We start from the raw sequence: 115,343 nt of genomic DNA on the forward strand, positions 1-115,343 counted from the left end.
AGTGTACGTGAAACTGGCACCCGGCGGACAGCTTGGCGCTGGTGGCGCACTGGTGCAGAAGGTGCAGGGCGGCACCATTCAGGCGGCACAACACTCGTTGTCAAACTTTGCGCCATTCGCGTCGACCGTCGATCTGATCAACATGCCGTATCTCTGTGGGTCAAACCAGCGTTTCACAAACCTTGTGAACTCTGACCACTGGAAAACAGAAGTGCACCCCAAAGTCGAAGCGGCAGGCTTCAAAGCCCTGTTTTATGTCAACATTGACCCGCGTGTCGTCGCCGTGCGCAAAGGCGGCGCAGGGGCAGTTCTAAGCCCGTCTGACCTCTCAGGTGTCAAATTCCGCGTGCCCGGATCGAAAATGCTCCAGCAATATTATCGTATGGTTGGTGCGAACCCCACGCCGGTTGCTTGGGGCGAAACTCCTTCGGCCATCAAACAAGGCGTCGCGGACGCGCTTGATCCATCGGTTGGCGCATTGTTCGTCTTTGGTTTCAAGGACATCCTGAGCCACGTCACCTTCACACAGGCGGTTCCGGATAGCCAAGTCTATTCCTGTAACCTTGAATGGTTCAACAGCCTGCCTGCAGACGTGCAAGAAGGCGTGATGTGGGGATCGGAAATGACGGCACATCAGAACCTCTCCAAAGTTCCCTCAGCGCGTGCTTTTGCCATGTCCGAGTTGGCAAAGTCCGGCGTTCAGTTCCATTCGCTAAGCGATGATCAATTGGGAGAATGGAAAGCGGCAGGTGGATACCAGCGCCCCGAATGGGACGAGTTCAAGAAAGAACTGGCTGGTTCAATGGATGCCTTTGCCAAACTGGAAGAGGCGGCCGGAACGCAAGGCCAATACTACGTGCACGACGCATAGGACGGGTTGTGAGAGCCCGATTGCGGGCTCTCATCCTTTCCGCAGTCGGCGTCGCAAGTGACGCCGATTTCCTTACCCTTTTACATCGGGGCGCGTGATGAATTTCCTGAAAAAAGTGGACCAGAATGCCGAACGCTGGCTGCTCTTGGTCTTTTATGTGATGCTTGTCATCACGATGGCCGTCGAGGTGCTGCGGCGCGAAATATTTTCATACTCTTCCATCTGGGGAGAGGAAATCGTGCGTTATTCCTTTATCTATCTTGCATGGATAGGGGCCTCTGCGGCGGTGAAAGAACGGGCCCACATCCGCATTGATGTTCTGCTTCATTACCTTGGTCCCAAGGTCAAAGCGCTTGTCTATATCTTTGGTGATCTCGTGATGTTCGCGGTTGCTCTCGTGGCGCTGTACTGGTCTTTCGAAACCGTTCTTGTTTCCGCAAAATTCGGGTCTGTGACCGACGGGTTGCGCATTTCCAAAGTGTGGTTTCTTGCGGCGGTCCCTTTGGGTTTTTCTCTCATGATCTTCCGTCTCGTGCAGTCCTTGTTGCGTGACCTTCGATCCCTTCGTGACGGCACACCCGTCTACGAAGGTGACAAACTGTTTGATTGAAGGACGAACAAATGCTCTGGAATAATCTTCAACAAACGGTCGAACTGGGCTGGGATTTCTATCTTCCGGTGATCCTTTTTGTCGGCCTTATCGCCATGGCCGTGCCGGTTTGGGCATCGATCGGATCTGCCGCAATTCTCATGCTTGTCATGTCGGGGGATTTGCCCCTGAGCCTTGTCGGCGAAAGCCTGTTTTCGGGGATTGATGCATTTGCCCTGACGGCGGTGCCTTTGTTCATCCTCACAGGGGATGTGCTGGTTCGCACCGGTCTCAGCCGCAAGTTTCTCAACGTCGCCGAAGCCTTGACCTGCTGGGCAAAAGGGGGCTTTGGGTCCGCGACGGTTCTGGTGTGCGGCATGTTCGCTGCGATCTCGGGGTCCGATGCGGCGGGGGCTGCGGCGGTTGGCCGGATGACAATTGCACGACTGGTCGAAAGCGGCTACCCGCGCCCCTATGCCTGTGCCTTGGTTGCGGCGGGGGCCTGTACCGGCATCCTTATTCCGCCGTCGATTGCCTATATCATCATTGGCCTCGTGCTGGGCATATCGGCATCAACACTATTTCTTGCGGCCCTGATCCCGGGGTTGGCCATCCTGATTGCGATCCTCGTGACAAATATCGTGGTCAACCGGATCTATGGGTATGAGGGCGGTGGCAATCTGTCGTTCGGTGAGTGGTTCACCAATCTGCGCCGGGCGCTGGCCTCTGACTGGTATGCCTTTATCGTGCCCGGTATCATCTTTTACGGTATCTTTTCCGGGCGCCTGACCCCGACCGAGGCGGGTGCGACAGCGGTCGTCGTTACGATCATCATGGGCTTCTTGCTTGGCACGCTGAAACTGTCGGATTTCCCGGCAATGCTGGTCAGTTCTGCCAAGGTAAACGGGATCATCCTGCCGATCATCGCCTTCTCTGCCCCCCTGGCCGAGGCGCTGGCAATCATGGGTGTACCGCAAGGGTTTGTGACAGCGGTAACGTCTCTGACCGAAGACCCCTATGTTTTGATCCTGCTGATGATCGGCATCCTGATTGCGGCTGGCTGTGTGATGGAAACCACGCCAAACATCGTGATCCTTGCGCCGATCCTGAAACCGTTGGCCGACAACATCGGCATGAACGAAATCCAGTTCTGCATCATGATGATTACGGCGTTGGGGGTGGGGTTCATCACGCCGCCGCTTGGGCTGAACCTGTTTGTTGTTTCCGGCATCACGGGCGAGTCGATCCTCAAGATTGCTGCGCGCGCCGTTCCCTTCGTCTTCTTCATGCTTCTGGTTGTTCTGCTGATCGCCTATGTGCCCGCGATTTCAACAACCTTGCTTCCTGATATCTACAAATAGGACCAATTATTATGGCTCGTAACTACCTGAAAAAGGCCAAGTTGACCTCAAAATCCGATGCATCAGACGTGCATGACACCGTGGTGAAAATCCTTGCAGACATCGAAGAAGGCGGGGATGCCGCCGCGCTGCAATATGCGGCAAAGTTTGACAATTACGATGGCAATGTCCTGCTCACTGCGGAAGAGATCGAAGCAGCGTGTGCATTGGTGCCAGACAGGTTGAAAGCGGATATTCAGTTCGCCCATGACAATGTAAAGCGCTTTGCCGAGATGCAGAAATCCACCGTGGCCGATGTGGAATACGAGGTGGTTCCGGGACTCACAGCAGGACAAAAGGCGATACCTGTCGATGCTGCTGGTTGTTACGCACCGGGGGGGCGTTACAGCCACGTTGCAAGCGCGATCATGACAGTGACGACGGCCAAGGTGGCGGGATGCAAACACATCACCGCATGTTCGCCGCCGCGTCCCGGTGTCGGGATCGCGCCTGCAATTGTCTATGCGGCGCATATCTGCGGCGCAGACAAGATTATGGCCATGGGCGGTGTGCAAGGGGTCGCGGCCATGACCTTTGGTCTGTTCGGGCTTCCCAAAGCCAATATTCTGGTTGGCCCGGGCAATCAGTTTGTCGCCGAAGCCAAACGGATTTTGTTTGGCCGCGTTGGCATTGATATGATCGCAGGCCCCACAGATAGCCTTATTCTGGCAGATAAGTCGGCCGATCCGCACATCGTTGCGACCGATCTCGTGAGTCAGGCCGAGCACGGCTATAACTCACCTGTCTGGCTGGTCACGGACACGCGCGCATTGGCCGAGGATGTGATGGCTCGTGTGCCTGCTCTGATCGAGGATCTGCCGGAAGTGAACCGCGAGAATGCAGCGGCCGCCTGGCGCGACTATGCCGAGGTGATCGTGTGTTCCGATCGCGAGGAAATGGCGGCAACCTCCGACGATTATGCGCCGGAACATCTGACGGTGCAGGCTGATGACCTTGAATGGTGGCTGGACCGGTTGACCTGCTATGGTTCTTTGTTCCTTGGGGAAGAAACAACGGTTTCTTACGGGGACAAGGCCGCAGGTACAAATCATGTGCTGCCTACATCGGGCGCGGCCAATTACACCGGCGGTTTGTCGGTACACAAATACATGAAAATCGTCACATGGCAGCGGGCCACCCGCGAAGGGTCAAAACCCGTGGCCGAAGCCACCGCGCGTATCTCAAGGCTCGAAGGTATGGAGGGGCACGCCCGCGCCGCGGATGTGCGTTTGGCAAAGTATTTTCCGGGTGAAACCTTTGATCTGACGGCCAATGGATAAAATGCACGATTTGTTTTCCGTAAAAGGCAAGGTTGCCTGTGTCACCGGCGCCAGTTCGGGCCTCGGGCGGCGTGCCGCAACGGTTCTGGCAGAGGCAGGGGCACTTGTGGTGGGCGTGGCCCGTCGCGCAGATGCGCTTGCTGATTGGCAGGCCGAAACCAACGGAGACACGCATGCCGTGGCCTGTGATATTTCGGATCGCGATGCGTTAGAGCCGTTGGCGACAGAGGTGTCGTCCCCGTTCGGGGCGCCGGATATCTTGATCCATGCGGCGGGGATAAATACGCGGCAGGTCGCAGATGAGGTCACGCCCGAAGGGTGGGACGTTACAGTTGGGTTAAACCTGACAGCGCCGTTTTTCCTGAGCCAACATCTGGTGCCAGCGATGAAGGCCAAAAACTGGGGCAGGATCGTCAATTTTGCATCTTTGCAAAGCACAAGGGCCTTCCCGGGAGGCATTGCATATGGCGCGACAAAAGCCGGCATCGCACAACTGACCCGTGCCATGGCAGAGGCGTGGTCCCCCTTTGGGATTACCGCCAACGCCGTTGGCCCCGGTTTTTTTCATACCGAACTGACTGCCGCCGTTTTTGAGGATCCGGCACGGGCCGCGACAAACGCCGCGCAGACCTGTATCGGGCGCAATGGTACGGTGAAGGACATGGATGGTCCTTTGCTGTTTTTGTGCTCTGACGCTTCGTCTTACGTGACGGGGCAGGTTCTCATGGTTGATGGAGGGTTTACAGCAAAATGAAGGCGTTGATCTATACCGGCCCCGAGGCGTTGAATTACGCCGATGTGCCTGATCCGGCGGTAAACCTGGAGGATCAGCTGATCCGCATCGCGCTTGTCGGGATTTGCGGGTCTGACATGCACGCCTTTTTGGGGCACGACAGCAGACGACCTGCGCCGTTGATCCTTGGTCACGAAGCTGCGGGCCATATCGAAGGCGGCCCTCGCGATGGTGAACGGGTGACACTGAACCCGCTTGTCACTTGCGGCAAATGTCCGGCCTGTGCGTCCGGCCGCGACAATCTGTGTCCGGAACGTCAAATCATCTCGATGCCCCCGCGCGAGGGCGGTTTTGCCGAACTGGTGGCCATGCCGGACAGAAATCTGGTCTCTGTCCCTGATGGAGTTCCCTTGTTCAAAGCAGCCTTGGCGGAACCCATTGCTTGCGGGTGGCACACTGTCCGGCTTGCGCTCGAGGCTCTGAAGGGATCACGCGACACGGCTTTGGTTCTGGGGGGCGGCGCGATTGGTCTCGGCACGGCACTCAGCCTTAAGGCACAGGGCGTTCACGATGTGACCATTGTTGAGCCGAACCCGGCACGGCGTGCGCACCTGGAGAATGCATGTGGGCAAACCGTGGTGACACAAGCGCCCGATGGCAAAACCTATGATCTGGTGGTGGATGGGGTTGGATTTGCCGCAACACGTGCGGTTGCCTCTGCCTGTGCGCGCCCCGGCGGTGTGATTGGCCACATCGGTCTGGGAGAAGACATGGGCGGTCTCGATATCAGGCGCCTCACTCTTCAGGAAATAAGCTTTATCGGGACCTATACCTATACCGCCGAAGACTTTCGCCAAACCGCCGAGGCGATTTTTGACGGAAGACTTGGCCCGCTGGATTGGCCCGAAATCCGCCCTTTGCGGGATGGTGCGAAGGCGTTTGCCGATATTCGAAACGGGGTTGTGGCGGCCCCCAAAATTCTGCTGCGCCCAGAAACCGCAGTCGAAAGGACCTGATCCATGTATCAAAAAATAATTATCGCGCTTTCTCTGGAGCATGGCTTTGCCGCGCAGGCCGTGGACACCGCCCGTCGTCTTGGTGGCGGAACGGCCGAGATCACCGCATTGCATGTTTATGAACCCCCAAGCGGATCGGTCAGCACCTATCTGGACGAAGAGGTGGTTCAAAAAGCCTATGACGATGCGAGGCAGCTTTTGAAGGAACGCTGTGGCAATGCGGATGACGTCACGCCCATGATTATCAAGGGACATTCGAGCCGCTCCATCACGGAATACGCTGCCGAAATCGGTGCCCACGCGATCATCGTCGGCTCTCACAAACCCGGGCTGCGCGATTATTTTTTAGGGACGACCGCTGCCCGTATCGTCCGTCACGCCTCATGCGCCGTTGTTGTGCTGCGCTAGTACTTCCTCTCACCAAAGGAGATCCTGTTTGTCTATTAACACGAAAATCGTTGATGATCTGGTCGCGAACGACATCAGCTTTGTCACCACTGTGCCTTGTAAACAATTGGCTGGCGTCATCGACGAAATCGATGCCCGCGCCGGAGTGATGCATGTTCCGTCCAACAAGGAAGACGAAGGCATGGGTCTTTGTGCCGGGGCATGGATGGGGGGCAAACGGCCCGCAATCATCATGCAGAACACGGCCATCGGGGTCACCATCAATACGCTGGCCACATTGATCCAGTACTACCGGATGCCGCTGCCTATGCTGATTTCATACAGGGGTGAATTGCGTGAACCGGTGGCCTGTCAGGTCGAAATGGCGGTGCATACCAAGGCGCTTTTGGCGCAGATGAATATCCCGACCTATCACTTCCACCATCAGTCTGATGCAGACGAACTGGACGCGATTTTGAAATATACTTTCATGTGCAACAAACCGGTCGCAATCCTGACCGATGCCAATTTCTGGGGAGGCTACGGCGACCAATGATCCGTTCTGATATCTTGAAAGACATCGCGCCCATTCTGCGGGACCAACTGGTGGTTTGTAACATCGGGTTGCCAAGCCAGGAGATGCATTTGATCGACGATCAACCCACCAACTTTTACATGTTGGGCACGATGGGATTGTCGTCGTCAATCGGGTTTGGTCTGGCATTGGCACAAGACAAAAAGGTGATCTCCATCGACGGGGACGGTTCGGTTCTGACGAATTTCGGCACCTTGCCAACGATTGCGAACAATGTGGCAGACAACTTTATTCTGCTGATCGTCGACAATGGAAGCTACGGATCAACCGGAGACCAGCCGACTTATGCAGGCAAGAAGACGTCGCTTGCAGCGGTGGCGCGGGCCTGTGGATGCGAAAATGTAGTCGAAGTGCAGGCGGAAGACACAGGCAAGGCCCTGCAAGACGCTCTTGATGGGGACAAGATGACGATCATTGTCGCCAAATGTGAAAGCGGCAATATCAAAGTGCCGGTCATCACCATGGATCCTGTCGTTATCCGCGACCGGTTTATGAAATCGGTTCAGGCCTAACCGCAAGCCATGGTTTTCGATAGCGATATCCATTCTGCGTCAGATGCGCGCCGGTTGGCGCGCAAACGCCTGCCTTGGATGGTGTTTGACTATATCGACGGGGCGGCAGGCACCGAACATGGCGCCGCCATGAGTGCGCAGGCGATGCAGGATATCCGGCTGATGCCGCGTGTTCTGCGCAATGTCAGCCAGCGCAATCTGTCCACCAATCTGATTGGCCAACCGGTGTCGCAACCATTCGGCATAAGCCCGATGGGCATGTGCAATCTTGCGGCCCCCGGTGCCGATCTGATGTTGGCAAATGTTGCTCGCGAAAACAGGGTGCCGCACGGGGTCTCTACGGTGGCCTCGACAAACATGGAAACGGTGCTGGATGCATCCGATGGCATGGCTTGGTTTCAACTCTATTTCAGCGGCGATGGAAGCGGCACGCTGAAACTTATAGAGCGCGCAAAACGGGCGGGATATGACACGCTGGTTCTAACGCTGGATGTGCCCGAAGTGGGGCGCCGCCCCCGAGAATTGCGCCACGGGTTCAAGATGCCTTTCCGCATTGGCCCAAGGAAATTCATAGACTTTGCCCTTCATCCCCGATGGTCGCTTGAGACCTTGTTCAAAGGGGCACCCGCGTTGGCCAATTTTGACGGAACCGACTTTGTGTTTGATCGCACCGAAAGTCGGGCCGCTGCTGACTGGAGCTATTTCGCCAAGTTGCGCGCGGCATGGCCGGGCAAGCTGGTTGTGAAGGGGGTTTTGGCCCCTGAAGATGCCTGCGCGCTCGTGGTGGCGGGGGCTGACGCCATCCAGGTGTCCAGCCACGGGTGCCGCCAGCTTGACAGCGCGCCCCCTGCAATTTTGGCGCTACGCGACATACGGGCGGCGGTTGGGCCGGATTTTCCCTTGTTCTATGACACGGGCATCAGATCCGGCGAAGACATTGTCAAAGCCTATGTGATGGGGGCGGATTTTGTGTTTCTGGGTCGGGTGTTGTTGTTTGCAATCGCCGCCGGCGGAGAGAAAGGGTTGCACAGGGTCTGGAACACTCTGGCAGAGGAAGTGAGCCTTGCGATGGCACAGCTTGGCGTGACGTCTATAGACGAACTGAAAAAAGCCGACTGTCTTTGGAGGCAGCAATCGCCGTCAGGTGTCACTGGTGATGCAAAGAGCCGCGTTGGAATTGAAAAGGTCTGAACGCCTCGGGCCAATGTCCCGTGCTTTCTTTAGCGTTTCAGTTCTTCTGCCAGAAAATCGAAAACCCGACGTATGCGGCGGCTTGTTGTGACTTCACGATGCGAAACCAGCCAAATCGGAAACGTCAGCGGCTCAAGGTCGGGAAGCACGCGCTGCACTTTTGGTTCTGCGTCGCCAATATGGGCGTCCAAAATGCCAATTGCCGCGCCCTGTTTCACCAATTCCCACATCACCAGATAGCTTTCGGTCAATAGGGGGAAATTGGCCTCGGTGAGCCCAAGTCCAAGGCTGTTTAACCCTTTGAGCATACCGCCTGTGCGATCCATGTTGACAAAGTCGGCGTTGCGCAACGCATAGGGCGTTGTTGGCGCCCCAATTTTTTCAATGTACTGCGGCGTGGCGTAAAGGATCGCATCCGCCATCCCGATTTTTTTGGCAATCAGGTCCGGTTCTGTCGGTCGAAAGTTGCGAATGGCAATGTCGGCTTCGCGTCTCAACAAATCGCTGGCATGGTTGGCGACGACAATCTCGACGTGAATGCCGGGTTCTTGCTGGCGCAGCTTGGCAACAAGAGGCGGCAATAAAACAGTGGCATAGGTTTCACTGGCCGAAATGCTGATTGTCCCTTCAAGAGCCTGGGATTGTCCCAGCGCTGTCAGCGAGACGCGTCCGGCTGCGTCGCCCATATCGCGCACGTGGTCCAACAGTTCCAAGCCACTTGGCGTGAGGGTGAGACCGCGTCCGACCCGCTCAAACAGAACAACCCCCAATTCCTGTTCCAACCCGTCCACCTGACGGCCAAGCGTGGGCTGCGCCATCCCCAGCGCCCGCGCGGCCGCTGACAGCGATCCCTCTTCGGCGGTCACCAAAAAGGCCCGTGCTTTGTTCCAGTCAAATTTTACGGCACGCCAATCCATGCATTAATGCATATCAAACTTAGAAATTTGGTCAATTTGAATAAGCGACTGTGCGACGTACAAACCCAAGACACCCCAGATATCGTAAACTCTTGGATGAAAAGAAGTCTCGCCATGTTCGCTTTTGCCTATCATCAATACGGTCCACCTGACGTTCTTCGGAAGGTGGAATACCCCGATCCCCGACCCAAGCCGGACGAGGTTTTGGTTAAGGTCTATGCGACGACTGTCAGTTCTGGCGACTGGCGGGCAAGAAGCCTGTCCATGCCCGATGGGCTTGGCTGGTTGGGGCGTCTTGTCTTTGGTGTCCGAAAGCCAAGGAAGCCCGTTCTTGGCACCGAATTTTCCGGCGTGATTGAACAGGTTGGAACAAAAGTGACAGGTTTCAAAATCGGGGATGCGGTGATTGGCTTTCCCGGAGCGCGCTTTGGGGCCCATGCGGAATACATCACCATGCGGGCCGCTGGAAGTCTTGTGATGAAACCCGCCACGATCCCTTTTGAGATCGCCGCCGCGATCCCGTTTGGAGGAACCACCGCTTATGATTTCCTTGTCAATAAAGGGACCCTCAGGGCCGGTGAAACGGTTCTTGTGAATGGTGCTTCGGGGGCGGTTGGCTCTGCCTGTGTGCAGATCGCGCATCACATCGGGGCCCATGTTACCGCAGTGTGCAGTTCTTCAAACGCGGAAATGGTGCGTCAGCTGGGGGCAAACCGCGTGATCGACTATCAGACACAGGATTTTACGACTGAAGGCGCGCATTACGATATGGTTGTAGATACCGTCGGCAGCGCGCCTTGGGTGCGGACACAGCATGCCCTGAAACGCGGCGGGCGTATGTTGCTTGTCGCGGGCAATGCATCCGACATGTTCTTTGGTGGGCTAAAGGCACGGCTCAGGGGGAAAAAGTTGATTGGGGGCGTTGCAAGTGAACGCCGCGACATCCTCAAGACTGTTGTGGACTTGGCAGAGGCTGGCGCGTTTTCCCCGGTCATCGACCGCTGTTATGCTTTTGATGACATGCCCTTGGCTCATGCCCTCGTCGACAGTGGGCGTAAGAAAGGCAACGTTGTGGTGTCTGTAGTTTCCTGAAGCCCTAGCAGCGCGGCAAACATGGTTGTGCCGCGCTCCCGTCAGACGTGGTTAATTCAGGATAACGATGGCCGCATTCAAAGCGGTCGCAAAGCTGACCCACGCGACATAGGGCAAGAACATCACTGCAGACAGCCTGTCCGAATGCCACGCCTCTTTGACAAACGCCAATAGCGCCACCAGCAGGCAACCGATCACAAGCAGTGCCAAAACAGGCATCTGGGCCGCAAAAAACACCGGAGACCAGAAGAAGTTCAACCCCATCTGAAGCCCCCAAAGGCGTTTCAAACCGGTCGAAAGGCCCATGTGCCACACACGCCAGCCGACATAAGCGATCATCAGGTAAAGCAACGTCCAGACAGGCGCAAAGATCCAGTTAGGGGGATTAAACGACGGCTTTTCCAGCGCAGCGTACCAAAGCCCCGGCGCCGTTAGAGTGCCAATCGCAATGCCACAACCCATTACGAAGAGCACAAACAGCAAGAGTGAAACATATTTGTTCATAGAGGTTAGCCTTCTCTTTAAAGGTGATGGTCGTCAAACCTTACCTTGCGTTGGATCGCTGCGCCTTGCGGGTGAACCTCGTGTAGCTGCGCACGACCAGCGGACGTAGATGCAAGAAGCCGCGATATGCCATCTCTTGTATTTGAACGACGCCCGGAATGCGCGACAAACGGGCAAGCCAGCGCCACGAGGGAAGCGCGCGCCAGACTTCAACAAAGGCACGGGCGCCCGAAACCTGACGTCCGTCCGACATCCGAATGTGAAACCGGGCCATCGCCTCGGCCCGCGACAGTTGCTCGTCGCCTTCGAAGCGCTCGGATGACACATCAATCAAATACAGTTTCTGCTCAGTATCCGCACGTTTGTAGTAGTCGATTTCAGCGGTGCACAAAGGGCACGACCCGTCATAGTAAATGGTGACACCGTCAGGCGATGCCTTCGTTGCACTGGTCTCTGTTTCTTGGGGGCATGTGGGGGCGTTCATGGCCTGCTTTTCTCGATCGTTGCCTATCATTATCATTACGCAGGGGCGGGGGCTTTAGATCAATCAAAGCCTTGGATGAGTTCGTTTTTGTCCCTTTCACCTACTGGCATGCCAGTCTTGTGGACGGTTGTCCGCGGTGTCTTCTTGAAAACCTCACAGAACGCGCCAACATCACATCTGTAAACCTGATCAAAAAAGAAAAGAGACACGAATGGGCCAATCAAAACGTGCTTTGTTGCTAAGCCTTTCGCTGTCTTTGTTCTCCTCAACGGCTTTGGCGGACACCCGTATGCTCGAAACATTTGAAAATGCGCCACAGACCCGATGGGAGTTTTTTGCAGACACGGTCATGGGGGGCGTGTCGACGGGGCAGGTCAGTTTCGAAACCGAAAACGGGGCCGCCTTTGTGCATATGACCGGGCAGGTCAGCACGGAAAACCGAGGAGGGTTCATTCAGGTGCGCACCTTGTTAAGTGAAGCACCGGCAAAGGACGCCCAAGGTGTTCGTCTTGTCACGCGCGGGAATGGTGAAAAGTACTTTATCCATCTGCGCACCAGCGGAACCGTTTTGCCGTGGCAGTATTACCAAGGAAGCTTTGACACGACGACTGGATGGACGGAAATTCGCATACCTTTTTCCGCTTTCAAAGCATCAGGAGGCATGTTGCGTTCAAAGGTTCAGGCAAAGTCGGTGAAATCGATTGGGATTGTTGCCTTCGGACGTGATCATCAGGCCGAGGTCGATGTAAAGGAAATCGGCTTTTACTAGACCCGGACTACGCGCCACAGCAAAGACACATGGGTTCCATCTGCAAGGGCAAGCCGTGCTGGCTCACACACCTCACACATCTTTTATGAAGTCCGAGACGTAAGCCGCAGCTTTGCGCACTAAACTCTTGCCAAAATCCCGCGCGAGGGCCTATCGACGGTTATGCGCCAGATTTCTTTTCTCATTCCCGTTCTTGCAACGATCCTTATCGCGGCGGGCGTGTTTCGGGCCTCTTATGTCTATTTCCAGTCCGAGGAACTTTCAAAAGCCGAGGGGCGTCTGTCCCTGTATCAAAGTACCGTCGCAACCGAACTGGAGCGGTTTTCACATCTAACGCATGTGCTGGCGCGGGACGCATCCGTCATTGAAACCGCCCTTGGCAAAGACACAGGTGATCTCAATCTGCGGCTCGAGGATTTTGCCGATCAGGCGGGCCTTGATGCGATTTACTTGATGGGTACTGACGGATTTACGATTGCGGCCTCAAATCACCGCCATCCCGAAAGTTTTATTGGCCAAAACTATGCCTTTCGACCCTATTTCCAACGCGCGCTGGAAGGAACGCAGGGGCGGTTTTATGCGATTGGGACAACCACCGGATTGCCGGGGTATTTTATTGCAGATGCCGTACTTGACGCAACTGGCCGCACCATCGGTGTGATCGCAATCAAGATAGATTTCTCGCTTCTTGAGGAGAGATGGAAAAAGTCGGGTGAACAGGTTCTGTTGGCGAACGAAGACGGCGTAGTTCTTTTGGCGTCAGAGCCAGAGTGGCGGTATCGGGTTTTGGTGCCGCTTTCGAAAAGCCAGCGCATCCGCATCCAGAACGCAAAACAGTTTCCGGGCAAGGCGCTTGATCCATTGGACTGGCAAGAGACGTCAGAGCTGCGTGCACGCATTGGCAACGAAGACCGCGTGCATCTGACGGCAGACATTCAGCGCCATGACTGGACCTTGCACTATTTCGAAAGTGACGACCGTGCCGTCGCACTTAGCTGGATGGTGACCTCTTTGATTGGCTTCCTTGCGGGGATGGCGCTTATCCTGTTTCAGATTCAAAGGGCCCGCCGCGTAAGCGCAGCCTTGGCACGGTCCGAAAAAGAAGAGGCAAAATTGCGTCAGGCAAACGAGTTTCTGGCCATCGAGATAGAGGATCGCAAGACCGCAGAACGGCGTCTGAAGCGCACTCAGGACGAACTGGAACGGGCCAGCCGGTTGGCCGCGCTGGGCAGGTTGGCCGCGTCGGTAACACACGAACTGGGTCAGCCGATTGCCGCCATGCGCAACCATCTGGTTGCCGCTGAAATCGGATCGAATGGTCCAACCCCGCTTACCGGAAAAATCGGAAACCTTGTGGACCGGATGGAAGGGATCACCCGTCAGCTCAAGTTTTTTGCAACGTCAGACACCGACGCGTTTGTCGAGGTGAACCTGAACGAGGCCATGCAAACCTCGGCGTCTCTGGTTGCACCAAATCTTGAAGCGGCACATGCCGACCTGCGTTTTGAACTTCCTGACAGGGCCGTCACCATGCGCGGAAGCCGGTTGCGGGTCGAGCAGGTCATGACCAATCTGTTGCGCAATGCCATAGATGCCTGCGAGGACAGCGAGACGCCGGTTATTCAGGTGCGCGTTGGTCTTCTTGAAGGTCAGGCATGGTTCGAAATTGAAGACAACGGTCATGGCCTCGGCGAAGCGACGCTAACGGATTTGCAGGAACCCTTTGTGACCACGCGGGAAAGCGGTCGCGGTATGGGGCTTGGGTTGGCAATCTCGACCAGTATCGTCAATGATCTTGATGGCGTTATGACGGCCGGCAATGTGACCACGGGGGGCGCCGTGTTCCGTGTCAGCTTTCCGGCCTTTGAAACGGAAGAGATCGCGATATGAACACGCAGACCTTTAGCATTCTGGTCATCGACGATGACAAATCAATGCGGCAGTCGTTGCTTGATCTTCTCGAGGCGGCGGGATGGCAGGCGGCCGCTCTTTCGCGGGCAACTGCTGCGGTGGATCGTATGGCAGAAATCCAGCCGGACGTGATCCTGTCAGACGTCAGAATGCCGGGCATGTCGGGGCTTGATCTGCTTGCGGCGCTGGACAAGAACACGGCACCTCCGCTGGTGTTGATTTCGGCACATGGCGATATTCCAATGGCGGTCAAAGCCATTCAGGACGGCGCCTATAGTTTTGTCGAAAAGCCTTATGAACCACGCCGACTTTTGACCATCTTGCGACACGCTGCCGAGCAAAACAGGATGAAACAAAGCAACACGCGACTGAAAGAACGTCTTTTCAAACTTTCAGGTCTTGATCGTGTGCTTCTGGGACAAACAGATCAGGTCGCGCATCTTCGGCAGGATATTCTTGATCTGGCGGAAACCGGCGCGACGGTTTTAATCGAAGGCGAAACCGGCACCGGCAAAGAACTGGTTGCGCGTGCGTTGCACGATCTGGGCACGGATGCAGGCGCGCCTTTTCTTGCCCTGAATTGCGCGGCCCTGTCTCAAAACACATTCGAGACCGAGATGTTTGGTGTTGCGGGCGAAACCGAGGGGCGTTTGCTGACGGCCTCAGGGGGGACACTGTTTCTGGACGAGATTTGTTCCTGCCCCCTTGCGGTACAGGCCAAGTTGCTGCGCGTTCTGGAAGACAAACACGTCTTGCCCGTGAATGCCCAACATCCGGTGCCTGTCAGTTTTCGGGTGATTTCCGCAACGAACGAGGATGTGACGCTTGCCGTGCAGGAAGGCCGCCTGCGCCAAGATCTTTTGTTTCGGATCAATACCATGATCCTGACGCTTCCGCCCCTCAGACAGCGGCGGGATGACCTTATGCTGTTGACGGCGCATTTTCTTGATGAATTTGCCCGAGTTTACGAGACGACCAGCCCCGAAATCAGTCAGGACGATCTGGCGGCACTTTTGGCGCATGACTGGCCAGGCAACGTACGGGAATTGCGCAACGTCTGCGAACGCAGGGTTCTGTCCAACCGTCGAGGCGGCGGATCCATGGCCCAGGCTATACGGTCGGATCAGCATTTGGACGACGTTCCCGATACCCTTCGCGAAGCCGTTGCCGCCTTTGAGCGGGAATTGATCGCCAAGGCCGTCAAAGCCCACAAAGGCCGCATGGACGCCGCCGCCGAAGCGCTGGGAATTGGGCGGCGCACCCTTAACGAAAAGATTGTGAAACTGGGCCTCGACAAAGACGCACTTCTTTAGCGTTTTTTGCCCTGCGGAAATCCGCAGGGCTGCCGGAAAACGGCGCGCATTTTCCTTCATAGTCGGACTGGTCTGCTTACTGGATACTTGCGGCATTACGATCTGCATGCATCTGGGAGGAACCAAAATGCGCAAGTATCTGAACCGGGTGGCCGTCGCCGCCCTGTCATTCGCCTTTGTATCCGAAGCTATGGCCACCGAATGGAATGTGTCCCTCTGGGGGAAACGCCGCGCCTTTACCGAGCACGTTGAAAAACTGGCCGAGTTGGTTTCGGAAAAAACCAACGGTGAATTCACCCTGAAAATCAGCTATGGTGGGCTTTCAAAGAACAAAGAGAACCTTGATGGTATCTCGATTGGTGCTTTTGAAATGGCCCAGTTCTGTGCCGGTTATCACCGCGACAAGAACCCTTCGATCACTGTACTGGAATTGCCTTTCCTGGGTGTCGAAACGCTCGAGCAGGAAATCGCCCTGTCGATGGCGGTTTATCAACACCCCGCTGTCAAAAAGGATCTCGCCCGCTGGGATGCGACACTTTTGATGCCGTCGCCGTTGCCACAATATAACCTCGTTGGTGTGGGCGAAGCCCCCAAAAGCCTTGCAGACTTTGAAGGTCTGAGCGTGCGCGCCACCGGCGGTATCGGCAAAGCTATGGCAACTGTTGGCGCTGTGCCAACTTCGATGTCTGCGTCAGAAGTCCGTCAGGCGATGGACAGCGGCATTGTCAAAGCGGTGAGCTTTGCGCCTCATGCGCACATGTCCTTTGGCACCATCGAAAACGGCAAGTGGTGGACCACGAACCTGAACCCGGGCACTGTTAATTGCCCCGTTGTGGTGAACACACCTGCTCTGGAAGATCTGTCCGACGCTCACCGCGAAGCCCTGCTGGGTTCGGTTGACGAAGCTCTGGAATACTATGTCACCCAATATGAATCCAAAACCATGGAAGCTTGGGGTCCTGCACTGGACGAGCGTGGCATCGAACGTGTGACATTCTCTGATGAAGAGATCGCAGCCTTTAAAGAAGCGGCTGCTGCACCAGCGGCGGCTGCATGGATCGAAGAAAACACCGCGCGCCGTCTTCCGGCGCAGGAACTCTATGACCTTGTGACTGGCATGGTTGCCAACGGAAGCTAAGCTTTCTGCCCTGCGCCCTTCCAATGCGAAGGGGCAGGGCCCACCCACCTAATAAAAATTGAACGGAGAGTTGTCATGGCGGGATCTTCCCTTGTGCTGACCGATGATAGCCGTCTCAGCAAGATCGACCAGCGCCTCTATAAGCTGGAAGGGTATCTGGCCCTTTTGAGCGGGCTTGCTGTTTTTTCCCTTATGTTGCTTGCTGTTTTTTCTGTTGGCGGTCGTAATCTGGCCGGCCAGCCTTTGCCTGGATATGTCGATTGGATCGAGCAGGCGATGCCGCTCATTGCCTTTATGGGGATTGCGTTCACACAGCGGGACGGCGGGCACATCCGTATGGACATGCTGGTTGGCGCGCTGCGCGGACGGCCCCTGTATCTGGCGGAACTGATCACCACGCTGGTCATCCTCTGCGTGATGCTGCTGCTGGTTTGGGGCAGTTGGGCGCACTTTGATCGCAGCTTTGATTTCAGCGCCCCGATGTGGAGCTCTGACAGCTCGATGGACATCTCTCTCCCTCTTTGGCCTGCAAAACTCTTGGTGCCTGTTGCGTTCAGCGTTTTGTGTCTGCGTCTGGTGCTTCAGGTCTGGGCCTATGGTAGCGCGTTGATCACTGGCGACGACACGCTGATCGCCGTGCCTCTGGTTGCGGATGCCGCCACTCAAGCCGCGATGGAAGCCGAGCATGTCTCGGCCCACGACAAGTAAGGTGAACTGATATGGAACCGATAGAAATTGGACTGATAGTATCGGGCGGTATGCTGGTGCTGGTGGTTCTGGGCATGCGGGTCGCTTTTGCGGCTGCGGCGGCGGGCATGGTTGGCCTGATCTGGATTTTCTGGGCAAAGTTCGGATACGATCCGGCGCGTTTCGGCAAGGCCCTGACCATTGCCGTCAAAACAGCGGGGCAGGTCCCGCACTCAAAAATCTCGAGCCAGGCATTGTCGCTTATCCCGACCTTCATCTTGATCGGATATCTGGCCTATTACGCAGGGCTGACCAAGGCGCTGTTCGAAGCGGCCAAACGTTGGCTTGCATGGGTGCCGGGCGGTTTGGCGGTATCGACCGTATTCGCCACGGCAGGATTTGCCGCCGTGTCCGGTGCGTCGGTGGCAACGTCCGCGGTGTTTGCGCGTATTGCCATCCCTGAAATGCTGAAGATCGGCTATAACAAGCAATTCGCCGCAGGCGTTGTTGCAGCGGGCGGAACATTGGCCTCGTTGATCCCGCCCTCGGCCATTTTGGTGATTTATGCGATCATCGTGGAACAGGACGTGGGCAAGCTGCTTCTGGCGGGCTTTATTCCCGGCGCATTTTCCGCCGTGATCTATGGGCTTTTGATCATTGGTCTGGCCAAAACGATCAAGAACTTCGGCCCTCCGGTCTCGGGCTTTACATGGAAAGAGCGTTTCGCCGCTTTGCCTCCGGCTTTGCCTATTGTCTTTGTGGTCGTGACGATCATCTTCTTTGTCTACAACCCCTTTGGCGGCGACGCTTGGGGCACGCCAACCGAGGGCGGGGCAATCGGGGCCTTTGTGGTCTTTGTGATGGCCCTCTATCAAGGCATGCGCTGGTCTGAACTCAAAGATGCATTGCTGGAAACTGCCAAGCTGAGCGTGATGATCTTTACCATCATCTGGGGCGTGCTGATTTATGTCCGCTTCCTCGGATTTGCTGAACTGCCAAGTGCGTTCTCTGACTGGATCACGTCTTTGTCGATGTCTCCGATGCTGATCCTGATTTGTATCCTTCTGGCTTATGCGGTGTTGGGCATGTTTATGGATGCCATCGGGATGCTGCTGTTGACGCTTCCGGTTGTGTATCCTGCTGTCATGGCCTTGAACGGAGGCGAAGCCGTCTCTGCCGCAGAAAGCACGTTCGGCATGTCTGGTCCGATGTGTGCCATCTGGTTTGGTATCCTCGTCGTTAAAATGGCCGAGTTCTGCCTGATCACGCCACCTATCGGGTTGAACTGTTTTGTTGTGGCAGGTGTGCGTGATGATCTGACCGTGCAGGACGTGTTCAAGGGCGTCACGCCTTTCTTCATTGCTGACGCTGTGACCATTGCGTTGCTGGTGGCCTTCCCTGCTATTGTGCTTTGGTTGCCGGGACAAGTGTAAGCCATCGCAAATGACAATGCGGAAACCGGGGCAAAACCGGTTTCCGCTTTTTTGATGTCGACAACTCGAGACTGACCATTTTTCATCCTGAATGTTCAATACCCTCCGACTTTACCGTGCTGGTTTCGCATTCTTGTCGACAGCACTGACCGGACCGCGCTAGGCGTTAAGTCTAGGCATGTGGCGAGCGGGAATTGGCTGTGCACCTCTCAATAAAGACCCACCTTCTTTATGCGGCGTCGCAACCGTGTGATTTGCTTTTGCAAATCGAAACACTGTCAGACGCCGAACAGACAACCCGTGGTGCGCAATTGGTGCTGAGTGACGATGCTGTCCAGCATGAGATTACGGGCGAAGACGGGATCGGTACGCGCCGATGGATCAAAACCGGTCCCATGTTTGCCTGCCGGTACGAGACGCAGGTAGACGTGACACGGCCAACTTTGGATATCGAAGCTTTAAACGAGACGCCGCGCCTTCAGACCCCAAGTGATGTGATCCCGTTTTTGATGCCATCGAGGTATTGCCACTCGGATCTATTCCTCGACTTTGTTGCGGGGCAATTCGGGGGGCTGACAGGGGGGGCTTTGATCAGTGCCTTGAACAACTGGGTTAACACCAACCTCACATATGATAACGCAGCCAGCTTTGTTGGGACAACCGCAACGGATAGTTTTGCCAGCCTTGCGGGGGTCTGTCGCGACTTTGCCCATGTGCTGATTTCATTGGCCCGTGCGGGCGGTATTCCGGCGCGTTTCGTGAGCGCCTATGCGCCTGATGTGCGACCTCAGGATTTTCATGCTGTGGTCGAGGTTTATCTGGAAGGCGCATGGCATATTCTGGATCCGACAGGCATGGCCCAGACCTCGGAGATTGCCCGCATTTGCGTTGGACGGGACGCTGCGGATGCGTCGTTTATGACATCCTATGGATGGATGGAGTTGCGGGAACAATCGGTCGAGGTCACCCGCCTGAACACCTAGATGTCTGTTTGGTGGGCACATGATTGATTTCTGCCCTAAGAACGTCAGATCACGCATAAAACCTGATTGAAACATACAGTGTTCATCTCTAGAAACCTCGCGTGCATTCTCCGCGCGGCGTTCTGGTACTGGATAAGAAATATGACTTACTGTGTTGGCCTAAAATTGAATCATGGTCTGGTCTTCATGTCCGATACGCGCACCAATGCAGGCGTGGACAACTTTTCCACGACCAAAAAGATGTTTACATGGGAAGTGCCCGGTGATCGCGTGATAACCGTGATGACAGCGGGGAACCTTGCCACAACGCAGGCTTTGATCAGCCTTCTTGAAGAGCGTTCCAAACGCCCGTCAGAACGCAGCCCGACGATCCTTGAGCAGCCCACAATGTTTCAGGTCGCCCGTCTGGTCGGCTCAACCCTGAAAGAAGTCATCGCCGACAGTGCTGGCGAAGGCCAGGCCGCCTCTGCGGGTTTCAAAGCTTCGGTTATTGTTGGGGGCCAAATCAAAGGTGGCTTGCCAACGCTGTTCCTGATCTATCCGGAAGGTAACTTCATCGAAGTGACTGATGATGCGCCGTTTTTCCAGATTGGCGAAGCGAAATACGGAAAGCCGATTTTGGTGCGCGGCTACGAGCCGGATTTGAGCTTTGCCGACACAATCAAACTGTTGATGGTGTCATTTGATTCAACGATCAAGGCTAACCTTTCGGTCGGATTGCCGTTGGATTTGCAAGTATATGAAAACGACAGTTTCACGGTTGCCGAGCAGGCCCGCATTGAAGCTGACAACGAGTATTTCCAGACCATTTCCCAAGGTTGGGGTGAGGCCCTGCGCACGGCATTGATGCATTTGCCAAGCTACCAGCGGAGCTAGCCCCTCACGGTGCCTGCCTGTTTGCCCTCGTCCAGCGCGGCCACATCGACCGATTGCGCGCTGATCTGCCCGCCGGAGGAGCGCAAATGGCCGCTGACGGGGGACACGTCAGAGTAGTCGCGCCCGAAACCCACCACGATATGATCGGTGCCGACAAGGGTTGCGTTGGTGGGGTCGTATTCGATCCATCCCTGGTTGCCCCCGCACCATGCTCTGACCCAAGCGTGCATCGCATCCACACCTTCAAGTTTGACCCCGCCCTCTGGGGGAAGTGTCCGCAGATAACCGCTGACGTATGCGGCCGGAATTCCGAGGGCCTGAAGGCCAAGGATCATGATGTGGCTCATATCCTGACAGACACCGCGTCTGAGTTGAAAGGCCTCGGATGCATCTGTGTCGACCGTTGTGGCGCTGGAATCAAAGGTCATGATGTCATGCAATGCCTGCCCAAGTTGCAGGACGTTTTCGGCAACGCTGTTTTTCGGGTCGCAGACATCCTTGGCAAAGTCCGAAATTGCCGCGTCCATCGACAGGCGCGGCGTCGGCCCCAAGAAATGCAAAGGGGACTCTGCGCCCAAATCGGTCCAGGTTTCCCAGCTTTGCCGCAGGTCTTGTGCCGTTGGTGACAGGTCACACCATTGCGGCGTGTCTTGCATTTCCACGTGACAGGCAAGTTGGATGGACATGTTTCTGTGCGCGGCTCTGAGGGCGCACATGGTTTCCCGATTGCCAAAGAAATCCGTTACGTCCGACGTTTCATCCGGGCCGGGCGATATCTCGAGGTGATGGGTTTTCAAAAGCTGGCGACCGACGATCGTCTTGGGGATCACGCGGATCAGATGCCGACTGTTTGCAGCCGGTTGATCATAGCGGTGGGAGATGGTCAGGCGAATGCTGTAAATCATGATTTATACAAGGTAGAGATCGTTCAGGGCGTTCGAAATATCCCAAATATCCTTTTTCATCTGTGTCAAAAATTCCGGTGTGATCTCATCGGGATGGCTGGTTGCGAGACGCGTTTCTGCGATCAGGATCAATCGGGCAACCTCGGTCAATGCGTGACCTGAACCCTGGCTTGGTAAATGGGCGATATGCTCTTTTGCACGCGACACATGGTATCGAACAGATCGCGGATTTTGAAGATCAAGCCCAAGCAAATCTATAACCGATGATGTATTGGCCCAGACTTGAAACAGCGCGTGATGTGAGACCACGCTGTCGCCGATTTCCAAGGCAAGGTCCAGTGCACCGGAAGGCGCGTCTTTTGACGTGCTAGCCGCCAGCAGCGCACACATATTGGCCGCGCGCTCCAATGAGATGCCAAGGCTTAGAAAGCGCCACCCGTCAGAGCGGTACATGTTTTCGTGAACAAGGCCTGAAAAGCCTGTGATCTGGCGCAAAAGAGTGCTGACCTCTGCGGGAATATCGCCAAGCGCCAGAGGACGATGATCCAAGCTGTCGGTCTGCTGCATCAAGGCGCGCAAAGCCATCATGCCATCCGGCGAAAACCTGTCGCTGATCCGCGAGGCAGATTGCAGCCCAAGCCGAAGAGGTGCGGAAAACAATGTCGCCATCTCGCGTGTTTCGGGGGCAATGTGTCCCATAAGGTGGCCACGCATATAGGCCGGCATGCGGTCGCTGTGGTGCGCACCATCAGAGATGCGCGCATAATAGGCCCTGAACAATCGCATATTCTGTTCGGAACGCTCGACATAGCGCCCCACCCAGAACAGATTGTCGGCGGCACGGCTGGGAAGAATGGCATGCGTCGTGCCGTGCTTGGGCGCGCTTGTTTCTCGGGACAAAAGGCTTGGCGTTTGCACCGATTGTGTACTGGTCACCCAGACATCGGCCACTTTGCCACCGCGCTGCATGGCAAGCGCTTTTGCGTCGTCGCCTGCACTGACCCGTGCGTACCCTCCCGGCATCACGGCCCAGCCATTTTCCGTGCGGCCAAGAGAGATGCGAATACACGTCGGGCGCGGAACAAGTGTGCCGTCTTCCCATGTGGGCGTGGTCGACAGCGTCACGGCTTCTTGTCCGACAAGGTTGCGCCCAGAGGTATTGAGCATTTCAGCAAGGAGATCGGCGCTGGCGCCATCAGCGGCGGTGCCAAGCGAAACCGTTGCGGGATCGGCCATCAAAGGCGTGGTGGAAAAGGCATCACCAACCATCATGCGGTGGCTGTTTGCAAGAACATGTTGACGCTGCGCGGCGTGCCCGCACCACCATGTCGCGATGTTTGACATGGCTAGGCCACGGCCCAACCGTGCGCGGGCAATTTTAGGCAAAAACGCCATCAGCGCGCGTGTTTCAAGAACACCGGCACCCACCATATTGACGGTTTTCAAAGTCCCGTCCCGAACGGCCTGTACCAATCCCGGCGTGCCCAACATGGATTTCGGGTCAAGTTCCAGAGGGTCAAACATCGAACTGGGCAAACGGTTCCAAAGCAGGCCAATGGGTTTCGGTCCGGCCACCGTGCGCACCATCGCCTTGCCGTCCTGAACAATAAGGTCCTCGCCTTCGACCAACAAAAGCCCGAGATACCGCGCCATATAGGCATGTTCGGCATAGTTTTGGTTCATTGGCCCCGGAGACAGAAGAGCAATTTCGCCCTTTGTGCGTCCCTTCAGATCATTCAGGTTTTGCTGGAAGCTTTTAAAGAAACCGGCAAGTCGGTGGATGTTTGAATTCCCGAAGAAGTTCGGAAAGACACGCCCCATCGCAATTCGGTTTTCGACGGCGAAACCCGCCGTAGAGGGGGCCTCGATCAGGTCGCTGATCACCCACCATTTGCCATCAGGGCCACGCCCAATTTCGAAAGACAGCGAATTGAGCTGATTGGTTTCACCGTCGCATGCGCCAACCATCGGGCGCAGCCACGCCGGGTTTTGCGACAGAAGTGTTGCTGGCAACTGACCAGAGCGCACCAGTTCGTTGCTGCCATAAAAATCCTGCAGCACATATTCCAGAAGCTCGGCCCGTTCGACCAAACCCGACGAGATCTCATTCCATTCATCCTCGCCCAGAATGACGGGAATATGGCTCAGGGGCCATTCCCGTTCGCTCGAGAGGGTCTCGTGGTACTGACGATAGAGAACGCCAGCGTCGCGAAGATATTGATCCCCACGCGCAAAGCGCGACGACAATTCGTCAGGGGTCAGATTGCCAAGGTGGGCAAAAAACGGCGCCCAGACGGGATTAAGGCTCCCGTCTGCGGCAAGCATTTCATCACTATGCGCAACCCCACCAGCCACTTGCGACGCATAGGCCGCAAGCAGGTCATGATCGATAAGATCAGGCGTCTGGGGGGATCGTTCGGGCATGAGGTTAAAGACCGGGCCTGCGGCGCAGATCCAGGGTCAACGGGAATTCAGGATGCGGACGTTCCGGTGTCGGAACAAATCCGCCTGTGCTGTGTCCCATCTTATCAAACCTGCTCAATCGACGTGCCTCTGCTTCGTTGCCATTGACAGGGAAGGTATCAAAGTTGCGCCCACCGGGATGGGCCACATGATACCGGCATCCGCCAAGTGACGTCCCTGACCACGTATCATAGATATCAAACGTCAATGGCGCGTCGACTTCAAGCACTGGATGCAGGGACATCGCCGGTTTCCAAGCCTTGTACCGCACGCCGCCAACCCGCGTGCCGTTGACTGTTGTGGCAGTCAGGGGAACCATGCGCCGGTTTGCGGTCACGATATAGCGGTCCGGATTTCCGCCTTTCAACGTCACCTGCAGCCGTTCTGACGAACTATCTGTGTACCGGACGGTGCCGCCAATTGCGCCGGTTTCACCCAGAACATGCCAAGGCTCAAGCGCCTGTCGCAATTCGAGCGTGACACCTTGATAGGTGACTTCACCACAGAAGGGAAAACGGAACTCGGCCTGTGCCTCGAACCATGCGGGGTCCAAATTCATGTCGTGCGCACGCAGGTCGCCCAGCACGACTTTGAAATCCTCCCACAAGAAGGCTGGCAGCATAAAGCGGTCATGCAAGGTCGTTCCCCAGCGGGTGAGGTTTCCGCTGATCGGATCTTCCCAGCAGCGCGCAATGATCGCACGCAGCAACACCTGTTGGGCAAGGCTCATACGCGGGTTCGGCGGCATCTCAAAGCCACGGAATTCTACCAGCCCAAGGCGTCCGGTCGGTCCATCCGGAGAGAACAGTTTGTCGATGCAAATCTCGGTCCGGTGGGTGTTGCCGGTGACATCGATCAGTGCGTTTCGCAGCAAGCGGTCGGTCAACCATGGCGGTGGAGGCGTGCCATCCGTCGGCGGCCAGATCTGATCAAGGGCGATCTCGAGTTCGTAAAGAACGTCATGGCGGCCCTCGTCTATGCGCGGGGCCTGTGAGGTGGGTCCGACAAAGGTGCCCGAGAACAGGTAGGACAGGCTCGGGTGGCGTTGCCAGAACAGGATCAGGCTTTTGAGAAGGTCGGGACGGCGCAGGAATGGGCTGTCGGCGGGCGTGGCCCCACCAACAACCACATGGTTGCCGCCGCCGGTTCCGGTGTGTCGACCGTCGACCATGAATTTGTCCGTGCCCAATCGGCATTGGCGGGCCTCTTCATAGACGGTTTCCGTGGTCTTTACACATTCCTCCCAGTTCGAGGCGGGGTGGATGTTGACTTCGATCACGCCGGGGTCCGGAGCGATGCGCATCACTTCCACCCGCGGATCATGCGGTGGGGCGTAGCCTTCGATCAGAACTGAGCGCCCGACCTTTTTGGCCGCAGCCTCGACCGCTGAAATCAGGTCCAGATAGTCCTCCAGCGTTTGTACGGGAGGAAGGAAAACACACAGGCGGCCATTGCGCGGTTCGACAGAGATGGCCGTTCGCACACGACCTTCGAGGTCATTCATGGTCTGCTCAACCTGAACCTGACCCGTTGGTGTTTCGGACCGATGCGCCACCTTCTGCGAGCGTAAGTCGTCGCTTTCCGGCTCTGGCCCGAGGTCCAGATCATGCGGGACGGGCAGGGGAGCGCGCTCTTCGATTGGATCCTGAGGCACGATAAAGGGATAGTTGCTTTCCGAGATGTGGGGCAAGGTTCCAAGAGGCAGGCGATACCCAACGGGGCTGTCACCAGAAACAAGATAGATTTTCCCGCGCCGCAACGCCCACACTTCGGACAGCCATTTGCTGGATGCGCGGGACTGCCATCTTTGAACGGGCAGCACATATCCGGCGGGGGTGTTCAACCCACGTTCAAAGACTTTGGCGATCCGTGCGCGTTCTTCGGGATCTGCCAGTTTCGAATTCTCGGGGGTGACGTTGGCGGGCAGGTTTCCTTCCTTGATGATCCATTCCGCAGGGTCTTCAAAGGCGGGCACAACATTTTCGTGCGGCACAGCCAGCGACGCCGCGATTGCCTTGAGCAGGGCTTGGGCATCTTCGGGCCCGACGTCTTCGTTTGTGTCTTCGCGCGCCAAAAGCGTGGGGTCTTTCCAGATCGGATGACCGTCTTTGCGCCAATAGAGGGAAAACGTCCAACGCGGCAAAGTCTCGCCCGGATACCATTTCCCCTGACCATAGTGCAGCAAGCCGCCTGTCGAAAACTTGTCCTGCAGCCGGCGCATCAAATTGTCGGCAAGGCCGCGTTTTGTCGGGCCAACCGCGTCCGAATTCCATTCGGGGCTTTCAAAGTCGTCAATCGACACGAAGGTTGGTTCGCCCCCCATCGTCAGACGCACGTCGCCAGCTTCAAGGCGCTTGTCCACGTCCTTGCCAAGTTTGTTCAGCGCGTCCCAGGCGGTGTCCGAAAACGGCTTGGTGATGCGCGGGTGTTCGGCGGTGCGGGACACTTGCATGTCGAAGGAAAATTCAACATCGGCAGCACTTGCGACACCCGAAATCGGGGCGGCATGCCGGTAATGCGGTGTGGCCGCCAGTGGGATATGGCTTTCGCCAGCCAAAAGTCCGGATGTCGGGTCCAGACCAACCCATCCTGCGCCGGGCAGGTACACTTCGACCCACGCGTGAAGGTCGGTGAAATCGGTATCTGTCCCTGCCGGGCCATCAATGGCGACAAGATCCGGTTTCAGCTGGATCAGATATCCCGATACAAACCGCGCTGCGAGGCCAAGATTGCGCAGCACCTGCACGAGTAGCCAGCTTGTATCCCGACAGGATCCCGCAGCTCTGCCCAGTGTTTCTTCGGCGGTCTGAACACCGGGTTCCATGCGGATTTCATAATTGATCTCGCGTGACAGACGGCTGTTCAACATCACAAGAAAGTCGATGGTTACCATCGGGTCGCGCGGGACACTGGCCAGAAAGGTCTTCAACAGCGGGCCAACCGGATCGGCACGCAAATAGATGCTCAGATCGGGCGCGATGTCGTCGTCATAGTCAAAGGGATAGGATTTCACCGTGTCTTCGACAAAGAAATCAAACGGATTATAGACCGACATGTCGGCCACCAGATCAACTTCGATTTTGAACTCGCGAACCGGTTCGGGAAACACATATCGCGCCAGCCAGTTGCCATAGGGATCTTGCTGATGGTTCACAAAATGTGCGGATGGCGAAACCGTCAGGCTGTGGGAAATCACATGGGTGCGCGAATGCGGTGCGGGCCTGAGCCTGATGGATTGCGGACCCAGCAAGACCGGTCTGTCGTATTTATAGTGGGTTAGGTGATAAATACTGGCAGTAATTGACATATGTGCGTTCTCCTTGCCTGCATCATGTACAGGTCGCTGTGGCGCAGCAACCGCCCGAGTAGTCAGCTTTGCGCACAAAAGAACGTCGTCTTTGCCAACCAAGCCGGAGTGATGAAAATTTAATCGATTTCGACGGATTTCGGCCGCAAGACCGCGTGCAACGAAGTGCCCCCGCCAAAAAATACGGCGCTTTACGAAGATGTCTTTACCTCTTGTCTCGCTCGGTTTAGGCGACAGCCACGCTCTTTTGCGACAGGAAACAGGACAATATCCTCATGTCAGACAACAAACGTATTGCTCTTTCCAGCGACCATGCTGCGCTTGATCTTCGGCAGGTGATTGTAGACCACATCACGGCTCTTGGATGGGAGGCCGTCGATATTGGCCCGAAAACCACAGAAAGTACACATTACCCAAAGCACGGAAAAGCCGCAGCAGAATTGGTGGCCTCGGGTGATTGTCGGTTCGGCATTATTCTGTGTGGCACCGGCCAAGGCATCATGATGGCGGCAAACAAGGTCGCGGGTATTCGTTGTGGTGTTTGTACGGATACGTTTTCGGCGCGCATGATCCGGCAACACAATGATGCAAACATGCTGTCGATTGGTGTGCGGGTTGTGGGCGAGGGGCTGGCACTTGATATCGTTGACGCCTTCCTGACCGCCGATTTCGAAGGCGGCCGTCATGCCAGGCGCGTTGATATGATCGAGGCCCCCGAGGCCTAAGGCACGACACCACTCCGGAAAAATGAAAGCAGGGCGTATCGCGCCCGCTTTTGTGATGGGGCAACCTCAACAGGCGTCAGATCGTCTGCCAAGTGGCCCTTTCATCATTGGTCTCTTTGAGGCGCTTTGCGGCACCAGTTTGGCGAGGGCTGCTTTCTGTGCGGCGCGACCATTGTTGTTATGCGTCGCATCTGCCAACATGCTCGAAAAATTCAGGAGTCTCTAATGGAAATCGAACCCTTCGGTGTCGAAATTTGGATGAACGAGTGGGAAAACCACTGCGCTTTCAATCTTGCCGAGACCTGCGTTGAAAGCATTACGATCGATGAATTGTTAAGGTTGTCAGGGCGCAACACCGACGACCTGTCTGACCTGTTGCCGATGAAAATGACCTATGGGGCAATTGAAGGATCAACCCGTCTGCGAAGTGCGATAGCTGCGCTCTATAGCGATCAAACCGTTGAAAATATCACAGTGACGCATGGCACCATTGCGGCAAACATGCTGATCCACAAAACTCTTGTGGGGCGCGGTGATCGTGTGGTGTCGATCGTGCCGACCTATCAACAGCATTATGCGATCCCGTCCAGCATTGGCGCGGATGTGCATAAACTTGTGCTGGAGGAGGCGAACGCCTTTTTGCCGGACATGGATGACTTGCGCCGCCTTGTCGTTCCGGGAACAAAGCTCATTACGTTGACGAACCCGAACAACCCCACGGGCGCCTTGATTGAGCGCCCGATGCTCGAAGAAATCGCAGAGACCGCGCGCTCGGTCGGGGCCTATGTCCTGTGTGACGAGGTATACCGAGGCACCAATCAAACGGGCAGCGGCATGACCGAAGCCATGGCGGATATTTATGAAAAAGGGATCAGTACCGCTGGGATGTCCAAGGCCTATTCTCTGGCCGGGTTACGTCTCGGATGGATCGTGGCGCCACCGGAGGTCACCGCGCAGGTATTGGTGCATCGCGACTATGACACGATTTCCGTTGGCATGATCAATGACCATTTTGCCTCGATTGCTTTAGAAGCAAAGGACAAGCTTCTGGCACGCAGCCAGCGCATCACGCGTGGAAACCTTGCCTTGCTTGACGCCTGGATCGAAACCGAGCCGCGGGTGTCATGGATAAAGCCGCGTTCGGGGACCACCGCGATGCTAAAGCTGGATGTGCCTGTCACGGCGCGCGCGTTTTGTGTGGGCCTGTTGGAAGAAACCGGTGTGATGCTGACACCTGGGGATGTGTTCGACATGGAGGGGTACGTCCGCATCGGATATGCGAACAATCCTGATATCCTCAAGGCGGGGCTCGAAAAAATGTCGGGCTACCTCGTGGACCAATACGCCTAGGTCTTCGCGTCGCTGGTTGAGGATCACGGCGCGAGGGCAACCCCCCATGTTTCGCATTTCGCGGCGAGATCACCCGGCAGGTCAAAATCAGTGACGAGCATTGTGACGTCCGCCAGCGAGCAGATGGTCAGAGGCGCCTTACGCGTGAACTTATGGTGATCGGCAACAACCAGAACCTTGCGCGATCTTTTGATGGCGGTGCTGCTCACCATGACTTCCTGACCGTCAAAATCGAGAATGTCGCCATCTGTATCAATCGCTGAACAACCCAGAACAGAGTAGTCGAACTTGAATTGTTTGACCATTTCCATGGTCAGACCGCCCACGATGCCCCCGTCGCTGCGCCGCAGGACGCCCCCGGCGAGAATGATTTCACAACTGTGGTTGGCCGACAGGATATTGGCGATGTTGAGGTTGTTTGTGACAACCAGCAGGTTTTCATGGTCCAGCAGCTCGTGAGCAACGGCCTCTGTGGTTGTTCCGATGTTCATAAATACGGATGCGCCGTTGGGGATTTCGCGGGCACAGGCGACGGCAATCGCCTTTTTGCCGGTTTCATTCAGACGCCGGCGTTCTTCGTATTGGATATTGATCACCCCCGAGGGCACAACCGCGCCGCCGTGGACGCGTTCAAGGCGCCCGCTATCGGCAAGCTCGGACAAGTCGCGTCTGATCGTCTGAACCGTGACATCGTATAAATCAGCGAGCCCGTCGACCGTCACTTTGCCCTCTTGGCGTGCCAACTCGAGTATCTCTTTTTGTCTGAAGTTCGAGACCATTTTCATCTTTCTTAGGTGGCAAATCGGGATGGTGAGTCATTTGCGAAAGTGTCTTTAGCAAGCCAGAAATCGCGATGTGAAGTCAAGGCCGAGACGGACTTTACAAAGAGGGATGTTCGAAAATGGGCCGAAAAAGAAAAATTTAACCCATCAATTTCAGGCGTTTATGGCTAAAAGAAAATAAACGAACATTCGTTATTGATTAATTGTGTTCCAAATGGTTAGTTTTTGCCGACCGCAGACGGAGGATCTGCGTGTACTTGAGAGTGCTGGGAGGCTTCTGTGAAAGAACGTGATACTCACGACGTCGTTGACTTGTTTGTCATCGGTGGCGGCATCAACGGATGCGGCATTGCGCGTGATGCAGTTGGACGCGGTCTTAGCGTTGAACTGGCCGAGATGAATGACCTTGCCTCCGCAACGTCCTCCGCCTCTACCAAACTGTTTCATGGCGGGCTGCGCTATTTGGAATACTGGGAAGTGCGTCTGGTGCATGAGGCATTGAAAGAACGCGAAACCCTTTTGCGCGCCATGCCCCATATCTCTTGGCCGATGCGGTTTGTTTTGCCCTACCACAAAGACATGCGCTTTGAGAGTGATACGCCGACCTCAAAGTTGCTGGGCGTTGTGATGCCGTGGATGAAGGGCCGTCGTCCCGCATGGCTGATCCGACTTGGCCTGTTTATGTATGACAACCTTGGTGGGCGCCAAATTCTCAAGGGCACAACGGCCATTGATCTCAAGCGCAACCCCGAAGGTGTGCCGCTTGATGACCGGTTCGAACGGGCCTACGAGTATTCGGATTGCTGGATCGAAGACAGCCGTTTGGTTGTGCTCAACGCCCGCGATGCACAGGCCCGTGGTGCAAAAATCAACGTGCAGACGAAAGTGACCTCGGTTGAGCAGAAAGACGGCGTCTGGGTTGTCGCGCTGCAGGATCAATCGAGTGACGAGACGCGCGAAGTGCGCGCCCGGATGTTGGTGAATGCCGGTGGGCCTTGGGTTGAAGACATCATTCGCAACACGGTGCGGATAAACTCGTCAGAGGGGGTGCGCCTTGTCCGTGGAAGCCACATTGTAACGCGCAAGCTGTATGACCACGACAAATGCTATTTCTTTCAGGGCGAAGACGGGCGCATCGTATTCACGATCCCTTACGAGGGCGACTTCACCCTTATTGGCACCACAGATATGGAACACGCGGACGCAGATGTGAAACCCGTCTGCACGCCCGAAGAGACCGACTATTTGTTGGCTTTCGTTTCGAAATACCTGAAGACCGCAGTCAGCCGCGACGATATCGTCTGGACCTATTCGGGTGTAAGGCCGCTCTATGACGACGGCGCGACATCGGCGGTTGCAGCCACGCGGGACTATGTTCTGAAAGTTGACGAAAGCGCAGGTGCGCCTTTGCTCAACGTGTTCGGGGGCAAGATCACCACATATCGCAAGCTCGCCGAATCCGCGCTTGAAAAAATCACGCCCTTCTTTTCAGACGCCGGCGCGCCTTGGACGGCGGGCGTGGCCTTTCCCGGGGGCGATTTCCCCGTGGATGGTGTGGATGATCTGATCGCGCGCGTGATGAAGAAATACCAGTTTATCAACACGAAATGGGCGACCCGCCTGGTGAAAGCCTATGGCACCGAGACCTTTGATCTTTTGGGTGACGTTGCGAGCAAAGAAGACTTGGGTCGTGACTTTGGCGCGGACTTGCATGAGCGTGAAGTGTCTTGGCTCATGACAAAAGAGTTCGCCCGTACTGCAGAAGATGTCCTGTGGCGGCGTTCTAAGTTGGGCCTTCGCCTGAGCGCACAATCGGTGGATGCGCTGAGTGAGTGGATGAAAACGCACAGAAAATGTCCGAGCAGCAGGGCGCCGCATGAGCTGTGAAGAGAGAGGATGAGATGTCACTAATTTTGGAAGGTGTGAGCAAGGTCGTGAACGGCCAGACACACATTCACAGCACGGATCTGGAGCTTAAGGCGGGCACGATGAATGTCCTGCTTGGACCGACGTCCGCAGGAAAAACGTCGATGATGCGCCTGATGGCGGGGCTTGATGTGCCAACCACAGGGAAAATCTTGTGGAATGGTCAGGATGTCACCGGTGTGCGGGTTCAGGATCGTGGCGTCGCCATGGTTTATCAACAGTTCATCAACTATCCCTCGATGACGGTATACGACAATATCGCCAGCCCTATGCGACTGCTTGGAAAATCGGCAAGCGAGATCGACGATGCCGTAAAAAAGGCGGCTGATCTGATGAAGCTGTCCGAGATGCTGGGCCGGAAACCTCTGGAGCTTTCGGGTGGCCAGCAGCAGCGTTGTGCGCTTGCGCGCGCTCTGGTCAAGGATGCCGGGCTGGTCCTTCTTGATGAGCCGCTTGCCAATCTGGACTATAAGCTGCGCGAAGAACTGCGTGCCGAGATCCCGCGGATTTTCGAAGATGCGGGCTCAATCTTTGTCTACGCAACAACAGAACCGGAAGAGGCTCTTTTGCTTGGTGGCAATACCGCAACGTTGTGGGAAGGCCGGATCACACAGTTCGGAGTGACCCCTTCTGTCTATCGTTTGCCCACAGATGCCACGACGGCACGCGTGTTCTCTGATCCACCCATGAACTTTCTCAAGATCCGCAAGACGGATGGCCGTTTGCTGTTTGGTGACGGGCAAGCGGCACCTGCGACGGGCGTGTTCTCGGATTTGTCTGATGGGTCCTATACCGCCGGCTTCCGCCCCAACCATCTCGAGTTGGAGCGTCACGCAGAAAACGCTTTGGAGTTCACAGGCAAACTGCATGTAACCGAGATAACCGGCTCGGAGACATTTGTGCACCTTGATCACCACGGCGAGAAATGGGTCGGGTTGGTTCACGGCGTGCGTCAGTTGGATATCGGTGCGGCGCTCAACGTCTATCTCGATCCCAAACACGTTTACATCTTTGCAGAAGACGGCACTTCCGTGGCCTCTGCTGCCTATGCAACAGCGGCCTGAGGGACAGTATCATGGCAAAAATAACCCTCGATAACCTCGCCCATTCGTATCTTCCGAACCCCACGAAGGAAGATGATTTTGCGTTGAAAGAACTCAACCACGACTGGGTGGACGGAGAAGCCTATGCGCTTCTCGGTTCGTCGGGATGTGGCAAGTCCACGCTTCTCAATATCATCTCGGGCCTGCTGCACCCGAGCCAGGGGCGCATCCTGTTCAATGACCGCGATGTGACCCATGCGCCGACGACACAACGCAATATCGCGCAGGTTTTCCAGTTCCCAGTGGTCTATGACACCATGACGGTGCGCGATAATCTGGCCTTTCCGATGCGCAACCGTGGCGCAGATGCGCAGTACATCAAAGATCGCGTGCAACAGATTGCAGCCATGATCGGCATGGAGGCAATGCTTGACAAAAAAGCGCGCGGATTGACGGCGGATGCGAAGCAGAAAATCTCGCTGGGCCGTGGCATGGTGCGCGAAGACGTAAATGCGCTGCTTTTTGATGAACCTTTGACGGTGATCGACCCCCATATGAAATGGGAATTGCGCACACAGCTCAAATCGCTTCACCACGAATTTGGTCACACGATGATTTACGTGACCCATGACCAGACCGAGGCGCTGACTTTCGCCGACAAGGTGGTGGTGATGTATGACGGTCGCGTTGTGCAGATGGGCACCCCGCAAGAGTTGTTTGAAACACCACAACACACATTTGTCGGGTATTTCATCGGCTCTCCGGGGATGAATGTTCTTGATGCGCATGTCAGCGGATCAACAGCAGTGATCGCAGGGCACGAAATTGCGCTGGGCAAAGGGTACGGCACTCCAAGCGGCAAAGTCGAAGTGGGCGTGCGCCCGGAATTTGCGTCGCTGGCGACGGGTGACACCGGCCTGCCTGTGACGATCAAACGGGTTGAGGATGTTGGTCGGCATAAAATTGTCCGTGCCGATTTCCACGGCAGCGAGATCAACGTGATCGCGGCAGAAGGGGCATCCATTTCCCCGGATATGAACCGCATCGTGTTCGATCCTGCAGGCATCAATATCTACAACGACAGCTGGCGCGTTGCGCCAGAGGGGGTCTGACATGAACAAGACTGTAAACCAAAAGGCGTGGTTCCTTATCTTGCCAGTGCTTCTCCTCGTGGCGTTCTCTGCGGTCATTCCTTTGATGACCGTTGTGAACTATGCATTTCAGGATACGTTCGGAAACAACAAGTTCTTCTGGGCGGGGCTGGACTGGTTCCGCGACATGCTTGAATCAGAACGCATGTGGGATGCGCTTGGGCGCCAGATTGCGTTCTCTTCCATTATTCTTGCGATTGAAATTCCGCTGGGTGTGTTTGTCGCTCTGAATATGCCCAAACGTGGCTTTTGGGCGTCTTTGTGCCTTGTTTTGATGTCGCTTCCGCTGCTCATCCCGTGGAACGTTGTGGGCACGATCTGGCAGATTTTTGGACGTGTCGATATCGGCCTTCTTGGCTACACGCTCGACGCGCTTGGCATCGATTACAACTATACCCAAGGCTTCTATGCGGCATGGGCGACGATCATTGTGATGGACGTCTGGCACTGGACCTCGCTTGTGGCGCTTTTGGCCTATGCCGGGCTGCAATCTATCCCCGATGCGTATTATCAGGCGGCCAAGATCGATCAGGCCAGCCGTTGGAAGGTCTTTCGCTTTATCGAACTGCCCAAGATGATGGGCGTGTTGATGATCGCGATCCTGTTGCGCTTTATGGACAGCTTTATGATATACACCGAGCCCTTCGTGGTCACAGGTGGTGGTCCCGGCAACTCGACAACGCTGCTTTCGATCGACCTTGTGAAAATGGCTCTTGGCCAGTTTGACCTTGGTCCCGCCGCAGCCTTCTCGATCATGTATTACCTCGTGATCCTGCTGATTTCATACGTGTTCTACACCGTGATGACGAACCTCGACAAACGGGAGGACAGCTGATGTCTACCGTTCAAACCAAAGGATTTCTCGGAATGCCCAAGGTCAAAGGCAATGCTATTGTGATGGCACTGTATCTCTTGTTCTTGCTGTTGCCGATTTACTGGCTGCTCAACATGAGCCTGAAGACGAACACCGAGATTTTGAACAGCTTTACCCTGTGGCCGGCTGATCTGACATTCGACAACTACAAGACAATTCTGACCGATGCGTCATGGTATACAGGGTATCTCAACTCCATGGCCTATGTGGTCATGAATATGGTGATCTCTTTGGCGGTGGCACTGCCTGCGGCCTATGCCTTTAGCCGCTATTCTTTCCTTGGTGACAAGCATCTGTTCTTCTGGCTGCTGACCAACCGGATGGCGCCACCCGCGGTGTTCGCGCTGCCCTTCTTCCAGCTCTATAGCTCGGTTGGTTTGTTCGACACCCACATCGCCGTGGCCTTGGCGCATTGCCTGTTCAATGTCCCGCTAGCTGTGTGGATTCTCGAGGGCTTTATGCGCGGCGTTCCAAAAGAGATCGACGAGACCGCCTATATCGACGGATATTCGTTCTCGCGCTTTTTCATCCGGATTTTCACGCCTCTTGTGGCCTCTGGTATCGGCGTGACGGCGTTCTTCCTGTTCATGTTCAGCTGGGTTGAACTGTTGCTGAGCCGCACCCTTACAAGCGTTAATGCAAAACCCATTGCCGCGACCATGACACGAACCGTGGGTGCCGCCGGTATTGATTGGGGCGTTCTGGCTGCGGCTGGTGTGCTCACGATCGTGCCGGGTGCCTTGGTTATCTACTTTGTCCGCAACTACATCGCCAAGGGTTTTGCCCTGGGGCGTGTGTAAGAAAACAGGAGAACGCACTCATGGAATGGATGGCTTGGACTTGGCCCACTGCGGTTTTCTTCATGATCATTGCCACGACGCTGGTCGTGTTCACGATCTTGGCAATCAAATTTCCCGAAACGCCGCGCACCGGTGTTCTTCGGATCGAAACGACCCGTGGTGATCGATTGTTCATCACGTTGCTCGGCTCTGCTTTCATCAATCTGGCATGGCTGGGTCTTTTGAGTTCCCCACAGTGGGGGGCGCTTATCGTGTCATTTTGTTACGCCGTAGCGGTCTTTCGCTGGGTGTGACGAAAGGGGCGTGTGGAACATGCAAGAGACCACATGCCCGAACTGTTCTTATTTAGGGAGGAACATTATGAACTTGCGACTAAGAGGAACCACCGCGCTTGGGCTTGCGGCCGCACTTTTTGCGACGCCGACGCTTGCGGACATGAATGCCGCAAAGGCATTCCTGGATACAGAGATTGGCGATCTTTCTTCGCTTTCTCGCGCAGAGCAGGAAGCAGAACTTCAGTTCTTTGTGGATGCTGCGAAGCCATACGAAGGCATGTCGATCAACGTTGTGTCCGAAACCATCGGTACGCACACCTATGAATCCACTGTTCTTGCGCCCGCTTTTGAGGCCATCACAGGCATCAAGGTGACGCATGACCTGATTGGCGAAGGCGATGTTGTTGAGAAGCTGCAAACACAAATGCAGTCCGGCGAAAACATCTATGACGCTTACATCAACGACTCTGACCTGATCGGCACGCACTGGCGTTATCAGCAGGCCCGCAATCTGACAGATTGGATGGCTGGCGACGGCGCATCAGTTACCAACCCGAACCTCGACCTCGAAGACTTTATCGGCCTGTCCTTCACAACAGGTCCTGATGGCAAGGTTTACCAACTGCCCGATCAGCAATTCGCGAACCTCTATTGGTTCCGGTACGATTGGTTCAACGACGAACAGAACAAAGCGGACTTCAAAGCGAAGTATGGCTATGATCTTGGCGTACCGGTGAACTGGTCTGCTTACGAAGATATTGCCGAGTTCTTTACGGGTCGCGATCTGTCCCGGTTGGGTGTCGAAGGCGAAGTCTTTGGTAACATGGACTATGGCAAAAAAGATCCGTCGCTGGGATGGCGCTATACTGACGCGTGGCTGTCGATGGCAGGTGCAGGTGACATTGGTGAACCAAATGGTCTGCCGGTTGATGAATGGGGCATTCGTGTAAACGAGAACTCGCAACCTGTTGGATCTTGTGTCGCCCGTGGTGGTGCAACAAACGGCCCGGCTGCTGTTTATGCTGTTACCAAAGCGATCGAATGGCTGGAAAAATACTCTCCTCCGGCTGCTGCTGGCATGACATTCTCTGAAGCGGGCCCAATCCCTGCGCAGGGGAACGTTGCACAACAGATGTTCTGGTACACCGCGTTTACCGCTGCATCGGTCGAGCCTGATCTGCCTGTGATGAACGAAGATGGCACGCCCAAATGGCGCATGGCACCTTCGCCACACGGTGCATATTGGACTGAAGGTACAAAGATCGGCTATCAGGATGCCGGTTCCTGGACGCTGATGGAATCCACACCTGTGGACCGCGCTCAGGCTGCCTGGCTCTATGCCCAGTTTGTGACATCCAAAACTGTAGACGTGAAGAAAAGCCACGTTGGTCTGACATTCATTCGTGAATCCACAATCCAGCACGACAGCTTCACCGAGCGTGCGCCAAAGCTTGGTGGTCTGGTAGAATTCTACCGGTCGCCAGCACGTGTTCAGTGGTCGCCAACAGGTACAAACGTTCCAGATTATCCAAAGCTGGCACAGCTGTGGTGGCAGAACATCGGTGACGCAATGTCCGGTGCGAAGACCCCACAAGAAGCGCTTGATGCTTTGTGTGCAGATCAGGAAAAAGTGATGATCCGTCTCGAGCGCGCAGGCGTTCAGGGTGACATCGGTCCTAAGATGAACGACGAAATGGATCCAGAACACTGGTTGTCTCAGCCTGGTTCGCCAAAAGCGAAACTGGCAAACGAAGACGAAACACCAGTGACCATTGCGTATGACGAACTCATCAAATCCTGGCAGTAATGCCAAAGGTTCAGGGCCGTTTCCACGGCCCTGAACACCCTTTCAAATCACTCCAAAAGCACCGAGCATCGCCCATACGTTCTGCGTGAGCCGCGCAAGGATGCCGAGACCGTTGCCTACTTCTAACGACCTGTGGATGCCCAAATGACCTACGTCCTCGCGATTGACCAAGGAACCACTTCGACCCGCGCCATTTTGTTCAATGAAAAAATGGAACCTGTTTCCCGCGCACAAGAAGAGTTTCCACAACACTATCCAAAATCCGGCTGGGTCGAACATGATCCTAAAGACCTTTGGGTCACCACAGCGGGAACGTGTCGCGAAGCCATCGAACGGGCAGGGATTTCGTCGTCCCAGATCGGCGCCATAGGCATCACCAACCAGCGCGAAACAGTTATCGTTTGGGACAAAAACACGGGCGAGCCTATCCACAACGCAATTGTTTGGCAGGATCGGCGCACAGCAGAGTATTGTCACGGTTTGCGGGATGCAGGCCATTCGCAGATGTTCAAAGACCGAACGGGACTTCTTGTTGATCCATATTTTTCCGGCACCAAACTCAAGTGGTTGCTGGATCATGTCGAGGGCGCGCGCGCACGCGCAAAAAATGGAGAACTGCTGTTTGGCACGGTGGACAGCTTCATTATCTGGAAGCTGACGGGTGGGGTGGTTCATGCCACTGACGCAACAAACGCCGCTCGCACAATGCTGTATGACATTCGCAAAGGGCGCTGGAGCCGCACAATTTGTGATTTGCTTGATATTCCGATGGAGATGCTTCCGGAAGTGAAAGACTGTGCCGCGGATTTCGGCATGACGCGCGCCGATTTGTTCGGAAAAGAAATCCCAATTCATGGCGTCGCAGGTGATCAGCAAGCCGCGACTGTCGGTCAGGCCTGTTTCAAGCCGGGTATGTTGAAATCGACCTACGGCACGGGCTGTTTTGCCTTGCTGAACACCGGAGAGACACCGGTTGTTTCGAATAACAACCTGCTCACGACCATTGCCTATCAATTGGACGGAAAGCCGACCTATGCGCTTGAAGGTTCCATATTTATTGCGGGCGCCGTCGTGCAATGGCTGCGAGACGAGTTGCAGATGATCAAATCTGCCGGTGACACCCAATCTTTGGCGGAACAGGCCGATCCCCATCAAAACGTTGTTTTGGTGCCCGCCTTTGTCGGGTTGGGCGCGCCCTACTGGAACCCGGACTGTCGCGGAGCAATCTTCGGGCTTACCCGTGGGTCGGGGGCCGCTGAATTTGCAAAGGCAGCCCTTGAAAGTGTGGGCTTTCAAACGCGTGATCTTCTGGAAGCCATGTCCTCCGATTGGCAGGCCGAAGGGGTGCAACCCACCTTGCGGGTTGATGGCGGCATGTCGGCCAGCGATTGGACGATGCAGTTTCTCTCTGACATCATCGGGGCACCCGTTGATCGACCAGAGATACAGGAGACAACTGCGCTTGGTGTTGCATGGCTCGCTGGTATGCATGCCGGTATCTATCCGGATCAGGCACGTTTCGCGGCCCAGTGGGTTTGTGAAACCGAGTTCGAGCCGCAAATGGACCCAACACAGCGACAAGAGCGGTACGCATCGTGGAAAAAGGCCGTTGATGCCACGATGTGCTTTTGAAGGATAAGACATGCCTCGAGAGCGCTAGGCGGCCTTCAAATTGAGGTGGAACAAGGCTTTTCTTTTCTAAGAGGTCGCTTTCGCAGTGTCTCTCTCTAGGCTGTCCCCAATGAAGAACAAGCGCGTTTAGCGCAGGATAGGTTTGCTATGTATTCTTTCATAAGCCCCCAAGCTCTCCATTTTGGCCGAGGTCAAAGTCAAAAGGTCGCTCAGTTTGCCAAAGAATTCGGCGAGACTGCTCTTGTGGTGCATGGTGCCAGTGCACAGCGTGCAGCGTGGCTGATCGCGTTGGTTCAAGATGCCGGTCTTGAAACACGTATGGTGAGTTGCGCTAACGAGCCAAGTCTTCCCGATATTGAAAAGGCTCTGTTGTCTTTAGAGGGGGGGAAGCCCTCGGTCGTCATCGCATTGGGTGGAGGCTCCGTCATGGACTTTGCCAAGGCACTGAGCGCGCTCATTGGCTGCAAGGGACCCGTGCAGTCCTATCTTGAAATCGTTGGAGACGGGTGTGCACTTGATACGACACCGATCCCAGTGATTGCCCTTCCTACGACCGCTGGCACGGGCGCCGAAGTGACAAAAAATGCCGTGATTTCCGTGCCTGAACACGGATTGAAAGTCAGCTTGCGTGACCCCGGAATAGTGCCGGAAATTGCCATCGTGGATGCGGATTTGATGCAGGGTGCCCCGCGTCACATTGCCTTGGCCGCCGGATTGGACGCTGTCACACAAGTGATCGAACCGTACCTATCTTCAAAGTCGAACCCGATGACCGACGCTTTGTGTCGTGCTGCCATCCCTGATGGGCTGAAGGCGCTTCGAGCGGTTGTCGAGACCGACAGTGCCGAGGCCTGGGATGTTCTGGCGTGGGTGAGCACCTGTGGTGGCTTGGCTCTGGCGAATGCAGGGCTGGGGGCCGTGCATGGGTTTGCGGGTGTGATTGGCGGAAAAACGGGTGCTCCTCACGGAGAGATTTGTGGAAGATTGCTTCCGTTTGTTTTGGATGCGCATTTTCAAAAAGCACAAAAGAACACCGAGATACATGACCGCCTGTCTTGGGTGCTGGATCATCTGGATCAGGTCTTCGCCAACGGGCGAGACGGGCAGGGGCGCGCTGCCCTTATGAATTGGTCGGCACAAATGGGCCTGCGCAACCTGCGCCAATTGGACGTGTCTTCACATGATTTCGCAACCATCGCAGAGATGGCGGCTGGCTCGTCATCAATGAAGGGAAACCCTTTCGAACTCACAACTTCCGAGGTCCGTCAAATTCTCAACAAGGAAGCTCTGGCAAGCTAACTTGAGTAAGCGAACCGTCCCGAAGTTTTCTATTGTCAATCCGAGCCAGCTCGTCTGTGATTTGGGACCGGACCTCAAGCAAGATGACAAGAGACCAAGCGAGTTCGCACTATTTAGGCCACTTCACCCGTTGAATTGCAAAAGCTCAATTAGAGCGGTCAGGGGGCGGGTGTCAGGGAGAGCTTTGGGGATTTTGTTGGAGGCGAGTACCGGAATCGAACCGGTGTACACGGATTTGCAAGAGTGTGTATGTGGCTGATTATATTCAATAAAGTGTTTAGAGAATGGTGCAAATTCGTGAGAACAGAGAGTGAATGTTTAGACGGAATAGTGGGTGAGATTTGGTGGTTCCGGCCCTATATGGTCACAAGCTGAATTTATTTGAGACATTGTGCGGCGTTGGCAATGCTAGCATCTAGGCCTTGTGTAATATCTCCCAAGCTTGGAGAAATGAAAGAAGAGGGGAGCTACGCCTCGAAAACGAAAGGGAGAAGCCATGGCATTGTTTCTGGGTTATGATCCCGGTGGAAAAGCTAAGAACGGGGTCGCTGCAATTAGTTTGGAGTCAGATGTTCCCGAGGTAGTGGCGACAGCAACAGTGCGCGATGCTTCTGAGGCTTTGCTATGGTTAGCGGCCTATTCGGGTAACGCACAGGCAGTCGGCATTGATACCCTTCTGGCATGGTCCCCAAAAGGTGGTCGCGCCTGTGATGACGCACTCCGGCGCAGATATGGAGGTAATTCAGTCGTTGCGCAGAATTCTCTGTACAGCGCGATGACATTGAACGGAGCCATCGTCGCTAGACGTTTGGGTTTACCTGTTTACGAAAGTCACCCCAAGCTATTGCTACAGTTAGAAGCTGGGGACGCAATACGAACGCTCTATCGTGAAACGTTTGCTAAGGCTGGAACGGACCATGCAGCTGATGCCATTGTCGCCGCTTGGTGCGCAGCGATGGGCCATACTCGGAAATGGGCTGTCGAACTGTATTCGGACATTGACGACGATATCGAACTCGTAGTTCCTGGGGCGCGCTATCCATGGTTTGAGACAATCGGGTAAAACCGATTAAACTCAATTAACTGTTTGACTAGCCTGAAAGCTGACATATCCGGCCCAGACCGGACTATCAACACCAGTGTCGGATGCTGCAGTCGCAGCCCGCATTTCCGCCATTCGTGCAGAGCTCAGCATTTCAACCGAATTGAACTTGCACAACGCGAGACAAACCGGACCTTGCCGTAGATCTGCCATAGCCCTTTTACGTGAGCTGTTTGCGACTATCAAAGCCTTGCGATAGCGTTCAAGTAATGCTCATTCCTAGGGACACCTAGTTTGGTTACGTCTAGTGTGCTGGCTAGCAAATCCATAAAGGCATCATAAACCACCTTTCTGGCCCCGTTAATACGCCGTGTTCGATACGCGAACCAATGGAATACAAGCCGGGAGACGGCTTTACCAAAGAACGATCTAACGCCGCAGAGCGCGTGGTACGCTTCAACAGGAAGCGAGGCAGTTTGAAAATGGCCAAGCGTCTTAGCTTTACAGAGCAACGTCGACGCTTTTACGAAAGGCTCGTGCGCTCCCGGCGTCGCGATGATTGACATTGGACTTTGACGATTAAACAACCTCTCATGGTGGCCAATGTACTTGTAATCCAAGGCACAAATGCGGCGAAGCTTTTGCGACAAACTATCTCTAAAGGCAACGAACTCAGCCCGGATAGCCTGTCTGCGGTTGGTTGTTGCAAATAGCGACAAGGCCGACGTGAACTGAAAATCTAGAACTACGTCAGATTCCCAACTGTATCCGTAGGTATAAAACACCTGCGGATGGTCGATTATCTGGTTTCTAAGGTCATCATAGTCTCGATCCATTGCCACGACGACGTTTGTTATGCCCTCGTCAGCAACCTTTTGAGCAAGGGGCCGTACGACAGACTTTCCCCCCATGCTTTTGCAATGAACGGCCTTCCCGTTTTCTACAAACACACGTTCCCAAAAGACCTCGTCTAGAGAGGAACCTTCGCCTTCAACCACTTTTCCCTCGCAATAGACAACGAAATCTACGTCGTGAAATAAATGCTCGTTACCAATACCCAAACTTGTTCTAGTGAACATCTGAAATACACTGCTCTATCTTAATTACACGGTCTTGAAATGATCCGACAATATCGGGGGAATGCGTGGCTGAAATGATCTGGCAAGAGCCATTCAAGCTTCTAATATGCCCAAATAGTGCGCTCTGCCAACTAACGTGCAGTGATAGTTCTGGTTCGTCTGAAATGAAGACTACCGGTCGTTCTTCTTGCAACAATGCTTCGCCAAGAATGATAAACAACTGTTTTTCACCTGAAGAAAGCACATCAATTCCCACAGTTTCACCAGATTCGAGGTGAACCATCGGGGTATTGCGTTCGTCGAAATGCAGCTCTTTTCCTGTAAGAAGCCTATTTATGATACCTTTAAACTGAATTCGTGGTTGAAATATTGCTTCTCGTTGATCTTGCAAACTTCTCCACTCTTTCAGCATCTCGTTGACCCTTGCAGCGTCAGACAGCGAGATAGCATGTTTTAGGGATAGGCTATTCCGGTTATCTTGAACGCTTTCCCTTGCTTCTGCTGCGCGTGAATAGTGTGCATTCACACTCCTAGTCGCTTTAGTTTGAGACACGCCAAGGTCTCTTAGTACACTTACAACTGATGACTTATTCTCGGCTTCTGAGTATGCCTGTAGCAGAACGTCCGCATCGGAATGCTTTTGATCGAGAAGTGACAAGAAAACGTGTTCTTGAAAGTTCTTACTTTCTGCCTCGGCTTTCGAATTCAACAGCGAGAAGAAGTTGGAAAAGGCACGTGAGATATCTTGAAGTTTGTGGTCAATTGAAGATTCGTAACTATCTTCGCGACGATTACGCCTTTCAAGCTCGGCGCTCGCTCGATGAATGGAAAGCCAATTGACTTCCACTAGATCGGACAAGATGCCACTCAATCTTGCGCCAGCTTCTCTATGCCTTCTGCTCCGCGCATATCTTGCGTCGCGGTAAATACGGTCGTCGTACGGGCCTTCGACGCCATAGGTTGTTCCTTTCTCGCTGGCTTTCTCTTTGACGGTGTAGATCAGTTCGAAATTGCCCATTTTGGGATCAACAACCTTGGCCACCTCGATCAACGGTTTCCGGTTTGCGCCAACGGTCTTCATTTTTATCGTGACTTTGTCGAACTGTACCGAATATAGCGCCGGAATATCTGCGCGAAGGACAGCAGAAACCAAATTGATTATTGTGGTCTTGCCGCTTCCGTTTGGTCCGATAAGAAAATTTAGATCAGGGTGCAATCGCAACGATACGTTCTTTCGCCCCCAAAAGCCCTCAATCTCTACACTTTCGATGTAATTCACTTGTCTTAATCCAATAACTTTTGACGATATTTCCAGCATCCAAGCTAAAGTCGCTGTACGCTTGTGTCTTACACTAAGGCGTCAGCGCGTCTCTTACCACTACTCTAGGAGCAAAAACTATCGACAATCGTCATACTTGCCTGCGGACAATTCTGGTGCGTTTCGAGCGGTCTCTGATTTCCAAAAGACAGGTTCGGTGAGAATTTGGTACACCTCGCGATCTGATTGTTCATTCGATTCCAATGTCGACTTCAGCCGTGAGACCTAAACACTCTCGCATCCGCAACGAAGGTCCGAAATCCGCCCTGGCTGCGCATTTGAAACTAAACGTGTTTAGACGATTTTCTAGAGCGTCATGGTGGCATTGGGCCAACCATAAAGAGTTTGTGCAACACAGCCCCGATCCCCCGTAGACTCAAAATATCGGAGGGGGAACGGGGCGGGCCTCCTCATCCTCTCTTCCTTGTTGGGATATGTAATTAGTGACAGGCCTGTCCATGAAAAGGGTAAAAAAGCGATTGCATGGTCTCGCTCAGAACCATTCGGAATATTCAATCCGCGCGGTCGCCTTCCCCCAATAGGGCAGGGCAGTCACAAGTGAGGAGTTAAACTACTCACTATCAACAATCGGGTACGAAAGTTGTTTTCGTTATCGTTTGAACGAGTGCAAGCGCCACGATTGTTCACAGATTGATACAATCTGTAATGAGGGTGTATATGTAATTAGTGACAGGGAATGTGATCGTGCTGATTTCTTTGCTTGAGGCGGCGGACTCCAGCCGCTTAGTCTGGTCCTCAGAAACAAGCATGTTGGGGCGACTGCTCCATCCACCCGCAATACAAATCTGATTGGTACGAAAATGTCTCCGGCGAAACTTGAACAAAGGGCGCTCAGTCTACTGAACACTTTCGAAAGTGCCGGTAAGACGGTTAGCCGTGTTTCTGTCGAAGGCAACCGGATCGAGATTGTACTGTCTAAGGGCGAGGATGCGGATGAATTTGATAGGATAGATATGCGCCATGGCAAAACGTGAACTACCCAAACACGTCTATAAGCAAAGAAACGGCCTCTATTTCCAACGTCGCGGCTGGCCTTCTCAAAAATTCAAAAACGAATTTGGAACGCCTGAGTTCTGGAAGGAATATTCAGATATCCTCTCAGGTAAAGAGAAACCAAAGCGCGTTGTTTCGCGCAACTTTGCGGCACTGATCAAAGATTATCGTGGGTCGCCTCGGTATATTAACCTCAAGCCTCGAACGGCTCTCGATTACGATAAGTATTTGGAATTCTTCCCGTCGATTATGAGCGGTGCAAACCCTGCTTCGATGAAGCGTAAAGACGTTATCCGGCTGCGAGATTCTAACGCAGATAAAGTCTATTTCGCCAACTATTCTCTGCGTGTCCTGCGGGTTCTCATGGAACACTGTGTTGATCTGGGATGGACAGAAACCAATCCCGCCAAGGGCGTTCCCGAACTCAAGACGAAAAAGAAAGAGCGTGAACCATGGCCGCAAGCGCTGTTAGCGGCCTATCGCGTGTCTTGCCCTGTCGGCACCAGAGAGCGGCTTGTTATGGAACTGTGCGTCGGCACAGGCCAAAGGATCGGCGATGTACTGGAAATGCGCTGGTCCGATATTCAGGATGGCGCTTTCTTCGTTCGTCAGAACAAAACGAGCAAGGAACTCTGGGTTCCGATTTTGCCTGAACTGCAAACGGCTTTGGATGCTGCCAGCCGCCATTCGGTGTTTATCCTTACGAATGAGCGGGGGACCAATCGTTGGTCCTATCGTGGGGCGTCACAGGCCGTGAGGAAGGTCAGAGATGCCATTGGGGCTTTGGGCTATGATATCCATAGCTGGCGCTACAACGCTGCCTGTGAGCTTCTAGAGGCGGGGTGCGCCGATGACCTGATTGCGGCTGTTACGGGCCAAAGCCCAGCAATGGTCCAGCACTATACCAAGAAGGTCAGACAGAAGATCAGGGCGGTTCAAGCCCAACAGATGCGGACGGATATGGCGCGGTGAAACTTATCTTAACATTAGCCTTGAGACCAAAGCACGGAATTTATCATGTTTGAACTAGTCGCTCTCTTAGTCATTTTGCTTTTTGTGATCGGGCTTTTTATCGTTTTACCTGCACAAATGGCGAGCGGCCGTAATCGCAATCCGGTTGTTTGGGTGTTGATTTCTCTAGTTGGAAGTCCACTGCTTGCAATTCTACTTTTGTTAGCTCTGGGCGATGCACCGATTAACAAATCAGACGCAAGTATAATCGACGATTAGCGGTGTTTTGAGAACAGAACAAAAACAGAATGTTTAGACAAATGTTTAGACTAGCGAATTCTATTTCGCGTGAATTCATCTAAATCATTGAAAACAAATGGAGGCGAGTACCGGAATCGAACCGGTGTACACGGATTTGCAATCCGCTGCGTCACCACTCCGCCAACTCGCCTGCCTTGTGGTGCCGAAGCACTTAACTTGTCCGCGCAGCCGGTGCAAGCCCTCTGAGTGAATATCACGGGAGAAACCTGTGTGGTGGGGGTTAATGGGACGAGCGGGGAAGTGCCTGTGTTTCGGGCTATCGTTTGTTGGCGAACTATAAGACATGAAAAAGTCGTGGAGTGGAGTCGTGCTTCGTGCCATGATTGAGCCAATTTTTTAAGGTCATATTTTTGGAGGAATACAATGCCTGCCGGATCAATCAATCAAACACCTATTGCCGAAGACGATCTTTATGGGGCTTCCAGCCGGATACTTTTTGTCTCCGATAGTGGCGCGGGTCGAGGGATCGCGCGAGCTTTGCGCGCCGACGGATATGACGTGGACGGCGCCATTGACGACTTTGCCAGCGGATCGAACCCGGCTTTGTTGCAGGACCTCTCCGACTATGGAGCCATATTCTGGAGCGCATCTGGCAATTCATCTGGAGATAGGCACACCGATTCTGCCGTATTTGACAACCTAACCAACTTTGTCACGAACGGAGGGCGTGTTTTTGTGACGGGCTATGACTCTGTGGCAAGTCCAGGCGATCCGCAATTGATAGCATTCCTCGGAGGTACGCGCAGCAGTGATTATGGCCATCCTGGCCTCATTTCCGGGGAGGGCAACAGCCTGACAACGGGCGTAGTAGACATCACGGCAATTCAGCCGTCCGGATACTTCTATGATCTTGATACGTTGTACGTTGACGCAACTTTGGGCACCGAGATTGTTGTACCCAGCAGCTATGGTGGAACGGGGGCCTCTTGGAGTTTGCGCACGCTGGGAGAAGGCGAAATCGCCTATGTGTCGAACGGCAGCTACGGCAGTACTGGAGGCCACCCTAGTTGGGAAAACATGTCGGACGGGGGCGCAGGAGTCTACAATGCCGCTATTCGAAATTTTGCTAATGCGGCGGGTCAAAGTTTGCTGGTGAGCGCAAACCATGTGGGTACGATAGACGTTGCTGAATTGCTTGAAAACGACAGTGATCCCGATGATGAGCCCGTGACGGTAACGGGTGTATCTGCCACAAGCGCACTGGGTGCGGCGATCACGTTGAACACAGATGGTACAATTACATATGACCCATCGGGGGTTGCGTTGATCCAAGCGCTAGATGAAGCCGACCGTGAAGAAGACAGTTTTACCTACACGATCAGCGACGGGTTTGGTGGAACTGATACCGCCACAGTGTCGCTGCGTGTGAACGGGGTGGACGATGTGCCTGTGCTAACGGGGGCGATTGACCCGCTGAGTGCTTTTGTCGAAGAGGATTTTGCGTTTCAGGTTCCACGCGATTTGTTCACAGATTTGTCGGGCGGATCCATCACCTATGACATTCAGATGGCGGATGGATCGGATCTTCCGGATTGGCTTGTTTTTGACGAGTCCTCGCGCACGATGAGCTTTGAAGCGAACGCCCCTCTTGATGCACGAGGCGCGTTTGACATGCGCGTTACCGGGACGGAAGTCGACGGTCAGGCCTCGGACACCGACTTTACGCTGACGCTGGTGGGCGGGGAGCTTTTTGAAGGTACTGATGGAGATGATGCCCTGTCCGGGTTTGCCGGACCTGATACCCTTTGGGGATTTGATGGGGCGGACACGATTTCGGGCGACGGGCGCGCCGATGATATTAACGGTGGTCTGGGCACAGACAGCCTGGATGGCGGCGAGGGCAATGACACCATCGCAGGAGGGGCGGGCGACGATACCGCAACCGGTGGCGCGGGGCATGACGATATGTTCGGCGGCGACGGTGCCGATGACCTGAACGGAGAGGACGGCGACGATTACATCTTTGGTCTGGCTGGTGCCGATTTGATCCTTGGCGGAGAGGGGCGTGATACGCTTGGTGGCGGCGATGATGACGATGAACTGCACGGCGAAGCAGGCGCAGACCGCATCGGTGGCGGCAACGGGAACGACGTGATCTTTGGCGATGAGGACAATGGTGGGTCTGGACGGGATACGTTGTACGGCGGCGAAGGCAATGACAGCCTGTATGGCGGTGGCGGGCACGATTTCCTGCATGGCAATGACGGTGATGACCTGCTGCGCGGCGGGTATGGAAATGACACACTGCGTGGTGGCGATGGTGACGACTTCCTGTTCGGGGGCTTGGGTCGTGACTCGGTAACGGGTGGGGCGGGCGCCGACTTTTTCTTCGTGTCAGATGAACCGGGCGATACGTTGCGCATTCGGGATTATTCCGCGGCCGAGGGAGACGCGGTTGTCTTTGATGGCACCCTTGTCAGTGCAGATGAATTCCATATGCGTTCTGACCGCAGCGTGATTATCGGCGCAGACGGCGAGACGGATGTGAACATCTACAACACGGTTCTGTATTGGAACGATCAGGCGGTTGTCTACTTTGACGGCCACGAAGGGTTGGACGAGGTTGTGTTGCGGTTGCCCACGCCGGATCAATCCGGAACCATTATCACGTTTGATCTTCTGGGCTGACCACTTCCAGGCTGATGATCCGTTCAAAAATACTCAACGTGCCCCGCAATTGCAGGGCACGTTTTTTGTCATGCCTTCAACAGTCGAAGCGCGTTGGCCACAACCGCCAGAGAGACACCGACATCTGCCGCAATGGCACCCCACATTGATGCCAGGCCCAACGCGGTAAGCCCCACAAAGATGGCCTTGGTAACAAGCGCAAAAACGATGTTCTGCCTGATCACGGACATGGTCCGGCGTGAGTGGTTGATCAGCCAAGGAATTTTGGAGATGTCATCACTCATCAGGGCAATATCCGCCGTTTCGATAGCAGCGTCCGACCCAATCGCGCCCATTGCGATGGCAAAATCTGCGCGGGCCATGGCCGGGGCGTCGTTCACGCCGTCCCCGATCATCGCAACCACGGGATAGGTTTCTGACAAAGCCTCGATTGCGTCCACCTTGTCTTGCGGAAGCAAACCGGCCCTTGTTTCATCTATGCCCACCTCTTTGGCTACTACACTTGCCGTTTTGGGATTGTCCCCCGTCAGCATCACGATTTTTGACAGACCCTGTTTGTGAAGCGCGCTGATCACGGCGTGTGCTTCGGGGCGAATGCGATCTCTGACTTCCAGCAACCCGAGCAAGGTCTCGCCCGTTCCGACTGCAACCAACGTGCTGCCTGCCTCTTCGATCTGGGCGAGCTGGGCCTCGGGTAGCACACAGTTTTTTCGGGCGGCCATACGGGCGGACCCTAACCAGACCTGTTCTCCACTAACGCTGCCTTCGATCCCCATTCCGGGAATGGACTGTGAGTTTTGCGCAGCCACAACGCCCTTTGCATCCGGATGTGCAAGGATGGCAAGGGCCAAGGGGTGGGACGAGTGCGCCTCAAGCGCAGCTGCGGTTGCAACCACTTCGCGGGCGGAGGCCTGTGACGGGAACACCTCTGCGACATGCGGTTTGCCTTCGGTCAATGTCCCTGTTTTGTCCATGGCAAGCGCTGCAAGGCGCGACGGAAGTTCAATATAGGCGCCGCCTTTGACCAGCACCCCGTTTCGGGCCGCAGCAGCAAGTGCTGCAACAATGGAGACCGGCGTCGAAATCACAAGCGCACAGGGGCAGGCAATCACCAGCAAGACAAGTGCGTTGTAAAGCCATCCTGCCCAGTCCCCATCCATCAACAACGGCGGAAGCACCGCCAAGATGGCGGCCAATCCCATAACAACAGGGGTATAGATCCGCGCAAACCGCGTGACCCATTGTTCGACATTGGCGCGGCGCGCATGTGCCTCGTTTACCATGATCGTGATTTTCGCCAAAACCGTATCCGTCGCGAGGGCTGTCGCACGAACCGTCAATGTCCCGTCGCCATTAATAGTCCCGGCAAAAACGCCGTCTCCGGCCTCTTTGGGCACAAGGGCGCTTTCACCCGTGATGGGGGCCTGATCCACCGCGCCGCTGCCGTCTACGACCTCTCCATCCAGAGGGATACGATCCCCCGCTCGGACCACAAACCGATCCCCGATCTGCACCTCTGCTGCCAGCACTTCGATGTCTGACCCGTCTTTCTGGATTACCCGCGCGGTTGTAGGCGCCAGATCCAGAAGGGCAGAGACCGCATCGCGCGCCCGCCCGACACTCCAACTCTCAAGGGTCAGAGACAGCGTAAACAGAAATGCCACGGTCGCGGCCTCAAAGTACTCTCCCAATACAATCGCGCCCGCAATCGCGACCATCATCAACAGGTTCATATCCGGGGACAAACGCTTGAGTGCGTAAAGGGCTTTGGGCGCGATCTGCCAGACACCACACAAAGTGGCGAGCAAAAACGCGAGCACTTCGGGCATCGGCATCGGTACGTCGCCATGTCTCGCAAAAACATGCGCAAACCCTGCCGCGCCTGCTTCGACACCATGATATGCCAAACCTGCCCCCCAGAACGCGGCGGCAAGCATCGTTACATTTTTTTGTCGTTTGATCTGTGCCCGATGGTCGGCCTCGGCGGTTTGGGCATCCCAGGGTTTCGCGCGCATTCCGGTTTGCGCAACAAGGCGCAGGACCTCTTCATCCGGTACGGGTTGCGCGGTCTCCAAAACGGTCATGCGCGCGTTTAGGATATCAAAGGCAAGATGGGCTTCGCCTCCCAACGCGGGCCCCAGTGCCTTGTTCAGGATGGCAACCTCTTCGGCGCAATCCAAACCCGTGACCCGAAAACTGCGCCCCTTGTCGATCGACGCGTCTGCAGGGGGGGGAACTGCGCCACAGCACCCACCTGTGTCAGAAACAGATGAAGCGCAAGTCTGGATGGCAAGATCATGCGGCATGAGAAACTCCGAAAGTGTGATTCCTTGGCAGGTTACGACCTCTAGCCGCTAGAGCTTCAAGCGTGTTTTTCATGTTTATTGATTTGTTTGCAGGTGGCGCTTTGGGGTAAATCAAGAGCCATGGAAGGTTTAGATAAAATGCTCACAATTGGCGCACTGTCCCGCAAAACCGGCACCAAGGTGCAAACAATTCGATACTATGAACAGATTAACCTGCTGCCCGAACCAGAGCGCACGGCAGGAGGGCAGCGTCGCTATCGCAACACGGATCTCGACCGGCTGTCGTTTATCCGCCACGGGCGACAACTCGGATTTTCCCTTGAAGCGATCCGCGAGCTATTGACCTTGGCCGATCATCCCCAGCAGTCCTGCTCGCAAGCGGATTCCATCGCAAGACGGCAGCTGGAGCAGGTGCAGCAACGTCTCTTACGTCTCAAGGCGCTAGAGCAGGAACTCCAACGCATGATTTCCGAGTGCACTGGCGGTGACTCTGGCGATTGTCGCGTGCTGGAAGTGTTGCGGGATCATTCCGAATGCCTGACGGATCACAACAATATCGGGGAATGAACCTGTCCAAAACCGAGGCGGGTGGTCTGGAAACGTCATAAATGCGTCGCCGGCCTTGTTTATTTTGTGATGTGTTCCGGTGTTTCCTGCAAAGGAACAGGGCCGTGTCATGGCCTCTAAACGGCAAACGGCGCGATGGGGCGAGAAGATGCAAAACAAACTGCTGCTGATAATTCTGGACGGCGTCCCGTTGAAAAACTGGGACCTGTTTGGCAATCTCGAAGGGTGGGTTGACGCCGGCGAAGCCCGAAAATGGCGCATGCGCTCTGTTTTGCCTTCCACGTCGGCAAGCTGTTACGCGTCAATTCACACAGGGGTTGCTCCGGCCATTCACGGGGTCACGGGCAATGACAATACCTTCAAGGTCCAACAACCGGATATTTTCGGGCAGGTGCGGGCCTCTGGCGGCGTCACAGGCGCCGTAACCCATTCCTACTGGTCAGAGTTCTTCAACAGGGCCCCGTTCGACCCTGTGCGCGATCTGGAATACGACGAACCGGACAGCGCTTCGATCAATCACGGTCGGTTTCACTCGATGACGGGCTACGGCATGATAAACCAGATGACGCCCTCGGATGCCGACCTGTTCGCAACGCTCACAATGCTGACCGAACGGTTTGACCTGAACTATGGCATTTTGCACACCTGCACGCTGGACTCATTGGGCCACCGTTTCCGGCATGATTGCTATGAAATGGACAATGCGATTTTCCATCTGGACGAAAAGCTCGCTCAATATCTGATCCGGTGGCGTGCCGCGGGATACGAGGTGATTGTCACGGCCGATCATGGCCAAAACGACCGGGGACACCATGGCGGGCGCAGCCCCGAACAACAGGATTTCGCGCTCTATTACTTCGGTTCCGCTGAAGGCGTCGCCATCGAGACCCTTCTGGATCAACGACAACTCGCCCCAACTGTCCTGACGCGCTTGGGGTCAAAGGTTCCTGACACAATGAAACATGAAAGCTTCCTCGCCGCGCCGTAACCTTCTTCTGGCCCCAAATATCCCGGAGCGCGAGGCAGAGCCTCGCATCTGCGCCAATGGTCTCGACTAAAGTAAAACGGCCCGGGGCATCTCTGCCCCGGGCCGTATCCGTGTCAGATCTTGTCACCCCTTAGAAGTAGCGCAACCAAAGATAGACGTTTGAGATCGCAAGGGTCAGGATCATGATCGGAAAGGCGATTTTCATGAAGGTCATGAAGGGGATCGGCTGTTTTGCCTTTTCCGCAAAGGCCGCGACCGTCAGGTTGGCCGACGCGCCCAGCAAAGTGCCGTTGCCGCCCAGACAGGCCCCCAATGCCAAGGACCACCACAAAGGTTCGATCGCATCTGGTCCGCCAAAGGTATCCGCCGTCGATTCAATCAAAGGGATCATCGTGGCAACAAAGGGGATGTTGTCGAGGATAGCCGAGAGAATGCCGGAAGCCCAGAAAATGAAGAACGATGTTTTCATCAAATCGCCTTCGGTGAACTCGAGAACCTTTTGGCCAAAGTATTCAAGCAAGCCAACATGCTCGACCCCTGCAACAATGACAAACAGTCCGCCAAAGAAGAAGATCGTGATCCATTCCACTTCACCAAAAATATGGTGGATGGACTCGGATTGTTCCTCTCCGTGCTGATGGCCATAGGCCAAAAGCATCAGCAACGCGGCCCCCGCCAGAGCAGACGTCCCCGGCTGTACGCCATACCCATGGCCCAGTGTGAATCCGGTCAGCACAAGGGCGAGAACTCCCAAAGATTTATACATCAGGCCGAAATCGGTGATGGCTTCGGATTCGTCGAACTTCATGATGCGGGCGCTGGCTTCTGGTGGAATGGTCGAAAGCTCTTTGCGGTTCATCAGGTAAATGATGGCGGTCAGCACAACCAGACAAATGGCTGAAATCGGCGCAAGGTTTATCAAAAAGTCGTTAAAGCTGAGGTTCGCCGCAGAGCCAATGATGATGTTTGGCGGATCGCCGATCAATGTGGCTGTCCCGCCGACGTTCGAAGCCAGGATTTCCGCAAGAAAGAACGGAAACACCCGCACGCCAAGCGCATCGGTGATCAAAAGCGTGATCGGCGCAATCAGGAGAACCGTCGTCACGTTGTCGAGCAGCGCCGAGAAGACGGCGGTGATCAGCGTCAGCATGATGAGAATGCCCGTGGGATTGGCCTTGACCACCTTGGCGGCCTTAATCGCCACATATTGGAAAAGTCCGCATTTCGATGTGATGCCGACAATCACCATCATGCCGATCAAAAGCGCGAGGGTGTTTGAATCGACGCCAGCAACGGCCTGTTCCTGATTGATAATCCCGAACAGCACCATCAGCGATGCGCCCAGCATCGCCAGAACAGCGCGGTTCAGTTTTTCGGTGATCAGTACGGCATATACGAGCAAAAGAATGCCTGTTGCGACCCAAAGTGGGTCAACGCCCAACAGGTCGGGGACGGAGAACGCAGCCTCTCCGTGGGAACTGGAATGTTCGGTCAAGTTTCTGGTCCGGTATGAAAGGAGGTTGGAGGATATTCGGGAGGAAAAGCAGGCGGCCTAGCTCAGGACGCTGTCCAAAAGGGAGTTGCTGCTTACAGTGCCGACAAATTTGCCCGTCTCGGGATCAACAAGGATCACGTGACGTTTGAACTTGTAGATCATGAAAACGCCTTCCATGACCGGCGTATGCGGTGCAGCCACTGGAATATTGGCCGGATTGGACAGGTTGTCCGAAACCTTTTCGTCCTTCAACAACGCAATCTGCGCATCAAAGTCCGACTTGGACAGGTTCATAAAGCTTAGCGTATCAATACCTGCCCGCATTGCATCCGAGTTCAGACCAATCGTAGCGGCACGGGGAAGGATCATTTTCATCAACGTCGGCGCCGTAAAGACCCCGACATATTTTCCGTTTTCATCCACAACAGGCAAGAAACGCGCCCGGCTGTGACGGATCAATTGAAAGGCTGTAGCAACACTTTCATCTGGATGGATAGTGCGCTGGTTCTCGACCGGAACCATCACATCAAAACAAGTTAAACCCATTTAGCGACCTCAAGAAGTTGGCGGCGGGAAACCCACCGATCGCCTGTCCTGTTTTCTCCTCCGACGCGCCTCCCTGCGCGACAAAACGGAACAGACACCTTGAAAGGAGCACGTCCACTCCCTAAAAGACGCGCGCTTCATTCCACAGTTCCCAAGACTTGGCCAGAAAAAAGATGTGGCCGTGCACGGCTTTTTGGCACCGGAAAGGGGCGCGAAAAAAGAAGCATTTTTCGCACATATATTCCTGAATATGCTGGATTTATTGGTCTTTGCGCCGTTTCAACACAAGAACCGCCTCTACGGGGAAGGGGCGATAGGAAGCATCGCGACTATCGGCCATGACCGACAAGCAAGGGTTCCGGAAAGCAAAACCGCCGAAACATCCTGTGTTCCGGCGGTTTTTGATCATTTGAACTAGACGACAGACAGGGAAACCGGTTTGTCCGTTTTGTACGCCATTTTGGAGTGCCTCAGGATGAGAACTGCTGGGTTTTGTACATTCTGCGTCGCAACTGTTTCGGGCAAGGTTTCCACAGTTGAGAGGATTTGCCGCTCTTGTGGGGTGCTGACCTGCTCGACGATTTCTATCGGAAGGGTTCCGGGTACACCATTCGACAACAGGTTGTCTTTGATGGTCTGTGCCTGTTGCACCGCCATGTAAAACACCATCGTTGTGCCGGGGTGGGCCATTTCCGACCAGTCCGGCGCGGGGTCACCCGGTTTGCACATTCCGGTGGCCAGAACAAGCCGGTCGGTCTCGCCGCGTTCGGTCAGGGCCCGTCCAAGCGAAGCCGCGGCGCCGCTTGCGGCGGTGACACCCGGCACCAACTCTACCGGGATGCCGACAGAGCGCGCGGCTTCCATCTCTTCTGTGGCGCGGCCGAACACTGCGGGATCGCCGGATTTGAGACGCACCACGTTTTGCCCGCGCTTTGCGGCATTGATAATCACGTCGTTGATGCGGTCCTGAGGCCAGGAATGCGCACCAACAGATTTGCCCACATAGACACGTTCCGCATCGCGACGGGCCAGTTCCAGAACATCCGGATCGACCAGACGGTCATAGAAAATGATGTCGGCTTCCTGCAACCGTTCCACGGCACGCAGTGTCAAAAGATCACGGGCGCCGGGACCCGCCCCGACCAAAGAGATGTGCCCGACCGTTTTGTGTTCCAGATCAAGACCTTGAATGCGTGTTTTCAACATGTCGGTGGCCTTGCGTTCTGATCCAGACCGGAAAACCCGCCATTCCGCGCCCGAGAACACGTCTTTCCAGAACCGAAGGCGTGCCTGACCCGCAGGGATACGTGCGGCAACCGAGTCGCGCATCCGCCCTGCCAGCGCCGCGAAACGCCCCAAAGACGGATCAAGCATCTGCTCGATTTCGGTCCGGATCCGCCGCGCGAGAACAGGGGCTGCGCCCTCGGTACCAATCGCGACAACCACCGGATCGCGGTCCACAATTGAGGGCGTGGTGATGTCGCAAAGGTCAGGTTGATCAACAACATTGACCGTTGCGCCAGCGCGTTTCGCCAACACATGCAGTTTTTGGTCCTGAGGCTCGTCACCTGTCGCCAGAAACACCATCGCAGTATTTGCGAAATGGGCCTCGGTTATGGGCGACGCGTCATGCGAAATCCGGCCTTTGTCCTTCAGCGCTTGCAATTCAGGCTCGAGTGTTTTGGCCAGAACAACAATGTCAGCCGACGTTTTCAGCATCAGCCGACATTTTTGCGCGGCTGTCTCGCCTCCTCCGGCGATGACAACACGCTTGTCGCGCAACTTGATGAACATTGGAAACGCGTCCATGTGTGCGCCCTCCTTCTTGGGTTATTCCGCCGCGAGACGGGTGCGGCCATTGACCAGCAAAGCGGCCAGTTCCGGTCGGCAGGACCCGCAGTTTGATCCGGCTTCCAGCGCGATACCAATCTGGTCCACGGAAATCAGGTCTTTTTGCACGATCGCGTCGATAATGGTGTTCACACCCACGTTGAAACAGGCACAGACAATGGCACCGGGGTCGGGTTGATCCGCGCCCGGGCGTCCTGCAAGTATCGAAGAGGACGTTTCGTCGCCCATGCGGCCCGCGGCCCAGCTGCGCGATACTGATACCGGCTCTGGTGAACAGAAGAGAGCCGCAATCACACATCCGTTTTCATGGAAGGCAATTCTGACAACACCACGTTCCGCGTCAATCACACTTGTGATTTCTGCGTCCTGAAGATCGAATAGATCACGTGCATAGGCCTGCCAGTCTTGCGGAGCATCCATACCTGCAAGCTCTGCTCTCCAGCCGCGCGAATGGCGTGCGGTTGCCCAATAGCTGGCATTCGGGGTCAGCCCTTTTTGAGAGACCGCAAAACCGTACCATGCGGGTGACATCGGGCTTACCGTGACGCGGGCGGCCTTTGAATCCGGCTGTCCTGACACGGGGTCGGTGACAGAAGGCACAACGGTGCTGATCCGGCCATCGCTGGCATATTCCGATGTCCAGTGAATGGGGGCAAACGGCACACCCTTTTGAACACGGTCGGTGATCAGCGCACGCAGCACGGCTTCTCCCTCGGCGGATTGGACCCGCACGAGATCGGCATCGCGGATACCGTTGTTCTTGGCGTCGTCCGGATGAATTTCCAGATAGGGTTCGGCCATGTGGGTGGACAATCGCGGAGACTTTGCCGTGCGGGTCATCGTATGCCACTGGTCGCGGATGCGTCCTGTGTTCAACCGCAGAGTTTCGCCGTACGCTTTGGTGGTCGCGTTCTGGTGAACGGCCAGCATTCTGCCACGTGAGGACGGTGTAAAGAACTGACCGTCCGCGAACATGCGCTGGCTGCCTTTGGGGGCGTTTGCCGTAATCGGCCAACGGGTCGGCTCCAAGGCTTCGAATTCCGCATCGCTCAACGATTGCAATCCTGAGATATCGAAATCCCGGTTCAGCGCCGAGGCCAGACCGGACAGTTCGGCATACTCGCGGAAAATATCTGCAGGTGCGGAATAAGCGAAGGCATCAGCCCATCCCATCCGGCGGCCAACATCGCTCATGATGTCCCAATCATGACGGGCCTGTCCGGCAGGCGGCAGGATTGCGCGTTGGCGTGAAATCATACGCTCGGAGTTTGTGACAGTTCCGTCCTTTTCACCCCAACCTGTCGCAGGCAGAACAACATCCGCAATCTTTGCGGTGTCCGTGTCTGCCGACAAATCCGAGACCACGACAAAGTCACAGCCTTCAATCGCCGCTTTGACCTTGTCTGCGTCGGGCAAGGACACAACGGGGTTGGTGCACATGATCCAAAGGGCTTTGATCTCTCCGCGACCAACGGCCTCGAACAAATCCACGGCCTTGAGACCGGCCTGTTCGGGCATCGTCGGAGATTTCCAGAATCCCTGCACTACGTCGCGGTGGGTTTCGTTTTCGATATCCAGATGACAGGCGAGCATATTGGCCAGACCGCCGACTTCGCGTCCGCCCATGGCGTTGGGCTGGCCCGTAACCGAAAAGGGTCCGCAGCCGGGTTTGCCGATGCGGCCGGTGGCGAGGTGGCAGTTCAGGATCGCGTTGACCTTGTCGGTGCCTTGTTGCGACTGGTTTACGCCTTGGGAAAAGACGGTGACGGTCTTTTCGGTGCCAATCCACCAGTTCAGGAACGTTGTCAGGTCATGATGGTTTAGCCCTGTTGCAGAAGCGTCTTCGCCCGAAGCCGCGTTCAGGGCGTCTTCAAAGCCTTCGACGTGGGCGCCGACAAATGCGCTGTCGACACAGCCCTGTTGATGGATTTCCGACAACAGGCGGTTGAACAAGGCAACGTCTGATCCCGGTGCGAGAGGCAGGTGTAGGTCCGCAATATCGCAGGTCGCGGTGCGGCGCGGATCAATATTGACGACCTTCATCTGGGGACGTGCCTTCTTGGCGGCCACGATGCGTTGGTACAAAACCGGATGGCACCACGCGAGGTTCGATCCAACCAGAACAATCAGGTCAGCCTCTTCCAGATCCTCGTACACACCGGGCACGGTGTCGGTGCCAAAGGCGCGTTTGTGGCCCGCGACGGTCGATGCCATGCACAGGCGGGAATTGGTGTCGATGTTGGCCGACCCGATATAGCCTTTCATCAACTTGTTCGCGACATAGTAGTCTTCGGTCAGCAATTGACCCGAGACATAGAACGCGACGCTGTCGGGGCCGTGTTCCGCGATCGTCTGGCTGAAACGGTCTGCAACCAGATCAAGAGCTTCATCCCAACCCGCGCTGCGGGTGCCGATCTGCGGGGCGAGAAGACGACCTTCGGGATCGAAGGTCTCGCCGAGCGCCGACCCTTTGGAACATAAACGCCCCAGATTGGCAGGGTGGGTCGGATGGCCCTTGATCTTGACTGTTCCGGCGTCGTCCACATTGGCCAAAACGCCACAGCCTACTCCGCAATAGGGGCAGGTGGTGCAGATTGTTTTCATGCCGAGGCCCGCAGTTCACCCAAAACGTCGCGGGTCAAAAGAACTCGCCCGTTCTCGATCCGGGTTTCCCAAACACGCAGGCTGCCTTCGTCGGCGCCCTGTGCCTCTCCGGTTTCCAGATCAAAGACCCAGTTGTACATGGGGTCTGTCACACATTGTCCGTGCTGAATGCCGTTGGACAACGGGCCGGCCTTGCCGGGCAACCATTCGTCAACGGCAAAGACCGCGTCGGTTGCTGTGCGAAATACGGCGATTTCCCCCTCGGGGGCCCGCACAAGGCGGGCTCCGCGTGGAGGGATGTCATTCAGGGCACCTATATCAATGAACTGGCTCATAGCTGGTTCCTTTCCTGCTTCACTCTGCTGCCATGCGCTGATCTGTGAGATCGGCGAGGGGCTTGAACTCGTGGCTGTCGACACCTTTGCGGGCGCGTTCGGCCCAGGGGTCTACCTGGAAGAACTTCTGCGAGAAGTGGAACCGGTCGGCCAGCGCCTTGCGGTTCTCGGCATCTTCAACGATCTGTTCCTTGACCCAGTCGAGTCCGACTTTCTTGATCCACTTGTAGGGACGGTGCAGATATTGAGCGCCCTCACGATACAGTTGATAGAAAGCACAGGAGTATTCGATGGCTTCTTCTTCGGTCGCGACCTGCGCCAGCAGCTGCGCTTCGAGCAAATCGAGACCGGCCGCACCGCCCACCAGAATTTGATAGCCACTGTCGACGCAGATAATCCCGAGATCCTTACAGGTGGCCTCGGCACAGTTGCGGGGACAGCCGGTGACCGCCAGCTTGAATTTGTGCGGTGACCAGGCACCCCACATGGCTTCTTCGATCTTGATGCCCAAACCTGTGCTGTCTTGCGTGCCAAACCGGCAGTGGTCGGTGCCAACACAGGTTTTGACGGTGCGCAGACCTTTGGCATAGGCCTGACCAGACATCATGCCGGCCTCACCCAGATCGTACCAGATTGCAGGCAGGTCTTCTTTTTTCACGCCCAGCAAATCAATCCGCTGACCGCCGGTGACTTTGACGGTGGGGATATCATATTTGTCCGCAGCATCCGCAATGGCGCGCAGCTCGTCAGGGGTGGTGATCCCGCCCAGCATACGCGGCACAACCGAATAGGTGCCGTCTTTCTGAATGTTGGCGTGGACGCGTTCGTTGATGAAACGGCTTTTGCCGTCATCCGCATATTCGTCCGGCCATGAACATACCAAATAGTAGTTCAGGGCAGGGCGGCAGACATGGCACCCGTCAGGGGTGGACCAGTTCAACTCCTGCATCGCCTGCGGCATCGATTTCATCTCGCCTGCGACGATCAGCTTGCGTACCTCGTCGTGGCTGAGATCGGTGCATTTGCAAACGGTCTCTTTGGTTGGCATGGCAAATTCGTCGCCCAGAGTGACGGACAGAAGTTGTTCCACCAATCCGGAACAGCCACCGCAGGAGGAGGCTGCCTTGGATGTGGCCTTGACCGCATCCAGAGTGTGCGCGCCGCCTTCGATGGCAGCGACCACGTCACCTTTACATACGCCGTTGCAGCCGCAGATCTCTGCGTCAGCCGGTAAGGCTGCAACGGCCGCCATAGGGTCCACGGGGGACCCTCCCTGAAAGGCGGGGCCAAAGATCAGGGTGTCGCGCATTTCGGAAATGTCTTCGCCATCTTTGATCAGGCCAAAGAACCAGTTCCCGTCTGCCGTGTCGCCATACATGACGGCACCCACAAGTTTGTTGCCTTCCAGAACAAGGCGTTTGTAGACGCCCCGTGCCGGATCGCGGAATACAATGTCCTCGCGGCCTTCGCCCTCGGCAAAGTCACCCGCGCTGAACAGATCACAGCCGGTAACCTTGAGCTTGGTCGCAACTTCTTTGTTCACAAAGGTTGCAGCCTCGCCGATCAGGGTTTTGGCAACCACTTTGGCTTGGTCGTAGAGAGGGGCAACCAGACCAAAGATCGCGCCGGCATGTTCAACACATTCGCCAACAGCGACAATGCTTTCATCCGAGGTGACCATTTGGTCATTGACCAGAATGCCTTTGTCCGTTGTCAGGTCTGCGGCCTTGGCCAAGGCGACGTTTGGACGAATTCCAACCGCCATAACCAGTAGGTCACAGGGCAGTTCCGTGCCGTCGTCCAGCATCAGCGCTTTGACGTGGCCGTCTTCGCCAACGATTTCCTTGGAATTGGCCGAGCACATCACGGTGATGCCCTTGTCGACCAGTGCCTTGCGCAGCAGGTATCCTGCGGCCTCGTCCAGCTGGCGTTCCATGAGGTGACCCATGATATGCACCACGGTCACGTCAACGCCCCGGTTCTTGAGACCGGCGGCGGCCTCAAGCCCAAGAAGTCCGCCGCCGATCACCACAGCGCGAGCGCCGGGTTTGTCACCCAAGGCGACCATGCGATTGGTGTCTTCGAGATCGCGATACGCAATCACACCTTCAAGATCATGGCCAGGCAGGGGGATGATGAACGGGTTAGAGCCGGTGCCGAACATCAGTTTGTCGTAAGGAAGCACATCGCCGTTATCGGCGGTGACCGTTTTGTTGGCGCGATCAATCGAGACGATATGTTCGCCGAAACGGCAGGTCACGCCGTTTTCTTCATACCATTCCGCAGTGTGCGTGACGATTTCGTCAAACGTCTTGTCACCCGAAAGAACCGGAGACAGCATGATGCGGTTATAGTTTCCGCGGGGTTCGGCATTGAACAGCGTGACGTCATAGGCGTTAGGCGCTTGTTCAACGAGGTGCTCGAGGGCGCGGCCAGAGGCCATGCCTGCACCTATTATGATGAGTTTTTGGGTCATTGTTTACTCCGCTGCCATGGCTTTGGATGGTTTCGGCTTTGGCTTGGCGCCGTGTTCGTATTCCTCGAGGAAGTCGAGAACTTCTTGGCGGAATTCGTAATAGTCGGGGTGCGCCATAAGGGCCTTGCGAGTGCGGGGGCGTGGCAGGTCAACATCAACGATTTTGCCGATGGTGGCCTGTGGGCCGTTGGTCATCATGACCACGCGGTCGGCCAGAAGAATGGCTTCGTCCACATCGTGGGTGACGCAGATTGCGGTCACTTTTGTGCGGTCCCAGACTTCCATCAAAACTTCCTGCAGTTCCCAGCGTGTCAAACTGTCGAGCATGCCGAAAGGTTCATCCAGCAACAGCAGTTTGGGAGACAGGGCAAAGGCCCGTGCAATCCCGACACGTTGCTTCATGCCGTTTGACATCGAGTGTGCGGGACGATCCATGGCGTCTGCCAGCCCTACGCGTTCGAGATAGTATTCAACCACATCCTGACGTTCGCTCTGCGACGCCTTGGGATAGACCTTGTCCACACCGATCGCGACGTTTTCCTTGGCCGAAAGCCACGGGAACAGGTTGGGGGACTGGAACACAACGGCGCGCTCGGGGTCAGCCCCGACAACACCGCGACCATCCAGGTTGATAACGCCCTTGGAAATCTCGTTAAGACCGGCGGCCATCGTAAGAACCGTCGACTTGCCGCAGCCCGAGTGTCCGATCAGCGAGATGAACTCGCCCTTTTCCAGCTTCAGGTTGAAGTCTTCAACAACGGTAAGAGGCCCTTTGGGGGTCGGATAAATCTTATGCAGTTGCGAGAATTCCAGATACTTGTCGGTCCGTGTGCTCTCGGTGGCGCGCACGTCGGCTTGCGCCTTGGGAATGTTGTGGATGGCGGTGACGTTCGGAAGTTCCTTGGTCATGTCCATCTTGGCGTCGATGCCCACATCCATCAGGTACTTGGTGATGTCCGCGCGCAGCTTCTTGAAGCCGTCGTGGTGGTTCATCTCCATACGGTCCCGCGGACGAGGAATGGAGACCTTGAACTCTTCGCCCAGAGACCCATCGGGGTTCAGCGCGATGATGCGGTCGGCCAGAATGATGGCTTCGTCCACGTCATTGGTGATCAGAACACAGGTCTTTTTGTCCGCGTCCCAGATCGCCTCGATCTCGTCGGCAAGGTTGGCACGTGTCAGCGCATCCAGAGCCGAGAGCGGTTCATCCAGCAACAGCATTTCAGGGTTCATAGCAAGGGCACGGGCAACGTTCACCCGTTGGCGCATCCCGCCGGACAACTCTGCCGGACGACGGCTTGCGGCGTGGCCGAGGCCCACCATCTTGACGTATTTGTCGACAGTCGCGGCCTTTTCCTCTGCGGGCATTTTCGGAAACACTGAGTCTAGCGCCAGACGGACATTGCCGTTCACGGTAAGCCACGGCATCAGAGAGTAGCTTTGGAAAATCACGCCACGCTCGGGGCCGGGGCCGGTGATCGGCTTGCCCTTGAACGTGAGGGTGCCTTTCGAGGGAGATTCCAGGCCAGCCATCAGGTTGATCAGCGTGGTTTTTCCAGTGCCCGAGAAGCCAAGCAATACGAGGAATTCGCCTTCCTGAACTTCGAGGTCGATGTTTTTGAGGACCTCGGTGTGGGCTGTGCCCTCACCGAAACCTTTGCTGACATTTTCAAACTTCATAATGCTCATGGCGATCACCGGTTATTCGAGAAGGTGAACAGCGACTGGATGGCGTACATCAGGCGATCCAGCAGGAAGCCGATGATGCCGATGGTAAACACAGCCACCATGATTTTCGCGAGCGAGCTGGACGATCCGTTCTGGAATTCATCCCAGACAAATTTTCCAAGACCGGGGTTCTGGGCCAGCATTTCGGCGGCGATCAGAACCATCCAGCCAACACCCAGAGACAAACGCAGACCGGTAAAGATCAGGGGCAGGGCCGAGGGCAGGACCAGCTTGGTCACTTTGGTATAGGTGTTCATTTTCAGAACCTTGGACACGCTGACCAGATCCTTGTCGATGGATGCCACACCCAAAGCGGTGTTGATCAGGGTTGGCCACAGCGAACACAGGGTCACGGTGATGGCCGAGGTCAAAAAGGCCTTGGAGAACAAGCCGTCTTCGACGGTGTAGGTGGCAGAGACAACCATGGTGACGATGGGCAGCCATGCCAGAGGGGAAACTGGTTTGAAGATCTGGATCAGCGGGTTGATCGCGGCGTTGGCATAGGGGCTGAGACCGGCCATGATCCCAAGTGGGATGGCAATCGCCGATCCGATCAGAAAGCCAAAGAATACGGTCTTAATCGAGGTCCAGATTTGGGTGTAGTAGGACGGCGCGCCGGTATAGGCGATCTGTTTCACCTTCTCGGGCTGGCCTTTGTCGATGAATTTCTGGTTGCGCGCTTCGAGGCGGTCATAAAACTTGGCTTCTTTCGCGGCTTTGGCCTGCGAGTCCTCGTGGAGGTTGACCGCTTCGGTCCAGACCTCTTTGGGTCCGGGCACGGCGCCAAGGGATGTTTGTACTTTTGGAGCAAGCGTGCCCCAGGCAATCAGGAAGACACAAATCGCCAGAACGGGAACCCCCAGCAGGCGCCAGATTTCTTTCATCTGGGCGCGAGGGTTGTCACCAGCAATGGCTTTAAGAACGGGTGTGATGAAGCTGAGACCCAGAACCTGGAACCAGCCATCGGCTTTGTTGATACGTGTGAACAGGCGGGCGCGGCGGGCTTCGCGCTCTTCGTCTGCAAGGGCTTGGGGGTCAATCGCGGTCATGGATCGGATCCTCGGGTTGGGCTTGGGAAAACCTGGGCTTTATCCCGTCGGTTTATCGTCTGTTTTGCGGCGGATGGTGGGGATGGTAGTGCGGCGCTCGCTGCGGGCAGCATCGCCCCGCCCACCATCCCAAAGGGTGTGATTAGCCTTGGATTTCTGTTCCAACGACCTTTTGGTCGCCTTTCAGGCCGATCGGCAGGCTGTCCAGATATGCATTGGGTTTTTTGCCATCGTAGGGGATGCCATCAATGATATCTTCTGCAGGAGTGGCGGCTTTGTAGCCATCGCTGTCCCATGGGAAGTCAGCTTCGTTTGCAAGACCTTCTTCGACCAGAAGCTTTGCGGCTTCGAGATAGATTTCAGGTTTGTAAACCGACTTGGCCACTTCGTCATACCAGCTGTCAGGCTTGGCTTCGCCGATTTGACCCCAGCGACGCATCTGGGTCAGGTACCAAATGGCGTCAGAATAGAAGGGGTAAGTCGCGTTGTAACGGAAGAACACGTTAAAGTCGGGCACTTCGCGCTTGTCGCCTTTTTCGTACTCAAACGTACCTGTCATCGAGTTCGCGATCACATCATAGTCTGCACCCACATATTCAGGCTGCGACAGGATTTTCACGGCTTCGGGACGGTTGGCGTTGTCGTTTTCATCGAGCCAGATCGCTGCGCGGATAAGAGCTTTGACAACAGCTTTGGTGGTGTTCGGGTTTTCTTCGGCAAACTCGGCAGTGATGCCGAAAACTTTTTCCGGGTTGTTCTTCCAGAGTTCATAGTCGGTGACAACCGGAACGCCGATGCCTTTGAAAACAGCCTGCTGGTTCCATGGCTCGCCAACGCAGTAGCCATAGATTGTGCCAGCTTCCATTGTGGCAGGCATCTGTGGGGGAGGTGTCACAGACAACAGAACGTCGGCGCCGATTTGACCCGAGATGTTTTGTTCGCTGTAAAAGCCGGGCTCGAGGCCGCCAGCGGCCAGCCAGTAACGCAGTTCATAGTTGTGGGTCGAAACCGGGAAAACCATGCCCATGTTAAAGGGCTTGCCTTCGGATTTGTACTTTTCAACAACCGGAGCCAGTGACTTGGCCGAGATCGGGTGGATTGGCTTGCCCGCATCATCGTGTGGAATGTGAGGCTTCATCTCTTCCCAGATCGTGTTCGACACCGTGATCGCGTTGCCGTTCAGGTCCATCGAAAAGGGGGTGATGATGTGGGCTTTGGTTCCAAAGCCGATTGTTGCGGCCAGTGGTTGACCGGCCAGCATGTGCGCGCCGTCCAATTGACCGTCAATCACACCGTCCAGAAGAACTTTCCAGTTGGCTTGTGCTTCCAGTGTTACAAACAGGCCTTCGTCATCAAAGAAACCTTGTTCATAGGCCACTGCGAGTGGTGCCATGTCCGTCAGTTTGATGAAACCAAAGGTCAGTTCGTCTTTTTCCAGTTCCAGTTCGGCCATGGCCGGTGTGACCAGCATTGTGGTCGCTGCGAGAATGGATGCAATCCGTTTCATGTGTCTGTCCTCGTCCGCGCCCCGCAGAGGGGCAAAAAAACAAAAAAGCCGCTGACGCACTCCGACATTATGTCAGAGGGTCGAGCGGCTTTGCTCATCGATCCCAAGCAATGGGAAAAGGGAAGAGACGGAACGCCCTTGCTCCGTCTTGCCCTCATTAGGCAGGGTGGCTGGCGTCGGTGCAAGCCACGTGGGGTGCTGCAAGTGCATTATTATGCTGCATTGCCGCATCGAGCATCAGATGTGCTGCATTTTTAGTCACTTTTTCACCTGAGGGTCGAATATTTCGCCATCAAAAAAGCTGTCTGGTCCAAGAATCATCGTGCCGTTCACCGATGAAACTGCTGTTGGATTGCCTAACGCGCCTTCGCATTTCGAGGATGCGCCAGGCATATCTGCGTCCAGAACAGCAAGGTGTTTGCGGTAGAGATCGGTGCGAAACACGGTTTCAGCGGTGCGCGCCGCGTTGTCGCGATCAAGCCCGATCCGCGCCGCCATTTGCGTTCCGATCCACGCCGCTTGTGATTTCCAAGGGAAGGTTGCCGCCCCATCAAAAAAGGTCAGCATCCGCTTGACGGGTTTAGCCTTGGCATTGCGTGCGATCACCATGTGACCGCTCAGGGCGCGTTCTGCAACTTCGGCACTTACCCCCAGATATTCGGGCCAAGACAGGATTTCGGCAGCGGTCGACATGCGTTTGGGTTCCGCCAGCCAGCGGCCCGCCTTCCAGATGGCGCGCATCAACAGACCTGTGAGTTCGGGCTCGGCCTCGGTCCAGTCGTGGCGCACGGCCAGTACTTTTTCCGGTGCGAACTGCCAGATGGCACTGCTGGGCAGAAGCAGTTCTCCATGCCCTTGTTCAACGCTAATCGATCCCCAAGGCTCGCCCACACAGAAGGCGTCAATTTCGCCGGCTTTGATCGCATCAGCCATCAGAGGCGGCGGAATGGTGCGCACATCAAGGTTTTGTGGGGCTGCAGGCCCCAGCGCACCCAGCCAGTAATAGAGCATTTCGGCATGCATCGAGAACGGGAAGGGGACGCCCACACGCAATCCCTCGCTCAGGGTGCTCAAGGCGCGGCCTGTTGCGTGGGCATCTGCAAAGTCCGGCGTGAAACCATGCGCGCGCAATTTGCTTGCGACTTCGGTCGAGACACCTACCACGTTGCCGTTCACAGACAGAATGGAAAGGGCATCCAGCCGGGTGGTCATACCCCCCAGCCCAAGGGCCATCGCAACCGGGATCGGGGCCAGCATCTGGGCCGCTTCCAGTTGTCCCAGCACAAGCCAATCGCGCAAGGTTGACCATGACGGCGCACGCTGAAGATCCAGCGCCAGCCCTTCTTCTTCTGCAAATCCCATTTCCTGCGCGATGATCAAAGGCGCGGCATCAACAAGAGGCATAAAGCCGACTTTCAAGGGTACTGTCCGCATCACAACAACTCCGAAGCTGTGACCAGGGCTTGGGCCACGTCGGCGATCTTCTTGCCTTGGTCCATCGCGGTTTTGCGGATCAGCGCATAGGCTTCATCTTCGGATACGCCGCGTGCGCGCATGACAATACCTTTCGCGCGGTCAATGATCTTGCGTTCTTCCAGCGCCCGTTTTGTTGCCTCGAGTTCAGAGCGCATGCGCTGGAACATATGAAAACGGGCAATAGCTGCATCAATCACGGGTTTGACACGATCGCTTTGCAACCCGTTCACAACATAGGCCGACACGCCGGCCTCAATCGCGGTTTTGGTGAGCCGGTCATCAGATCTGTTAACAAACAAGGCGACGGGCCGTTCCAGCGGTGAAGAGGCAAGTGTCAGTTCTTCAATTGTGTCGCGCGACGGATTGGAAACGTCGATCAGCACGATATCGGGATTGATTTCCGCAACAGAGCGCGCAAGCCCCGTGTGGACCGCAAGCACTCTGATATCGTGATTTCCTGTCTCAAGCAGACTGTCGACAATGGCGGTTGCCTTGTCCCTGTCTCCTTCGACAATTAGTATGGAGAGCCGATCTGCCATCTGTGCGCGCCTTATCTGTTCAGGCGTCAGAAATAGGTTCCGATAGGGTAGAACAACAGATGCTGCGGCGCAGCGGACGCCGCGACTTCAGTGAATGATCAAAAAATAGGCTTTATGGGTGCGGATTGAGCACCTTTGAGTCGCGCTTCCGGCTGTGGTCCATTTACCCTGTATCAGGCATCTTTTGGCAGAATGGGCGCTGTTTTTGTCAAAGTCAGGTCGGCCTCTGAAAACTTCCACGGACCCCGCACGCCCTTGATGCCGTCGGGTTCAATCACCATGCCACGGGCCTTGATCTGGGGATCATCAAAGGCCTGTCCGACCGAGTTTATCGGTCCGGCCGGAACGGTTGCGGCCTCTAGTGCGGCCAGCAAATCTGCCGAGGGCCAGCCTGCGAGTGACATCTCCAACTCTTGTGTGAGGGCCTCTCGGTGGGCGACCCGTGACACGTTGGTTTCATACCTTGTGTCTGCAGCAAGGTCAGGGCGATCGATCACACCGCAAAATCTCTGAAACTGGCTGTCGTTGCCCACGGCCAGAATGATGTGACCGTCCTTTGTGGGAAGCACTTGATAGGGGGAAATGTTGGGGTGGTCATTGCCCTTGCGCATCGGAGCGGTCCCCGTCGAGAGGTAATTCATCGCCTGATTGGCGAGCAATGCCGTGGCGCAATCCAGAAGGGACATATCGATATGTTGCCCTTGTCCCGTGTGGTGGCGTTGTTCGACCGCGGCAAGAATACCGATCGTGCCATAAAGACCGGTGACCACATCTGTTACGGCGACCCCCACCTTTTGGGGCTGGCGGTCAGGCTCGCCTGTGATCGACATCAGTCCGGACATGCCTTGGATCAAAAAGTCATAGCCCGCGCGTTTGGCATAGGGGCCATCCTGCCCGAATCCAGTGATCGAACAGTAAATCAGGCGCGGGTTTAGCTGTTTCAGGCTGTCATAGTCGAGCCCGTATTTCTCAAGCCCCCCGACCTTGAAGTTTTCGATCAGGATGTCCGCGTCCGCCACAAGATCGCGCACGATTTTCTGGCCTTCTTCGGTCCGGAAATCGGCAACAACCGCAATTTTGCCCCGATTGGCAGCATAGTAATAGGCCGCGGTTTTGTCGCCATCCCGTTCGATAAAGGGAGGGCCCCAATTTCGGGTGTCGTCGCCGTCGGCGGATTCCACCTTGATGACCTCTGCGCCCAGATCGGCAAGCGATTGCCCAATCCAGGGGCCAGCAAGGATGCGGGCGAGTTCGATCACTTTCAGACCTTCAAGGGGACTCATATTCACTTCCTTTGCGCGGGATCACAGATAGGGGGGCGTACAGGCAGAAATCAATTCTGCGGGCCGGTCGGAAATATTGCGAAACCGATGTGGTTCGCGGCTGTTAAACAGAAAGGCATCGCCAGCTTTCAGAATGCGAATTTCGGTGCCGACGGTCACTTCGATTTCGCCAGCAATCACGATACCGCCTTCGTTTGCATCGTGTTCGATCATCGAACTGCCGGTGTCGGCGCCCGCTTCGTAACGTTCATGCAAGATTTGCAGCCCGTGCGCCTTGGCATCGCCAACCTGTTTGATCGCGATCTTTTGCTGGGCCAGATCGCCCCCTTGATAAAGACGTGACGTGAGGTCGCGAAGATCCTGTGGTGTAAAAAACGGGTGCTGGGCTGTGGGCGCATCGGGCTCAAAAAACTCAGACATCGAAATGCCAAGTCCGCCCAGTATTTTGCGCAAAGACGCAACAGACGGGCTGCTGCGATTTGTTTCGATCATCGAGATTTGCCCATGGGGCACGCTGGCGGCTTCTGCCAGTTGCCTTTGAGATAAGCCGTATTGGGCCCTCAAGTCCCTTAATCTACGGCCTACATCAAAGTCTTCTGTCATTGTGCTGTCTCTATTTGATCGTGAGGATGGTGTCGGTATTCGGGGTGTTGCGCAAATTCTTACTAGCATTGCGCAATAAAATGAGCAATAGAACTATGAGATGCGGTGCCCAAGGGGGCGGGATTCGAAAGGGCGCAGTCCTTTTTATGCAATTTGGACCGCCGGATTGCATTCCTACACCCTCTGGACATCACCCAGACCTCGGTAGAGGCTGCGTCCAACACAATTGCCGCTTGTGCGGAAAAAGGAGATTCCGAAATGGCGAAAGAACTGGCCCCACAATCCCGCCCCGATCTGTCCTCTTTCACGTGGGAAGATCCCTTCCTGATGGAGAACCAGCTCTCGGAAGACGAGCGTATGGTGCGTGATGCTGCTGCTGCCTATGGTCAGGACAAACTGATGCCGCGCGTGACCGAGGCGTTTGCGCAAGAGTCGACCGACCCTGAAATCTTCCGCGAAATGGGCGCGATGGGCCTGTTGGGCACCACCATTCCGGAAGAATACGGCGGCATCGGCGCTGGCTATGTCACATACGGTCTGGTGGCCCGCGAAGTCGAACGTATCGACTCTGGTTACCGGTCGATGATGTCGGTACAGTCTTCGTTGGTGATGTACCCGATCTATGCCTATGGCACCGAAGAGCAGCGCATGAAGTATCTGCCGAAGCTGGCCTCTGGTGAATACATCGGGTGTTTTGGCCTGACCGAGCCGGATGCCGGTTCCGATCCGGGCAGCATGAAGACCGTCGCGAAAAAGACCGACGGCGGTTATGTCCTGAACGGGTCAAAGATGTGGATCTCGAACGCTCCGATTGCGGATGTGTTTGTTGTCTGGGCCAAGTCCGAAGCGCATGGCGGCAAGATCAAGGGTTTTGTTCTTGAAAAGGGCATGAAAGGCCTGAGCGCACCAAAGATCGAAGGCAAGCTAAGCCTGCGCGCGTCGATCACCGGCGAAATCGTGATGAATGATGTCGAGGTCAGCGAAGACGCCTTGTTGCCGAATGTCTCGGGGTTGAAGGGGCCTTTCGGCTGTTTGAACCGCGCCCGTTACGGCATCGCATGGGGCGCGATGGGGGCGGCTGAGTTCTGTTGGCATGCCGCCCGCAGCTATGGTCTGGATCGCAAACAGTTCGGCAAGCCTTTGGCGCAGACACAGTTGTTCCAGTTGAAGCTTGCCAATATGCAGACCGAGATCGCACTGGGCCTTCAGGCGGCATTGCAGGTCGGGCGCTTGATGGATGAAGCACAGGCGGCCCCTGAAATGGTCTCGTTGATCAAACGCAACAACTGTGGCAAGGCACTCGAGATCGCACGTCATTCGCGTGACATGCATGGCGGCAACGGGATTTCGCAGGATTTCCATGTGATCCGTCACATGGTCAATCTGGAAACCGTGAACACCTATGAGGGCACACACGACGTGCACGCCCTGATCCTTGGTCGGGCACAAACCGGTCTGCAGGCCTTTTTCTGATAAAACCTCAAGAGGGGGCCGGCGGCCCTCTCTTTGCCCCGATGACGTCATGCTGACGCTCATAAAAGGGCCCGCGTTCCTCGTAATGTGCACGAAAGCAGTGCGAGGCGAACTTTAGAAAAACACTCTGTCTTCGGCGTTTCCAGCATTTTTCCCGAAGACAGCGCGCAAAACAGCCCTGATATTCTAGGATGTGTTGGTGCTTTTGCATGGATACATCGCGCAAAAAATGCGGTTGTGGCAGGGGATAAGGCAGTTCGCCCATTCCTGCCTTACTTTTCATCTTTCAGGTAAACATTGAAAGACAATCGCGAATTATCACATTTTGAAGTAATATCGCTTTGGTTAGACTTCAGTCTGACCATGAACGATGTGCCGGAGGTTCCAACATGCCCGTTCGAAGCGAGATCCGCTTTTTGTTGAATGGCGTGCCTGTTTCGGCTGAAACAGTGGGCGCTTCTGATACGCTTTTGGATTACCTGCGTCTTAACAGACGGCTCACAGGGACGAAAGAAGGGTGCGCCGAAGGGGATTGCGGGGCCTGTACTGTTCTGGTCGGGCGGTTGCACAACGGGCAGCTGCGATACGAGGCCGTGAATGCCTGTATCCGGTTTCTTGTCTCTTTGGACGGCTGTCACGTGGTTACAGTCGAACACCTTCGTGGTGAGGGGGACGCCCTGCATCCTGTTCAACAGGCCATGGTTGAAGAGCACGGAAGCCAGTGCGGGTTCTGTACCCCCGGCTTTGTGATGTCCCTTTATGCCTTGTGGATGGAAGTGGCCGAGCCTTCGGAGATGCAGATCGAAACAGCGCTGCAGGGGAATCTGTGTCGCTGTACCGGATACGCTCCGATTGTTCGCGCAGCCCACGCCATTAGCAGATACGGCACGCCAGCTGCGGATTTTCTGGCAGCCGAGCGCGCAGCGGTGACGGCAGAATTGGAAAAACTGCACGATGGCGCGCGGGTTGTTGTGGGGGCGGGACAGGACATGGCAATCCTGCCTGCCGATGTTGACGACCTTGCCGAAGTCCTTTTGGAGCATCCCAAAGCCACGATTGTGGCGGGTGCAACGGATGTCGGCCTGTGGGTCACAAAGTTCCTGCGCCCGATCGGGCCAGCGGTGTTTTTGGGGCACTTGTCTGAGTTGAAGACCATAGAGCGCACGGATGAGGTCATAACAATTGGTGCGGGCGTGAGTTATTCCGAAGCGGAAGATGTTCTGACCTCCGCTTATCCGCATATCGCAGACTACTGGTCACGCATTGCAGGATGGCAAGTCCGCAATATGGGAACAATCGGTGGCAACATCGCCAACGGCTCTCCTATCGGGGATACGCCTCCGGTGCTGATCGCTCTTGGTGCGACCATCACCCTGCGCCATGGGGCGTACAGGCGAACGTTGTTGTTGGAAGACTTTTTTGTCGATTATGGCAAACAGGATCGTGCCGAAGGAGAGTTTGTCGAGGCCATTCACATTCCGGTGCCATTATCTGGCTGGCGGCATGCGGCGTACAAGATTTCCAAACGGCGGGACGAGGATATTTCATCGGTTGCTGCAGGGATATCAGTGAAAGTTGTTGATGGTCTGATTTCCGAGGCTCGGGTTGCCTTTGGCGGCATGGCGGCCACGCCAAAACGGGCGGCACAGGCCGAGGCGGCTTTGATCGGACAGGCATGGAGCGGCGAAAGCTTCGAGGCAGCCGCATCCGCTTTGGGCGAAGATTTCGCCCCACTCACGGATTGGCGGGCCAGTTCCGAGTACCGCATGACAGTTGCGCAGAATTTGTTCCGCCGGTTTTGGCTTGAGCAGACTTCAGATGACGTGGCCGCAATCCGGCTGACGGCCTGAGGGGAAGACAGATGAAGCAAACCGTATCAATTAAAGGCGGCGTCAACACTGACCTGCAACACGACAGCGCGACCAAACATGTGACGGGACGTGCAGATTATACAGATGATATCGCGGAACCCGTGGGCACGTTGCACGCCTATCTCGGCGTCTCGACGGTGGCACATGCGATGCTAAAGGGGATCGATCTCGACCCCGTGCGACAGGCTCCGGGGGTTCTTGGAGTGCTCACAGCGGCCGACATTCCGGGCGTGAACGACGTCAGCCCGACAGGACGCCATGACGAGCCTCTGTTTGCGACGGACAAGATCGAGTTCCACGGCCAGCCGCTGTTTGCTGTTGTGGCCGAAACACGTGACGCGGCAAGGCGTGCGGCGGAGCTGGCTGTTGTTGATTGTGAAATCCTGCCGCATGCGCTTGATCCCGTTGCGGCCCAAGACGCCGGTTATCCCCATATTACGGAAAACCTGACGCTGGCGCGTGGCGACGCAGATGCGGCAATGGCCGCTGCTGGTAACCGGATCAAAGGCCAGATCACCATTGGCGGTCAGGATCACATGTATCTCGAGGGCCATATTGCCTTTGCCTTGCCTGGGGAAGACGACGAGGTGGTCTTGCACTGCTCGACCCAGCACCCGAGCGAAGCCCAGCATATGGTGGCGCATGTTTTGGATGTGCCCTCGAACGCGGTGGTGGTAAATGTGCGCCGTATGGGCGGCGGGTTTGGCGGCAAAGAAAGCCAGATGAACCTGTTTTGTTGTGTTGCGGCACTGGCTGCCAAAAAGTGGCGCAGGCCGGTGAAAATCCGTCCGGATCGCGATCAGGACATGGTTACAACGGGCAAGCGGCACGATTTCGTTGTAGATTATGAGGTCGCACATGACGATCTGGGCCGGATCGAGGCCGTGCGAGGCGATTTTGCAGCGCGCTGCGGCTGGTCATCGGATCTGTCCGGTCCGGTGACGGATCGGGCCCTGTTTCATGCTGACAACGCCTATTTCTATCCGCATGTGCGGTTGGTCAGCCAGCCGATGAAAACCAACACCGTGTCCAATACGGCATTTCGCGGATTTGGCGGCCCACAAGGGGTGGTCGCTGCCGAACGCATGATCGAAGAGATCGCCTATGCGCTGGGCAAGGACCCGCTTGAGGTGCGCAAGGTCAATTTCTATGGCGGTGAGGGGCGTGACCTGACGCCTTACCACCAAAAAGTGGAAGACAATATTCTGGATCGTTTGATCGCGGAACTTGAAGACAGTGCCGGCTATCAAACGCGGCGTCAGGAGATCATTGCCCATAACGCCAAAGGGGGCATCATCCGCAAGGGCATTGCCCTGACACCTGTGAAATTCGGCATTTCGTTCACGGCGACATGGTACAATCAGGCCGGCGCGCTGGTGCATATCTATAACGACGGGTCGGTGCATTTGAACCATGGTGGCACCGAAATGGGGCAGGGGTTGAACACCAAGGTGGCCCAGATCGTGGCTGAAGCCCTGCAAATCGACTTTGACCGGATCAAAATCACCAAGACCACAACCGAGAAAGTGCCCAATACCTCGGCCACCGCGGCCTCTTCAGGGTCGGACCTGAATGGCATGGCTGCGCTGGATGCCTGCGAGCAACTCAAAGAACGGCTGATCGCATTCGCGGCAGAGGAATGGGGCGTGGCACCTGAACAGGTGGTGTTTGTTCCAAACGCGGTTCAGGTCGGCGATGAAATCATTGCTTTTAACGATTTTATCAAGCGGGCCTATATGGCGCGCGTTCAACTGTCTGCGGCCGGATTTTACAAAACGCCCAAAATCCACTGGGACCGCGCGGCGGGCAAAGGGCGACCGTTCTATTACTATGCCTATGGCGCGGCGTGCTCGGAGGTGAGCATCGACACTCTTACGGGCGAGTATTCGGTGGATCGCACGGATATTCTTCATGATGTCGGCAAATCGCTGAACCCGATCCTCGACAAAGGACAGGTCGAAGGCGCCTTCATTCAGGGGATGGGCTGGATGACAACCGAGGAACTGTGGTGGGACGACAAGGGGGCTTTGCGCACCCATGCGCCGTCGACCTATAAGATCCCCCTGGCCTCTGACCGGCCAAAGATTTTCAATGTGGCTCTGCCGGAATGGTCGGAAAACCGTGAGTTGACCATCAAACGTTCCAAAGCTGTGGGTGAGCCGCCCTTTATGCTCGGGATTTCCGTGCTTGAGGCCATTTCAATGGCCGTTGCTTCGGTGGCGGACTATCGCGAATGCCCCCGACTGGACACACCTGCCACGCCAGAGCGCGTGCTGATGGCCGTCGAACGTCTTCGGGGGGCGTAGAGTCATGGCCCGTGCCACGCTCGCCGGTTTTTTTGAAACCCATGACAAGGTGATTGAAATCACCCTGTCGGCTGTTTCAGGGTCGTCCCCGCGGGATGGCGGGACGTCGATGTTCGTTGCGCGTGACGGGTTGTTCGGCACCATCGGGGGCGGGCAGCTCGAGTATATGGTGATCGACGAGGCTCGCTCGATGTTGAGCCGGTCGGTCGAAGTGCGTGACATGAACGTACCTTTGGGGCCTGAAATCGGTCAATGCTGCGGGGGGCGCGTTGCGGTATCCCTGCGGTTGGCAACTGCCTCTATCCGCGAGGCCGCCCTTGAGAAAGAACAGGCAGACGAGACCGCGCTGCCGCATGTCTATTTGTTGGGGGCTGGACATGTCGGTCGTGCCCTGGCCGATTTTTTCCAGCATATGCCCGTGCGATGCATTTTGATCGACCAACGCAAGGCAGAATTGGCGTTGTCGACGGCCGATGTTGAACGGCGCTTGTCCGTGATGCCCGAGCAGGACATCTCTCAAGCTCCTGCAGGCAGCGCCTTTATTGTTCTGACACATGATCACGCACTGGATTTTCTTTTGGCTTCGGTCGCGATCCAGCGTGGAGATGCCGCCTATGTCGGCATGATCGGATCCAAAACGAAACGCGCCAGGTTTACTTCCTGGTGCAACGATTTTTGCGATGGCCTGTCCGTCGCATCGTTGATCTGTCCCATTGGGGCAGGCGGTAGCCGCGACAAGCGGCCTTCCGTGATCGCCGCGCAGGTCGCGGCAGAAGTGATCACGGTTTTGACCTCTGAACCTGCCGCAGCCAGCGCCCCGAAAGGGGCTGATGAACCGTCCGCCTTGGACGATCCACTGGTGAGGCAGAGGCACGTTCGGAAAGGACGCATCTGAGCTTCACTCCGACCACATACAACAATCGCAGCACTTTGACCTCAACGGTCAGCTTTGGACGCGCGCGGTTGATTGACGAAAACGGATGAAAGACGATGACACAATCAGGACAACGACACCTGTTGCGGGGCCGCGTGCTCACTTTTCAAAGTGAGCCGCAAACCGAAGCCGACACGGAGGCGTATACCTATATCGAAGATGGCGCTTTGGTGATCAGCGCAGGGCGTATCGAGGCAATCGGGACCTATGATGATTTGAAACAGCCCGGATTGGCGGAAACGGATCATCGTCCTCATCTGTTATTGCCGGGGTTCATCGACATGCATCTGCATTTTCCGCAGGTGCAGGTGATTGCCAGCTGGGGTGACCAGCTTTTGGATTGGCTGAACAACTATACCTTTCCCGAAGAAATGCGGTTCGCAGATCAGGGACATGCCGATGATATGGCGGCAGCCTTTTACAATATTCTTTTGGCGCAGGGCACAACAACCGCCATGGCGTTTTGCTCGGTTCATGCGGGGTCGGCGGAGGCCTATTTCACCGAAGCGGCCCGCCGCAACATGTGCATGATCGGTGGCAAGGTCATGATGGACAGGAACGCCCCGGATGCACTGTGTGATACGCCACAGTCAGCGTATGACGATACTAAGGCGTTGATTGAGAGATGGCACGGGAAGGGGCGTGCGCATTACGCGATCAGCCCACGGTTCGCGATCACCTCGACACCAGCACAGATGGAAATGGCCGGAACTTTGGTGCGGGAACATCCCGAGTGTTACATTCAGACGCATCTATCTGAAAACAAGGATGAAATTTCCTTTACAAAGGCGCTGTATCCGCAGGCGCGTGATTATCTGGACGTGTATCAGACCTATGGGCTTGTGACGGAAAAATCCTTTCTGGGGCACGCTATTCACCTTGAACCGCGCGAAATCGAGGCTTTGGTGGAAACCGGTGCACACCCTGTTTTCTGTCCCACGTCGAATTTGTTTCTGGGAAGTGGCCTGTTTGATGATGCGGGCTTGCGGGCACAGGGCATTCAAAGCGGCATCGCAACGGATATCGGGGCCGGCACCAGCTATTCGATGCTGCAAACCCTGAACGAAGGCTACAAGGTGCTGCAACTTCAGGGGCAAAAGCTTCACCCGTTGCGAGCGTTCCACTGGATCACTCGCGGTAACGCCGTGGCGCTTGGGTTGGAAGATCGGATTGGCACGCTATCTGCAGGAAGTGATGCGGATATTGTGGTTCTGAACAGCCAGGCAACACCAGAGATGGCCCTGCGAGCATTGCGCGCGACAAGCCTGTCGGAAGAACTGTTTATTCTGATGATGATGGGAGACGACCGCGCGATATCACAGGTTTATGTCGCCGGAGAAAGACAAAAGAGAGATGCGCGGGCGGCATAACCGTTCAAACCACAGCGCCGTAAAAGGCAATTGCTTTGAAGGATCGGCATTTACAGCGTTGTGTGCATGCCGGTCACGTGTTTGAATTGCGCAGAAAATTTGGCATCGGGCGGTGACCCTACGGAAAGAGTCGCCGCGCCCTTTCAGGAAAGATTGCTATGGGACCTCAGACTTTACGTTCGTTTATGATTGCTTTGTCGGCAACCGCTCTGCTTGCGGCACAGGGGCACGCCCAAGATGCGCCCCCTCCCAAAGTTTCAGTTGCGGCGGCCTACACGGACGAGTTGACAAGTCAGGTCATCTTCATCGGCAAAGGTGAAGCGATCGACAAGGTTGACCTCATGGCTCGTGTAAGCGGCTTTGTCGAAGAGGTGCTTGTAAAAGATGGCGACGCTGTCAACACAGGTGACCCTCTGTTCCGCATCGAGGCTGACACCTACGAAGCCACCCTGAGTGCGCGCGAGGCCGATCTTGCACAGGCAGAAGCGAACCTGCATCTGACCGAAGTCGAGTTGGAACGGAAAACCGAACTTTACGAACGCGAGGTGGGCACCGAAGCCGATCGCGATGTGGCCTATGCCAACAATCAGGTGGCGATTGCGCAGGTTGCGATTGCCGAAGCCGCAATCCAGCTGGCAAAGCTGGACGTGACCTATACCGAAGTTGTCGCTCCATTTGAGGGACGTGTTGGTCGCTCTGCCGTGAGTGTGGGCGAATTGGTCGGTCCCTCCACAGCGCCGCTGATCACGCTGGTGCGGACCGCACCGATTTTTGTTGAGTTTTCACTGACAGAAAAACAGTTGATTTCGGTTATCCAAGCTTATGAAACATCTGTGGGCGGCCTTGCCAACAATGAACAAACCCCGAATGTGTTTGTAATCTTGCCCAACGGCGAAGAGCTGGACGAGTCGGGGCGCGTGGTGTTTGCCGACAACCGTGTAGATCCAACCACCGGCACCATTCCTGTACGGGCCGAGTTCGAAAACGCCAAGGGTCTTATCGTTGACGGATCGTTCCTGAAGGTCCGGATCGAGGCCACGGAACCCACCAAGGTTCTGATGATCCCGCAAGCCGCCGTTCAACGTGATCAACGCGGTGACTTTGTTCTGGTTGTTGGCCAGCAACAAACGGTCGAACAGCGATACGTTACGCTGGGCCGTCAGGTCGAAACGGCCGTTGTTGTCGAGGACGGTATGCGCGAAGGCGAAGCCGTGATTGTGGAAGGGCTGCAACGCGTGCGACCTGGTGTGGCTGTGGATTCTGTCCTGGCCGGCACCCCGACAGAGGAGTAAGCGGTCGTGTTTTCCTCAATATTCATTGCACGTCCCAAGACGTCCTTTGTGATTTCGATCGTTCTGACGATCATGGGCATTATCGGCTATCTGGTTCTGCCGGTTGAACAGTTTCCCGAAATCACGCCCCCGGTTGTGAACGTCAGTGCGAGCTATACCGGCGCGAACTCGGAAACTGTCGAGAACACCGTTGCCGCCCCGATCGAGGCGCAAGTCAACGGGGTCGACGACATGATTTATATGTCGTCCGACAGCACCGATACCGGATCTTACAACCTGTCCGTCACATTCGAGGTGGGCACCGATCCCGACATTGCCTCGGTCAACGTGCAAAACCGCGTGGCTCAGGCGATGGCGTCTTTGCCCACCGAGGTGACCTCATCGGGGGTTGTGACGCAAAAATCGTCGACCAATATGCTGATGCTAGTCACGTTGTCGTCCCCCAACAGCACCTATGACGAAGTGTTTTTGTCGAACTACACCAACATCAACCTGCGCGATGCACTTGCGCGGGTGAATGGCGTGGGCAAGGCCGACGTCATGACCAACTTTGAATATTCAATGCGGATGTGGATGGATCCGAACCGGATGGCCGGTCTGGGGTTGGTGCCAACCGATCTGATCAACGCCATCCGCGAGCAAAACCTCGAAGTGTCGGCAGGCCAAATCGGGACGCCTCCGATCCCCACGGGACAACAGTTTCAATATACCATCAAATCCAAAGGCCGTCTGACCACGGTCAAAGAGTTTGAAGACATTGTTCTGAGAACCGGTGACGCCGGCAGCATCGTGCGCATTCGTGACGTTGCCAAGGTCGAACTCGGGTCAAGCTATTACAATGCGTCGGGGCGTTTTTCGGGCAAGCCGGCCACGGTTCTTGCGATCTATCAGGCACCGGGCGCGAATGCTCTTGCTGTTGCGGACGGGGTTTCGGCCGAGCTTGAAAGGCTTGCGCGATCCTTTCCTGATGACGTTGTTTATGACGTGCCCTTCGACTCGACACGTTTTGTGAACCAGTCCCTGAAAGACGTGATCACGACACTGATGCAGACCTTTGTTCTGGTGATCGCGGTTGTGTTTGTCTTTCTTGGGAACGTACGGGCCACGGTTATTCCGGCGATCGCGATCCCTGTGTCCCTGATCGGGACATTTGCCTTCCTTCTTGCGTTTGGCATGTCGCTCAACACGATCTCGTTGTTTGCACTTGTCTTGGCCATCGGTATCGTTGTGGATGATGCCATCGTTGTGGTCGAGAATGTTGAACGGATCATGGCAGATGAAGGTCTGAGCGCACCGGATGCGACGCGCAAGGCAATGGGACAAATCACCGGCCCCGTCATTGCGACAACGTTGGTGCTGTTGGCCGTGTTTATTCCGGTCACCTTTATGCCCGGTATCACCGGTCGACTGTATTCGCAGTTTGCGGTCACCATCTCGATTGCGGTTGTGATCTCTTCCATCAACGCGCTGACGCTGTCTCCTGCTCTTTGCTCGCTGATCCTGAAGCCGCGCGAAGGCGGCCCGAAGGGCGTGCTTGCCACGTTTGAAAAAGGCATCGACGGGGTGCGGGGCCGCTATGTCGGCATCGTTAAGCGTCTTGTTCGGGTGCCACTGATCGCCGTGGCGATTTTGGCGGCTATCTTTCTGGGATCTGGCGCGTTGTTCAAATCGCTGCCTGCCGGTTTTATTCCGCTTGAGGACAACGGCTATCTGTTTGTGGATGTTCAATTGCCAGACGCGGCATCTCTTGAGCGGACCGAACAGGTGACAACCCGTCTGAGCGATCAAATTCAGGCCATTCCGGGTGTCGCAAACATCGTGAACGTAAATGGATTCAGCCTGTTGAACGGGTCCGGATCAAACGGGGCCATGATCATTGCCAACCTGACACCATGGACCGAACGCGAAACGGATGAGCTGAGTGCGGACGGTGTTCTTGCGAATATCTATGCCATCGCAAATCAGGAAATCTCGGCAAATGTCATCGCCTTTAACCCGCCGCCGATTTCGGGGCTGGGCATGTCTGCCGGTGTTGAGATGAAGGTCCAGCAAACCGGCGGCGGTACCGCGCAAGACCTGTCTGCCGCGATTGGCGGGCTTGTCTATGGTGCGAACCAGCATCCGGAAATGGCGCAGTCCTATTCGACGTTCCGCGCCAATGTGCCAAAGGTCTTTGTGGATCTGGATCGGGAAAAGGCCAAGTCCTTGAATGTTGCAGTGTCTGATGTATTCCAGACGCTTCAGGCCTATATGGGTTCGTTCTATGTGAACGACTTTAACCTGTTCGGGCGCGTGTACCGGGTGATGATCCAGGCCGACGGCGAATACCGAGACAAGGTCGAGGACCTCAATAGCCTGTACGTGCGGTCACAAACTGGCGAGATGGTTCCGATGGGAACCCTGATCACAATCCGCAACGAACTGGGCCCTGTGGCGTTGAACCGTTACAACATGTTCCGCGCGGCCACTGTGACAGGTGTGCCAGCAGAAGGTTTGTCGACAGGGGATGCCATTCGTGTTCTCGAAGAAGAGGCGTCTTCGACATTGCCTCCGGGATATGCATTCGAATGGACCGGAACGGCCCAACAACAACAGGCCTCAGGTGGCCTCGTTGTCGTTATCCTGATCATGGCGGTTGTGTTCGGATACCTGTTCCTTGTGGCGCAATACGAAAGCTGGACCATGCCCATCGGCATCTTGTTGTCTGTGACAGTTGCCTTGTTCGGCGCGCTTGCCGCGGTCGCGGTGTGGGGAGGAGATATCAACCTTTATACCCAGATCGGGATGATCATGCTGATTGGTCTGGCATCCAAAAACGCCATCCTGATTGTCGAATTCGCGATGGAGCGGCGCGCCAGCGGTATGAGCATTCGCGAGGCCGCAGCCGAGGCCGCAAGCCAACGTTTCCGCGCTGTGATGATGACGGCATTGTCCTTCCTTCTCGGCGTGGTGCCACTTGTATTGGCCAGTGGCGCAGGCGCCGCCAGCCAACAGGCGATTGGTGTCGCGGTCTTTGGTGGCATGCTGGCGGCGACGGTGCTCGGGGTTATTCTGGTTCCAGTGCTCTATGTGTTGATGCAATCAGCACGTGAATGGGTCAAAGGCATAAAAGACACTCCGGAAACGCCTGCTGAAAGCTAGGCTTTGTTTATGGCAAACAACGAAAGAGCGCCTTCGGGCGCTCTTTTCTTTTGGTCGCTGCGCGAGAGTCGGCGTAGTGTGATTGCATTTTAGGGAAGTATCATTATGCCCAAAAATATTGTGATCCTGCTGGATGGAACATCCAACGAAATTTCAAATCAACGCACGAATATCCTGCGCCTGTATGGCTGTCTGAAAAAGTCGGAAACCCAGTTGGTGTACTATGACCCCGGGGTTGGTACGCTTGGCGGCAAAAACGCTTGGTCGCGCTGGTGGCAGAAGACGGTCGAAGTGTTCCAGATGGCGACGGGGTGGGGGCTCGATCAGAATGTGAAAGAGGCCTATCGTTTTCTCGTCGAAAACTATGACACAACCGAAATTGAAACAATCGAGGATGGGAAAAAGGTGACCCGCACAGAGCGGGACCAGATCTACATCTTCGGCTTTTCCCGCGGGGCCTATACTGCGCGTGTCTTGGCCGGTTTGATCAACGGGCTTGGCTTGTTAGAGCCACGAAACCTGAACCTTCTGGATTACGCCTATCGGGCCTATAAAGGTGTTCAGCAAAAAGATCGCGAAGCCCCGAGTTTTGCCAGCCTGCGCCTGTTTGAACGTAGCCTGCGACCCGACCGCCCCCCAATCCGCTGTCTGGGGTTGTTTGATACCGTGTCATCGGTCATCGAGCCGGGTCCGCGCAACCTGCCAATGTTGCGCACGCACGTCTTCACCAACCATAACCCCAGCGTCGAGGCCGTGTGCCATGCCGTGGCTTTGGATGAACGTCGTCGCATGTTTGTTGCAAAGCTTTGGCCTGAAACACAGGAATACTGGGGCAATCCCTTCAACAAAAAGGCTGCAAAACCGCAAGAGGTCCACGAAGTCTGGTTTACGGGCGTGCACGCAGATATCGGCGGGGGCTATGGGGAACCGGAAAGCGGGTTGGCAAAAATTCCGCTCGACTGGATGATCCGCAAAACGCGTGACTATGGGCTGGTTTATAACACGGCAACCATCAACCGGCTGGTGCTTGGGACGAGCAAAGACAATAAATACTGCGCCCCCGATCCGTTTTCAGAGGCCCATGATTCCATGACAACGGGCTGGAAAGTCCTTGAGTATCTGCCTTTCCTGAAATCCAGCGGATCGCGACGGAAGTCTTTTTGGGGGCTGTCGATTTCATTGTTCGAACCACGCGCCGTTCCCGAAAACGCACGTATTCATGCCTCCGTTTTGGCGCGATGTGAAAAGCTGGGGCAAAAGCCCGTAAACCTGCCTTCGAAGTATCGCATTGAAGACGAAGAAGGTGAGACGCCCTAGATCACATCCAGCGAGACCTTGACCCGATCCATCACAACCGCCGTTTTGAACCGGCTGATATTGGAATTGTCGAAGAAATAGGTCTGGGTAAATTCTTCGTATTCCTGAATGTCACGCACGGTCAGGATCAACACAAAATCGCTTTCTCCGGTGGTGTAATAACACTGCTGCACACAGGGCGCGCTGCGCATTCTGCGTTTGAATTCATCAAGTTGTGCGCGGCTTTCTCGTTCCAGCAAAACTTCGGTGACGATTGTCATTTCCGCCCCCATCTTGGTGGGGCTCAAAACCGCAATCTCGCGTTCGATGACACCTGTTGTCCGAAGCTTTTGCAGCCGTTTTTGAACAGCAGGCGGAGAAAGGCCAACTTCTTGGCTGATGACCTCTGCGGTGAGTCTTGCGTTGCCTTGCACCAGCTTGAGGATGGCGCGATCTTTTGCATCCATTTCTGAAAATTCTCTCGATTCTTTGAAATTGAAATCAAAATAGTTGCCGTTTCGTCAAAATCATAGAAATTTCAAAGCAAAGAGAGAGTATTCTGATCACTGAAGATCTGTGTGAGGACCTATGTCACAATTTGAAGAACGTCTGGTCAGCCTGCGCCATGACCTGCACCGCCACCCGGAACTGGGGTTTCAGGAGACACGCACGAAACAGGTCGTCGCAGACCGTCTGCGCGAAATTGGGGTTGAGGTCCACGAAGGTGTTGGCGTCGTGGGGGTGCTGCGTCTGGGGACTGGCAATCGTGCGATCGGGCTGCGCGCGGATATGGATGCGTTGCCGATTTCGGAAATTTCGACGCATGGGTACGTTTCGACCGATGACGGCGTGATGCATGCTTGTGGTCACGATGGCCATACAACCATGTTGCTGGGGGCGGCAGAACGGCTTGTGTCCGAAGGCGGTTTCGACGGCACGGTGGTGTTTTTGTTCCAACCGGACGAAGAACACGGCGGCGGCGCCAAGGCCATGATCAAAGAGGGTGTGCTGTCTCAATTCGAGATCGACGAGGTCTATGCCATTCACAACCTTCCCGGCGCACCCGTGGGGCAGGTTTCGTCGCGCACCGGTATGGTTTGCAGCAGCGAAAGCCTTTTTGAATTTACGATCACGGGGCAGGGCGGGCACTCTTCCATGCCGCACGTTGGCGTCGAAGCTTTGACCGTTGGCGCAGAGCTTGTTCTGGCATTGCAAACGATCGTGTCCCGCAAACTTGCTCCTGATGCCGGTGTTGTGGTGTCTCCGACAGAGTTTTTGACAGACGGGCAACGCAATGTTCTGCCCGGTCAGGCCGTGATTAAGGGCGACGTTCGCGCGCGCGCGCCGGAACACCGCGCACAGGTCGAAGGCTTCATGCGCCAGATTGCGGGCGGGCTTGCCGCCGCGCATGGTGTCGACATTTCGGTGTCTTTCCAGACCGACTTTGTAGAGACGTTCAACGCGGATGGACCCACACAGGCGGCGTATCGCGCCGGTGAGGCGGCAGGGTGTGACGTGTGGCGTGATCGCCCCGCCATGAGTTTCTCCGAGGATTTCGCACAGTTCACCGCCGCCGTTCCAGGGTGTTTTCTGATGATGGGCAATGGCGAAGACGGCCCGTGCGGTCAGCCTCTGCATTCGGCCGATTATGACTTTAATGATGCTTTGCTGCCAATTGGCGCAGAGTTTTGGGTGCGTTTGGTCCAAGACCGGTTGCCCCTGAGAAAGGACACAGAATGAGCAATGTTTTTGCAGACGCAGCGTTGCGGTATGCTGCGGGCAGTCCCCAAACTGGCACGGCGGCGTTTTCCGTTTTGTCACCGACAGACTTTTCCGCCGCTTGGGACGAGATCACGGCATGGTCCGGCTATGCTCCGACGCCGCTGGTCTCGCTTGAGGCCCTTGCGAGCGAGGCGGGTGTCGCGCGGATTGATTACAAACACGAAGGCCCGCGGTTCGGTTTGGGCAGCTTCAAGGCGTTGGGCGGTGCCTATGCCGCGATGCGGGTGTTGCAACGTGAACTGTCGGCCCGATTGGGCACAGAGGTGGCTCTTGCAGACATCCGCGAGGGTAAATACGCCGACGATTGCGCAAAAATCGTTTTGGTCTCTGCGACCGACGGCAACCATGGGCGTTCTCTGGCATGGGGATGCAAAAATGTCGGGGCACCCTGCCGGATTTATATCCATGCAGAAGTCAGCGAAGGCCGCGCCGAAGCAATGCGCGACCTTGGCGCAGAGGTTATTCGCATCGACGGAGATTATGACGCCTCTGTTGGGCTTGCCCGGGAAGAGGCTGAGGCAAACGGATGGTTCGTTGTCTCGGATACCTCTTGGGAGGGGTATTCCGAACCCCCGCGCGATGTGATGGCGGGTTATGGCGTCATGACCCGAGAGGCCTGTGACGCACTGGAACAGGCGCCCACCCATGTCTTTTTGCAAGGTGGTGTCGGCGGGTTGGCAGCGTCAGTGGCGGCCGCTTTACGCCAGTACTGGAAAGAAGACTCGCCACGTGTCGTGGTTGTAGAACCCGAACTGGCAGCATGTTTGTTCGAAAGCGCCAAGTCCCAAAAACCGGTTGCGGTCCATATCGAAGAAGAAACCATCATGGCAGGGCTGTCATGTGGCGAGCCGTCTGAAATGGCGTGGGAGATCCTTGCAGAAGAAGCGCGAGATTTTGTCACGATCCCCGACAGCATTGTGGCGCCCACCGTGCGATTGCTGGCAATGCCCGAAAACCCAACGGACAAAATCGAAGCCGGCGAAAGCGCCGTGGCCGGTCTGGCGGCGGTTCTTGCTGCTGGTAAAGACACGGAGATGGCGCAAAGCCTTGGCCTTGGGCCAACCTCGCGCGTGTTGTTGATCGGCTCGGAAGGGGTGACCGACCCGGACATTTTTGCGCGCATCATGGCTGGAGAAAACGCATGATACCGGCGCCAGAGCGCGGGTTTACCAAGGCCGAATTCGCGGCGCGCACGGTGCGTGCGCAAACCCTGATGGCAGAGCAGGGGTTGGATGGGCTGTTCCTCATGACAGAGCCCGAGGTGCGTTATTTCACCGGTTTTCACACGTTGTTCTGGCAAAGCCCGACACGCCCCTGGTTTTTGTTTGTGCCCGCTTCCGGCAAACCCATTGCTGTTATTCCGGAAATTGGCGCGGCATTGATGCGGCAAACGTGGTTGGACGACATCCGCACGTGGAGCGCGCCCGCACCGGCAGATGACGGTTTGTCCCTGTTGGTTGAACTTTTGGGCCCCTATGCGGCGCGTGGGGCGCGTGTGGGTGTCATGAAGGGGCACGAAACCATGCTGCGTATGCCGTTGGGCGATTACGAGCGTTTGATGTCATTGCTTGCGGGATTGAAGGTCCAAGACGCAACCGGCCTGATCCGGTCGTTGCGTATGGTCAAATCCGAAGCGGAAATCACCAAGTTGCGCCATATCTGTGCGCTGGGGTCTGATACATTTTCCTCGGTTCCCGATTTCGCGTTTCAAGGCCAGGCTTTTGAGGACACCTTCCGTGCCTTCCGTCGCAAAGCCCTCGAACTTGGGGCGGATGATGTGCCCTATCTTGTTGGTGGCGCGGATCAGGGCGGGTATCACGACGTGATCTCGCCCCCCTCGCGGCGTCCGTTGCAGGACGGAGACATCATGATGCTGGACACCGGCGCGACATGGGACGGCTATTTCTGCGATTTCGACAGGAACTTTGCCATCACGCGGGCGGATGACAAATCGAAACAGGCCTATGATACGCTCTGGCGGGCGACCGAAGCGGGCATCGAGGCAGCGCGCCCCGGTGCAACCTGTCGCGACCTGTTCCATGCGATGCAGAATGTTATCTCGGAGATGGATGATCAGGGCGGCGATGTGGGCCGGCTGGGGCATGGTCTGGGCATGCAATTGACAGAATGGCCCTCTCATGCCGCGTTTGATGATACGGTGATCGCGGAAAACATGGTGCTGACCCTTGAGCCATCCTTGGGATATGGAGACGGCCGCATCATGGTGCACGAGGAAAACATCGTTGTGCGCGCAAACGGGGCAGAGCTTTTGACCCGCCGCGCAGAGCTTGAATTGCCTGTAATCTGAGGGGCAGTATGAAACTGGATTTTGACACAGATGACGGTATCGGAACGGGTGCAACCCTGGGCGTGATTGTTCTGGAAACCGACGAAACGCTAGAGCCCGAGTTTGCCCGAATGATGGATCTTCCGGGCGTCGCTCTCTATCACAGCCGCATTCCGATGGTCAGTGAAATCCGGCCAGATACGCTTGCCAAAATGGAGGCGGACCTGCCCGCATCCGCGCGCCTGCTGCCTGCATCGCTGGAATTTGATGTGATCGGATATGGCTGCACTTCGGCCTCAACCGTGATCGGGTCAGACAACGTGGCGCGTGCCATTCAAAGTGTCTTTCCCAACGCCCTTGTGTCCGATCCGTTGGCGGCGCTGATCGCGGCGGGTCGACACCTTGGCGTGCGGCGTCTTGGATTTGTGACCCCCTATGTGCCCGAAGTGTCGCAACGCATGCGCGACCGGCTTGAAGATGCTGGTTTCGAAATCACGGCTTTTGGAAGCTTTGAAGAAGGCGATGATCGGGTCGTGGCCCGCATTACGGAAGAGTCGATTGTCAAAGCCGCGGAAACCGTTGCGGGGCAGGCCGACTGCGACGCACTTGTCATTTCCTGCACAAACCTGCGCGTCCTTGGACGGCTTGCCGATATCGAAGCCCGCATTGGTCTGCCGGTCCTGTCCAGCAATGTGGCGATGGGCTGGCATATGTTGCATCAGGCGGGGGCACATGTGCCGCGACCCGAACTGGGGCAACTGTTTGCCACGCCATAGGGCTTGCTCAAATCGATCCGGCGTCGTAGCTGGAATTGCGATACCAACTCTCAGAAAGCAAGAGACATGACAGATATCATCCGCAAACACACCAACGACCGCATGAGCCAGATGGTTATCCACGGCGATACGATTTATCTGGCAGGCCAGGTTGGCACGGCCGGCGCATCCGTGGCCCAACAGACGCAGGATTGTCTGGACAAGGTTGATGCCCTTCTGGCCGAAGCAGGCAGTGACAAAACACGACTGCTGCAAACCACGATCTGGATGGCCGATATGGCTGACTTTGCCGAGATGAACGCGGTTTGGGATGCTTGGGTTCCCGAAGGCTGTGCGCCTGCACGCGCAACAGGCGAAGCCAAGTTGGCCTTGCCCGAGTTTCTGGTCGAAGTCATCGTAATTGCGGCCAAAGCCTGATGTGATGCGCTAAGGGCTGCGGCACTCCGCGGCCCTTAGGACTTTAGATGTGCGCCATAGATCGGCACAGGCACTGCGATCCCCTTGAGCGCGACAGGCGGCAATGTTTCGATAGAGATCGCCGGATCTTCGCCCACAGCCTGTCGGGTGGCTTCTTCCAGCAAAACCTGTCCGGGTTCGGCTTTGCTGCAAAGACGGGCCGCAAGGTTCACTGTGGAACCAAGCACGGTATAATCCATGCGATCTCGCGCGCCCATCGCGCCCAATACCACCTCTCCCGACGCCATGCCGATACCGACCGCCAAAGCCGCGTTCGCTTGTCGGCTTTTCATGAAGGCCGCAAGGGCTTCGGCGATTTCGACCGCGCACCGCGTCGCGCGCAGTTCCTTGTCTTCGCCAGTGAACATCGCCATCAATTCGTCGCCGACAAATTTGTCGATGTCACCACCGTGCCGTTCCACGATTTCTGTCTGGACCTCGAAATACTGGTTCAGCACCAAAATAACCTCTTCCGGTGACACGGTTTCCGAAAACGCCGTATATCCCCGAATATCGCTGAACAGCATTGTCACCGCCCGACGTTCGCCCCCCCGCGACATGCTTTCGCCGTCTCTGGCCTGAATGGCGGTCATGGTTTCGTTGCTGACGAATTTCATCAGCTCAAGCCGTTCGCCCAACTGGCCTGCCATTTCGTTTATACGTTTGGACAGGTCGCCGATTTCGTCGCGAGCACGGACGTTTTCTACGCGTGCCGAGAATTCACCGCGTCCGACCTGTTCCGCGACACGTCCAATTTTGAGAATGGGCCCCGTCAAACCACGCGAAAAGATCAAAGCCGCCGCCGAGGCCGCCGCAAAGCCAAAAGCCCCCACAATGAGAATGCTGCGCATCATCTCGTAAATCACGGCATAGGCGTTCTTCTCGGACAGTTCGGTCACAACCGCCCAAGGAAACCAATCGGGAAAGGCATAAGCGCCGAGCATAACCGTACCATCAGGACGGACATAGCTTTCCAGTGCATCAGCCCGCGCGCCAGCCACGATCAGGGGCATTGCAGAAGACACGATGCTGCGTTCGGTCATCACTCTGGGTGTGTCCACCAGCGCGGAGCGTCCGGCATGATCGACAATGGTGATTTCGCCCCGTTGCCGGAAGGGATGGCTTTCAAAGGATTTGCGCAGCGCGGCAAGATCGATTTTGGCGACCAGTGTCAGCTGCCGACCTGCAATCCGGCTGTCCATGGGCAAAGCCAAGGTTGCCAGCCAATCGCCTGTTGCATCGATTTGCGAAATAAGAGGGCGGCCATATTGCCCTGTACTCTCGATGTTCGAGACCAGTTCGCCGGACGCGCGCAACACCTCCATCGGGTCCAGCCCGTTTTCGGCCAGCCGGTTGGCAAACGCCTGATCTGTCACCATCAAAGGAAAATCAGCGCCCTGAACACTCAGCTGCAATGCGACAACACCGGGAAGTTGCTCCATGCCTTGTGTCAAAAGGGACACCTTTTGGGTGACATCCAGTTCGGGATTGTCGACACCACTTCGGATCACCGAAAGCGGGGTCAGCCAGCGGCCCTCATAGAAGCCGTCGAATTCACCACGTATCTGGGCCGCGACGCCGGTCAGGTCTTCGTTTGCTGCGCTTTTCAGTTCATCCCGTGCGATACGCACAAGGTTTTCGCCCACCAGTGCCAAGGGAACGATGGCAACAAGAGCGGCAAACAGAAAGAACTTGAGCGTTAGTGGAAAACGCATGCTGCTCTACTCTCGTGATGTTGCAATGACAGTGGCTGTATCCTGCGCGACACCACAGGACAGACCCGTCGCATCCCGTGCTGTCACGGTTACGGTATAGCTGCCCGGTTCGGTATAGCGATGGCGCGCGATGGCGCCCTTCATGGCGGATTGATCTCCAAAGGTCCATTCAAGGCTCAGCCCCTGACCATCGGGGTCACTGGCAGAACTCGCATCAAAGCGCAGGACGTCATGGGCTGCACCAACAGGCGTGGTGAGGTCAGGACCGGCTTCGACCGTCGGGGGCGCGTTGACAAGAATACTTGCAACGTCTTCGCCGATCGCACAGGCGCTTCCGCTGTCATCTGTCACTCTTAGGGTCACGCCAACCGTGCCGCTTGTGTCAAAGACGCGTGCAACTTCTGGACCTTCCAGCGAAACGCCGTCCGAGAACTCCCAGATCCAAGAGGTGATCGTGCCGTCGGGATCGCTGGCCTGTGCCGAAAACAGGGTTTCCGCGCCCGGGCAAACAATCCTGTCCGCGCCCGCATCCGCCAGAGGCGTTGCATTCACACGGGCATATGTTTCTGCGCTGCGCCGCGAATTTGCCAACCCGCGCCCGTCATCCGCCGTAACGGTGACGGGATACAGGCCGGGTTCTGCAAAGTTGTGCGAGACTTGCGCGCCTTCAAGCGTCTGGCCGTCTCCGAAATTCCACATCACGTTGGTTCCGGAGGCGACCCCGATGGACCAGTCATGCGCCGTTGCCGGACAAATCGGCGGTGGCGTGGCCAGTCCGGCCAAGGGAACAGGGTTTACGGTGATGGTTCGTGTCATGGTTTGTTGGCTGTTGCCGGTTCCTGCATCGTCCGCGACAAGAAGCGTGACATCATAGGTGCCCGGAATGTCAAAGCGGTGCTGCGTTGTGACACCGTCAGATGTTATGCCATCGCCAAAGTCCCAATCAAACGCCATGATCGCGCCGTCTGCATCGCTGGACTGGCTGGCATCAAACGATACCAGCGCCCCGGCCGCAACCTGGTCAGGGACATCCACCACAGGGATGGGCGCGGCGTTCACGATGATCTTGTGGCGGCTGGCCAGATTTCCGCAATCCTGTTCGCCACCTTCAAGCGTGGTTTCGAGTTCGGCAAAATAGATCCCCGGTTCCGCAAAGGTGTGGGTGATGTTCTGGCCAGAGGCTGTGCCCCCGTCCGAGAAACGCCATGTATATCCTGTGGGATCACCCGTGCCGGCTTCGTTCCCTAATATTGCACCAAATTCAACCGGCTCGCCTGCTGGCGCCCGTGCGGGGGCGTTGATGCTTTGGGTTTTGGCCGGAAGAACCGTGACCTGCATCGTGTCGGTGTCAACGGGGCTACATTGTCCGTTTGCTTCGCCGGTGATGGTGAGCGTGACAGTTTGTTCACCGATCCGGTCAAAGGCTTTGACCGGCTGTGCGCCGCTGGCACGGCTGCCGTCGCCGAACGTCCATTCATATGCGTTGACCGAGCCATCCGCGTCCGTCGATCCCGTGCCGTCAAGCCGGACCTCTTGGTGGATGCACACGGTCATATCATCGCCAGCATTCGCAATCGGGCCTTCGTTGACGATGACGGCAATCCGATCAAGGTCAGTACCGCGTTGCGAGCCGCTTTCATCATTCACTTCAAGGGTGACCGCGTAGGTGCCGGGCATTTCGTATGTCTTGGACGGGTTCACGATATCCGCCGTTGATCCATCCCCGAAAGTCCAGCCAAAGGCGAGCAAATCGCCGTCTGCATCCGAAGACCCGGACGCGTCAAACAACACGGACTGCCCCGAACAGACTTCGCGGTTGCCGCCTGCATTGGCCATGGGGCGGGCGTTTATCGTGACCGTGGTTGCATCCACGTCGCCTGCGTTGACCAGCCCGGTGCCGTCATTCACCCAGAGCGTCACGGGATAGCGGCCTGCCTTGGGGAAAATATGCGTGACTTCGCGACCGAAAACGGCCTCTGACCCGTCGCCAAAGTCCCATTTGTAGATCAGGTTGTCCCCGTCGGCGTCGGTCGACCCGCTTCCGTCAAACGTGATCTGAAGCTGGTCCGTGTCAATCTCGGGACCGGCATCCGCGACAGGGCCATGGTTCACATGGATTGTCACCTCGTCGAACGCGGTGGCATTGGCCACGCCGCTGTCATCCTGAACGGTCAGACGGGCGCTATAGATGCCGGACGTGGGCCACGCCCGATCGATCACGGCCCCTTCAAGAGCATGGCTTAGATCGTCAAATTCCCAGCGATACAGGCTAATGCGGCCATCCGCATCATACGAGCGCCGCGCGTCGAACCGAATGGTCTCGTCCGGTGCAATCAGACGGTCTGCGCCTGCGACTGCGGTTGGCTGGGCGTTGACCGTGATAAACACTTCAGAGTCGTCATCCGCCGCGCCGCCCCGGAAATCATCCATGACCCGCAAACCGATGCGGTGCACGCCGGGCGTGTCGAGGGTGCGCGACAATCGTTTGCCGCTGTCCTCGCTTCCGTCTGAAAACGTCCAGTCATAGCGCGCGATCCGGCCATCAGGATCAATCGATGCGCCCGCGTCCAGAAGGAACTCTTCTCCTGGGGCAACCGTCAATGATGGGCCTGCATCCGCGATCGGGCTTGCGTTGACGGTGACTTGCATCACATCGCGGTGCGAGCTTTGCGGCGCGCCACTGTCATCGGTAACGGTTAGGGCGACCTCATAGACGCCCGGATGGCGATAGCTGTGAACCGGTGTGGGGCCTTGTCCCGTGCGTCCATCGCCGTAATCCCAGAAATAGGACAGGATTTTGCCGTCGATATCGCGTGACACGGTGCCGTCAAACTGAACATCGGACACGGTAACAAACTGATCCGGTCCGGCTTCGGCCACTGGACGGGTGTTGACCACAACAGGAAGTGTGATCGACTGAATTGCGCTGGCTGTGGCAGAATTGTCCATGACGGTCAGCGTGACATCGTACACGCCAGGGCTGGCCCATGCGTATTCGACCATGTCACCTTCGCCCATCGCGCCATCCCCGAAGTCCCAGAGATAGCTGATGATTGCCCCATCCTCATCCAGAGAGCCGGTGCCATCCAAAGACACGGCTTCGCCCACGGCCACAGGTTCGTCCGGAACAATCGCGGCTGGAACCGGGGGGGCATTGACGCGGATTGTGACGCTGTCAGTGGTTGTCTGGTTTGCAACACCACTGTCATCGGTCACAGACAGGGTTGCCGTGAAAACACCCGAAGACTCAAACGCGTGGGTTATATTGGGGCCTTCGATTGTGGTGCCGTCGCCCATGTCCCAAACATAGCTTTTGATGGCACCATCCACGTCATAACTTGCGCGCCCGTTCAGCTGGACCGGAGAGCCGATAATTGAGGTCTGGTCTGATCCTGCCTCGGCGACAGGCGGGGCGTTGACGGTGACCATACGTGTGGCAAGGCCAAAGTTGCAGGGATGATCGCTGTCATCGGTCACGCGCAACAAGGCGCGGTAAATACCGGGCGTGCCATAGGCCTTTTCCAATTGCGCCAACGGTGCGGTTTCCCCGTCACCAAAGGTCCAGAGATATCCGGTAATCGGGGAATCCGACGGGACAGAGGCGCTTCCGTCAAAGGGGATCAGTTCTCCGGGGGCTACTGTCAGAGCTTGCCCTGCGTTGGCGCGCGGGGCGACGCGCAAATGCACAGGAATAAAGCCCTCTGCACCACGCGCGGCCCGTGTGCCGGGTTCAAGAACCCGCAAACGCGCGGTTGGGCGGCCCGGCGCACCGTAACTGTAGACGATGACGGGTTCATCTGATGTGCTGCCGTCGCCAAAGTCCCATTGATAGGCAAGTCTCGGGTCTCCTCCGGCAGTGCTGGCGTCAAACGCAACCGAGGCGCAATCTGCGAGAGCGCGGGCGCGGGGAATTGCTTCGGGGCGTTCCGGTTCCGTGACAGGGCGGGGCGGGATCAAAAATGGCAAGGCGTTCCCGTCCGGATCAAAAGCGGACAGCGTTACGTCGTTCGGTGTTTCGAACCCGCCACGCAATGTGACGGCCAAAAGGTCTTCGTCTGTTTCCACCTCTTGCGAGGCCCATGTGTTTTGCCCTGATGCCCCAAGCTGTATGTCGGAATACATCTGGTTCAGGCGCAGATCGGCCGCGGCACCATCAAAGTTCTGAAGGGTCAGTGGCGTTTTATCTTTGTTCAACAGTTCAATGCGCGTTCCCACGGGGCCACCCGGCCAGCGGATGGTGGGTTGATAGGCGATCATCTTGAGCCCGTCGGGGGCCTTGTGGCGATCCCGTGCAAGGCTGATATCCACGTTAAAGCCGTTCCCGTCATTGCCACGAGCCCCAAGCACATCCAGACGGAACCACGCCCGATCCCCGATCACCTCACCTTGTCGGGCACGCACGGCCCCGAGCGAGACCCAGGTTTCGTTGGTTTTGGCGTCGGCAGCAAAACTCACTTCTTTGAGTTGCTTGCCGGGTCCCTTTGACAAAAGGTCTTTTGTGTCTGGCACCGAAGGTCTTGCCCCGTCGGTCACGGCCACCGGCATTGACATGCCGGTCATGGCCTCGGCGCCGCCATAGATGCGAAAAACCGTTTCCGTGTCGTTGTGACCACCGTACCGGAAATCATGGGCGCCGCTCATTTCGGGGTCAAAAATACGGACATAGATGCGATCCCGCAGATCTTTGGGAACGCTAAAGAAAATCTCTTCGCGGTGGTCGATATCGCCTTCGCGGGTCGGGGCCTGCTTTCCATAGACGACAAGCAATCCGTCATTGGGCGGTGCGGCCATATTTTGGGCAGACAGCGGCGCGGACAACGCCAGCACTGAACAAAGCCCAAATGTCATGCGGCGCGCATGCCGTAGAGAAAGTCTTGCTGTCATTACCAGATTGCCTCGTTTCCTGCGTAATCCTGAAGGATCAGTTCTACCAGTTCGATGTCGCCTGCCTCGGCTGGCAGGGTTGCACGACAAACGCCGGCGGCGCTGTCGCATCGCAGATACCCCTCACGTTCGGCATCACCTATCATAAGGATAAACTGCGCCGCCTGCCGCAGCCCCGAAATATCGGTGGCTTCAACGGCGATTTCGATCGGGCCGCTGTCGCCTTTGGGACGCTCAAGGGACACGTCGAGGATCTCGGGCGGGTCGAGATCCAGCACGGTTTCGATGGCCAAAAGGCCGATGTTTCCTGCCGCGTCCAACGCGCGCAATTCAAAATTGTTGCGCCCCGAAACCAGCGCGACATCCAGAACAAACCCTCCGTCGATCATGTTGACGGGCACGCCATCCAGCGTGAGCGAAACCGCGTCCTGAATGCTGCCTGACAGTTCGAGAACATCCTCGAAAGAGGACCGCGGCGGTGGCGTGTCCAGCACGATGACCGGCGCAATTTCATCTCGCAGGACAGAGAATGTGGTTTTGCCCAGTTCCTTGCCTGCATCAGACAGGATCTGAAGATGATAGGTTTCCTCGGTTCCTGTAGCAGGCACAGAGAGACCGATCTGGCCTCCGCCTGTCACAGTTGTTCTTGCGATCTCTTCACCGCTGAGCGTTCTGACAATGACATCGCGTCCGGCGTCCGCGGTTGTGCGGGCGGCAATCGTCATTTCCGCGTTTCGCGAGACCAGCACATCTCCGGCGCGGGGCATCGTTGCATCCAGGGTGATCGTCGCCTGTTCACCCGGACGATAGATAACCGTGTGGGATTTGCTGCTAACGTTGCCCGCTGCATCCACAGCTTCCAGCAAAAGCGTGTTTGTGCCGGGAACAAGCATCACGGCCTCAAGAAAACTGCCGTCATCGCCAACGGTGATGTCCTTGCCATTCAACAGCAGGAAAGCGTCTTTTTCCGAGGCCCCCAACACTTCGATTTCGGGTGTTTCAACGGTGATGTTGTCGGTTGGTGCAAACAGGGCAAGGAAAGGAGGCGTGTTGTCTATGCGCAGTTCAAATTCGCCGGTTTCGCTCCATTTGCCGGGCAGGCCCAGTTTGTCCAGCGCGGCAACCCGCCAGTAATAGGGGCCGGGGTCAAGGTTCTCGACGCGAAAAGCGGTTTCGGCAATGCCCCATTGCGAATTGATCATATGGTTGAAACCCCGATCCGCCGCCAGCTCGAGCCAGTATCCGGCAGCGCCGTCATGTGCGCGCCATCCAAGGGGGACATTGGTTCCATAAACTTTGGTGTTACCAACCGGGGCCGTGAGATAGGGACGATCCAGTGCCTCGGTTTTCACGGCCTTACCATCAGGTGTGATAACCACGCCTTCGTCCCGCCCGAGGCTCACATTGTTTGCACCTGCCTGAATATCCAGCGAGGCGACATCAAAATTCACAAAGCGCGCATTCTGGGTGTCGTTCTTGATCCAGAAGTCATTGGATTCTGTTGTTGTCTTGATGCCCGGTACATCGATTTCAAAACTGTCCTGATCAGACAGTTGGTTCAGAAGAGCATAAAAATCGCCGCTGGCAAGGCTGACTTTGGTCACCTCTTTGCCAGTAAGCGGGTCCGAGCGCATGCGCTGGATGGTGGCGTTTGAATTCGGGTTAAGCCGAAGGCGGCTCAGGTCGCGAAACGTGACCTGTGTGGTGGAATTGGACAGGGTGCGAAGACGCTCGAATTCTACCAGAATATCGCGCAGGTCCCGATCCGTCCAAGCCGCTTCGGCGGGGTCACGACCTTCGACTTGTCCATGAATGTCCGTGATCAATGCTTCTGCAGAGCGGTCTCGTTGTTTGACTGCAATATCAAAGGCTTCTTTGGCGTGTTCGGTGGCTTCGCCCGCAAACAAGACAACATCGCGCCATTCGCCTTCGCCGCGGTGGTGGATAGCGGTTTCGCGGCTTTCGAGGGCCGAGCCGATTTCATCTGGTGCAAACAGGCGCGCGCCTTGGGCCGTTGCTTTCTGGATCGCGGACAAGGACGCCAGCAAGGCGTCGTCTGCCAGAGCCACTTGTCGTACCGGCATCTGAATCAGCATTCCGGGAGATAAATCCGCCGGAGACGCAACCTGATTGAGCTTTAAAACCGTTGGCCAAAGGTCCGGATCATTCAAATGCTCAGCCACGAAATCGCGCAATGTTTCATTGCCGGAAAAAGCGATGACTTCATAAGGAGCTTCGAAAGGATCGGTCTCGGCGAGTGTAGCTGTGGCGCTGCCTCCGATCATAATCGGAAGCACCAATCGCATCAGCCCATAGGCCGTGCGCAAAGTGGTCGCGCTCTTCCAAGGGCGAAACATGCCCAACTCCCTAAAATCAATTATCAATAAAAGATCGATGTCTCCGGCATATGCTGGTGTAAAAAACCTATTTTTTCAAGTTTTTTCGATATTCTACTGTTCATCCCTGAAGAAGGGCAGGTTGGGCCACTTTTCGGACAACGTCTGAAACCTGCAAAAGCCGATCTGTCATCGGCGTGCTGCGTCGCCAGACCATGCCAACTTTTCTCATGGGCTGAGGAGCCGCGAAATGCGCCACTGAAACCGACGCCGACCGTGTTTCAACCGGAACGGCGATTTCAGGGATAAGGGTCACGCCGATCCCGGCACCGACCATTTGCACCAAAGTTGTCAGTGAACTTCCATCAAGGCTCTCGCGTGGCAGGGCAGATTGAATGTTGCAAAACGACAGGGCCTGATCGCGAAAACAATGCCCTTCTTCGAGCAGCAACAGGCGCATTTCGCGCAGGCTGCGACTGTCAGGAACCGGTTTGTCGTCGTCTTCGGCAGGGCGGACAAGCACAAACGCCTCATCAAACAATTCAACCTCTACAAATGCCGGTTCGGATACGGGCAGGGCCAGAATAGCGGCATCCAACCGCCCCTCAGACAGCTCTCGGATCAACTTTGACGTTTGAGTTTCGCGCAGTTGCAAGTCCATGCGTGGGTATTCATGGGTGAGATGCCCGATCAGTTTCGGCAAGAGATAGGGCGCAATTGTCGGAATGATCCCAAGGCGCAACCGTCCTGCAAGGTCTTGCTGGCTTGATCGGGCGAAATCACCCAAATCATCGACCGAGCGCAAAATATCTCGGACACGTTCGGCAATTTCTTCACCAAAGGCCGTCAGGCGCACTTGTCGTGCGCTGCGTTCAAACAGGGGAACACCCAGGTTTTCCTCCATTTCCTTGATCTGCACCGACAAGGCTGGCTGCGAAATCGAACAGGACTCGGCTGCACGTCCGAAATGGCCCAACCGCGAAAGGGCGTCAAAATAACGAAGCTGGCGTAGGGTGAGATTTGTCATAGGTAAAAATTATCATAGCAATCGGAAAATGCAATTTTTTATTATTGAAAACCTTTGTTAACATCAATTCAACGACGCTTCATAAAAGATTCTCTTATTTAGGTAGAGTTGTCAGAAGCCGCGCGTTCGAAAATAGCCAATATAGCGATCTAGGGAGAGCAAAATGGACGGAAACAATATCGGAAAATGCCCAGTGATGCATGGTGCGACCAATGTCAGCATGCGATCAAACAGCGACTGGTGGCCTAACCAACTCAATCTGAGGATTCTGCATCAGAACTCCTCTAAATCCGATCCTATGGGCACAGATTTCAACTATGCCGACGAATTCAAAAAGCTCGACCTGAAAGCGCTGAAAGAAGATCTCTATGCGCTGATGACCGACAGCCAGGACTGGTGGCCTGCTGACTATGGCCACTATGGCGGGTTCTTCATCCGCATGGCGTGGCACAGTGCTGGCACATATCGCACCGCAGATGGTCGCGGTGGCGGCGGCACAGGACAACAGCGTTTTGCGCCATTGAATTCGTGGCCGGACAACGGCAACCTTGATAAAGCGCGTCGTTTGCTTTGGCCGATCAAACAGAAATACGGCAACAAGATTTCATGGGCTGACCTGATGATCCTCGCAGGGAACTGCGCGATTGAATCGATGGGCGGCACCACATTCGGCTTTGCCGGTGGGCGCGCCGACGTCTGGGAGCCGGAAGAGGATGTCTATTGGGGCGCTGAAACCGAGTGGCTCGAAGAAAGCGGCGGCGCAAACAGCCGTTACTCTGGCGAGCGTGATCTCGAAAACCCTTTGGCTGCGGTTCAGATGGGGCTGATCTATGTGAACCCGGAAGGTCCCGACGGACAGCCCGACATTCTGGCCTCTGGGCGTGACATTCGCGATACATTTGCGCGCATGGCAATGAACGACGAAGAGACCGTTGCGCTGGTTGCGGGTGGTCACACTTTCGGCAAGGCGCACGGGGCAGGGGATCCTGCGCTGGTCGGCCCCGAGCCGGAAGCCGCCGGTATCGAAGAAATGGGCCTTGGCTGGATCAATGCGCTGGGCACAGGTCACGGTGGTGACACAACCACCTCTGGTATCGAAGGTGCATGGACCGCCAACCCGACCCAGTGGGACAACGGTTATTTCGACCTGCTGTTCGGCTATGATTGGAACCTGACCAAATCGCCTGCAGGCGCTTGGATCTGGGAACCCGTCGGCGTGGACGAAGATCACATGGCCCCTGCCGCACACGATGCGAGCCAGAAGGTTAAAACCATGATGACCACCGCCGACATGGCGATGCGCATGGATCCGATCTATGGGCCGATCTCACGCCGCTTCCATGAGAACCCGGAAGAGTTTGCAGACGCTTTTGCACGCGCCTGGTTCAAGCTGACACACCGCGATATGGGACCCCGGTCGCTGTATCTGGGTGAAGAAGCCCCTGCTGAAGAACTGTTGTGGCAGGACAACGTACCAGCAGTGGATCACGCACTGGTGGATGATGCGGACATTGCGGACCTGAAGGCACGCCTTGCTGCGTCCGGCCTGACCACCGCCGAAATGGTTTCGACCGCTTGGGCGTCGGCATCGACATTCCGTGGCTCGGACAAGCGTGGCGGTGCCAATGGTGCCCGTATTCGTCTTGAACCTGCGCGCGGTTGGGCTGCAAACCAACCCGAGCAACTGGCCCGTGTACTGGGTGTGCTCGAAGGCATTCAGGCCGATTTCAACGGCGCGGCGTCTGGCGGCAAGAAAATCTCAATGGCGGATCTGATCGTTCTGGCAGGCAGCGCAGGGATCGAACAAGCCGCCAAAGCGGGTGGACATGATATTGCGGTTCCGTTCACTGCGGGACGTACTGATGCCAGCCAAGAGCAAACCGATGCAGACAGCTATGGTGTTCTTGAGCCCGAAGCAGACGGGTTCCGCAACTATCAGCGCACGGCCTTTACCATCTCGCCAGAAGAGCTGTTGGTCGACAAAGCACAGCTGTTGACCCTTACGGCCCCTGAAATGACAGCGTTGGTTGGTGGTCTGCGGGTTCTGGACACGAACCATGGCGGAACGGCACATGGGGTTTTCACGGATCGTGCAGGTACGCTTAGCAATGATTTCTTCGTCAACATCACGGATATGGGCGTTGTTTGGTCCGCGTCCGAAACAGAGGGTGTCTATGAGGGCAAAGATCGCGCAAGCGGGGCGGTCAAATGGACCGGAACCCGTGTTGATCTGGTTTTCGGTTCAAACTCGCAACTGCGCGCTATCGCAGAGGTCTATGCTCAGGATGATGCGAAAGAAAAGTTCGTCAGTGATTTTGTCGCTGCATGGGTCAAGGTCATGGAAGCCGACCGTTTTGATCTGAACTAAGTGCTTTCAAAAGATGAATTGGGGCGCGGCCATTGCTGGTCGCGCCCCGTTTCGTTTCTCTTATCTGTGTCAAAGCCCAGAGCCGGATCAATCGCTGTTTTTCAAAAGCAGACCGGCCACATAACGTGCCTCTTCCCGCGCATGGGCGGCATTTAGCGGGGCGGTAGATTGCGCGGCTTCCAACCAGACCCCGTCCATATAGCATTGCAATGCTTCGCGCAGGGCTTCTCGACGTTCGTGAGGAACCAGGGATCGCAATTCCGCGCGAAAATGGCTGGTGACGCGCGCACGGTTGATTCGATGCAGCCGCGCGAGCGAGTCGGTGTAGGGCGCGCTGGCCCAGAACTGCATCCAGAAGTTACAGTGCGCGACGGTATAAAACCGGTCATCAAAGTTTGCATCCAGCACAGCAATAAGGCGATCGCGTGGAGTTTGCGCAGTTGCGTATCGCTCGAGCATCGCGGTCTTCAGCAGGTTGAGAAGGCGCAGCATCGTCGCCTCCATCAGGTTTTCCTTGGTGCCGAAATAGTAGTTGATGCTCGCCGCGGTCGTACCGACCTCTTGGGCGATTTCCGTCATAGTGACAGCAGCATAGCCCCGTTTATGCACCGCGGTGATTGTCGCGGTGATCAGTTCGTCATGCCGAATATCTCGAATTCTTTGCCTGCCCATGAAGAGCATTCTCGCAAGCCCTACGCGCACTCGCAACAGGTTTTGTGCCGCATTCTTCGTGTAAAAACTTGAATGATCATTTAAAAAACTATTTTGGCATTTAGATAAATCCTGCTAGGGTCCCATTCCATCATAAACATGGGGCCAAAAGGTCCCAGAATGAGGGACATTTTAATGCTCACAACGATCCTTTCAGTGGGGATACTGCTGGCCTTTGCGCTGATTGCGTTTTGCCTGATCAAGTGGTGGGGCGTGCGCAACGTCGGCGTCACACCCGTTCACCTTTTCACGTTCATTGCGATCTTGTTCACTTCGGGTCTGGATGTGGGGCTCATCATGTTCCCCCTGACCGAATTTCCGGTCTATGCCGATACTGCAGCGGCCCCCGAATACGGGTTTGCCAACCCGCTTGCGATCGAGTTCGGGTTCTGGGGCTTTTTGATCTGGGGCTTCTATTTCCTGACCGCGTTCTATTTCTGTGTGATCGAACCGCGCGTCGGTTTCTTTGAAATTCCTGTTGTGAAGCTGATCAACAACATCGTCATTTTGGGCACCTGTGCGTTTACCGGTTACCTGTTCCTGACGTATCTGCCGTTTTATGCGACAGGGATCATCGGTGACGGTGAAACGCTAAGCTGGCACTTTTACGCCATTGTGTTTCTTACAATTGCTTTGGCAACGTACAGCTCGACGGATATCAAATATGTCCGCGTTCTGTCCTTGGCGTCGACCTGGCTGTTCTTTGCGTTGATCGCGGGAATGTGGGCCGCCGCCGCCATGGGCTTTGACGGGTTGCTGGGCACTATGGGTCTTGTTGGGGAATACTTCACCAACATCGACAAGTTTGTTCTGCCCATCAATGACTATCACCAGTTTTATCTGTTCTGGTGGTTCGCCTGGTCGATCATGATTGGCCAGTTTACCTCGCGTTTTGTGGGCGGGCTGAAAACATGGCAGGTGCTTCTGGCGCTTCTGATTTTCCCGTCGATCCCGTTGTTGGTCTGGTTCTCTGTGTTGCACTACTACTGGGCAAACGAATTGGCGACCGGAGGCCTTATTGCGATATCGATGCTGGTGGTTGGCGTAACCTTCGTCATCAACTCGCTCGACTCCTTGATCCGCCTTTATACCGACAACCTGAACCTGACCTCAGAACGTCTTGGTAAACCGGTTTATCTGCTTCTGAATATTCTGGCCTTGTTTGGACTGGTCATCCTGTTCAAGTCGGGCTGGATGCAGATCGAATGGATCGGGTCGATCGTGATTGGCATCTACTTTGCCTGCGTCTTCTACATCGCGTTCTTCAAACGCAAAGAAGTCATGGCCATCACGTCTTCACCCGAAGATCGTAACCTCGATTTCCACAAAATCGAAACGACCCACTAAGCCAAAACGGGTCCGGCACTGGTCGGGCCCGTCTTATTCGTTTGGACCTTTTATCGATCAACCCAAGGCCGGAATTTGCGGCCGCAGCGGACGGAGCCTGAAAATGGAAACGCAACCGAAAGCCAGCCATTTTATCAATGGCACATATGTCGAAGATACCAACGGCACGCCGATTCCTGTGATCTATCCTGCGACGGGAGAGGTCATTGCAACCGTTTACGCGGCAACGCCAGAGGTGCTGGACCAAGCCGTTTCTGCTGCTCAGGCCGCACAAGAAGCATGGGGCGCGATGACGGGCACCGAACGCGGCCGCATCCTGCGCCGTGCCGCAGACCTGATGCGCGAGCGTAATCATGAACTGTCGGTTCTTGAGACCTATGACACTGGAAAACCCTTGCAGGAAACGCTGGTGGCGGATGCAACGTCTGGCGCGGATGCGCTGGAATATTTCGGTGGTCTGGCGGCGACCCTGACCGGCGAACATATCCCGCTGGGTGAGGATTGGGTCTATACCGTGCGCGAACCTTTGGGCGTCTGCGTCGGCATCGGCGCGTGGAACTATCCAACCCAAATCGCCTGCTGGAAGGGCGCGCCAGCGCTGGCCTGTGGCAACGCCATGATCTTCAAACCCTCCGAAACCACGCCGCTTTGCGCGCTGAAAGTTGCGGAAATCCTTGTCGAGGCAGGCTTGCCTGCGGGTCTTTACAATGTGGTGCAGGGCATGGGCGAAGTGGGTGGTGCGCTTGTCACCGATCCGCGCGTCGACAAAGTGTCGCTGACGGGGTCTGTTCCAACAGGTAAAAAGGTGTATGCGGCTGCCGCATCCGGCATGAAACATGTCACCATGGAACTGGGCGGCAAATCACCTTTGGTGATTTTTGACGATGCTGATCTCGACAACGCCGTTGGCGGTGCGATCAATGGTAATTTCTATTCCTCGGGTCAGGTCTGTTCGAACGGCACCCGCGTGTTTGTCCAGAAGGGTATCAAGGAAGCTTTCCTGAAACGGCTGGCCGAGCGTCTCGAAAATGCCGTGCTGGGCGATCCTTTGAACGAAGACACCAACTTTGGCCCGATGGTTTCGGAACGCCAGATGGAAATCGTCAAAAGCTATATCGCAAAGGGCAACGAAGAAGGCGCGCGCCTTGTTGCGGGTGGCGGGCAGCTGGACAAGGATGGATTTTGGCTCGAGCCGACCGTGTTTGCCGATGTGACCGATGATATGACCATCGCCCGCGAAGAGATCTTTGGGCCGGTCATGGCGGTTCTGGATTTCGAAGACGAGGCCGAAGTCATCGCACGTGCCAATGATACCGAATATGGCCTGTCTGCCGGTGTCTTTACCAATGACATCAGCCGCGCCCACCGCGTGATTGGCAAGCTGCAAGCAGGCAGCTGTTTTATCAACTCGTACAATGACGCACCCGTGGAAGCGCCCTTTGGCGGGGTAAAGGCGTCCGGTGTTGGCCGCGAAAACTCAAAAGAAGCCATCCAGCATTATAGCCAGGTGAAATCCGTCTATGTGCGCATGGGTGATGTAGAGGCGGCGTTCTAAGCACGCTTTTGAACAAGACCAACCCGTCGCTTTGCTCAAGAAAGGGCGGGCTTGAGGAGAAGAAAATGCAAGCGGATTACGTAATCGTAGGAGCAGGGTCAGCAGGCTGCGCAATCGCCTATCGCCTGTCAGAAGCCGGTGAAAAGGTCCTTGTGATCGAACATGGGGGCACGGATGCCGGCCCGTTGATCCAGATGCCTGCCGCTCTGAGCTATCCCATGAATATGGGGCTATACGATTGGGGGTATAAAACCCTTCCCGAACCACATCTGGGGGGGCGGTCACTGGTCACCCCGCGCGGCAAGGTGGTCGGTGGATCAAGTTCGATCAACGGCATGGTCTATGTACGCGGCCACGCCGGAGACTATGACCATTGGGAAGAAAGCGGTGCAACCGGCTGGGGCTATGCCGATGTGCTGCCCTATTTCAAACGCATGGAAAGCTGGCACGATTGTGATCAGGGAGGTGATCCGGATTGGCGTGGCAAGGACGGCCCGCTGCATATCACGCGCGGGCCCCGCGATAACCCGCTGCATGATGCCTTTGTCGAATCCGGACGTCAGGCCGGATACCCCGTGACCTCAGACTATAACGGTGAACAACAAGAGGGCTTTGGCCCGATGGAGATGACCGTTTGGAAAGGGGTGCGCTGGTCAGCGGCAAACGCCTATCTCAAGCCCGCCCTGAAGCGGGACAATTGCGAGATGATCCGCGGCCTTGCGCGCAAGGTTGTGATCGAAAACGGTCGCGCAGTCGGGGTTGAAATCGAACGGGGCGGCAAAGTCGAAGTGATCCGCGCCGAAAAAGAGGTAATCCTGTCTGCGTCGTCTTTGAATTCGCCCAAGTTGTTGCTGCTCTCGGGCATTGGCCCTGCACAGGATCTGGCCAAGCACGGCATTGACGTGGTGGCAGATCGCCCCGGTGTGGGCAAAAACCTGCAGGATCACCTCGAGCTGTACCTGCAAGTGGCCAGCAAGCAACCGATCACCCTTTACAAATACTGGAACCTGATCGGCAAAGGCATGATCGGGGCCCAGTGGTTGTTCACGAAAAAGGGGCTTGGTGCCTCGAACCAGTTTGAAAGCGCCGCCTTCATCAGATCGAAAGAGGGTGTCAAATATCCCGACATCCAGTACCACTTCCTGCCGATTGCCGTGCGTTATGACGGTCAGGCCGCCGCAGAGGGGCATGGTTTTCAGGCCCACGTCGGCCCAATGCGCAGCCCGTCGCGCGGAGAGGTCACACTGGCCAGCAGCGATCCCAAAGACGCGCCGAACATCCTGTTCAACTATATGGCGCACGAGGAAGATTGGGAGGATTTCCGTAAATGCATACGCCTCACACGCGAAATATTTGCGCAAGAGGCGTTCAAACCGTTTGTGAAGCATGAGATCCAGCCCGGCGATGCGGTGCAGTCCGACGAGGAACTGAATGCCTTTATCAAAGAGCATGCCGAAAGCGCCTATCACCCCTGTGGCACCTGTATGATGGGCGCCAAGGATGATCCCATGGCCGTTGTCGATCCCGAATGCAGGGTCATCGGTGTGGACGGCTTGCGTGTTGCGGACAGTTCCATTTTCCCGCGGATTACCAACGGAAACCTGAATGGTCCGTCCATCATGACCGGGGAAAAAGCCGCTGATCATATCTTGGGGAAAACCATGTTGCCGCCTGCAAATGACGTGCCATGGTTCAATCCGGATTGGAAAACCAGCCAACGCTAAAAAAGGTGACTCAATCGTCTGTTTTTTGATCCCTGTCAAAGTCTCTGGTCCCCGACCAAAGCTAACGTTCAGAGGAACAAGAAAAGGAGCGCAAACAATGTCTCACGTCCCCCATGAACTCGCCGAGGAATTTCCGGAATTCGTCGAAAAGATGAGCGAACTGAAAGTTTCAGATGCCCATTTTGCGAAGATGTTTGACGACTATCATGAACTCAATCGCAAGGTGCACCGCGCCGAGACCAACGTCGAGCCTCGGGAAGAGTTGTCAGAAGTTGACCTGCGCAAGCGGCGTGGCTCGCTGAAAGACGAGATCTATGCCTATCTCAAGGCGCTTTGATCGATAAAACGCCAAAGGCGCGGCAGGGTATCGGATCTCCAGAGATCTGAGTGACCTGCACCTTTGACAGCGAAAAAATCCTTGTTGGATGTAGGGGCGGCAGAGAAAATCTGTCGCCCCTGTTCTATGGGGATCAGCGTATCGTTGGTGCCGTGCAGGATCAGCAGGCGCACATCCAGTGCGGTTTCGGCGCGCTCAAGGCTGTGCCAAGTGTTTGAAATCTTCTCTGCCATTGCGCCGGTGCCGGGATAGTGGAATTCGGCCAAATCGGGGATCGATGTGAACGGGGCCTCGAGGATTATCGCTGCCGGTTTGCGGGGGGCAATCCGGTCTGCAAGGGCAATCGAAACAGCGGTGCCCAAGGATTCGCCATAGATCACCAGCGCCGTGTTTTCCGCAATGGCATCATAGACCTCGATCGCGTCCGAAATGAGCGCCTTTTCGGAAGGAGTGCCGTCGCTGCCAGATGAGCCGCGATAGCCCATCGCGACAAGCCCATACCCTCTGTCGATAAAGCGCTTGAACCGGCCGGACCGGCTGGCGAGGTTTCCGGCGTTCCCATGTAGGTAAAAGAGTGTCGGCTTGTTCTCGGCGGCTTTGGTTGTCCAGATCACCACTTCGGATGCGCCAACAGACTGGCGATGGGCGCGCACCTCTGGCAGCCCCAGAGATGTGGGCGACACTTCTGTTGAATCAAACGGATAGATAATCCACCGTTCGGCCATATTGCCCAAGGCAACGGTCCCCAGCACCAAAATGCCCAGCACCAGAATTAATCGAAAAACTATACGCATCGCGGGTTGTTTCTTTCTTGAGGCGATCCAGGCGGCAAAGATTGTCAGCCGACTTCATAGGGCAAAATACCCCGTTCGTTTTCATTGATAGTCAACTGGCGCTCAAGCGGGGGGACAGACCGTTGGTGACAATCGGCACGCTCGCAGATACGGCATGAGATCCCGATCGGCGAAAAGGCCTCTGGCATCGACATATCCATGTGATCTGCATAGACCAAGGCGTCCGCGTGGCGGATTTCGCAGCCCAAGGCGATGGCGTACCGTCGAACCGGCGCACCATAGTGTCCGCCCGTTTTCGAGACGTCCCGCGCAAGGCTGAAGTAACGCACACCATCAGGGGTTTCCGCCAGCTGGCGCAAGAACCGTCCGGGGGTTTCAAAGGCGCGGTGCACATTCCAGAGCGGGCAGGCGCCCCCGAAACGGGCAAACTGCAATCGGGTGGCCGAATGGCGTTTGGTAATTGTACCCGCTTGATCGACCCGCACAAAAAAGAACGGGATTCCTTTGGCCCGCGGGCGTTGCAGCGTCGAAAGGCGGTGGGCGACTTGTTCAATCGAGGCGCCAAACCGGTTGGCCAGAATTTCAAGATCATGGCGCGTCTCGCGGGCGGCCATCAGAAATATCTCATAGGGCATCATCGCAGCCCCCGCGAAATAGTTGGCGAGGCCGATTTTGGCGATGGCGCGGGCGGCGTCGGTTTGAAAACGCGCAAAATCCAAAGTGGCTTCCAAGAGTTTGCCCGACAGCAACAGCGCCACCTGCAACAGCATCTGGAATGTCTGGGTTTCGGTTGTGGCGCGGCCCGAAATGAAAAGGGTACGAGAGTTCGGATCAAAATGGCGAAGCTGGTCCACATCCGCGATTTCAACGGACACGCCTTTGGAGTTGAGGGCATTTATGGCACCGCGCCGGATGCCGCCTTCTGATTTCGCGCGTTTGGCAAAGTTTTCGGCGGCGCGGTCAACGGCATCAATATAGTTGTCGCAATAGTGAAAGAAGTCGCGCACCTCGTCCCATGGGCTGGGCTGCATTTGCACATCCTGACGGCCCAGAGCTTCGTCAAGCGAGGCCAGCCGTTCGTGCGTTTGGCGATAGGCGCGATGCAGTTCGAGAAACGCTCGCGCCAGTGCCGGCGCGTTAGACGCGGTGAGACGCAAATCGGCAAGCGGGGCGGTCGTGTCGGCAAGGACGGGATCGGCCATTGCTTCGCGCATGTCGCTGACAAGGCGTTCGCTGTCGCCGGTGCTGAGTTCGGTCACATCCAGACCGAATTCCTGCGCCAATGCCAAAACAACCGTGGTCGACACCGGTCTGTTGTTGTTCTCCATCTGGTTCAAATAGGGCAGGGACACACCCAGCTTCTGTGCGAATTCCTTTTGGGTGAGCCCGAGACGGGTGCGGATTTCGCGTAGCTTTGCGCCGGCATAGAGTTTTTGAGTGGCCATAGTTTCTGACGTCCATAAGCTGGTTTGCTGCTGCAAATATAGGTTTGCAAATCTTGCACGTCACCTGCTTTATGAGCGCACCACTCCCGCCATTTTCAGGGCCTGGTGGCCCTTGCCAAATGTTGGGCCACGCCGCGCGGTGCGCGGCGGTTGCGCGTCACGAAAAAAAAGAGGGATCACAGGCCCAGTTGGCGTTCACGCATCATGACGTATTGAATGGCCGCCACTGCAGACAGGGACGTGATAAGCATGATCCACAACAGGGGATAGGCTCCGCCCTCTGGGGTCAGCATGGCCCCTGCAAGCGCAGACAATCCAGCGCCACCGCCGATCATGATCGCGCCGGACAGACCCGAAGCGGTTCCGGCCAGATGAGGGCGCACAGACAGGGCGCCCGCGGTTGCGTTTGGAATGCTCATCCCGTTGCCAATGCCGACAAAGGTCATCAGGCCAAAGAAAACCTCGGCGCTGCCCGCGCCCAGAAGAAACAGAATGAGGGACAGCCCGACACCAAAGGCATTCACAAGGCAGCCCCAGTTGACCATTTGGTTCACTCCAAACCGGCTTGAATAGCGACCCGACAGAAAGTTCCCGACAAAGTATCCGACGGCGGGCGCACCAAAATAGAGGCCCATTTGTGAGGGGGGCATATCGAACAACACCGTCGCAACAAAGGGGGCCCCGCCGAGGTAGGCAAAGAATGCGCCGGACGAAAGGCCCGAAGCCAGTGAGTATCCCCAAAAACGCGGGCTGGTCAGAAGCTCGGGATATTCGCGAAATTGCTGCCCGAGCGTAAGGCCGCTTTGAGTGCCGGTTTCCCCGAGATCGGCCCAGGCCAGAAAGAGGATAAAGGCACCAACTCCAAAAAGCAGCCAGAAGTTGGCCTGCCAACCGAAGCTTTCGTCCAGAAAGCCCCCTATTGCAGGGCCGATCATGGGCACCACCGTCATGCCCATCGTGACATATCCGATCATCGAGGCGGCCTGGTCCTGAGGCACCATGTCCCGAATGACGGCGCGACTGAGAACCATCGCCACGACGATGACGGCCTGCATCATGCGGAACATCAAGAACAGTTCCGCGCTCGGCGCGAAGATACAGCCCAGCGTGGCCAGCAAAAACAGTGAAATCCCCCACAGGATTACGGGACGTCTGCCGATCTTGTCAGAAATAGGCCCAACAAAGATTTGCATCGCGGCATTTACAGCCAGATAGACCGCAACAGACAGTTGCATGATGTGATAATCTGTCTGGAAATGCTCGGTCATCCGAGGCAGTGACGGCAGGAAAATGTTCATGCTCAACGCAGAGACGCCTGCGAGCAGGGTAAGTGTCAAAACATGAGGGGGCGAGTGTCGGTGTAAAAAACGACCACTGGGTAAATCGCGCATGAGCAGAACCTATGACCGGCGCAGGGTGAAGGAAAGTACCTGTTATGTGAATTAGCTAATTTGCAATATTCTGCCTGATGGTTTTCCACTATTTGCAAATTTGCCGATTTTTACTTTATCCGGCACCGCTCAGGTCCTATTGTCCGCCTAAATTTAAGGGGACTTATCATGAAAGACATCCTCCAGGAACTGGAAGAGCGCCGCGAAGTAGCACGGCTGGGTGGCGGTCAGCGTCGTATCGACAGCCAGCACGCAAAAGGCAAGCTGACGGCACGTGAACGTATCGAGCTGCTGTTGGACGAGGACTCGTTTGAAGAGTTCGATATGTTCAAATCGCACCGCTGTACGGATTTTGGCATGGAAGCCGAAAAGCCCGCAGGCGACGGTGTGATCACCGGCTGGGGCACGATCAATGGCCGTCTCGTCTATGTCTTTTCGCAAGACTTTACCGTGTTTGGTGGCTCCCTTTCGGAAACCCACGCGGAAAAGATCTGCAAAATTCAGGACATGGCTGTTCAGAATGGGGCGCCCATCATCGGTCTGAATGACTCGGGCGGTGCGCGTATTCAGGAAGGTGTTGATTCACTGGCAGGCTATGCCGAGGTGTTCCAGCGCAACATTATGGCCTCGGGCGTTGTTCCCCAGATTTCGGTTATCATGGGCCCATGCGCCGGTGGTGCCGTGTATTCGCCAGCCATGACCGACTTTATTTTTATGGTCAAAGACACCTCTTACATGTTCGTAACGGGCCCCGATGTGGTCAAGACCGTCACAAACGAAGTTGTGACCGCAGAAGAACTTGGCGGTGCGTCGACACACACCAAGAAATCGTCAGTTGCCGATGGCGCGTTCGAAAACGATGTCGAAGCTCTGGCCGAGGTGCGCCGTCTGGTCGACTTCCTGCCGCTGAACAACCGCGAAAAACCACCTGTGCGTCCCTTCTTTGACGAGCCGGGCCGGATCGAAACATCGCTGGATACGCTTGTTCCCGAGAACCCGAACACGCCTTACGACATGAAGGAACTGATCGCCAAAGTTGCGGACGAAGGTGACTTTTACGAAATTCAGGAAGATTACGCCAAGAACATCATCACGGGCTTCATTCGCCTTGAGGGTCAAACCGTGGGTGTCGTTGCAAACCAGCCGATGGTTCTGGCCGGATGTCTGGATATCGATTCGTCACGCAAGGCCGCGCGGTTTGTGCGCTTCTGTGACTGTTTTGAAATTCCAATCCTGACACTTGTGGACGTTCCGGGCTTCTTGCCAGGTACCTCGCAGGAATATGGCGGTGTTATCAAACATGGTGCAAAGCTGTTGTTTGCTTATGGCGAAGCGACCGTTCCGAAGGTGACCGTGATTACACGCAAAGCCTATGGTGGGGCCTATGACGTTATGGCGTCCAAGCACCTGCGCGGTGACTTTAACTATGCCTGGCCAACCGCGGAAATCGCTGTGATGGGTGCCAAAGGCGCAACCGAGATTATCCACCGTGCCGATCTGGGGGATGCAGAAAAGATCGCGGCTCACACCGCCGATTACGAAAGCCGGTTCGCCAACCCGTTTGTGGCTGCCGAGCGTGGCTTTATCGACGAGGTGATCCAGCCGAAATCGACACGTCGCCGCGTCTCTCGTGCGTTTGCGTCCCTGCGCAACAAAAAGCTCGAGAACCCGTGGAAGAAGCACGACAACATCCCGTTGTAAGGCTGAATCGATCGGGCGGAGAGGTTCTCTTCGCCTGATCGGGTAGGGCGGGCATCGTCCCGCCGCACGGAGATGACATGACCCGACTTTGGAAAAATCAGGCATTTACGATCGCGCATGCGGATGAGGGGAAATTCGAGGGTGCCGGACTGCGTCCGTTTTTCGAATACCGTCAGCTGGGGATCAAGGAAGCCACCAAGGGTCAGTTCGGGGCGCATGTCATCCGCGCGGTTCCCGGCATGGAAAGCCCGGCTTCGTGGCACAGTCACACGCTGGATTTCCAAATGGTTTACGTGACCAGAGGCTGGGTCGTGTTTGAATACGAAGGGCAGGGCGAACACATGCTGCGCGAAGGTTCGTGCGTACTGCAGCCCCCCGGCATCAAGCACCGTGAGGTGCGTCATTCCGACGACATGGAGCTGATCGAAATCGTCAGCCCCGCAGAATTTGAAACCACGAACGAGGACGCCCCCGAGTGACACGCAAAGGTTGGCATATTCAGCGCAAGGACGACACGGTTACCGTGGCGCGTCGTCTGCCTGCGCGGTTTGATGTGTCAGCGTGCACTGTGATGCCTTCTGGCGGTCGTTTGCGGCTGGCGCAGCAGATCCGTCAGGACATGTGGCGACGGTTGCAAAATCTCCGTGGTTTTTCTCCTGTGGTTGAGGTAAAGGATGTTAACGGCGCATTGCAGGTGACTGCGGGTGGCAGCATTGACGGCCCCTTTCCACGTGCAAGCATTGAGGAAAAGCTCGCCACCTTGTTGGCTGATCCAGACCTACGCACTCGCTGGAGCGCACAGTCCGCGCATCGCGAGGTCCGTCATGGGTAGGATCGCCGCTAAGATGTATGCTGGCGTGTTTACGACTTTCGCCGCGATAGGAGGGGCCCAATCGGGCGCGGCCATGGCCGGGGATTTGGAGGAGTTCCCGGTCGTGCCCTCTGGCTTCAAAGTACATCTTCAGGAACTGATTTTCGAAACGCGACAGGACAGCAGCCGTGTGGCGCGCTTCCGGTTTGTGATGCCGATCATCGGGCAAGAGGGCATCACCTTTGACTCGGTTGCCGGTGATTTTGATGTCCTGTGCGCCTCTCATGCGGTGCCTGCTTTGCGCAATGCAGAGGAAGATGTAGATCAGGTCATCATCTCTCTGGCGGACCGGGAAACCGAATTTGGTGTCATTTCATCCGTTGCCACCCAGTATTTCGAGGCTTACAGCATCGAAAACGACGCCTGTATCTGGGAGGGTTTCTGATGATACCACAATATCTTGCGCATGGTTGGAATGAACAGCCACGAAATGCGGCTTTGTTGCCACAGCACATGAGCTTGGGCCGCTATGTGTATATTTTTACGTCTGAATCTAGTATCTTTGGCCGTGGCGGCCTTTGGGCTGCTATGCATAAACTCATGAGGCAGGCAGGGGAAACTACCCCTGTTTACAAGAACTGGAGAAAGACATGTCGCACAGCGTCAAAGCTTTGCTGGCCCTTGGTCTGGTTGCATTCGTTGCAGCCTGCGCAGACACAGCACCCGTTGAAGAATACGTCGTGGTCGAGCCCGCACCGATCTCGCAAGAACCGGTCTACACCGGCAAATACAAATAATTCTGCCCTTTGGGCTGGACGGGCTTCGCGGCCCGTCCCCTTTTCGCATCGCTCCCTTCAACACATGGAGGACGTGGCATGCTGAAACATCGCGGTTTCCCCGGACGGCTGACCGGCACAGATTTCCAATTCATCATTCGACGCGCAAACCCCAAGGGGGTAACGCCGATCACACGACGCGAACGTTTTCGCGACCGCAGACCGGCCGACCGCCGTGCGGATGCCGGCTTTATGAAAGCCCTTTGGGAAAACTTTGGCGATCAACCGTTTGAGCGCGGCAATCTTGATGCCGGTCGTCTGAGCTGGTTGTTCGAAAGAGAAGTTGTTGCAGCTGAAGATCCGTTTGATCCCTCAAGCTATGAAGCCCTGCTCGTCATCGATGTTGATGTCGCGCGCGCGTCCTTTCCGGATGCCTTCGAAGACGAGGGGGACTGGGCGTGATCTTGCCGATGGATTCTACATATGCGCAAGAAGCGGCTCAGATGTCGATCCAGCAAGACATGTCTGTTGCCGATGCGGCGTCCAGACTGAATACTTTGGGTATGGAGGTTGGGCTTACCAGGTCCCTCTTCAGTAACACCATTTTCCGTTACCCTTCCCTTTATGGATGGTCCGGTGCTTTCACCGGATCATCCCTTTTTTCCACAGATGCCCCACAGCCCTTGGCTGATGGCCCGTCCCAAGAGGATC

Annotated in this window: 95 protein-coding genes and 1 tRNA gene (2 of these 96 running past the window's edge); 62 read left to right on the plus strand and 34 right to left on the minus strand. The window is 55.9% G+C overall.

Annotation, left to right across the window (positions count from 1 at the left end; translation table 11 throughout):
• The 10 genes from PH7735_RS04540 to PH7735_RS04585 all read left to right on the plus strand — a co-directional run.
• Positions 1-871: the 3' portion of a TRAP transporter substrate-binding protein gene (locus tag PH7735_RS04540; protein WP_058310106.1), read on the plus strand. Its footprint begins 278 nt before the window's first position; only the last 871 of its 1,149 coding nucleotides appear in the window; its start codon lies off the left edge, out of view; its stop codon occupies positions 869-871.
• A gap of 97 nt (positions 872-968) precedes the next feature.
• Positions 969-1,481 (plus strand): TRAP transporter small permease, encoded by a 513-nt coding sequence (locus PH7735_RS04545; protein ID WP_058310107.1) that lies wholly within the window; start codon positions 969-971, stop codon positions 1,479-1,481.
• 11 nt (positions 1,482-1,492) lie between these two features.
• Positions 1,493-2,821 carry a TRAP transporter large permease gene (locus PH7735_RS04550; RefSeq protein ID WP_058310108.1) on the plus strand — a complete coding sequence of 443 codons (1,329 nt, stop codon included), beginning with the start codon at positions 1,493-1,495 and terminating at the stop codon, positions 2,819-2,821.
• Between the two features lie 11 nt (positions 2,822-2,832).
• Positions 2,833-4,140, plus strand: a complete 1,308-nt coding sequence (hisD, locus tag PH7735_RS04555; protein WP_058310109.1) for a histidinol dehydrogenase — start codon at positions 2,833-2,835, stop codon at positions 4,138-4,140.
• Positions 4,133-4,894, plus strand: coding sequence for an SDR family NAD(P)-dependent oxidoreductase (locus PH7735_RS04560; protein WP_058310110.1), 762 nt, complete (start codon positions 4,133-4,135; stop codon positions 4,892-4,894). The genes hisD and PH7735_RS04560 overlap by 8 nt, the downstream gene beginning before the upstream one ends.
• On the plus strand, positions 4,891-5,889 hold the full coding sequence (locus tag PH7735_RS04565; RefSeq protein WP_058310111.1) for a zinc-dependent alcohol dehydrogenase: 999 nt from the start codon (positions 4,891-4,893) through the stop codon (positions 5,887-5,889). The genes PH7735_RS04560 and PH7735_RS04565 overlap by 4 nt, the downstream gene beginning before the upstream one ends.
• A 3-nt stretch (positions 5,890-5,892) precedes the next feature.
• Positions 5,893-6,297 carry a universal stress protein gene (locus PH7735_RS04570; protein WP_058310112.1) on the plus strand — a complete coding sequence of 135 codons (405 nt, stop codon included), beginning with the start codon at positions 5,893-5,895 and terminating at the stop codon, positions 6,295-6,297.
• A 28-nt stretch (positions 6,298-6,325) separates the two neighbouring features.
• Positions 6,326-6,832, plus strand: coding sequence for a decarboxylase (locus PH7735_RS04575; RefSeq protein WP_058310113.1), 507 nt, complete (start codon positions 6,326-6,328; stop codon positions 6,830-6,832).
• A complete protein-coding gene (comE, locus tag PH7735_RS04580) occupies positions 6,829-7,383 on the plus strand; it encodes a sulfopyruvate decarboxylase subunit beta (protein ID WP_058310114.1) in 555 nt (184 codons plus the stop codon). Before PH7735_RS04575 ends, comE begins: the two co-directional genes overlap by 4 nt.
• 9 nt (positions 7,384-7,392) lie before the next feature.
• Entirely contained in the window at positions 7,393-8,574 is a 1,182-nt protein-coding gene (locus PH7735_RS04585; RefSeq protein WP_082645126.1) for an alpha-hydroxy acid oxidase, read from the plus strand.
• A gap of 29 nt (positions 8,575-8,603) precedes the next feature.
• Here the strand turns inward: PH7735_RS04585 and PH7735_RS04590 are convergent, their stop codons facing one another.
• A complete protein-coding gene (locus tag PH7735_RS04590) occupies positions 8,604-9,491 on the minus strand; it encodes a LysR family transcriptional regulator (protein WP_058310115.1) in 888 nt (295 codons plus the stop codon).
• Positions 9,492-9,605: 114 nt separating this feature from the next.
• On the opposite strand from PH7735_RS04590, the gene PH7735_RS04595 reads away from it, so the two are divergent.
• Entirely contained in the window at positions 9,606-10,583 is a 978-nt protein-coding gene (locus tag PH7735_RS04595) for an NAD(P)-dependent alcohol dehydrogenase (RefSeq protein ID WP_058310116.1), read from the plus strand.
• Positions 10,584-10,634: 51 nt separating this feature from the next.
• Here PH7735_RS04595 and PH7735_RS04600 read toward each other — a convergent pair whose 3' ends face one another.
• Positions 10,635-11,087, minus strand: coding sequence for a TspO/MBR family protein (locus tag PH7735_RS04600; RefSeq protein ID WP_058310117.1), 453 nt, complete (start codon positions 11,085-11,087; stop codon positions 10,635-10,637).
• A gap of 40 nt (positions 11,088-11,127) precedes the next feature.
• A complete protein-coding gene (locus PH7735_RS04605; protein WP_082645127.1) occupies positions 11,128-11,571 on the minus strand; it encodes a thiol-disulfide oxidoreductase DCC family protein in 444 nt (147 codons plus the stop codon).
• A gap of 211 nt (positions 11,572-11,782) precedes the next feature.
• On the opposite strand from PH7735_RS04605, the gene PH7735_RS04610 reads away from it, so the two are divergent.
• From PH7735_RS04610 to PH7735_RS04645, 8 genes are all read left to right on the plus strand, one after another.
• Entirely contained in the window at positions 11,783-12,340 is a 558-nt protein-coding gene (locus PH7735_RS04610) for a CIA30 family protein (protein WP_058310118.1), read from the plus strand.
• A gap of 162 nt (positions 12,341-12,502) precedes the next feature.
• Entirely contained in the window at positions 12,503-14,230 is a 1,728-nt protein-coding gene (locus PH7735_RS04615) for a sensor histidine kinase (RefSeq protein WP_058310119.1), read from the plus strand.
• Complete coding sequence (locus tag PH7735_RS04620; RefSeq protein ID WP_058310120.1) at positions 14,227-15,564, plus strand: sigma-54-dependent transcriptional regulator; 1,338 nt, start codon at positions 14,227-14,229, stop codon at positions 15,562-15,564. The genes PH7735_RS04615 and PH7735_RS04620 overlap by 4 nt, the downstream gene beginning before the upstream one ends.
• Before the next feature lie 127 nt (positions 15,565-15,691).
• A complete protein-coding gene (dctP, locus tag PH7735_RS04625) occupies positions 15,692-16,702 on the plus strand; it encodes a TRAP transporter substrate-binding protein DctP (protein WP_058310121.1) in 1,011 nt (336 codons plus the stop codon).
• Positions 16,703-16,777: 75 nt separating this feature from the next.
• Positions 16,778-17,410, plus strand: a complete 633-nt coding sequence (locus tag PH7735_RS04630) for a TRAP transporter small permease subunit (RefSeq protein ID WP_058310122.1) — start codon at positions 16,778-16,780, stop codon at positions 17,408-17,410.
• Positions 17,411-17,421: 11 nt separating this feature from the next.
• Positions 17,422-18,822, plus strand: a complete 1,401-nt coding sequence (locus PH7735_RS04635; protein WP_058310123.1) for a TRAP transporter large permease — start codon at positions 17,422-17,424, stop codon at positions 18,820-18,822.
• A gap of 200 nt (positions 18,823-19,022) precedes the next feature.
• Positions 19,023-19,805 (plus strand): transglutaminase-like domain-containing protein, encoded by a 783-nt coding sequence (locus tag PH7735_RS04640; RefSeq protein WP_058311145.1) that lies wholly within the window; start codon positions 19,023-19,025, stop codon positions 19,803-19,805.
• A 141-nt stretch (positions 19,806-19,946) separates the two neighbouring features.
• A complete protein-coding gene (locus tag PH7735_RS04645) occupies positions 19,947-20,681 on the plus strand; it encodes a proteasome-type protease (RefSeq protein WP_058310124.1) in 735 nt (244 codons plus the stop codon).
• Here PH7735_RS04645 and PH7735_RS04650 read toward each other — a convergent pair.
• Genes PH7735_RS04650 through PH7735_RS04660 form a run of 3 tightly spaced genes read right to left on the minus strand, consistent with a single transcriptional unit; the run spans position 20,678 to position 27,356 of the window.
• Positions 20,678-21,586: a transglutaminase family protein gene (locus PH7735_RS04650; RefSeq protein WP_058310125.1), complete on the minus strand. Its 909-nt coding sequence runs from the start codon at positions 21,584-21,586 to the stop codon at positions 20,678-20,680. The two genes, PH7735_RS04645 and PH7735_RS04650, sit on opposite strands and share 4 nt — an antisense overlap.
• Positions 21,587-21,589: 3 nt before the next feature.
• Positions 21,590-24,010 carry a circularly permuted type 2 ATP-grasp protein gene (locus PH7735_RS04655; protein ID WP_058310126.1) on the minus strand — a complete coding sequence of 807 codons (2,421 nt, stop codon included), beginning with the start codon at positions 24,008-24,010 and terminating at the stop codon, positions 21,590-21,592.
• Between the two features lie 4 nt (positions 24,011-24,014).
• Entirely contained in the window at positions 24,015-27,356 is a 3,342-nt protein-coding gene (locus PH7735_RS04660) for a transglutaminase family protein (RefSeq protein ID WP_058310127.1), read from the minus strand.
• Positions 27,357-27,631: 275 nt separating this feature from the next.
• Between PH7735_RS04660 and rpiB the strand changes: the two genes are divergently transcribed.
• Positions 27,632-28,081 carry a ribose 5-phosphate isomerase B gene (gene rpiB, locus PH7735_RS04665; protein ID WP_058310128.1) on the plus strand — a complete coding sequence of 150 codons (450 nt, stop codon included), beginning with the start codon at positions 27,632-27,634 and terminating at the stop codon, positions 28,079-28,081.
• Positions 28,082-28,306: 225 nt separating this feature from the next.
• Positions 28,307-29,431, plus strand: a complete 1,125-nt coding sequence (locus tag PH7735_RS04675) for an aminotransferase (RefSeq protein ID WP_058310130.1) — start codon at positions 28,307-28,309, stop codon at positions 29,429-29,431.
• A gap of 23 nt (positions 29,432-29,454) precedes the next feature.
• Here the strand turns inward: PH7735_RS04675 and PH7735_RS04680 are convergent, their stop codons facing one another.
• Positions 29,455-30,210, minus strand: coding sequence for a DeoR/GlpR family DNA-binding transcription regulator (locus PH7735_RS04680; protein WP_058311146.1), 756 nt, complete (start codon positions 30,208-30,210; stop codon positions 29,455-29,457).
• A 282-nt stretch (positions 30,211-30,492) separates the two neighbouring features.
• Here PH7735_RS04680 and glpD point away from each other — a divergent pair, with 282 nt between their 5' ends.
• The 10 genes from glpD (at position 30,493) to PH7735_RS04730 (ending at position 42,083) form a co-directional block, all read left to right on the plus strand.
• Entirely contained in the window at positions 30,493-32,100 is a 1,608-nt protein-coding gene (glpD, locus tag PH7735_RS04685) for a glycerol-3-phosphate dehydrogenase (protein WP_058310131.1), read from the plus strand.
• A gap of 14 nt (positions 32,101-32,114) precedes the next feature.
• Complete coding sequence (locus PH7735_RS04690; RefSeq protein WP_058310132.1) at positions 32,115-33,203, plus strand: ABC transporter ATP-binding protein; 1,089 nt, start codon at positions 32,115-32,117, stop codon at positions 33,201-33,203.
• A gap of 11 nt (positions 33,204-33,214) precedes the next feature.
• Positions 33,215-34,294 (plus strand): ABC transporter ATP-binding protein, encoded by a 1,080-nt coding sequence (locus tag PH7735_RS04695; protein WP_058310133.1) that lies wholly within the window; start codon positions 33,215-33,217, stop codon positions 34,292-34,294.
• Between the two features lies 1 nt (position 34,295).
• The gene (locus tag PH7735_RS04700) at positions 34,296-35,168 is read left to right on the plus strand and encodes a carbohydrate ABC transporter permease (RefSeq protein ID WP_058310134.1); all 873 of its coding nucleotides are present in this window, start codon (positions 34,296-34,298) and stop codon (positions 35,166-35,168) included.
• Positions 35,168-36,007, plus strand: a complete 840-nt coding sequence (locus tag PH7735_RS04705) for a carbohydrate ABC transporter permease (protein WP_058310135.1) — start codon at positions 35,168-35,170, stop codon at positions 36,005-36,007. Before PH7735_RS04700 ends, PH7735_RS04705 begins: the two co-directional genes overlap by 1 nt.
• A 20-nt stretch (positions 36,008-36,027) precedes the next feature.
• Positions 36,028-36,300: a DUF2160 domain-containing protein gene (locus PH7735_RS04710; protein ID WP_058310136.1), complete on the plus strand. Its 273-nt coding sequence runs from the start codon at positions 36,028-36,030 to the stop codon at positions 36,298-36,300.
• Positions 36,301-36,367: 67 nt separating this feature from the next.
• Complete coding sequence (locus PH7735_RS04715; RefSeq protein WP_058310137.1) at positions 36,368-38,089, plus strand: ABC transporter substrate-binding protein; 1,722 nt, start codon at positions 36,368-36,370, stop codon at positions 38,087-38,089.
• 144 nt (positions 38,090-38,233) lie between these two features.
• Positions 38,234-39,721 carry a glycerol kinase GlpK gene (glpK, locus tag PH7735_RS04720; protein ID WP_058310138.1) on the plus strand — a complete coding sequence of 496 codons (1,488 nt, stop codon included), beginning with the start codon at positions 38,234-38,236 and terminating at the stop codon, positions 39,719-39,721.
• Positions 39,722-39,868: 147 nt separating this feature from the next.
• Entirely contained in the window at positions 39,869-41,020 is a 1,152-nt protein-coding gene (locus PH7735_RS04725) for an iron-containing alcohol dehydrogenase (protein WP_058310139.1), read from the plus strand.
• Between the two features lie 496 nt (positions 41,021-41,516).
• On the plus strand, positions 41,517-42,083 hold the full coding sequence (locus PH7735_RS04730) for a DUF429 domain-containing protein (protein WP_058310140.1): 567 nt from the start codon (positions 41,517-41,519) through the stop codon (positions 42,081-42,083).
• A gap of 12 nt (positions 42,084-42,095) precedes the next feature.
• Here PH7735_RS04730 and PH7735_RS20505 read toward each other — a convergent pair whose 3' ends face one another.
• The 3 genes from PH7735_RS20505 to PH7735_RS04740 are packed head-to-tail and all read right to left on the minus strand — an operon-like array spanning position 42,096 to position 44,420.
• Positions 42,096-42,275: a hypothetical protein gene (locus tag PH7735_RS20505; RefSeq protein WP_145865259.1), complete on the minus strand. Its 180-nt coding sequence runs from the start codon at positions 42,273-42,275 to the stop codon at positions 42,096-42,098.
• A gap of 29 nt (positions 42,276-42,304) precedes the next feature.
• On the minus strand, positions 42,305-43,123 hold the full coding sequence (locus PH7735_RS04735; RefSeq protein ID WP_158503180.1) for a DUF4435 domain-containing protein: 819 nt from the start codon (positions 43,121-43,123) through the stop codon (positions 42,305-42,307).
• A gap of 7 nt (positions 43,124-43,130) precedes the next feature.
• Complete coding sequence (locus PH7735_RS04740) at positions 43,131-44,420, minus strand: AAA family ATPase (protein ID WP_058310142.1); 1,290 nt, start codon at positions 44,418-44,420, stop codon at positions 43,131-43,133.
• Between the two features lie 1,020 nt (positions 44,421-45,440).
• Between PH7735_RS04740 and PH7735_RS04745 the strand changes: the two genes are divergently transcribed.
• Positions 45,441-46,445 carry a tyrosine-type recombinase/integrase gene (locus PH7735_RS04745; RefSeq protein ID WP_058310143.1) on the plus strand — a complete coding sequence of 335 codons (1,005 nt, stop codon included), beginning with the start codon at positions 45,441-45,443 and terminating at the stop codon, positions 46,443-46,445.
• A 45-nt stretch (positions 46,446-46,490) separates the two neighbouring features.
• A complete protein-coding gene (locus PH7735_RS04750) occupies positions 46,491-46,703 on the plus strand; it encodes a hypothetical protein (RefSeq protein ID WP_058310144.1) in 213 nt (70 codons plus the stop codon).
• Between the two features lie 98 nt (positions 46,704-46,801).
• Here PH7735_RS04750 and PH7735_RS04755 read toward each other — a convergent pair.
• Positions 46,802-46,875 (minus strand) — tRNA-Cys (locus PH7735_RS04755).
• Between the two features lie 233 nt (positions 46,876-47,108).
• Here PH7735_RS04755 and PH7735_RS21135 point away from each other — a divergent pair.
• Positions 47,109-49,373, plus strand: a complete 2,265-nt coding sequence (locus PH7735_RS21135; RefSeq protein ID WP_058310145.1) for a cadherin-like domain-containing protein — start codon at positions 47,109-47,111, stop codon at positions 49,371-49,373.
• A gap of 68 nt (positions 49,374-49,441) precedes the next feature.
• Here PH7735_RS21135 and PH7735_RS04765 read toward each other — a convergent pair whose 3' ends face one another.
• Complete coding sequence (locus PH7735_RS04765) at positions 49,442-51,679, minus strand: heavy metal translocating P-type ATPase (protein ID WP_058310146.1); 2,238 nt, start codon at positions 51,677-51,679, stop codon at positions 49,442-49,444.
• Positions 51,680-51,817: 138 nt separating this feature from the next.
• On the opposite strand from PH7735_RS04765, the gene PH7735_RS04770 reads away from it, so the two are divergent.
• Both PH7735_RS04770 and PH7735_RS04775 read left to right on the plus strand, forming a co-directional pair.
• Positions 51,818-52,246 carry a MerR family transcriptional regulator gene (locus PH7735_RS04770; protein WP_058311147.1) on the plus strand — a complete coding sequence of 143 codons (429 nt, stop codon included), beginning with the start codon at positions 51,818-51,820 and terminating at the stop codon, positions 52,244-52,246.
• A gap of 148 nt (positions 52,247-52,394) precedes the next feature.
• A complete protein-coding gene (locus PH7735_RS04775) occupies positions 52,395-53,234 on the plus strand; it encodes an alkaline phosphatase family protein (protein ID WP_058311148.1) in 840 nt (279 codons plus the stop codon).
• A 130-nt stretch (positions 53,235-53,364) separates the two neighbouring features.
• Here the strand turns inward: PH7735_RS04775 and PH7735_RS04780 are convergent, their stop codons facing one another.
• Positions 53,365-54,729, minus strand: a complete 1,365-nt coding sequence (locus tag PH7735_RS04780) for an ArsB/NhaD family transporter (RefSeq protein ID WP_082645129.1) — start codon at positions 54,727-54,729, stop codon at positions 53,365-53,367.
• Positions 54,730-54,786: 57 nt separating this feature from the next.
• Positions 54,787-55,275 carry a CBS domain-containing protein gene (locus tag PH7735_RS04785; RefSeq protein ID WP_058310147.1) on the minus strand — a complete coding sequence of 163 codons (489 nt, stop codon included), beginning with the start codon at positions 55,273-55,275 and terminating at the stop codon, positions 54,787-54,789.
• A 181-nt stretch (positions 55,276-55,456) separates the two neighbouring features.
• Here PH7735_RS04785 and PH7735_RS04790 point away from each other — a divergent pair, with 181 nt between their 5' ends.
• Positions 55,457-55,693 (plus strand): hypothetical protein, encoded by a 237-nt coding sequence (locus PH7735_RS04790; RefSeq protein ID WP_145865260.1) that lies wholly within the window; start codon positions 55,457-55,459, stop codon positions 55,691-55,693.
• Here the strand turns inward: PH7735_RS04790 and cysG are convergent.
• The 11 genes from cysG to PH7735_RS04845 form a co-directional block, all read right to left on the minus strand.
• Entirely contained in the window at positions 55,690-57,084 is a 1,395-nt protein-coding gene (cysG, locus tag PH7735_RS04795; RefSeq protein ID WP_058310149.1) for a siroheme synthase CysG, read from the minus strand. The genes PH7735_RS04790 and cysG overlap by 4 nt on opposite strands.
• 21 nt (positions 57,085-57,105) lie before the next feature.
• Complete coding sequence (locus PH7735_RS04800; RefSeq protein WP_058310150.1) at positions 57,106-59,730, minus strand: nitrate reductase; 2,625 nt, start codon at positions 59,728-59,730, stop codon at positions 57,106-57,108.
• Complete coding sequence (nirD, locus tag PH7735_RS04805) at positions 59,727-60,065, minus strand: nitrite reductase small subunit NirD (protein ID WP_058310151.1); 339 nt, start codon at positions 60,063-60,065, stop codon at positions 59,727-59,729. Before nirD ends, PH7735_RS04800 begins: the two co-directional genes overlap by 4 nt.
• 19 nt (positions 60,066-60,084) lie before the next feature.
• Entirely contained in the window at positions 60,085-62,541 is a 2,457-nt protein-coding gene (gene nirB / locus PH7735_RS04810) for a nitrite reductase large subunit NirB (protein WP_058310152.1), read from the minus strand.
• Positions 62,542-62,544: 3 nt separating this feature from the next.
• Entirely contained in the window at positions 62,545-64,230 is a 1,686-nt protein-coding gene (locus PH7735_RS04815; RefSeq protein ID WP_058311150.1) for an ABC transporter ATP-binding protein, read from the minus strand.
• A 5-nt stretch (positions 64,231-64,235) separates the two neighbouring features.
• On the minus strand, positions 64,236-65,318 hold the full coding sequence (locus tag PH7735_RS04820; RefSeq protein WP_058310153.1) for an ABC transporter permease: 1,083 nt from the start codon (positions 65,316-65,318) through the stop codon (positions 64,236-64,238).
• Between the two features lie 142 nt (positions 65,319-65,460).
• Positions 65,461-66,825, minus strand: a complete 1,365-nt coding sequence (locus PH7735_RS04825) for a CmpA/NrtA family ABC transporter substrate-binding protein (RefSeq protein ID WP_058310154.1) — start codon at positions 66,823-66,825, stop codon at positions 65,461-65,463.
• A 258-nt stretch (positions 66,826-67,083) separates the two neighbouring features.
• Positions 67,084-68,259 (minus strand): ABC transporter substrate-binding protein, encoded by a 1,176-nt coding sequence (locus PH7735_RS04830; protein WP_058310155.1) that lies wholly within the window; start codon positions 68,257-68,259, stop codon positions 67,084-67,086.
• Positions 68,259-68,840: an ANTAR domain-containing response regulator gene (locus tag PH7735_RS04835; RefSeq protein WP_058310156.1), complete on the minus strand. Its 582-nt coding sequence runs from the start codon at positions 68,838-68,840 to the stop codon at positions 68,259-68,261. Before PH7735_RS04835 ends, PH7735_RS04830 begins: the two co-directional genes overlap by 1 nt.
• Positions 68,841-69,013: 173 nt before the next feature.
• The gene (locus PH7735_RS04840; RefSeq protein ID WP_058310157.1) at positions 69,014-70,123 is read right to left on the minus strand and encodes a CaiB/BaiF CoA transferase family protein; all 1,110 of its coding nucleotides are present in this window, start codon (positions 70,121-70,123) and stop codon (positions 69,014-69,016) included.
• A gap of 21 nt (positions 70,124-70,144) precedes the next feature.
• Positions 70,145-70,726: a cupin domain-containing protein gene (locus PH7735_RS04845; protein WP_058310158.1), complete on the minus strand. Its 582-nt coding sequence runs from the start codon at positions 70,724-70,726 to the stop codon at positions 70,145-70,147.
• Positions 70,727-70,984: 258 nt separating this feature from the next.
• Here PH7735_RS04845 and PH7735_RS04850 point away from each other — a divergent pair, with 258 nt between their 5' ends.
• The 8 genes from PH7735_RS04850 (at position 70,985) to PH7735_RS04885 (ending at position 84,430) form a co-directional block, all read left to right on the plus strand.
• A complete protein-coding gene (locus PH7735_RS04850; protein ID WP_058310159.1) occupies positions 70,985-72,199 on the plus strand; it encodes an acyl-CoA dehydrogenase in 1,215 nt (404 codons plus the stop codon).
• A gap of 389 nt (positions 72,200-72,588) precedes the next feature.
• Positions 72,589-74,049: a xanthine dehydrogenase small subunit gene (gene xdhA / locus PH7735_RS04855; RefSeq protein ID WP_058310160.1), complete on the plus strand. Its 1,461-nt coding sequence runs from the start codon at positions 72,589-72,591 to the stop codon at positions 74,047-74,049.
• 11 nt (positions 74,050-74,060) lie between these two features.
• Positions 74,061-76,376 (plus strand): xanthine dehydrogenase molybdopterin binding subunit, encoded by a 2,316-nt coding sequence (gene xdhB / locus PH7735_RS04860; RefSeq protein ID WP_058310161.1) that lies wholly within the window; start codon positions 74,061-74,063, stop codon positions 76,374-76,376.
• Positions 76,377-76,380: 4 nt separating this feature from the next.
• The gene (gene xdhC, locus PH7735_RS04865) at positions 76,381-77,271 is read left to right on the plus strand and encodes a xanthine dehydrogenase accessory protein XdhC (protein WP_058310162.1); all 891 of its coding nucleotides are present in this window, start codon (positions 76,381-76,383) and stop codon (positions 77,269-77,271) included.
• A gap of 95 nt (positions 77,272-77,366) precedes the next feature.
• Positions 77,367-78,680, plus strand: a complete 1,314-nt coding sequence (guaD, locus tag PH7735_RS04870; RefSeq protein WP_058310163.1) for a guanine deaminase — start codon at positions 77,367-77,369, stop codon at positions 78,678-78,680.
• A gap of 158 nt (positions 78,681-78,838) precedes the next feature.
• Entirely contained in the window at positions 78,839-79,972 is a 1,134-nt protein-coding gene (locus PH7735_RS04875; RefSeq protein ID WP_145865261.1) for an efflux RND transporter periplasmic adaptor subunit, read from the plus strand.
• A 6-nt stretch (positions 79,973-79,978) separates the two neighbouring features.
• Entirely contained in the window at positions 79,979-83,113 is a 3,135-nt protein-coding gene (locus tag PH7735_RS04880; RefSeq protein WP_058310165.1) for an efflux RND transporter permease subunit, read from the plus strand.
• Positions 83,114-83,218: 105 nt separating this feature from the next.
• Entirely contained in the window at positions 83,219-84,430 is a 1,212-nt protein-coding gene (locus PH7735_RS04885) for a T6SS phospholipase effector Tle1-like catalytic domain-containing protein (RefSeq protein ID WP_058310166.1), read from the plus strand.
• Here PH7735_RS04885 and PH7735_RS04890 read toward each other — a convergent pair.
• Positions 84,427-84,876, minus strand: a complete 450-nt coding sequence (locus PH7735_RS04890) for an Lrp/AsnC family transcriptional regulator (RefSeq protein ID WP_058310167.1) — start codon at positions 84,874-84,876, stop codon at positions 84,427-84,429. The two genes, PH7735_RS04885 and PH7735_RS04890, sit on opposite strands and share 4 nt — an antisense overlap.
• A 121-nt stretch (positions 84,877-84,997) precedes the next feature.
• Here PH7735_RS04890 and PH7735_RS04895 point away from each other — a divergent pair, with 121 nt between their 5' ends.
• The 5 genes from PH7735_RS04895 to PH7735_RS04915 all read left to right on the plus strand — a co-directional run bounded on the left by PH7735_RS04895 (position 84,998) and on the right by PH7735_RS04915 (position 89,671).
• Positions 84,998-86,149: an amidohydrolase gene (locus PH7735_RS04895; RefSeq protein WP_058310168.1), complete on the plus strand. Its 1,152-nt coding sequence runs from the start codon at positions 84,998-85,000 to the stop codon at positions 86,147-86,149.
• Complete coding sequence (locus tag PH7735_RS04900) at positions 86,146-87,336, plus strand: diaminopropionate ammonia-lyase (RefSeq protein ID WP_058310169.1); 1,191 nt, start codon at positions 86,146-86,148, stop codon at positions 87,334-87,336. The genes PH7735_RS04895 and PH7735_RS04900 overlap by 4 nt, the downstream gene beginning before the upstream one ends.
• The gene (locus PH7735_RS04905; protein ID WP_058310170.1) at positions 87,333-88,499 is read left to right on the plus strand and encodes a M24 family metallopeptidase; all 1,167 of its coding nucleotides are present in this window, start codon (positions 87,333-87,335) and stop codon (positions 88,497-88,499) included. Before PH7735_RS04900 ends, PH7735_RS04905 begins: the two co-directional genes overlap by 4 nt.
• A gap of 8 nt (positions 88,500-88,507) precedes the next feature.
• Positions 88,508-89,254 carry a maleate cis-trans isomerase family protein gene (locus PH7735_RS04910; protein WP_058310171.1) on the plus strand — a complete coding sequence of 249 codons (747 nt, stop codon included), beginning with the start codon at positions 88,508-88,510 and terminating at the stop codon, positions 89,252-89,254.
• Between the two features lie 66 nt (positions 89,255-89,320).
• Positions 89,321-89,671, plus strand: a complete 351-nt coding sequence (locus tag PH7735_RS04915; protein WP_058310172.1) for a RidA family protein — start codon at positions 89,321-89,323, stop codon at positions 89,669-89,671.
• A 35-nt stretch (positions 89,672-89,706) separates the two neighbouring features.
• Here the strand turns inward: PH7735_RS04915 and PH7735_RS04920 are convergent, their stop codons facing one another.
• The 4 genes from PH7735_RS04920 to PH7735_RS04935 form a co-directional block, all read right to left on the minus strand.
• Positions 89,707-91,425, minus strand: coding sequence for an adenylate/guanylate cyclase domain-containing protein (locus PH7735_RS04920; RefSeq protein ID WP_058310173.1), 1,719 nt, complete (start codon positions 91,423-91,425; stop codon positions 89,707-89,709).
• 6 nt (positions 91,426-91,431) lie between these two features.
• A complete protein-coding gene (locus tag PH7735_RS04925; protein ID WP_058310174.1) occupies positions 91,432-96,309 on the minus strand; it encodes a PKD domain-containing protein in 4,878 nt (1,625 codons plus the stop codon).
• Entirely contained in the window at positions 96,309-98,666 is a 2,358-nt protein-coding gene (locus PH7735_RS04930; RefSeq protein ID WP_145865262.1) for a FecR domain-containing protein, read from the minus strand. The genes PH7735_RS04925 and PH7735_RS04930 overlap by 1 nt, the downstream gene beginning before the upstream one ends.
• A gap of 100 nt (positions 98,667-98,766) precedes the next feature.
• The gene (locus tag PH7735_RS04935; RefSeq protein WP_058310176.1) at positions 98,767-99,672 is read right to left on the minus strand and encodes a LysR substrate-binding domain-containing protein; all 906 of its coding nucleotides are present in this window, start codon (positions 99,670-99,672) and stop codon (positions 98,767-98,769) included.
• Between the two features lie 163 nt (positions 99,673-99,835).
• Here PH7735_RS04935 and katG point away from each other — a divergent pair, with 163 nt between their 5' ends.
• Positions 99,836-102,040, plus strand: coding sequence for a catalase/peroxidase HPI (gene katG / locus PH7735_RS04940; protein ID WP_058310177.1), 2,205 nt, complete (start codon positions 99,836-99,838; stop codon positions 102,038-102,040).
• Between the two features lie 87 nt (positions 102,041-102,127).
• Here katG and betI read toward each other — a convergent pair whose 3' ends face one another.
• Positions 102,128-102,712, minus strand: a complete 585-nt coding sequence (gene betI / locus PH7735_RS04945) for a choline-binding transcriptional repressor BetI (protein ID WP_058310178.1) — start codon at positions 102,710-102,712, stop codon at positions 102,128-102,130.
• 174 nt (positions 102,713-102,886) lie between these two features.
• On the opposite strand from betI, the gene PH7735_RS04950 reads away from it, so the two are divergent.
• The 4 genes from PH7735_RS04950 (at position 102,887) to PH7735_RS04965 (ending at position 107,714) form a co-directional block, all read left to right on the plus strand.
• Complete coding sequence (locus tag PH7735_RS04950; protein WP_058310179.1) at positions 102,887-104,098, plus strand: BCCT family transporter; 1,212 nt, start codon at positions 102,887-102,889, stop codon at positions 104,096-104,098.
• Positions 104,099-104,201: 103 nt separating this feature from the next.
• The gene (betB, locus tag PH7735_RS04955) at positions 104,202-105,653 is read left to right on the plus strand and encodes a betaine-aldehyde dehydrogenase (protein ID WP_058310180.1); all 1,452 of its coding nucleotides are present in this window, start codon (positions 104,202-104,204) and stop codon (positions 105,651-105,653) included.
• Positions 105,654-105,718: 65 nt separating this feature from the next.
• Positions 105,719-107,377 (plus strand): choline dehydrogenase, encoded by a 1,659-nt coding sequence (gene betA, locus PH7735_RS04960; RefSeq protein ID WP_058310181.1) that lies wholly within the window; start codon positions 105,719-105,721, stop codon positions 107,375-107,377.
• Positions 107,378-107,474: 97 nt separating this feature from the next.
• The gene (locus tag PH7735_RS04965; RefSeq protein WP_058310182.1) at positions 107,475-107,714 is read left to right on the plus strand and encodes an HP1242/YdcH family protein; all 240 of its coding nucleotides are present in this window, start codon (positions 107,475-107,477) and stop codon (positions 107,712-107,714) included.
• On the opposite strand, the gene PH7735_RS04970 is transcribed toward PH7735_RS04965, so the two are convergent.
• The 3 genes from PH7735_RS04970 to PH7735_RS04980 all read right to left on the minus strand — a co-directional run bounded on the left by PH7735_RS04970 (position 107,696) and on the right by PH7735_RS04980 (position 111,344).
• Complete coding sequence (locus PH7735_RS04970; RefSeq protein WP_058310183.1) at positions 107,696-108,508, minus strand: alpha/beta hydrolase; 813 nt, start codon at positions 108,506-108,508, stop codon at positions 107,696-107,698. The two genes, PH7735_RS04965 and PH7735_RS04970, sit on opposite strands and share 19 nt — an antisense overlap.
• 44 nt (positions 108,509-108,552) lie before the next feature.
• Positions 108,553-109,953, minus strand: coding sequence for a helix-turn-helix domain-containing protein (locus tag PH7735_RS04975; protein ID WP_058310184.1), 1,401 nt, complete (start codon positions 109,951-109,953; stop codon positions 108,553-108,555).
• Positions 109,954-110,129: 176 nt separating this feature from the next.
• A complete protein-coding gene (locus PH7735_RS04980; protein ID WP_058310185.1) occupies positions 110,130-111,344 on the minus strand; it encodes a multidrug effflux MFS transporter in 1,215 nt (404 codons plus the stop codon).
• A gap of 168 nt (positions 111,345-111,512) precedes the next feature.
• Here PH7735_RS04980 and PH7735_RS04985 point away from each other — a divergent pair, with 168 nt between their 5' ends.
• From PH7735_RS04985 to PH7735_RS05010, 7 genes are all read left to right on the plus strand, one after another.
• A complete protein-coding gene (locus tag PH7735_RS04985; protein ID WP_058310186.1) occupies positions 111,513-113,045 on the plus strand; it encodes an acyl-CoA carboxylase subunit beta in 1,533 nt (510 codons plus the stop codon).
• Positions 113,046-113,122: 77 nt separating this feature from the next.
• Positions 113,123-113,524, plus strand: a complete 402-nt coding sequence (locus PH7735_RS04990) for a cupin domain-containing protein (protein ID WP_058310187.1) — start codon at positions 113,123-113,125, stop codon at positions 113,522-113,524.
• Positions 113,521-113,877, plus strand: coding sequence for a hypothetical protein (locus PH7735_RS04995; protein WP_058310188.1), 357 nt, complete (start codon positions 113,521-113,523; stop codon positions 113,875-113,877). The genes PH7735_RS04990 and PH7735_RS04995 overlap by 4 nt, the downstream gene beginning before the upstream one ends.
• Positions 113,870-114,301, plus strand: a complete 432-nt coding sequence (locus tag PH7735_RS05000) for a DUF6497 family protein (protein ID WP_099274414.1) — start codon at positions 113,870-113,872, stop codon at positions 114,299-114,301. The genes PH7735_RS04995 and PH7735_RS05000 overlap by 8 nt, the downstream gene beginning before the upstream one ends.
• A gap of 205 nt (positions 114,302-114,506) precedes the next feature.
• A complete protein-coding gene (locus PH7735_RS20795) occupies positions 114,507-114,653 on the plus strand; it encodes a hypothetical protein (protein ID WP_199534969.1) in 147 nt (48 codons plus the stop codon).
• Between the two features lie 78 nt (positions 114,654-114,731).
• Positions 114,732-115,094, plus strand: coding sequence for a hypothetical protein (locus PH7735_RS05005; protein WP_058310190.1), 363 nt, complete (start codon positions 114,732-114,734; stop codon positions 115,092-115,094).
• 8 nt (positions 115,095-115,102) lie between these two features.
• On the plus strand, positions 115,103-115,343 hold the start of the coding sequence (locus PH7735_RS05010; protein ID WP_058310191.1) for a hypothetical protein. It continues 308 nt past the right edge of the window; only the first 241 of its 549 coding nucleotides appear in the window; the start codon lies at positions 115,103-115,105; the stop codon falls past the right edge of the window.

The sequence above is a fragment of the Shimia thalassica genome (assembly GCF_001458215.1).
In the GTDB taxonomy this organism is placed as follows: Bacteria; Pseudomonadota; Alphaproteobacteria; order Rhodobacterales; family Rhodobacteraceae; genus Shimia; species Shimia thalassica.

What these genes read in the sequence shown, in the direction of transcription:
- PH7735_RS04965 (WP_058310182.1), top strand. Translation starts at nt 107,475, where the DNA reads ATGTCTCACGTCCCCCATGAACTCGCCGAGGAATTTCCGGAATTCGTC.
- PH7735_RS04985 (WP_058310186.1), top strand. Translation starts at nt 111,513, where the DNA reads ATGAAAGACATCCTCCAGGAACTGGAAGAGCGCCGCGAAGTAGCACGG.
- PH7735_RS04645 (WP_058310124.1), top strand. Translation starts at nt 19,947, where the DNA reads ATGACTTACTGTGTTGGCCTAAAATTGAATCATGGTCTGGTCTTCATG.
- PH7735_RS04875 (WP_145865261.1), top strand. Translation starts at nt 78,839, where the DNA reads ATGGGACCTCAGACTTTACGTTCGTTTATGATTGCTTTGTCGGCAACC.
- PH7735_RS21135 (WP_058310145.1), top strand. Translation starts at nt 47,109, where the DNA reads ATGCCTGCCGGATCAATCAATCAAACACCTATTGCCGAAGACGATCTT.
- PH7735_RS04630 (WP_058310122.1), top strand. Translation starts at nt 16,778, where the DNA reads ATGGCGGGATCTTCCCTTGTGCTGACCGATGATAGCCGTCTCAGCAAG.
- PH7735_RS04605 (WP_082645127.1), bottom strand. Translation starts at nt 11,571, where the DNA reads ATGAACGCCCCCACATGCCCCCAAGAAACAGAGACCAGTGCAACGAAG.
- PH7735_RS04745 (WP_058310143.1), top strand. Translation starts at nt 45,441, where the DNA reads ATGGCAAAACGTGAACTACCCAAACACGTCTATAAGCAAAGAAACGGC.
- PH7735_RS04840 (WP_058310157.1), bottom strand. Translation starts at nt 70,123, where the DNA reads ATGAGTCCCCTTGAAGGTCTGAAAGTGATCGAACTCGCCCGCATCCTT.
- PH7735_RS04775 (WP_058311148.1), top strand. Translation starts at nt 52,395, where the DNA reads ATGCAAAACAAACTGCTGCTGATAATTCTGGACGGCGTCCCGTTGAAA.
- PH7735_RS20505 (WP_145865259.1), bottom strand. Translation starts at nt 42,275, where the DNA reads ATGGCAGATCTACGGCAAGGTCCGGTTTGTCTCGCGTTGTGCAAGTTC.
- PH7735_RS04585 (WP_082645126.1), top strand. Translation starts at nt 7,393, where the DNA reads ATGGTTTTCGATAGCGATATCCATTCTGCGTCAGATGCGCGCCGGTTG.
- PH7735_RS04710 (WP_058310136.1), top strand. Translation starts at nt 36,028, where the DNA reads ATGGAATGGATGGCTTGGACTTGGCCCACTGCGGTTTTCTTCATGATC.
- PH7735_RS04885 (WP_058310166.1), top strand. Translation starts at nt 83,219, where the DNA reads ATGCCCAAAAATATTGTGATCCTGCTGGATGGAACATCCAACGAAATT.
- PH7735_RS04715 (WP_058310137.1), top strand. Translation starts at nt 36,368, where the DNA reads ATGAACTTGCGACTAAGAGGAACCACCGCGCTTGGGCTTGCGGCCGCA.
- PH7735_RS04705 (WP_058310135.1), top strand. Translation starts at nt 35,168, where the DNA reads ATGTCTACCGTTCAAACCAAAGGATTTCTCGGAATGCCCAAGGTCAAA.
- PH7735_RS04675 (WP_058310130.1), top strand. Translation starts at nt 28,307, where the DNA reads ATGGAAATCGAACCCTTCGGTGTCGAAATTTGGATGAACGAGTGGGAA.
- PH7735_RS04570 (WP_058310112.1), top strand. Translation starts at nt 5,893, where the DNA reads ATGTATCAAAAAATAATTATCGCGCTTTCTCTGGAGCATGGCTTTGCC.
- PH7735_RS04590 (WP_058310115.1), bottom strand. Translation starts at nt 9,491, where the DNA reads ATGGATTGGCGTGCCGTAAAATTTGACTGGAACAAAGCACGGGCCTTT.
- PH7735_RS04600 (WP_058310117.1), bottom strand. Translation starts at nt 11,087, where the DNA reads ATGAACAAATATGTTTCACTCTTGCTGTTTGTGCTCTTCGTAATGGGT.
- xdhC (WP_058310162.1), top strand. Translation starts at nt 76,381, where the DNA reads ATGGCCCGTGCCACGCTCGCCGGTTTTTTTGAAACCCATGACAAGGTG.
- PH7735_RS04890 (WP_058310167.1), bottom strand. Translation starts at nt 84,876, where the DNA reads ATGGATGCAAAAGATCGCGCCATCCTCAAGCTGGTGCAAGGCAACGCA.
- xdhB (WP_058310161.1), top strand. Translation starts at nt 74,061, where the DNA reads ATGAAGCAAACCGTATCAATTAAAGGCGGCGTCAACACTGACCTGCAA.
- PH7735_RS04765 (WP_058310146.1), bottom strand. Translation starts at nt 51,679, where the DNA reads ATGCCGCATGATCTTGCCATCCAGACTTGCGCTTCATCTGTTTCTGAC.
- PH7735_RS04930 (WP_145865262.1), bottom strand. Translation starts at nt 98,666, where the DNA reads ATGTTTCGCCCTTGGAAGAGCGCGACCACTTTGCGCACGGCCTATGGG.
- PH7735_RS04850 (WP_058310159.1), top strand. Translation starts at nt 70,985, where the DNA reads ATGGCGAAAGAACTGGCCCCACAATCCCGCCCCGATCTGTCCTCTTTC.
- PH7735_RS04695 (WP_058310133.1), top strand. Translation starts at nt 33,215, where the DNA reads ATGGCAAAAATAACCCTCGATAACCTCGCCCATTCGTATCTTCCGAAC.
- PH7735_RS04545 (WP_058310107.1), top strand. Translation starts at nt 969, where the DNA reads ATGAATTTCCTGAAAAAAGTGGACCAGAATGCCGAACGCTGGCTGCTC.
- betI (WP_058310178.1), bottom strand. Translation starts at nt 102,712, where the DNA reads ATGGGCAGGCAAAGAATTCGAGATATTCGGCATGACGAACTGATCACC.
- PH7735_RS04835 (WP_058310156.1), bottom strand. Translation starts at nt 68,840, where the DNA reads ATGGCAGATCGGCTCTCCATACTAATTGTCGAAGGAGACAGGGACAAG.
- PH7735_RS04825 (WP_058310154.1), bottom strand. Translation starts at nt 66,825, where the DNA reads ATGAAACGGATTGCATCCATTCTCGCAGCGACCACAATGCTGGTCACA.
- PH7735_RS04935 (WP_058310176.1), bottom strand. Translation starts at nt 99,672, where the DNA reads ATGACAAATCTCACCCTACGCCAGCTTCGTTATTTTGACGCCCTTTCG.
- nirD (WP_058310151.1), bottom strand. Translation starts at nt 60,065, where the DNA reads ATGAGCCAGTTCATTGATATAGGTGCCCTGAATGACATCCCTCCACGC.
- PH7735_RS04820 (WP_058310153.1), bottom strand. Translation starts at nt 65,318, where the DNA reads ATGACCGCGATTGACCCCCAAGCCCTTGCAGACGAAGAGCGCGAAGCC.
- PH7735_RS04620 (WP_058310120.1), top strand. Translation starts at nt 14,227, where the DNA reads ATGAACACGCAGACCTTTAGCATTCTGGTCATCGACGATGACAAATCA.
- PH7735_RS04680 (WP_058311146.1), bottom strand. Translation starts at nt 30,210, where the DNA reads ATGGTCTCGAACTTCAGACAAAAAGAGATACTCGAGTTGGCACGCCAA.
- PH7735_RS04975 (WP_058310184.1), bottom strand. Translation starts at nt 109,953, where the DNA reads ATGGCCACTCAAAAACTCTATGCCGGCGCAAAGCTACGCGAAATCCGC.
- katG (WP_058310177.1), top strand. Translation starts at nt 99,836, where the DNA reads ATGGACGGAAACAATATCGGAAAATGCCCAGTGATGCATGGTGCGACC.
- PH7735_RS04725 (WP_058310139.1), top strand. Translation starts at nt 39,869, where the DNA reads ATGTATTCTTTCATAAGCCCCCAAGCTCTCCATTTTGGCCGAGGTCAA.
- PH7735_RS04910 (WP_058310171.1), top strand. Translation starts at nt 88,508, where the DNA reads ATGAAACTGGATTTTGACACAGATGACGGTATCGGAACGGGTGCAACC.
- PH7735_RS04550 (WP_058310108.1), top strand. Translation starts at nt 1,493, where the DNA reads ATGCTCTGGAATAATCTTCAACAAACGGTCGAACTGGGCTGGGATTTC.
- guaD (WP_058310163.1), top strand. Translation starts at nt 77,367, where the DNA reads ATGACACAATCAGGACAACGACACCTGTTGCGGGGCCGCGTGCTCACT.
- PH7735_RS04700 (WP_058310134.1), top strand. Translation starts at nt 34,296, where the DNA reads ATGAACAAGACTGTAAACCAAAAGGCGTGGTTCCTTATCTTGCCAGTG.
- PH7735_RS04730 (WP_058310140.1), top strand. Translation starts at nt 41,517, where the DNA reads ATGGCATTGTTTCTGGGTTATGATCCCGGTGGAAAAGCTAAGAACGGG.
- comE (WP_058310114.1), top strand. Translation starts at nt 6,829, where the DNA reads ATGATCCGTTCTGATATCTTGAAAGACATCGCGCCCATTCTGCGGGAC.
- PH7735_RS04610 (WP_058310118.1), top strand. Translation starts at nt 11,783, where the DNA reads ATGGGCCAATCAAAACGTGCTTTGTTGCTAAGCCTTTCGCTGTCTTTG.
- PH7735_RS04560 (WP_058310110.1), top strand. Translation starts at nt 4,133, where the DNA reads ATGGATAAAATGCACGATTTGTTTTCCGTAAAAGGCAAGGTTGCCTGT.
- PH7735_RS04920 (WP_058310173.1), bottom strand. Translation starts at nt 91,425, where the DNA reads ATGCGTTTTCCACTAACGCTCAAGTTCTTTCTGTTTGCCGCTCTTGTT.
- PH7735_RS04750 (WP_058310144.1), top strand. Translation starts at nt 46,491, where the DNA reads ATGTTTGAACTAGTCGCTCTCTTAGTCATTTTGCTTTTTGTGATCGGG.
- PH7735_RS04895 (WP_058310168.1), top strand. Translation starts at nt 84,998, where the DNA reads ATGTCACAATTTGAAGAACGTCTGGTCAGCCTGCGCCATGACCTGCAC.
- PH7735_RS04815 (WP_058311150.1), bottom strand. Translation starts at nt 64,230, where the DNA reads ATGAGCATTATGAAGTTTGAAAATGTCAGCAAAGGTTTCGGTGAGGGC.
- PH7735_RS04635 (WP_058310123.1), top strand. Translation starts at nt 17,422, where the DNA reads ATGGAACCGATAGAAATTGGACTGATAGTATCGGGCGGTATGCTGGTG.
- PH7735_RS04660 (WP_058310127.1), bottom strand. Translation starts at nt 27,356, where the DNA reads ATGTCAATTACTGCCAGTATTTATCACCTAACCCACTATAAATACGAC.
- betA (WP_058310181.1), top strand. Translation starts at nt 105,719, where the DNA reads ATGCAAGCGGATTACGTAATCGTAGGAGCAGGGTCAGCAGGCTGCGCA.
- hisD (WP_058310109.1), top strand. Translation starts at nt 2,833, where the DNA reads ATGGCTCGTAACTACCTGAAAAAGGCCAAGTTGACCTCAAAATCCGAT.
- PH7735_RS04900 (WP_058310169.1), top strand. Translation starts at nt 86,146, where the DNA reads ATGAGCAATGTTTTTGCAGACGCAGCGTTGCGGTATGCTGCGGGCAGT.
- dctP (WP_058310121.1), top strand. Translation starts at nt 15,692, where the DNA reads ATGCGCAAGTATCTGAACCGGGTGGCCGTCGCCGCCCTGTCATTCGCC.
- betB (WP_058310180.1), top strand. Translation starts at nt 104,202, where the DNA reads ATGGAAACGCAACCGAAAGCCAGCCATTTTATCAATGGCACATATGTC.
- PH7735_RS04565 (WP_058310111.1), top strand. Translation starts at nt 4,891, where the DNA reads ATGAAGGCGTTGATCTATACCGGCCCCGAGGCGTTGAATTACGCCGAT.
- PH7735_RS04830 (WP_058310155.1), bottom strand. Translation starts at nt 68,259, where the DNA reads ATGCGGACAGTACCCTTGAAAGTCGGCTTTATGCCTCTTGTTGATGCC.
- PH7735_RS05000 (WP_099274414.1), top strand. Translation starts at nt 113,870, where the DNA reads ATGGGTAGGATCGCCGCTAAGATGTATGCTGGCGTGTTTACGACTTTC.
- PH7735_RS04785 (WP_058310147.1), bottom strand. Translation starts at nt 55,275, where the DNA reads ATGGGTTTAACTTGTTTTGATGTGATGGTTCCGGTCGAGAACCAGCGC.
- PH7735_RS04970 (WP_058310183.1), bottom strand. Translation starts at nt 108,508, where the DNA reads ATGCGTATAGTTTTTCGATTAATTCTGGTGCTGGGCATTTTGGTGCTG.
- PH7735_RS04650 (WP_058310125.1), bottom strand. Translation starts at nt 21,586, where the DNA reads ATGATTTACAGCATTCGCCTGACCATCTCCCACCGCTATGATCAACCG.
- PH7735_RS04905 (WP_058310170.1), top strand. Translation starts at nt 87,333, where the DNA reads ATGATACCGGCGCCAGAGCGCGGGTTTACCAAGGCCGAATTCGCGGCG.
- PH7735_RS04595 (WP_058310116.1), top strand. Translation starts at nt 9,606, where the DNA reads ATGTTCGCTTTTGCCTATCATCAATACGGTCCACCTGACGTTCTTCGG.
- PH7735_RS04925 (WP_058310174.1), bottom strand. Translation starts at nt 96,309, where the DNA reads ATGACAGCAAGACTTTCTCTACGGCATGCGCGCCGCATGACATTTGGG.
- PH7735_RS04845 (WP_058310158.1), bottom strand. Translation starts at nt 70,726, where the DNA reads ATGACAGAAGACTTTGATGTAGGCCGTAGATTAAGGGACTTGAGGGCC.
- PH7735_RS20795 (WP_199534969.1), top strand. Translation starts at nt 114,507, where the DNA reads ATGTCGCACAGCGTCAAAGCTTTGCTGGCCCTTGGTCTGGTTGCATTC.
- nirB (WP_058310152.1), bottom strand. Translation starts at nt 62,541, where the DNA reads ATGACCCAAAAACTCATCATAATAGGTGCAGGCATGGCCTCTGGCCGC.
- PH7735_RS04615 (WP_058310119.1), top strand. Translation starts at nt 12,503, where the DNA reads ATGCGCCAGATTTCTTTTCTCATTCCCGTTCTTGCAACGATCCTTATC.
- PH7735_RS04980 (WP_058310185.1), bottom strand. Translation starts at nt 111,344, where the DNA reads ATGCGCGATTTACCCAGTGGTCGTTTTTTACACCGACACTCGCCCCCT.
- xdhA (WP_058310160.1), top strand. Translation starts at nt 72,589, where the DNA reads ATGCCCGTTCGAAGCGAGATCCGCTTTTTGTTGAATGGCGTGCCTGTT.
- PH7735_RS04690 (WP_058310132.1), top strand. Translation starts at nt 32,115, where the DNA reads ATGTCACTAATTTTGGAAGGTGTGAGCAAGGTCGTGAACGGCCAGACA.
- PH7735_RS04990 (WP_058310187.1), top strand. Translation starts at nt 113,123, where the DNA reads ATGACCCGACTTTGGAAAAATCAGGCATTTACGATCGCGCATGCGGAT.
- PH7735_RS04655 (WP_058310126.1), bottom strand. Translation starts at nt 24,010, where the DNA reads ATGCCCGAACGATCCCCCCAGACGCCTGATCTTATCGATCATGACCTG.
- rpiB (WP_058310128.1), top strand. Translation starts at nt 27,632, where the DNA reads ATGTCAGACAACAAACGTATTGCTCTTTCCAGCGACCATGCTGCGCTT.
- glpK (WP_058310138.1), top strand. Translation starts at nt 38,234, where the DNA reads ATGACCTACGTCCTCGCGATTGACCAAGGAACCACTTCGACCCGCGCC.
- PH7735_RS04800 (WP_058310150.1), bottom strand. Translation starts at nt 59,730, where the DNA reads ATGAAAACAATCTGCACCACCTGCCCCTATTGCGGAGTAGGCTGTGGC.
- PH7735_RS05005 (WP_058310190.1), top strand. Translation starts at nt 114,732, where the DNA reads ATGCTGAAACATCGCGGTTTCCCCGGACGGCTGACCGGCACAGATTTC.
- PH7735_RS04915 (WP_058310172.1), top strand. Translation starts at nt 89,321, where the DNA reads ATGACAGATATCATCCGCAAACACACCAACGACCGCATGAGCCAGATG.
- PH7735_RS04770 (WP_058311147.1), top strand. Translation starts at nt 51,818, where the DNA reads ATGCTCACAATTGGCGCACTGTCCCGCAAAACCGGCACCAAGGTGCAA.
- PH7735_RS04950 (WP_058310179.1), top strand. Translation starts at nt 102,887, where the DNA reads ATGCTCACAACGATCCTTTCAGTGGGGATACTGCTGGCCTTTGCGCTG.
- cysG (WP_058310149.1), bottom strand. Translation starts at nt 57,084, where the DNA reads ATGGACGCGTTTCCAATGTTCATCAAGTTGCGCGACAAGCGTGTTGTC.